The sequence below is a fragment of the Arthrobacter sp. Soil_N43 genome, assembly GCF_057655195.1.
In genome coordinates, this window is sequence record NZ_JBDGML010000095.1 from 1 (window position 1) to 88,147 (window position 88,147).

The window sequence follows — 88,147 nt, forward strand, 5'->3', positions numbered from 1 at the left end:
CCTGCCGTCGCCGCGGGCTGCACCATGGTCTTCAAGCCCGCCGAGCTGACACCGCTGACGTCCCTTGCCTTGGTGCAGATCTTCCGGGAGGCAGGCCTTCCCGACGGCGTCCTGAACGTGGTCACCACCTCCAGCGCCTCCAGCGTGGTGGGGACCTGGACCAGCAGCGGCATTGCACGGAAGATCAGCTTCACCGGCTCCACCGAAGTGGGCAAGATCCTGCTGCGCCAGGCGGCCGACAACGTCATGCGCTCCTCGATGGAACTTGGTGGGAATGCACCGTTCATCGTCCTGGCCGACGCGGACATCGAGAAGGCCGTCGACGGCGCGCTAAAGGCCAAGATGCGGAACATGGGCGAGGCCTGCACCGCGGCGAACCGTTTCTTCGTGCACCGCTCCGTGGTGGAGGAATTCAGCGAGAAGTTCGCCAAGAAGATCTCCGAACTGCGGGTAGGCAACGGCGCCGTGGAAGGCACCGAGGTCGGCCCTCTCATCGAGCAGAAGGGCCTGGACAAGGTCGAGAGCCTCGTGGCCGACGCGGTCGCCAAGGGGGCACGCGTCCTGACCGGAGGAAGCCGCCCGGAGGGTCCGGGATACTTCTACACCCCCACCGTGCTGACCGACGTGCCCCTGACCGCGGAACTGATGAGCACCGAAATCTTCGGCCCGGTAGCAGCCATCACGGCGTTCGACAGCGAGGACGAAGTGCTTCGCCTCGCCAACGACACGGAGTGGGGTCTCGTTGGCTACGTCTTTACTGAGAACATGGACAAGGCCCTTCGCTTCTCCGCAGAACTGGAAGTAGGCATGGTCGGACTGAACACCGGCTTGGTTTCCAACCCGGCGGCACCCTTTGGCGGCGTCAAGCAGTCCGGGCTGGGACGCGAAGGCGGCAAGATTGGCATCGAGGAATTTCTTGAGACCAAGTACACCGCAATAGCGGTCTAGAGAGCGCAGTAAGCCGAAGAATGAATTGAAGGGGGAAGCTAATGGCGGCACCAGAAGGACTGTTTGTTCTTGAAGGAAGGCCCACGGCGCAGCTGATCGCTGATCAGCTGCGGGAACAGATTGTCCAGGGGACTTTCCGCCCGGGACAGCAGATCAATGAATCTGCAGTGGCCGCGCAGTTGCGCACGTCCAGAGGCCCACTCAGGGAAGCACTGCAGCGCCTGTGCCAAGAGGGTCTCCTGATCAGCCACCGCAACCGTGGGGTCTTCGTCCTGGAGCTTTCGACCGCTGACATCAAGGAGATCTACGCCGTCCGCGAGGCGGTGGAACTGGCCGCGTCCAACACCTTGATGGATGCCGGACGGGACCAGATCAACGACACCTGCCGGGTGCTGAAGGAAATCATCAGGGACATGGCGAAGCACGTCGCCGTATCCGACTGGCAGGCGATTGCGCGGCTGGACATGCAATTCCACACCACCTTCGTTGCAGGCACGGGCAACACCCGGCTGATCCGGATTTACGAGACGCTGGCAGCGGAATCGAGAATGTGCATTCTCAGCCTGGAAGTTGCCTACCCCCGCCTGGACGTGCTGGTGCAGGAACACCAGAACCTATTGGACCTGCTCGAAGCAGGCGACCGAAAAGGGTTGCAGCAGGCCGTCAAACGCCACCTGCAAAAGGCTGTTGAAGATCTCACCGTCACAAGGCAAGACAACGAAATCACCGCCTAGGGCATCCTCGAGTAGGACCTACAGGGAAGAGGTGGCCAGGTCCCATGGACCTGGCCACCTCTTCCCTTTTGCCCGTCCCGGATGCCCGCGACGCGTATAGGCAGGAAGAAATATGACCGCAAGAAAATTCTGTAAATTGTCGATGATCTGCGATCCGGGTGGTTCCATAATTAGGTAAGAACGTTAGAGGGTCTGATCAGGAGTCGGCTCCGGCTCCCCCCTCGCCCAAGGAAGCAGCGATGAAGACCAGAAGCAAAGCCCAGAGTGCAGTTGCAGGATTGGCGGTTCTGTTGGCACTGGGCGCGTGCGGCCCCGGCGGCGGCAGTGATCCGGCACGGGAGGGCCCGAACACGTCAAATACGGCTGACATCTCCGAGGGAGTCCAGCCCGACGAGGCCGTGGTCAAGCTCTTGCCGCAGGCCTACAGGGACAAGGGCGAACTCACGGTGGCCATGGACCTTCACTACCCGCCGACCACGTTCCTCGCCGATGACAACGTCACGCCGATCGGCCTCAACCCGGATATGGCGCGGCTGATTGCCAAGAAGCTGGGACTGAGGCTGAAGTTCGAGAACACTTCGTTCGACACCATCATTCCTGGCCTTGACGGGGGCCGTTATGACTTCACGGCCACCACGATGTCCCCCACTGCCGAACGGCTGAAGGTGTTGGACATGATCGACTACTTCAATGGAGGGCTTTCTGTTGCCGTGGCGAACGGCAACCCCCTGAACATCAGCAATGACGATATGTGCGGCAGGAACATCGCTGTCACCAAGGGCTCCAACGCCCAACTGAAGCATCTGCCGAACATCTCCGAATGGACCTGTACATCCAGGGGCAAGCCGGCCATCAACGGCGTTACACTTCCCAACGTCCAGGAAGCGCTCACGCAATTGGCCTCCAAGAGGGTTGACGGCGTCTGCTACGACACTGTTTCGCTCGTCTGGGCCGACAAGCAGCAGCCGAACACTTTCACGATTCTGACTCCGCAGGTGGACACGCGCTCGGATCACGTGGTTGCCATCGCCCTGAAGAAGGGCTCACCGCTGACCCCCGCCCTGCAGAAGGCCACCCAGTCCGTTCTGGACAGCCCCGAATACAAGAAGTCGCTCGCAAATTGGGGCCTCGAGGCAGGCGCCATCACCGAAGCAAAGCTCAACTAGGGGACACTGTGCTGAAATTCAATGGCCTCGGGAGTGCAACCAAAATGACTCCGGTGGACCCGGCGCTCAAGCCGAGGCTGCGGCGTCGAAGTGCCTTTGAATACGCCGCCTGGATCGTATGTTCCCTGCTGGCCTTGGGCATTCTCTTTTCCGTATCCACCAATCCAAACTTCAAGTGGCATGTGGTCGCCCGGTACTTCACCCACGAAACCATCCTCCGCGGCCTGATGCTCACCGTCTTCCTCACGGTTGCCAGCATGGTCTTCGGAACGCTGCTGGGTCTCGTGCTTGCGATCATGAGGTCCTCCAGCATCAAACCCATCGCGGCCACGGCGGGCGTCTACATCACCCTGTTCCGCGGGACGCCGGTCCTGGTGCAGCTCATCTTCTGGTTCAACATCGCCGCGCTGTACCCGAACCTGACGATCGGAATTCCCTTTACCGACATCAGCACCGCGGTCGACATCAACGCCCTGATGGCGCCCATCACGGCAGCCCTGATCGGCCTGACACTCAACGAGGCCGCCTACATGGCGGAGATCATCCGCGGCGGATTCACTTCCGTCGGCAAGGGTCAGATCGAAGCCGCCGACTCACTGGGAATGAGCAGCGCCACCAAGATGCGCAAGGTCATCATTCCCCAGGCCATGCCCTCGATCATCCCGGCCACCGGCAATCAGGTCATCGGCATGTTCAAGGAAACCTCCCTCGTCAGCGTGCTCGGCGTCGCCGAACTGCTTCAAAGCGCCCAGCTTATCTACGCCCGCACCTACGAGACCATCCCGCTGCTGATCGTCGCCAGCCTCTGGTACCTGGTGATGACACTCCTCCTGAGCTATCCGCAATCCCAGCTCGAGAAAAGGTACTCCCGTGCATCCTCCAGGCTTCCCCGGAAGGCGAAAAAGGTTGTGCTGACACAGCCGGAAGGTATTGCCCGATGAGAAGTCCACGAGTCCTTTACTGTCTAGAAAATACGTAGTTTGACCAAGAGTGAGATGAGGAAAATCAATGGCGGCACCGGATGGACTGTTTGTCCTGGAGGGAAGGCCCACGGCGCAGCTGATCGCCGATCAGCTGCGGGAACTAATCGTCCAAGGGACGTTCCGCCCGGGACAGCAGATCAATGAATCTGCCCTGGCCAGTCAGCTGAATACGTCCAGGGGTCCGCTCCGGGAAGCACTGCAGCGATTAAGCCAGGAGGGGATCCTGGTCAGTCACCGCAATCGCGGGGTGTTCGTCCTGGAACTGTCGACCGATGACATCAAGGAGATCTACGCCGTCCGCGAGGCGGTGGAATCAGCCGCCGCAAACATCCTGATGGATGCCGGGCAGGAGAAGATCAATGACACCTGCGACGTGCTGAAGGGAATCATCAAGGACATGGCGAAGCAGGTTGCCGTGTCCGACTGGCAGGCAATTGCACGGCTGGACATGCAGTTCCACACTTCGTTCGTGGCCGGCACGGGAAATTCCCGGCTCTTCCGGATTTACGAGACGCTGGCAGCCGAATCGAGAATGTGCATACTCAACCTGCAGGTTTCCTACCCTCGCCCGGACGCGCTGGTCCAGGAACACCAAGTCCTCCTGGACCTGCTGGAGGCAGGCGACCGAAAGGGTCTCCTGCGCGCCATCAAACAGCATCTGGGACAGGCTGTTGAGGATCTCACCGCTACCCCGACATGACATGACGTGACACGGGGATGCTGCCGTAACGATACGGTCCGACACGAGCAAGAGCCCACAGCTGCTGCACGGGGCTCTTGCTCGTAAGGAGCCGCGAAAGTTGCCGGCCGTCATTGGAAGGGGACGTTTTTCACCCTAGCCATTGTCAACAATCGACGATAGACTTTGAGCTGAATTTTTATGTTCGTGCACGAGCCAGGACGGAGCCGGAGTGAGGCTCCCCCACGAGGCACGCGTGCGCCTCGACGTGGACCCGAAAGGCGGATAGCGCAATGGTTAGTCTGATCCTGCTCATCGCAGCAGGGCTCCTGACCAGCTCAAGCGCGGTGTCGCGTTTGAGCTGGTCCGCTGCAGACGCAAGGAGTCCGAGAAGGTTCGGAATCAGCTCCCTGGTGCAGATCTGCGCTGGCATCGTTGCCTTGGGTTCGATCCTTCTTGCTGTTCATGTTCAACAAGGCGGTTTCCAGTGACTGAACTGATCTTCCACGATCCGCTTGCTAATTCAGTGCCCGAACAGCACGCAGACGGCTCCCGCGTCGCTGTCATTTCTGTTCACGCTTCACCCCAATCGGAACGCGTCGAAAGGAAACGCCTAAACAAGAAGAGGCCCGCTACACGAGCCGATGCGATCGAAGCCGTTTCACGGGAACTCGAACTCCTCGCTCTGCGGAGGGGAAGGCAGTGAGTCAGACGGAAAGAGAACACATCGTGGCTCCAACGCCCACCAGCCCCGCAAGCCCCCTGTGGGCGGCCCGTGCCAAGGGCCTCGTTGGTTCCATCATCGATTCAAGCACATCACTGCTGCAGCGGCAGACCCACGATATTGTCAGCTTCGCCATGGGGAGCCCGGCTGCTGAGGCGGTTCCCTCTGATGCCTTCCGCGAGATCTATCATTCCGTTCTCGCCGATGCCGGGGCCGCAGCTTTTGCGTATGGAGCCACGGAGGGCGAAACCGCGCTCCGCGACGAACTCCTTGCATACCTGGAAGCGACTCCCGAGCGCACGACGGCCGAACGGCTGCTCATCACGACGGGAGGAATGCAGGGGCTGGACCTCGCGGGCAAGCTGTTTATTGACCCGGGAGACCTGGTGATTGTCGAGGCACCGACCTACACCAACGGAAGCGCCACGCTCCTGGCATACGGTGCGGACCTCCGGGAGGCACCCATCGACGACGACGGCCTGATGGTTGAAGCACTGCCGGAGCTGGTCCACCAAGCGGGCCGTTTGCCCAAGGCCATTTACGTCATTCCGAATTTCCAGAACCCCACCGGGACGGCAATGTCCCTGGAGCGCCGCCACCTCCTACTCGCGCTGGCCAGGGAATGGGGAAGCATCATCATCGATGACGACCCCTATGGCATGCTGCGTTTCGACGGCGAGCACATCCCGGGATTCCGCGAGCTCGGCGGCGGGGACCCGCTCGTCTTCTCCGTCCGCACTTTTTCCAAGATCCTCGCCCCGGGGCTGCGTGTCGGCTGGGTGGACGCTGACCCCGCCATCGCGGCGAAACTCATCGATGCAAAACAGACGATGGACACCTGCACCAACGTTCCCAATCAGCTCCTGGCAGCCGAGTTCCTTCGCCGCGGTGACCTTGAGCCACATCTGCGGCGGCTCCGCAGCGAATATCAGACGCGGATGCGGGCGATGCACACGTCGCTGGAGCGCCACTTCAGCGGACAGGCGGCATGGACGAATCCCCAGGGCGGATTCTTCCTGTGGCTCACATTCGGTGAACATGTCGACACTTCGACGCTCTTTGATTTGGGCGTCCATAACGGTGTGGCGTTTATCCCCGGACGGGCGTTTTCCGTGACCGGGCAGTTCGGCAACGCTCTGCGACTGTGCTTTGCTTCGCAGACGCCTGAGCGGACGGAGCTCGGCATTTCCCGGCTGGCGGATACGCTCAGGGCCTCCTGAGTATTTGACGGCGGAGCTCTGGTCCGCGGGGGCCAGCAAGAGTAGCGTCGGTGAAAGACATGGCGACGGCGGCGGCCTGGCCACAAGGTCCGGGCGCGCACCGGCGTTGGTTTTGTGAAGGGGCCGGGATGGCTGGATGGAACGCTGACACTGCTGCCGGACCTGTGGGGGCAGGGACCATCACCCTGGTGGAAGGCACATCCTTCTGCATCTCCCTGCCGAACGGGGACATCCATCCGGAGTATCCGCACGGAGTTTTCTTCCAGGACACCCGCATCCTGTCCCGCTGGAGCCTGACAGTTAACGGCCAGGCTCTGGAGCCACTGGCCGCGGAGACGAAGGAACCGTACCGCGCACTGTTTGCCGGCCGCGTCACCCGCTCGGACGGGTATGCGGACAGTCCGCTGATCGTGGAGCGGCTGCGCGAGGTAGGCGCCGGCATCCAGGAGCAGATCACCCTTCGCAACTACTCCCCGGATGCGGCCGAATGCATCCTTTCCGTGAGGGCCGACGCGGACTTCGCGGACCTTTTCGAGGTTAAAGAGGCACGGATCGAGGGGCGGTGGAAAGAAACCCGGCAGGCGGACGGTGATACTTTGACCATCCGGGCCGCGTGGCAGGATGTCCGGAAGGGCATTCTTATCCAGGCCCCGGGAGCCGACGTCACCGAGGAAGCCGTGACATACCGGGTGTCCCTCGGGCCGCACAGCCAGTGGAGCACGGTGCTCACCGCGGTGCCCAGCGCCGAGGCAACAAGTCCTCCGCCGCCGTCGTTCATCCATGCCGGCGGTGAGGAATTGTCCCCACGGGACCGGCGCCGGCAGGAGTGGGTGGCCAAGATTCCGGTCGTGCAGATGGGCAACCACTCCATCGAGCGGACCCTGCGGCGCAGCTATGACGATCTGGGCGCGCTCCGCATTGAGGACCCGAACCACCCGGAACGTGTGGTGGTGGCCGCCGGGGCGCCGTGGTTCATGACCCTTTTCGGCCGCGACTCGCTGTGGGCGTCAGAGATGGCGATGCCGGTGGATCCCTCACTGGCCCTTGGTACGCTGCAAACCCTGGCGGACCGCCAGGGCAAAGTCGTGGATCCGATGAGCGAGGAGGAACCGGGCAAAATCCTGCATGAGGTCAGGCTGGATGTCTCCAGCGGGCTTTCCTTGGGCGGAAAATCCATCTATTACGGCAGCATCGATGCCACCCCGCTCTTCGTGACGGTACTTGGATCGGTGAGCCGCTGGGGCTTCGCCAAGGAAACCATCGCCGCGCTGCTGCCCCACGCGGACCGGGCGCTGGACTGGATTCGGGACTACGGCGACAGGGACGGCGACGGGTTCGTCGAGTATGAGCGCCTCAACCCCCGGGGGCTGATCAATCAGGGCTGGAAGGACTCCTGGGATGGCATCAACTTCGCCAACGGCCGGCTGGCCGAGCCCCCTATCGCACTGTGCGAAGTGCAGGCCTACGTCTACGACTCTTACATGGCGCGCGCCTGGATAGCGTACGACGCCGGCGACACACCTTTAGGTGATGAACTGGCCGACCGCGCGGCGCAACTGAAGAAGCGGTTCAACGAGCAGTTCTGGATCCCAGACCGCGGCTACTTTGCCATCGCCCTGGACGGCAAGAAGAGGCAGGTCGACGCGTGCGCCTCCAACATGGGCCACTGCCTGTGGGTCGGCCTCGTGGATGAGGACAAGGCTCCGCAGGTGGCCGAGCACCTCATGTCGCCGGAGATGTTCAGCGGTTGGGGCGTCCGGACCCTCGCCAGCGACATGGGCGCTTACAACCCGGCGAGCTACCACAACGGCTCGGTGTGGCCCCACGACAACGCCGTCATCGCGGCAGGCCTGATGCGCTACGGATTCATGGCGGAAGCGCAGCGCATCTCCACGGCCCTCCTGGAGGCCGCCGAATATTCCGACGGCCGGCTGCCGGAGCTGTTCTGCGGCTTCAGCCGGGACCAGTTCGCCGAGCCCGTCCCCTATCCAACGGCGTGTTCGCCCCAGGCCTGGGCGGCCACCACGCCGATCCAGCTCGTGACCACACTGATGCGGTATGACGCCCATGTTTCCCGCGGCGGCTTCTGGATGGACCCCGTCCTCCCGGAGTCCTACGGCGACCTGCACATCACCAATGCACCGATGGCTGGCGGCCGGATCACCATCGACATCGCCAAATCCGTACCCACAGTCCAGGGGCTGCCCGAAGGAATGATTTTCCATCAGGGCCACCGGCCATGGCTGGCCGAACTCGTGAAAGAGGCCGGGCTGCACCGAAACGGATAGCAAGTACGACGGCGGGAGGCTGGCAGATCTGCCAGCCTCCCGCCGTCGTCGTCAATTCAGTTGCAGAAGCGCTAACCGGCCAGTCCGGCGAGGCCGAAGATGGTGGCGGCGATGGCGAAGCCCATGGTGCCGATCAGGGTTTCCATGACGGTCCAGGTCTTCAGCGTGGTCTTGACGTCCATGCCGAAGAAGCGGCCCACCAGCCAGAAGCCGGAGTCGTTGACGTGGGAGACCACCACGGAGCCGGCGGCCACCGCGATGACCAGGGCGGCGATCTGCATGCCGTTCAGTCCCGCCTCCGCCACGGCCGGGGCGATGAGGCCCGCAGTGGTGGTCAGGGCGACGGTGGCGGAACCCTGGGCAATGCGCAGGATCGAGGAAATCAGGAAGCCTGCCAGGATGAGCGGGATGCCAAGGTTGCCGAGGACGTCGGCCAGTGCGTCGCCGATGCCTGACGCGCGCAGCACTCCGCCGAACATGCCGCCGGCACCGGTGATGAGGATGACGGAGCAGACCGGGCCCAGCGCGGATTCGAGCAGCTTCTCCAGTGCGCCGTTGGTGGTTCCGCGGCGGGCGCCGAGAACGAACATGGCCACGAGGACGGAGATCAGCAGCGCCACCGGGGTCTCACCCAGTGTGCGCAGAACCTGGAACCACTGTTCGTCCTTGACCGATTCCGGCAGCACCCCGGAGGCGGCGAAGGTGTTCAGGCCGGTGTTGATGAAGATCAGCACGAGCGGCAGGAGCAGCAGCCCGATGATGGTGCGGAAGCGGGGCGGGTGTGATTCAGCCTCGGCGCTGGCGTGCCCAAGCAGTTCCGGAACGGGGAGTTGCATGCGCTTGCCGGTCCACAGGCCGTACAGGTAGGCGGTGACGTACCAGGTGGGGATCGCGGTGAGGAGGCCGGCGATGGTGACCAGGCCGATGTTCGCTTCGAAGAATGCAGATGCCGAGACGGGTCCCGGGTGCGGCGGCAGGAAGATGTGCATCACGGAGAATGCTCCGGCTGCCGGAAGGCCGTAGCGCAGCACTCCCCCGCCGAGGCGGTGGGCCACAGCGAAGACCACGGGGAGCATGACCACGAGACCGGCGTCGAAGAAGATCGGGAAGCCGAAGATCAGCGAAGCGAGGCCCAGGGCAAACGGGGCGCGCTTTTCTCCGAAGATGCCGATCAGGTAGTCGGCCAGGACCTTCGCGCCGCCGCTGGTTTCGACGATGCGGCCGAGCATCGCGCCCAGGCCCACGAGCAGCGCCACGGTTCCGAGGGTTGTCCCGAAGCCGTTGATCAGCACCGGCACCACCTGGTTGGCGGGTATTCCCGTGGCGAAAGCCGTGGCGAGGCTGATCAGGATCAGTGCGAGCAGCGCGTGCATGCGCAGCCTGATGATCAGGAACAGCAGGACCCCGATCGCGGCCGCCGCGATGAGCAGCAGGGGGCCTGCGCCCATCGTTTGAGTCCATCCTTCGATGACCATGGTTCTCCTTTGAAACAAATGTTGGGGTTGAGAGATGAAAAGGCGTTAGTTCAGTGGGCGCAGCGCGTCCGGTCCGACGGCAGCTTGAGCGCCGCCAGGATGGCCCCGATGAGCTGCTCCGGGGAGCGGGAGATGTCCAGGCGAAGGCTTCCCTCGGCCAGTTCCTCCGGGCTCAGCGGCTCCAAGGTGGCGAGCTGGCTGGGCAGCAGTGTGGGCGGCATGAAGTGGCCTTCCCGCCCCTGCATCCGCTCGCTGATGAGAGCGGCCTCGCCGTGGAGGTGGATGAAGAGGACGCGGCCTTCCGCCTCGGACAGGAGCCGGCGGTAGCTGCGCTTGAGGGCGGAGCAGGTGAGCACGGTGCTGCGCCCGGCCCGGGCCTGCCCGGTCATCCAGTCCTGGATCTGCTGCAGCCAGGGCCAGCGGTCCTCGTCCTGCAGCGGAACGCCTTGACTCATCTTGTCGATGTTGGACTGCGGGTGGAACTCGTCCGCCTCGGCGCATGCCCAGCCAAGCTGCTTGGACAGAGCGGCCGCGATGGTGGACTTGCCGGAACCGGCAACGCCCATGACCACCAGATGCGTGGCTGGATACTGCATGTTTACCTCCGAAGAAGACGTCTTTGGCTTGTGGAAGAAGCTCATTCTGCAGCCCGAAGCGAACTGCGCTGGAGATAAGGTATCACCAATCGACGTCAAAGATACTATCTTTGAGTGTCACAGGTCATACCTTTCGCTTCATCTTCCGGTACGCTGGAGGAGCGCCTGGGCGCGGATGGAAGGCAGGATTATGTCGACGGCGACAGTAGACCACGCGGAGAACGCGAACGACGGCGGGTCCCCCGCCATGCATGAACGCGTGCTGGACGCTGTGGGGGTGGCCATCGCCGCCGGAGAGCTCCCGCCCGGAAGCCGCCTCACTCTCGAAGGGCTGCAGCAGGAGTACGGGGTGTCCCGCACCGTGGCACGGGACACGATGAAGGTCCTGGAATCGATGAACCTGGTGTATTCGCGGCGCCGGGTGGGCATCGTGGTGCAGCGCCAGGAGCTGTGGAACGTCTTTGATCCGAAGCTGGTGCGGTGGCGCCTCGCGTCCGAGCGCCGGGCCCAGCAGTACAGCAGCCTCACCGAACTCCGCATCGCCGTCGAACCGATTGCCGCGGCCGGGGCTGCGCGCAGGGCCAGCGCCGCGGAGCGCAGCCAACTGGTTGCCTTGGCCGCGGACCTGAGGCGTCTCGGCGAAGCCGGTGAACTTCAGGCCTTCCTGGCTGCGGACATCGCCTTCCACCGGCTCCTGCTGACGAGTTGTGGCAATGAGATGTTCACGGCCCTCGAAGGGATGGTGGCGGAGGTGCTCACCAGCCGGACCCAGCAGGGGCTCATGCCGTTCAAGCCCCGCCCGGAAGCACTCGACGCCCACGAGGAGGTGGCCGCCGCGGTGGCCGGCGGCAATGCCACCGCAGCCGAGAGCGCCATGCACCACATCCTGGACGAGGTGCGCAACGCGATGGGGCTGCACTAGTCCCGGGGGTTGAGCCTGTCGAAACCGAGCCAGTCGAAACCGAGCCAGTCGAAACCGAGCCTGTCGAAACCGAGCCCGCCGAAGCCGGCGGCGGCCCCGAGCGGGCCGTGGCCGGATGGCTTCCCGGTTGCTCGAATTCAGCGAGAATCAGCCATGGAACGGGCTGGCAACCTTTTAATTTATGTCTGGTGTGGCTTTTGGGCGCGGCGCATAATTTTAAGCGCCGCTCCAATCTGCCGAATATCAGGCTCGCGAGCGGGTTATTCATTCACCGGCCGGGCCCCGGGGGCCCGCCGGCATCGCGGCGAAGGTGGGCCGGTCTGCGGCCCACCCCTTCGCGCCCTTACCGGAAGATAACGGTCTCAGAGGGTTGGAAAGACAATGTTGCACCGCACCAAAAAGGGACTCATGTCCATGGTGGCCGCCGCAGTCCTGACGGCGGGACTCATGCCCGTCACCGCCGCAGCCCATGGCGGCGGGGACGATGACGACAACGACCGGAAGCTGACTTCCCAGCAGCGCAAGCTGGTCAACACACTGAGGGACGTCACTGAGGAGTACCGCTCACTGGCTGAGGCAAAGGAGGACGGCTACAAGAAGGTCACCGCATGCGTCGAGAAAAAGGGCGTGGGCGCGATGGGCTTTCATTACGCCAAGAATTCCCTGATTGACGGCAAGACCGATGCCCGCAAACCAGAAGTGCTGGTGTACATGCCCGACAAGCACGGACGGTACAAGCTGGTTGCCGTCGAGTTCCTTTCAACGGCCAAGACCAGGCCGGAAATTGCCGGCGTAAAGTTTGAGAACGGCCCGTTCCCCGGCACGTTTGCCCTGCACGCCTGGGTTTGGAAAGAGAATCCCGACGGAATGTTTGCGGCCTACAATCCCGATCTCCGCTGCCCGAAGTAGCGCGCGACTCCTAGGCAGGTGAGATCCCGCCAAACCAGCACACCCGAGTTAACAAGAGCAGGGCCCGTCGGCGACGGGCCCTGCTTGGTTTCGAAGGAACGTTTCCGGTTCTCCTCGAGTGAACGGGCGCCGGCGGGGGGCCTCAGCGCCCACGTTCTCCCGCAGGTTTTTTCCAAGCTGGTTCCCCGATTGTCATAGGGCAATCAATTCTGCTGGGAATGCTGGGTCTCGGTATTGACCATCCGCGGCGGAGGAAGACATGGCAACACGCAGGGACGCCCTAAAGTTCGGCATGTTTGGCGGGGCTGTTGCCCTGGCCGGAACAAACGTGGGCGCTGCCCTCGCGGGCGTGCCGGCCAGCGGCTCGGATGAATCGACGACCACCACGGCCAGCCTGCTCGCACCGGCAAACATGCCGGTCCCCTATGCAGCCACGTTTCGGCGGCCGCCGGAGTTGATCCCGTACTCAACCGGAAGGGACCCTGACGGCCGGCCGTTTGCGAAGTATTCGCTGTCCCAGAAGCTGGGACAGGCGCAGATCGCCCGTGGCCTGTCCACCACGATCGCCGGCTACAACGGCACGTTCCCCGGCCCGACGATCCGGGTCCCCCAGGGCACGCGGACCGAGGTGCGGATCAGCAACCGGCTGCCGGCCAAGGGCCTGCTGTACACGGACCCGTTCAATACCGTCACGCACCTGCACGGCTCGGCCTCGCTGCCGCAGTACGACGGCTACGCCAACGACCGCACAGCCCCGGGCAAGGTAAAGAACTACCACTACCCGAACTGGCAGGCGGCCCGGACCCTTTGGTACCACGACCACAACCACATGCTCACTGCGCAGGGCGTGTATTCTGGGCTCGCCGCCTTCTACCCGCTGTCAGATCAGCACGAACAGGCGCAGCTGCCCCAGGGCGAGTTTGACGTGCCGGTCCTCGTCTCGGACGTGATGCTGAACGCCAACGGCTCCCTCGCCTACAACGACAACGGCCACGACGGACTGTGGGGCGACATCATCACTGTGAACGGGGTGCCGTGGCCCACCATGAAGGTCAAACCGCGGATCTACCGGTTCCGGTTCCTGGTAGGCTCCATCACCCGTTCCTACCGGTTCGCCCTGTCCACCGGGGACCCTTTCTACGTCGTGGGGACGGACGCCGGCATGACTGCGAGGGTCCAGGCCGTGTCGTCCTGGCGGCAGGGCACAGCGGAGCGATATGAGGTGCTGATCGATTTCCGCAAGTACAAGCCCGGACAGGCCGTCGAGCTAAGAAACCTGAGCAACAAAAACAACGTGAACTTCGCCAACACCGGCAAGGTCATGAAATTCCTGGTGGTAGCCGATTCGCCGTCCCCGGCCGGTTCCCGGAGCCTCAGCTCCATTCCCTCGATCTTGGATGTCGGCGAGCCGCCGTCCAAGGCCACCGGGGGCTTGGACACCATGAAACTGACCCCCGACATGGCCGTTGCCAAGCGGATCCTGCGGGTCCGGCGGGAGCACGGCGAATGGACGATCAACGGCGAGACCTGGGCAGACGTGGAGAAGTCCAACTTCACCCGTTTGTTCGCCAACCCGCAGCGGAACCAGGTGGAGCAGTGGACCATCGTCAACGACTCCGGCGGCTGGTTCCACCCGGTACACATCCACCTCGTCGACGGCAAGATCATCGCCCGGAACACCAATGGTGGAAAGCCCTTCGCCTGGGAGAACGGGCCGAAGGACGTGTTCTATGCCGGCGAAAATGAGTCGATCACGGTCCTGATGCAGTTCGACACCGGCGGGCAGCAGGGCGGCCGCTACATGGTTCACTGCCACAACCTCGTGCACGAGGACCACGACATGATGGTCCAGTTCTCCGTGGGCGACCTCCGCATCAACGACCCTATACGCTCCGATCCACCCGTCTTGGAAACAAAGCCAGAGGGGTTCTACGCCTCAACGTACAAGGCCGCCTATCCGGCGGGCACGTGACATGAACCGGGTCGCTCTGATCGTCCCGGCACTGCTGCTGTCCTTCTCGCTCGGCGGCTGCACCGGCGGCGCCGCGGTCACGCCGTCGTCAGACCCGACTGCGGCGTCCGCTGCAGCTTCCGGGGGAACCCCGGCGAACGGCACGGCTCCCGGCACTTCGGATGCGGCCCTGGCGCAGGCGAAAGAAGGCCAGGATCTGGGAAACGGCCGGCCTGTTGTCAGCTACGACGGTCTCATGGTCCGGCGTCGAGTGGTGATCGCGGTCCGCTCCAGCTCGGCCGCTGACCTTTCGGGGATCCGCAAGGCACTTGACGACGCCGCCGGTACCCGAGGAACCGTCCTGGCCGGCATCTCACCGAGTGTCCTCGAACCAGCTCTGCTGCAGCAGCTTATGCCGGAACTGGTCGTCGCTTTGCCCCCGACGGGCACGCGTGACGACGGCCTGGCTGTGGTTAAGCAGGCCGACGATGAGGGAGCGGAGAAACTGGGGGCCGAGCACTTCCACGTGCTTCAAACGTTGGTGCATGACCTGCGCTTCAGCATCCGAACCACGAATCCAGCCGCACTGTCGGCTGCGGTGGACCGGGAAGGAATCCTCTCGGACGCACTCGGAATCTATGACACCACCGCCCGGGGCGGCGTGCTCAACATCGACTACACCGGGCCGCTCCTGGGCGATGAAATCGTGGAAAGCGTCCGGGCCGGCATCGCCCGCCAAGCCCACACGGCACCGTCCGCCGTCGAAGTAACACCGCGCGCCGAAACCGGAACCGGCGTCGATATGGCCACCGAACCGCCGTGGGACCCCGTGGTGCCGGAGGAAATGCCTGACCACGCGCACGGCTGAGCCGATGGCTTTGGCGGGTTAACAAAAGCAGGGCCCGTCAAAGACGGACCCTGCTAGAAACCTTACGGTTCCGGACTCAGAAGAGTTAGCTGAAAGCTAAGTCTTAGAGAGCCTGGATGTTTACGGCCTGGGGACCCTTGGGGCCCTGCTCGGTTTCGAAGGAGACCTTCTGGTTCTCTTCGAGGGAGCGGAAGCCGGAGGAAGCGATCGCGGAGTAGTGTGCGAAGACGTCCTGTGAAGAGTCATCGGGGGAAATGAAGCCGAAGCCCTTTTCAGCGTTAAACCATTTGACGGTACCAGTAGCCATTATTTTTGTCCTTCGTGAAGGTGGAGGAAAAGTCCCGACTTTCGGGTCCTCCGGTGTGGGGTGTTCAAAACCGCTACTTCAGAAGAACGCGGACTTTCGACCGCGCGTACTGCCTGAACTACCAAATACAAACACAACAACGATCACTACTCTACACGGGTTTCAGGCTCGGGTTTACCAAACGGACAAATCGGCGAAGTTCGGCGAGGTTTGGAAGGCCGTGACCTTAGCCGGGCCGGGACACGGCCGCACCCGTTGAATACGAAGCTGGCGTTCCACTATTCACTCAGTGTATAGATGGAGGCGTGAACACCTCCCGCACCCTGCTGGGCCTTTTGAGTCGCGAGCCGAGCTACGGCTACGACCTCAAACATTCTTACGACCGCTACTTCGGGGCCGGGAAGGCCTTAGCGTTCGGCCAGGTGTATTCCACGCTGGCCCGGATGGTTAGAGACGAGCTGATCCGGGCCTTGGGTGAGGAGACCGGGGGCGGTCCGGACCGGAAGAAATACGAGATCACCGCGGCGGGCCAGAACACGGTCCGCGAGTGGCTGTTCACTCCCGTCGTTCCCTCGGAGTCCCTGCAAAGCGAGCTCTTTGCCAAGACCGTAATCGCCTTGCTGCTCGACGACGACGCCGACCGCCTGCTCGATGTGCAGCGCGGTGAACACATGGCCCGCATGCGTGAATTGACCCGCCTGAAGAAGGACGCAGACCTGTTGCAGGTCCTGATGTGCGACCACGGCCTGTTTCACATTGAAGCCGACCTGCGCTGGATCGACCTCACCAGTGCCCGCCTGACCCAACTCAAGAAGGAGCTCCAGAAGGCATGAGCGCCAAGGACACCACCACACCCATCCTCAGTGCCCGCGGCCTGCGCCACTCCTTCGGGCACACCGCGGCATTGCGGGGCATCGACCTCGACGTCCATGCAGGGGAAGTGCTCGCCGTCATGGGCCCGTCCGGATCCGGCAAGTCCACGCTGCTGCACTGCCTCGCCGGTGTGCTTGTGCCCGACGGCGGTTCGGTCACCTACCGTCCCGCCGGCCGGTCGCCGATGGAGACCAGCGCCCTCGGCGAACCGCAACGGGCCCGGCTGCGCCTGACCGATTTCGGTTTTGTCTTTCAGTTCGGCCAGCTGCTGCCGGAGCTCACGGCGGCAGATAACGTCAGCCTTCCACTGCTCCTGGCCGGAACCAGGCGAGCGGAGGCGCTGCGCCGGTCCAGTGATCTGCTGGCCCGCCTCGGTCTGGACGGGATGGGTGACAAGCTGCCCGGTGAACTGTCCGGAGGCCAGGCCCAACGCGTCGCCGTTGCCCGTGCGATGGTGACTTCCCCTGCCGTGTTGTTTGCCGATGAGCCCACGGGCTCACTTGATTCCCTCGCCTCAGAGAGCGTACTGACTCTCATGCTCGACCTTGTCCGCGAAGCAGGGACCACTGTGGTGATGATCACCCATGATGCCCGCACGGCTGCGTATGCGGATCGGGAAGTTATCGTGCGCGACGGCGGAATCGGCGCCGGTTACCGGGTGTCCGCGTGAATTCCGGGCTGCTGAAACTGGCAGTGGTCGGCAGCCGGTCATCCTACGGTCGGCTCGCGGGAATCGCTGGAGGGGTCGCTGTTGGAGTGTGCCTGTTGTTGCTGCTGTGGGGCGGTGCCAACGGTCTGAGCGCCCGCGATGACCGCGGTGCCTGGCTGCGCGAAACGGGACACCCCTCCATGGCCGCTCCCCTGACGACGGACGGTCCGACCACTTCAGGACCGGCAACACCCGTGCCGCTGATCGCCGACACAGCGCTTATGGTAGCCAACCCGGTGGAAGTCTTCCGCGATCAACTCATCAACCGCCGCGATTTCGCGAGCCTGGGCTCCACCAGCGTCACGATCCCCGGGATCGGCAGCCCTCCGGCGCCGGGCCAGTACTTTGCCTCCCCGGCGCTGCAGCGTCTGATCGAGTCAACGCCACGGGACGAGCTTGGCGATCGTTTCGGTCGGTTTGCCGGCACGATTGACGATGCTGCCTTGCCCGGGCCGGACTCCCTGATCGTCGTCACGGGGGCAACGGAAGCCGAGCTCCGCCAAAGCGGGAGAGCTTTCCTGGTGTCAGAATTCACCACCAACCCTTATGGTGGCAGCGCGGGCGCCTACAGCACGGTGTTGTCCATCGGGGCCATTGCGGTGTTCTTCCCCGTTCTGCTGCTGATCAGCATTGTCACCGGCCTGGGCGCTGCCCAGCGCCGGGAACGCTTCGCCACCATGCGTCTCATTGGCGCATCCCCACAGGTTGTCTCCCGGATCGCCGCCGTCGAAACCGCTGTCCCCAGTCTGATCGGTGCAGCGCTGGGCGTCGTGCTGGCCGTCGCGCTGAGGCCGGCTGCCGCGCAGATACCGGTCAACGGCTCAAGGATGTTCGTCGCCGACCTAAACACTGGCTGGGCGGCGGCCGCGGCCGTCGTCGCCGTGGTGGTCGCAGCCTCGGCACTTGTGGCCGCTCATCGCACGGCCCGTGCAGGCATTGGCCCACTGGGCGTGACGAGGGCTGTGCACGAAAAAACGCCCACCAGATGGCGGGCCGTGCCCTTGCTGGCCGGCCTGGCCGCCATGATCACGGCTGTACTTCTGATCCGGGTTCTGGAGGTACGGCTGCCCTGGCTGGAATCACCGCTCCTGATCGGCGGCTTCGTGTTGGTTCTCGTCGGCATCGTGGTCATCGGCCCGTGGCTTACCCGGCTGGTGAGCGGGGTGGGGCTGCGCCGGGCCCGGAGCGCGGCGGGAGTCATTGCCGCCAGCCGGATCCAAAGAACCCCGGTGGCGACGTTCCGCTCCGTATCAGGCCTCGTGATCGCCGTGTTCGTCGTCTCCGTGTTCGCCGGAGGATCCAGCATCATCGAATCCGCAGAGGCGCCTCCCGCCCGGCCTGGCCTGATTCAGCCCACCAGCCTTTATGCGACCGTCGGCAGCGGGCATACCCCGGGCCAGGTCGCGGAGGCCGCCCGCGAGGCCAAGGAACTGCCCGGAATCCGCAGCGCCACAGTCGGCTACGGCCCGGCAGTCCTTTCCGCACCGGATTCCGGGCCGGAAATCTACCTTCACGCCGCGGACGCTCCCGGCCTCGGATTCGAAGACATTCCAGCCGCACAGATTGTCGCCGTCGATACGTCGTTCCTCTGGACAGCGCAACCTCTTGCCCTGAACCCGGCGCCCGCCGCCAACCTGGGCCGAATGGTACCGATTGTGATTGTGCTCGGCACCGACGGGACCCCCGAAGCCATGGACCGCGCGCGGACAGCGTTGGACACTTCAGGCATCACGGCCATCCCGGCCACCTCCCCGCTGGACCTCAAACTGCAGTCCAGCACCCGCCTGATTCAGGGTCTGGCCGTGCTCGCCTACCTCGGGATGTTCGTCGCGATCGCAATCGCCGGCCTGTCCCTGGCCGTCGCCACCGCCTCCGCCGTCCTGGACCGCAAGCGAGTCCTCGGACTTATGCGACTGATGGGAATGCCGGTGTCCGTCCTGCGCCGGATCATCACCCGTGAAGCGGCAGTCCCGCTCCTGACCGTGCTGCTGCTCTCGGTCGGCCTCGGATTCCTCGCGGCCTGGCTAATGGTGACGTTCATCGACGACACCTACCGGGTGACCTGGCCAGCGCCCGGTTATTTCATGGCCCTGGGCCTCAGCCTGCTGCTGGCCCTCGGAGCGGTCACCGCGACATTCAGCCTTATCCGGGGCAATACGGCTATGACGGCTACCCGCTTCGAATGAAAGCCGTAGTCTGCAAGAACGCCGGCGCATTTCGAGCCGCAGTTTCGCGGGCGTCTTCGGAATCTTCGCTGCCCCTGGCCGAATACGAACGCGAATTGATCTGTGAACGCACCACCGAATTTTCTAAGCAGGATCACCGGCCCCTAGCCTCGCCCGCGCCCCCGGAACGCATTATGCTTCACACCAACCAGCCCATCGGACCCCCCCCAGAACCGGAAGAAGAAGCCATGCAGATGCCCAAGCCGTCAGAGGCGGACAAGGAACATTTCCGTGCCGTCATGCCCACGGACCCCGACATCGTGGTCAAGCCGATGTTCGGCAACCTTGGCGCCTTCGTCAACGGGAACATGTTCGCAGGCCTCTTCGGCCCCACCATCGGCGTCCGGCTGTCGGACGCCGACCGGGCGGAACTCGAGGCGTCCGAACGGACCGTCCCCTTCGGACCGGAGGAGCGGCCCATGGGCGGATACACGGGATTGCCGGAGATCTGGAACTCCGAAGGCTCCGGCGATGAAGCGCGGGAGAAGGCCTGGGTGACCAAGGCCTACAACTACGTCGCCGGGCTGCCGCCGAAGGAGCCGAAGGCCTCCAAGCCCCTGACCAAGAAGTAGCCGCCGGCCCTCCGCGATGCCGCGGCGGCGAACGCAACGTCTCCACCGCCGGCGCCCGGACGCGCTGTTGGACGGCTAGGGCTGGACCACATTCACGAGTTCTGACCGGCTGCCTGTCTGCAGGTCCTCGGTGAGGACCAGCGCGCCGACCTCGGGGCAGTGATATTTATGCTCCCGGGAGTTCTTTTCAAGCGGCGTCCAGTCGTAGACCTTGACGCAGTCGGTGTAGGTGCCGCTTTTCGTGGTGACGGTCTGGCCGGTGGCGACGGTGTCCCGCATGTCCTCCGCATGGCCCACGTAAAATTCCTGCCGATAGGAATCGCCAACGCGCTGCTCGGCCTTCATCCAGATGCCAGCTTTTGCGCCATCTTTCCCGTGGAGGAAGCTGCCTGAGTGGTGCAGCAGCATTCCATTCCAGTAGTTATTCACGTCCTCGCCGAAGTACCACACGTCACCGTTCTTATGTTGCGCCAGGTAATCCCGGGTCTCCTCGACCAGTTGCCCATTCTTGTATTCCTTGTCCAGATAGACGACTGTCTCAACACCGTCTACGACCAAGGTCTCGGGCAGGATTTCTATTTCGATCCGCTCGGTGACTTTTCCTTGCTCCGTGGTCTCGTACGTCAGCTTCTTGCCGACAGGGAGGGCGAAGTATTTGTTGGTTATGTTGGTGGAGAAATCGGCAGGGTTGATCTGCGGGTTGTACTCCGCGGCCCTGCTCCTTTTGGTGGTGTCGAAGAAAAAGAGAGCCGCCCCGCCAACAACCAGCACCAGGACGAGGACGCCAAAGAATATTTTGGTTCGTTGATTCATGACCTTTCCCACTCCTTCTGAGTAGAAATTCCTATGAGGGTCAGCTGCATGGTCTTACTTCGCCCGGGTGAACGTCCCAAGCCCGGTTCTGTCGTAGAAGTCCAGGGTGACGCGTGGCGAGGAGCCGCCGTCTGGGCCAGCAAACAGTGCACCGGCCAGGCCGTTGGCGTTCTCTCCGATGGATTCAAAGCTGAACGTGTCGCCGTCAAAGTGGGTGAGCGGGAAAGTCGTTGGACGGCCAGGCGGCCCCATTCTCATGGCCAGTTTCCCGCCCTGCTCGAGGACCACAAGCGGGCCATAGTAGGAGTTCTCATAGGTGCCCGTGTAGGCACTGTTTTTCGCCGCAGGAGAAGGGGTGGCCGGAACCTTGGTGTAGTCGACCTCAGGTTTCTCGGACTCATCAACCTGTTTGAATACGGCGGCGGTGAATGGCAGCCAGTCGACCGTGGGCGATCCGTGCTGGGCGGTATCCAGAAAGCCGGCGGTGATTGCCTCGGGAATCCCCTGCGGGCGCCCGTTGGTCAGCGCCACAATGGCCAGTTGTTCACCCGGAAGCATGGAGGCGGCGGTGGCGGCGCCAAGATTGAATGCCCCGGAGTGTCCCAACTGGACACGGGCCTGGTCATCGTAGGAAACGTTCCAGCCCAGCCCATAGAACCGGGAGCGGGCAGCGGGGGCCGACGCCGGCCCGGAGACTGCGTGGGGAACGTGGGTCGTCTGGAGGGCGGCCGAATCGATAACGGGTTTGCCCCCGTAACTGCCGTTGCCCAGCTGCAGCCGGAGCCATTGGGCCAGGTCCCGAACCGACGAACTCGCACCTCCGGCCGGGGCCTCGGAATCGGCGTCGCGACGGTATTTCGCGGCCCATTCCTTGTTCCCGAGCGGCACATGAATGGTTGCCCTGTCGGACGCCTTCTCATAGTCCGCGTGGCGGTAACTGCTGGCGGACATGCCCAGCGGCCGGAACAGGACTTCATCGGCCAGGTCCTCCCAGGACATTTTCATCGCCTCGGCTGCTGCCTGTCCGCCTTCCGTGTAGCCGAAATTGCTGTAGTTGTAGCTGGATCTGAACGTATCGAGGGGCTCTTGGTTGAGGTGGCTGAGGATGTAGGCACGGTCGAAGCCGAGGTCCTCCAGCAGATCGCCGGACGCTGTCTTCAGCCCACTGCGGTGTGACATCAGATCGGCAAAGGTCGCATTCCGGGTGACGAAGTCATCCTTGAGCGCGAAGCGCTTGTTGTGTTCGATGACGGGGTCGGTCCATGCGATGACCTTCCGCCCCACCACCCCTGCCACCACTGTGGATGCCAGGGGCTTGGACACGGAAGCCACCTGGAAGACCGTGTCAGGACCAATTTCCTCAGGCTTTCCAACCTCCCGCACGCCGAAGCCCTTGGAATACACCACTTCGTCCCGATACACCACGGCCACGGCCATGCCGGGCAGCCCGGTGCGCTCCATGGCAGCCCGGATCTGTCCGTCGAGCTTGGCCAGGGCATCGGTGACTTTCTGCCGGTCCAGCAGCGGTTCGATCTGGCCCGGCGGCGCCGGAAGCAGCGATGCCGACGGCGACGGCACAGACTGTGCCGATCTGCCGGTGCAGGCGGACAGCAGGGGTAACCCGGCAACACCCACCGCCCCAATCCCGGCCGCCTTCAGCAGCTCACGTCTGTTTGTGGAAACGGAACCGATGCTGTCCATGTGCGTCCCCTTGATCGGTCAGGCCGTGGGTGACCGGTCGGCGCCAGCCTTCCAGCCTGTCTCTATAGTGGACCTCCGCGCAGCGCCAGTGAAGGTACGATCTGTCTCAGCGAGCGGGGACACCGCCCGCTTCACTGTGCCGGAGTCTTTGGGGGAGACCAATGCTTGAATTGAAGCGCATCTACTGGACGCGCCAATTACTCCGTTTGGCCTACGCGGCGGCAACAGTCTGGCTGTCCGCCTCTGTCGTTCTGGCCCTACTGCCGAACAGAGCCAGCATAGACATCGGTCAGCGGGCCACCTCGGCGAGCGCCATGCTCCGCCAAATGTTCGACGGCGTGCTGGCGGCCGTCGCGTTACCCGGCGCTTGCATCGCAGCCCTGGTAATCGTGGCCGTCGTCATCCGCGCCCGGGACGTGAAGCGCCGGGATCCTGTCCGCCGCTTCACGCGGCAGCAGCGCCGCGAAGGCATGGCACGGGCCGGCGGCGAGTGCGAGATGGAGGCGGGATTCCGCCGTCGTTGTTCCCGTCCCGCTGAGCACGGCGACCATTTCTATCCGTGGTCCAAGGGCGGGTCCACCAGCCTGCTGAATTTCGTCGCGGCGTGCAGCCGGTGCAACCGGGCGAAAGGCGCGCGGATCCCCTCCCCCGGCCAGCAGGAAAGGCTGGAACGGCGACGGCGGGCGTACGTCACGCCCGATGCTCCAGTCAGCGTCGGCGAACGGCAGCCGTTACCCTAGCGCTTTCACTGCTCCGTCGTCGGCGGGAAGCCGACCGTGGGTGTGGCCCTGAAGGCGTTGACAGCCCTATCTGCGATGACTTGGGCGTCGCTTCCGGAATCAAGGATCGTATTCCGAGCTGATTCGGGATCGACCAGGACGGCCGTCACGGCGAGGCCGTCCGAAGTTTCGGTCGTCAACAGGGCGTCCACCTGGGCCTCGAAGCAGGAGTCACTTGACGTGGCGTGAACGTCCATCGCTACCACGTGGTTGTTGGAGACGAAGTTGCCCACCCCCGCCATCAGCCGGATGATGACAGCCGTCGCACCTGCCGGCCGGATGCTCTGGGAGTCGATGATCTCGGAGAAGTGGTTGCCGATGACAGAGTTGTTGCTGCCGCTGACACAAAGAAGTCCGTTTAAGTCGTCCAGTCCGTTGTCGACTCCCAGGAAGGGCGTCCAGGGCTCATGGTCACGCAGGAAGTGATTCGTGGCCACGAGGTTTTCCGAGCTATCCGCTGCGAGAATCAGCATCCCAGGGTAGAACGAATGCAAACGGTTGTTGGTGACGCTTGAACGCGTGACGCCTTTGAGATGGACGCTGCTCGCACCCCGGGGGAACACGTTGTTCGCGGTGATCAGGAGGCCGCCGTGGTTCTCGGCGTAGATCGAGTAACCCTTCGGGCCTGCTCCCACCAGGTTGTCGGTGATCTTTGATGCCTGTCCCCACCCGCGCAGCTCGATACAGCTTCCGCATTCAGCGATGAAGTTGTCGTGAATGGAAAGCGCGTCCGCGTTGTAGATCGTGAGGGCGTTCTCAAGGTAGACGAACCCCATGCCGGTTACGCGGAAGGAGTCATTGGCGTTCGCGACATAGATACCGGTCTTGCCGTTGACGTAGGTGTTCTCCGGAGGCATCCCCGAGCCATCCGAGGTGAAGTGCAACCCGTCGATGCAGAAGTTGGAGAACTCGACCGAGCTGATCCGCGGGCTCCCGCTTCGCTCAACGTAGAAGGCGGCCCCCTTGGATTCCTCCCCGTCTCCGCCGAGGGGAAGGTCGACGATGATGCGACTCCCCCCGGGCCACAGCTCATGCAAGTCCGGCCATTCGTCTTCGGGAACGTTGAACCGGATGCTCGACGACGTAAAGCCGTGCCCCGCGCCATGGATTTTGAGGAAGCTGACGTCGATCACCACCTGCGTACGAAGGTGGTAGTCCCCGGGCGGAATGTAGATCACCGCGCCCGGCTTTCCGCCGTTGTTCGCATCGGTTTCGGTCTGCCGGTCCTTGATGTCGGCGATGATGCTGTTGATTACTTCACCGACGTCCTTGGACGGATTGCCGACGGGCCACGTGGTCACGTCGTAGTAGTTGTTGCTTGACATAGGTTCTTCCCCTTGTGTTCTGGTTCCGCAGCCCTTGACGGCTAGGTGAGTGTTGAGACCGCCAGCTTCAGTATTGTTGCCGAGCCTCCCCCAGCCGATAGCCAGTTCTCCGGGTTTTCGGTTTCGGGGAAGATGAGATCAGTCAGGACGACCTTGCCGCCCTGTGCGAATACTTCGACCGAGCAGTGGTCCACGACGATGAGTAATTTGAGCACACCGTTTTCCAAGTCGACCGGTGCAGACTCGACCGAAGCGAATTTCCCGTGGAAGCCAGTGTTTCCTGATTGTGTGCGGTCAAGGATGAGTCGGGCGCTGGTTGCGTTGTAGCTAAGGATGGTGCCCTGGCTCCCGTCGCTGCTTCCGTAGAGCCGGAAATCAACACGTTCGGCGCTTCCGGGCCGTATCTCCGCCTCGATGATCTGGGCGCTGCCGGGTACCGCATCCGGCAACCGGAAGGCTGAATTTCGCAGCTCAAAGGCGTCTGCATTCATTTGGTCCTCGGCAGAAGGCAGCTCGTCTCCTGCGCAAAGGTCGGCCAGGACCGGCTGCTGGATCAGACGGGCCGAGCCGTTGACTGCTGTGAGGCGCACTTCGCGGGCGAGGGTCATCGAGGACCGCCACGGGGCTGTGGGCAGCTCGTTGGCGTAGTCCCAGTTGTTCATCCAGCCGATGATGATGCGCCGGTCATCCGGGACGTTGCTAAAGGACACGGAGGCGTAGCAGTCGCGTCCCCAGTCCAGCCACAGGCATTCCTGCAGGGCCGCAGAGCGCGCCTTGGGGTCGGGGAGGGAGCCCAGTCCTGCCGGCACCGCGAGTGAACCGGCGTCCGGGAGGAACCGGGCGCCGTCGAAGTGCCCGATGAAGTACTGGCCGCCGGAACCTCCCGCCACTGCGCCGGGGTTTACGTTGACGATCAGTACCCATTTGATGTTGTCCGGGTCCCCGTCCACCGGCAGGGGAAAGAGGTCGGGGCACTCCCATTCGCCGGCGTCGGCGTTGGCCGGCCCGAAGTCGCTCAGAAAGTCCCAGGACTTGAGGTCTTCCGAGCGATAGAAGACCACCTTTTGGTGCTGCGCTTCGACGGCGACCATGACCCAGCAGGCACCGTAGGCCCCTTGATAGCGGAAGACTTTGGGATCGCGGAAGTTCGCGGAGTTTCTGGTGAGGACAGGGTTTCCTTCGTATTTTCGCCACGTCATTCCGGCGTCTGTGCTGTAGGCCAGAGACTGGGCCTGCTTACCGCTGTGTTCGGACGCGGCTTTGTAGGCACTGGTGTAAATGGCCACGAGGGCAGGTGCGTCCGCCGTGCCGAAACCGGACGTGTTGCCGTGGTCGACCACGACACTCCCCGAGAAGATGTCCTCTGTCTCGTCGCAGGCAATGGCAACAGGGTGCTCCGTCCAGTGCAGCAAGTCACGGGAGGTGGCGTGGCCCCAGGACATGTTGCCCCAGACGTTGCCGTACGGGTTGTTCTGGAAGAACAGGTGGTAAAGGCCGTCGTAGAAAACCAGGCCATTGGGATCGTTCAGCCAGGTATCCCTTGCCGTGAAGTGGATGGCAGGCCGGAACCTGGAGGTTCCGGCCTGGGCTGTTTCCGGGCGTGCGGCATCAAGGCGACTGGACATGTCTGGCGGTCCTCTTGGGAAGTGGAAGGGGCTGGCTGACTATTGCCGGGGAGCCGCGACGGAATCGCGGCGCACCAGCGGGCAGCTCAGAATGGTCGGGTGCAGTGCCATGAGGGCAAGGTCGGTCTTCCCCTCGACGGCGTCAATCAGGTGCTCGGTGGCCCAGGCACCCATCTCGTAGTGGGGCAGGGCCACGGTGGTGAGGCCCGGATAAAGGTTGGCGGCGATCAGTTCCTGGTCATCGAAGCCGACGACTGAAAGGTCAGCGGGGATGCTGAGTCCCAACTCCGCAGCGGCGCGGTAGGCTCCCATCGCCATCCGGTCGTTGTAGCAGAACAGGCCGGTGGGCCGGTCCTCGCGTGCCAGGATCCGCCGGGCCGCTTCGTAGCCGCCCTGCACCTCGGAGATCTCGGACTCGACAGGTGCCGCCTCGCCGTCGAGCCCTGCTTCGGTCAATGTGGCCCGGAAGGCCTGCAGCCGCTGACGGGTTGCAGGGACATCATCGGTGTTGTTGATGAAGCCCACCCGGGTGTGGCCCGCTTCGAGGAGCGCGCCCACGGCGGCGCGTGCACCGCCTTCTTCGTCCGGGATCACGGCGGTGATGTTTCCGCCGGTGGCCACCGAGTCGACCAGGACGGAGGGCACGCTGCCGAGGTTGGCCGGCAGCTCCACGTTGCGGTGGTACATGGTGGCGTAAAGGATTCCGTCCACCCGGCGTTCCAGGAGGGTCTCAACGTCGGCCTCCCGGGACTCCGGGCTCGCCGAGCCCGAGGTGTTGATGATCATGAGGTTGTAGCCCCGGGCGCGCGCGGCCTCATCCGCACCGAGAATGATCCGCCCCGCGTGGGGTGTCGTCGCTATTTCCTCGCTGACCAGCCCCAGCATGCCGGTCCTCTGGGTGCGAAGGGCCTGGGCAAGGCGGTTGGGGCCATAGCCCAGTTGCTCCGAAATGGCCTTTACCTTGTCCCTTGTTTCGGGGCTGATGCGGGCGTAGGAAACATCGTTGAGGACGTGGGAGACAGTTGTCACGGAGACGCCGGCGGCGACGGCCACGTCCTTGATACCGATGTTCTTGTTGCTCATCTGTCTCCCACGTCCTTATGGTCGGTGATGCTCTGGGGCATCACCAGTAGGCTACTCGTTGTTGGTGGTCTAGCCCTTGATGGCGCCGAGCGTCATGCCTGCGACGATCTTGCGCTGCAAGAGAAGGGTGAGAAGGATGACCGGGATGGAGTAGACGGCGGCCAGCGCCGTCATGGATCCCCAGTCCAGGCCGAACTGGGTCTGGAAGTTCGCGATCACCACGGGCGTCGTCTGGGAGCGGATCGCTGTCATCAGGAGTGCGAAGAGGAACTCGTTCCAGGAGGCCAGGAAGGCGAAGATCGCGGTGACGGCGATGCCGCCGGAGACCACCGGGATCACCACCCGCCACAGGGCTCCGAGTCTGCTGCAGCCATCCACAGTCGCAGCTTCCTCCAGGTCTTTCGGCACCGCCTCGAAGAAGCTGGACATCAGCCAGATCGAGAGCGGCAGCGAGATGGTGGTGTGGGCGATGGACAGGGCGATGGGAGTATCTGAAAGGCCAACCGCTGCCATCATCGAAGCCAGCGGAATACCGATCGCCACCGGCGGCACCATGCGGGTAACCAGGGCGGCCATGATGAAGATCCTGCCGCTGAGGGTTTGGTAACGGGTGATGCCGTAGGCCGCCGGTACCGCCAGCACGAGCGACAGCACGGTGCTGATGATGGCCGTCTGGATGCTGTTGATGAAGGAGGCGAGGACTCCGCTGCGGCCCAGTGCATTGGTGTAGTTCTCCAGCGTCCATTCCCGCGGGAGGATGGTCGGCGGCACCGCGATGGTGTCGATCGGGGTTTTGAAGGATGTGAAGAGCAGGTACAGGAACGGGAATCCGTACAGCACCATGGCTGCCGCGAGGAGGACCCACAGCAGGGTTCTGGTGCTCCGCCGGCCCGCTTCCAGGCCTTCACGGTTGACGCCCCGGCGCTGGCGGCCGCTGCTCCCCGTGGTGGTTGGCACGGAAGGTGCGGCAACGACCGTTGCTGCCTTCCCGCCGTCGTGCGTTGTTCGTTCAGCGACGCGCATCAGTTGTCCTTTCCTGGCCGCCAGATGGTGGACACCGCGACGAACGCGACGGCGAGCATGGCCAGCAGGTAGACGGTTCCCATGGCGCTGGCCAGTCCGGGGTCACCGAAGCGGATCATGGTCCGGTAGATCAGCAGGCTCATGGTTTCCGAGGCGGATTGTGGGCCGCCGTTGGTTTGGATGAGGATGGTGTCGAACGCACGGGCCGCATCGATGCCGCGGACCACCAGTGCCACGGCGATGACCGGCCGCAGGAGGGGCAGGATGATGCGGAACAGCATCGCCGGTGCGCGGGCGCCGTCCAGGCGTGCTGCTTCGATCAGGTCCCCGGGGATGTTCTGCAGCCCGGCGAAGAGCACCAGGCACATGAACGATGTGGTCAGCCAGATGTCGGGAATGGCCACGGAAAAGAGCACAATATCCGGATCGGAGAGCCACCCGATCTGGTTGGGGTTGGACAGGATGCCGGCCTGGTGCAGGAGGGTCCCGATGAGGCCGAAGTTGTCGATCATCAGGAACTTCCAGAGGAGGCCTGCCACGATCGGCGCGATCATGAGTGGGTACATGAACACTGTCCGCCAGATTTGGGAGCTTCTCCCAAGGGTGGTGAACAGCAGTGCCATGCCAAGGCCGAGGGCGAATTCGAGGGTGACCACGACCAGCGTGTAGGCCAAGGTCCGCCATCCGGCACCCATGAAGGCTTCGGAGGCGAAGGCCCGGAAGTAGTTATCCAGACCCACGAAGTCGCGGGGGCCGCCGGCGATCGGCGAGATCTTGAAGAAGCTGTCCGCCACGAGGCGGAACAGCGGGAAGGCGACAAAAACTGCCAGGAACAGCGCCGCCGGGGTCATGAGGTACAGGGCGAAGCGGCGATCGGAGATACGCACGGTTTTCTCTTCCGCTGGTTGGGGACCGTGGCCGGCACCGGTGAGTCAAGTGCCGGCCACGGGGGTCTTACTTGAGGAGGTCCTCGATCTGCTTTTTAGCGTCGGCGAGGAGCGTGGCGGAGTCCCCGCCGGCCACAGCCTTCTGCAGCATGGGAACCAGTACCGTGTCCACGATCTGCTGCCACTTCTCGGTAGCCGGCCGGGTGGCCGTGGCTTTCCCGTTGAGGGTTTCGATCAGCGGCCCGAAGCTTTCGTAGCCTTCCTTGTCCTGGTACTTCTCAAAAGCTGAGATGCGCGAGGCCAGACCGAGGCTGGATTCAATGCCCATGCTGTTGTTGTCATAGGCACACTTGATGAACTTCTTGGCTGCATCAGCGTTCTTGGTTGCCTTCGGGACCGAGAGGTACCAGGGTCCCGGGACGCCTCCGATGCCGGCGGATCCGGCGATCATGGGAGCTGCTCCCACTTTGCCGGCGACCGGTGAGTCCGCGGGGATCTGCCGGTAAGCGTGTGCCCAGAAGCGGGTCATTGCGGTCTTGCCCTGGTTGAACAGGTTTTGGGCGGCAGCCCAGTCGACCTGCGCGGCACCGGACGGAGCGGACTTGGTGAGGCTGACGTAGAAGTCCAGGGCCTCCTTGTGCGCGGCGTTGTCGATGACTACCTTGTTGTTTTCGTCCAGGACCATGGGCGAGCCGGCCTGCAGGACGTGGGCCAGCCATTCGGTTTCCACACCGCCCTTGACGTCGGTGCCGTACATGCCGTCCCTGGTGAAGAATTCTGAGATGTCCTGGTACTGCTTCCAGGTGGTGGGTGCGGCGAGTTCGTACCCGTACTTGGCCTTGAAGTCGGCCTTGTTCTTGGCGTCCTCGAACAGGTCCTTGCGGTAGAGGATGATTTCTGCGTTTGTCCAGGCGGGCAGGCCGATGAAGTGCCCGTCCACGTTCGCTTCCTTCAGGAGGGCGGGGAAGATGTCCTTCTTGGCCTCGTCGGTGAAGATTTCATCGATGGGCTGGACGGCATCCTTGAAGCTGGGCAGCCAGACGGAGTCCAGGGCTGCTACGTCAAAGGAAACATTGCCGGAGGAGAACTCGCTGGAGAGCCGGTTGAACATGCCGTCGTAGGGCAGTTCGACAAAGTTCACGTCGATTCCGGCGTCCTTTTTGCACTGTTCGGCGACGCCCGTCAGCTCGGCGTGGCCGCCGGCCTCGACCAGGACGTTGACGGTGCTGGTGCCGGCGCTACCCGAGTTAGTCGGGCCCCCTGCGCCGCACCCGGTGGCCGCAAGAGCGACGGCGGTGCAGATGCCGCCGATGGTGGCGAACCTGTTGATGGTCTTTCGAGTGGACATCGCTGTCGACTCACTTTCTCTCGAACGGAAATGGCGAGACTGAATCTGGGGTGAAAAACCGTTTTGCTAAAACGACTTGGCACTCACCTTAGGACCACTTCTTGAGAAGTGTCAAGCATCACTTTTTGGGCCGACATTCCACCTGTTGACGGCCGAGGGCAGAAAGCCCTAACGTAGGCCTAGACAGGCGACAAACCGTTTTGGCAAATTTGGCAGACCGCCCAGCTCTCCGCTGGCTTCACACCGCTAAAGTTGTTCCTACCGGGTCGGGCCTTAACAAAGTCGAGCCCGTAAAGATGCCGTATTCGCTTCTCCTTCAGCGACGCATTCTCCTTCAGCGACGCAGACACGACCGTAGGCCCCAGCGCTGCTCCCGCGGCGTGCATCCCCCACATGGGCCGCCGCGGCTCCAAGGTCCCCGCAGGGTTTCTCAAGGTTCCCCGGTCAGTCTGGCTGGGCCTGAGGCTGGAACTCAGGGCCCTCGTCTTTCGTCCGCCAATGAATGGCGATTGAGAAAACTTGATAAGAGTCCTTCTCTTACATTGGAAGAACTGGGCCTATCGGCGGCCCTTCACCTCAACGCGCCAGCACCGTGCACGAACGGCAGGAGCATCATGACAGACAAGCTCAACGTCCCGGTCCGTCAAGACCTCAAGCGGGCCCGCCCCAAGGTGGCGTTGCTGGGCCGCTCAAGGACGAAACTTCGGGGTATGGGAGCGTCTGCCATGAGCGTCGGAAGATTCCTGACGGTGGCTTTGGCCAGCGCGGCCCTGGTTCTGGGCGGATCGTTGGTCATCGGTCCCGGGACAGAAGGTTCCAGCCCGCTGTCTGCCGCTGCGGCCGCACCTATCCCTGCAGTGCCGGGCCAGCTGCGCGTCACGGCGGCGGGTGACTACTCGGCCACTGCCGAGGCAGATGGGGTCCTGACCAGGATTGGTGCCATCAAGCCTGACCTGCATCTGGCTCTCGGTGATCTCTCCTACGGTGCCACAGGGGCGGAGCAGGCATGGTGCGATTTCGTGACCTCGCGTACAGGCCCGGGATTTCCATTCCAGTTGGTCTCCGGAAACCATGAAAGCAACGGGCTGAATGGCAACATCAACGACTTCGCTGCCTGCCTGCCCAACCAGTTGCCCGGGGTAATCGGGACGTACGGCAGGCAGTATTACGTTGACGTGCCGCAAGAAAACCCGCTGGTTCGCTTCGTTTTCATCTCGCCCGGGATGCCGTTCTCTGACGGTGTTTGGGACTACTCCGCGGGAAGTGCCCGATACAACTGGACGGCAACCGCAATCGACGGCGCCCGTGCGGCGTCTATCCCGTGGGTTGTGGTGGGCATGCACGCGCCCTGCATCTCCGTGGGCATCTACGACTGCGTCGCCGGACCCGCCCTTTCAAATCTGCTCCTCAGCAAGAAAGTGGACCTGGTCCTGAACGGCCACGAGCACCACTATCAGCGGAGCAAGCAGCTCGCCACGGCCGCCGGATGCACGGGATTGCAGCCAAACGCCTATAACCCGTCTTGCGTAAGGGATCCGGACAATGCCCTCGACAAAGGAGCGGGCTCAATCTTCGCCACTGTGGGCACCGGCGGAAGGCCGCTGCGCAACGTCAACGCCGCCGATGCGGAAGCGCCCTACTTCGCGGCATACTCCGGATTGAATTCCAACCCGAGCCACGGCCTACTGGACCTTCAGTTCACTTCGACGTCAATGAATGCCGCGTTCGTGGCTACCAACGGAACATACACGGATGCATTCAGTATCGCGCCGGCGGGGAGCAACCCGCCTACGACCTCCTTCACCGCGAGCCCCGCGTCCGGCACGGTTCCACTGACTGTGAACTTCACCGATACCTCTACCGGTTCACCGACTTCGTGGGCTTGGGATTTCGGTGATGGTGGTACGGCGACGACACAAAACCCGTCACATACCTACTCCACGGCCGGGACATACACGGCGAGGCTGACCGCCACCAACGCCGCCGGCTCAACATCGAGCACCAGAACCATCACGGTCAACCCGCCAGGCGGACCGGCGGCCCCGGTCGCTTCCTTCACCGCTGCACCCACGTCCGGCACTGTTCCCCTGACGGTGAACTTCACAGACACCTCCACGGGTTCGCCGACCTCATGGGCGTGGGATTTCGGCAACGGAGCTACGTCAACCACGCAAAACCCTTCACACACGTACACGGCGGCCGGGACCTACACCGTAAGACTGACCGCCACTAACAGCGGAGGTTCAACATCCGCCACCGCCACACTCACCGTCAACCCGGCCCCGCCGGCGTCGGGGATAACTGCCCGGAGTTCGTCGACCGCGAATTCATCCACGGCCGTCGCTACGGTGGCATTGGCCGCACCGGCGGGCCGGGCTGCCGGCGATGTCCTGGTCGCGTCCTTCACCGCGGACCAGAATCCCACGGTGGCAGTCCCCGCCGGCTGGACAGCGATCGTCAATGGTTTGAGCATCGCCAGCTCGTCCACGGCGGGCGCACGGGTTTTCGCCTACTACCGCGTCGTCGGTTCCTCTGACCCGGCCACCTACACCTGGGCGCTGAGCAGGGCCGTCAAGTGGGGCGGCGGCATCACCGCCTACACCGGGGTCAACACCACCACGCCCTTGGACAGTGCAGTGGCCACCGCCGTCAACACGAGTTACACGGCCACGAGCATCGCCGTCGGCAGTGTCACCACGGCGAGCAACGGGGCCATGCTGATCGGCGGGCTTGGGTTCGACAGCTCCAACCCGGCAGCGACCCCACCGACCGGATGGACGGAGCGGTGGGAAGCCACCGGCGGCCAGATCGCCGAACAGGCCGACAGGACCCAGGCAACCGCCGGCGCCACCGGCACCGCCACCTGGACTTTCAGCTCCGCCAAGGCTGTCGGAGCATGGCGGACCGCGCTGAAGCCTGCCAGCTAACCTCCGGGGTTCGTCGATGGGACGTACCTGGGATATCGGGGATACGCGAGCAAATCACTGCGAACGGCCGGCGCGGCCATCTGGCCAGGAGCCCATACTCGGGCTGCCGGCTGCGGCACGCATGTGGGGATCAGGGTCGCGGGCCACGGATACTGCCGAGGAGGATAGGTTTCCCGGATCTGGACGATGTGAAACGGTACTGGGTTTAGCAGCGAATGCAGTGCCCGTGATCCGGTGGCCAATCCTTGGGTGCCGGCGGTCAGCTGGCTGGCTTCAGGGCGGTGCGCCAGGCTGCGACGGCTTTGGCGATGCTGAAGGTCCACGTGGCGGTGCCCGTCGCTCCGGCGGTGGCCTGGGTCCGGTCGGCTTGTTCGGCGACCTGGCCGCCGCTGCTTTCGAAGCGTTCGCTCCAGCCGGTGGGTGGGGTGGCTGCGGGGCTGGAGCTGTCGAACCCAAGGCCGCCGATCAGCAGGGCACCGTTGCTCGCCGTCGTCACGCCGGGGACGGCGATGCTGGTGGCGGTGTAGGTCGTGTTGACGGCGGTGGCGACGGCGCTGTCCAGCGGCGTCGTGGTGTTGACGCCACTGTAGGCGGTGATGCCGCCGCCCCACTTCACGGCGGTGCTGAGCGTCCAGGTGTAGGTCGCCGGATCAGACGAGCCGACCACCCGATAGTAGGCGAACACGCGTGCACCGCTGCTGATCGACAGCCCGCTGGTGATCGCGGTCCAGCCCGCCGGAACCGCCACCGTGGGATTCTTATCCGCCGTAAAGGATGCCACCAGCACATCGCCCGCGATCCGGCCCTCCGGTGCCGGCAAGGAGACAGTGGTGGTCACAGTTTCCGTGGACGCGGTCCTGAAGCTGCGCACCGCAATCCCGGGCGACGTGCCGCCACCCGCGTCCACCGTGATCGTCCGCGTACTCGACGTCGAGCCGGCGGCATTGGTCGCCGTCAGCCGGGCCGTGTAGCTCCCGGCCGCAGTGTAGGTATGCGAGGGGTTCTGCGTAGTCGCTGTGCCGCCGTCGCCGAACTCCCACGCCCACGACGTCGGGCCACCGGTGGAGGTATCCGTGAAGCTCACCGCCAACGGCACCGTTCCGGACACCGGCGCCGCCGTGAACGACGCCACCGGGGCCGTGGGGTCTGGCGGAGGTACCACGGTCCCCGCGGGCTTGAGGGCGGTCCGCCAGGCGGCGACGGCTTTGGCGGAGCTGAAGGTCCAGGTGGCGGTGCCACTGGCGCCGGCGGTGGCTTGCGTCTTGTCTGCCTGTTCGGCGATCTGGCCGGCGGTGGTTTCCCAGCGTTCGGTCCAGCCCGTCGGCGGGGTGGTCCCGGGTGTGGAGCTGTCGAAGCCGAGGCCGCCGATGACCATCGCGCCGTTGCTCGCGGTGGTCACGCTGGGGACGGCGATGCTCGTGGCTCTGTAGCTTGTGCTGACAGCGGTGGCGACAGCGCTGTCAAGAGGGGTTGTGTTGTCGACGCCACGGTATGCAGTGACCCCGGCGCCCCATTTCACAGCGGTGCTCAGCGTCCAGGTGTAGGTTGCCGGGTCAGACGAGCCGACAACGCGGTAATAGGCAAAGACCCGTGCTCCGGTGCTGATGGAGAGCCCGTTGGTGATCGCAGTCCAGCCCGCCGGGACAGCCGCCGCGGGGTTCTTGTCGGCGGTAAAGGAAGCCACCAGGACATCACCGGCCACGGCACCGGCGGGCTTGGTCAATGCCACGGTGGTGCTGGCTGTTGCTGCGCTAGACGTAGTTGAGCTGACCGCAGTCACCGTCCCCGATGACGGAGGGGAGGGCGGTGGCTGGGACCCGATATTGATCGTTGAGGCGACGCTGGGCACCCCGTTGGCATCCATTGCAAAGAGCAGGTAATTGCCCGGCACCAGCACGCCGGTATCCGCCGGCAAGGTCAGCGACGCGGTGTTGCCCGAAACCGCCGTTGCGGTCAGCGGGATCCGCCGCTGGTCGGTGTTCACGGTGTGGGTCACTGTGCTCATCCGCACCAGGGAGAACTTGGTGGTCGGCGCCCCGGTGGTCACCGCAATCGTGCTGCCGGGGGCAGCGGAGGCCGGTGCGGTCACAATCTCCGGCCGGACACGCGCGCTGCCGTCTGCGTTCAGCAGGTACGGCGGCGTGAAGATCTCTCCGTCCAGGTGGTTGGTCGTACAGCTTCCCTCGCACAGGCCGCCACCGCCGACGAATACCCGGGCATCCGGGAGCAGCACGGCGACGCTGTGGTAGGTCCGGGGAATGGCCATGGGTGCCATCGTGGTCCACAGTCCGGTGGCCGGGTTCCAGATTTCCGGAGCCATCCTGGCATCCGTGTCGGTGAACTGAACGGGGATGGCCTGACCGCCGACCACGAACACCTGACCATCGGGCAGCGCGACACCGTTAGCGAAGGACCGGCTGATGGCCATGTCTGCGGTCCGGGCGGCGGTGACTCCGTTATTGATGTCGATGGTGTAAGCCCGTGCCGTGGCAGGCGTGTTCTTATAGGCGGTCGCCCCGCCCACAGTGAGGATCTTGCCGATGTCGTACATGACGGCGTCACCGTTCATGGCATCCGGGCTGTCGGACCGAAGCCCGGCCGAGGCGATGCTGCCGGTGCCGGTGGTGCTGATCCAGTTCATCTGCCGGCTCGGCCCGGCGTGAAACACCCGGCCTCCAGGGGCGGCAAACAGCCAGGAATGATTGTCTGAGTGGCGTTGTTCGGGATCGTCGGTCAGGATGTTGTCCACCAGCACATTTGGCAGTGTTCGCCAGCCAACAGCCTCGGACCACACCTCGCCGTGCTTGTTGCCGACGCCGCCCGACCATGACCCGCCGATGCTGAACACCTCACCGGTGGACGTGGTCACGTTGGACTGGTAGCCGCGGGCGATCTTCATCGCCGGCCCCGCGGTCCAGGTGTTTGTCGCAGGGGTGTACAGGGTGGTTTTGGTGCTGTTGCTGCCGCCGCTGATCATGATTCGCCCGTCCGGCAGCACCGAGGTCCCGGGGCAGAACATGTCGTGACCGGTATTGGCCACCTGGGTCTGGCTCACCGCACCGGTGGTGAGGTCCAACGTGGACGTTTGAGTGAAGCCGTTGCTGCCGCCGAAGGTAGTAGGGGAGTACGCGGACCACGTCAGCAGCTTGTTGCCAGGAAGCAGCGCCGCTGCGGCCGGAACCAGCGGGAAGTTGATCGTCGGACCCCAGGATCCCGCCGCCCCATCCGTCGCCAGCGTGCTCATCATGCTAGTGCCGCTTTGACCGACCAGGTAGATCTCTGCGGCGCTGCTCCAAGAACCGCGGTTGCCAGCCTCGGTGACGGCTCTCATCCGCACATAGCGCGCCGTTACAGCCGCGAACGTCACGCTTTTCTCGGTGCTGTTGTCCGCCCAGGTCCCGTGGGCCACCGGAGAGCCCCATATGGTGCCGTTCGTGCTCACCGTGATCTCGAAGCTGCCAATCCGCCCGTTCTCGACGTCAGTGCGGGGGAGATAACGGAGCTCCGAGATGTTTTGCGTCACCTTGGTGTCGATGGTGAGGGTATGCGGCACCGGGGCAGCAGACACCGAGCCCTTGCTCTGCCAAAACGTGGCGGGATCCCCGTCAAGGACGTTGACGGCCCGGCCGTTCTCGCCCGAAACCTCTTCGTCGCTGGCCGAAACCATCCACCCGTCCCGCAGCAGCGGAGCGGGAGCCTGCTCCATCGCGGCGGCCGGCAGCACCGGGATGTGTACATGTGATCCGTTCGCGCCCGAGGAGTCGTGCGGAGCCACCACCTGCGCATCCGTCCGGCTCCATGCCACGGATCCTCCGAGCAGCAGGGACGCCGCCACCACTGCGGTGACCGGCGCCGTCAGGGCCGACCTGCCGCTCATCCTGGAGAGGGCGGACCGAACACGGCTCACAACAGACATAGTCTCTACCCCTCAGACGGCAGGCCAATACTGGAACGCACAAGCCGTGTCTGCTGAGCCCAGACGTGGTGGATCGGAGCTTACGGACCCAACGGGACATCGGGCCAGAGTACTCACTACCTGTCTTCGCTCCGCCAGCCACTCGCAGATCAGCAGTTCCTGCCTGCCCTCGTCCAGCAGCTACTTGGCCTGGACGTGCGCAGTTCGTTGAGCCGCCAGGCAAAGCGCTATGACACCCGAAGCCACGGGCTCGACGGCGGCCAAGGGACCGTCCGAGCTGGGGCGCCAGCTGCCCGAGAACTTCCGCTGTGGCTGTCGCTCCGGGCGTAAACTCCTCCCATGGGACCGATTCGGGCCATCCTGCTTCCGGGAGCCGTGCTCCCCGCCCTACCTGCCTATGGCGCGCTGATGGAGGCCTTGGGACCGGACGTCCAGGCCGTCGCCAAAGACTTGGAACTCTACGCAGGCGATGTGCCTCCGCGCGACTGGAGCCTGGACACCGAGGTTGACGGCGTCCTGCGCGCAACCGACGCTCTCGGCTGGAAGACCTTTCACCTCGTCGGGTATTCCGGGGGCGGAGCGGCGGCGCTGGCTTTCGCGGCCGAACATCCGAAGAGCCTACTGAGCTTGGCCCTGCTCGAGCCTGCCTGGGCAGGAAATTGGGACTGGAGCCCTGCGCACGCGGAGGTCTGGAAGAAGTACGGCCAACTGGAATTGCTGCCTCCGGCGCAGTTCATGCCCGCGTTCATGAGGTTGGGGGTGAGGCCCGACGTCGTCCTTCCGCCACCGCCTCCGGGTCCCCCGCCGCCGTGGATGGCCAAACGGCCGGCCGGCATTAAGGCGTTCCTGCAGACGTTCACGAGTTATGAGTTGGACCGGGCACGGCTGGCCCGCTTCGACAAGCCGGTGTTCTTCGCCCTCGGCGGCCAGAGCAACCCGGACGACTACGGTGAGGTTGCCCAGCGGCTCTCGACTGTCTTCCCTGACTTCCGCGTCGAGGTTTTCGACGAACGACATCACTTCGATCCCCCGCACCGGATCGAGCCCGAACGCCTCGCTGGATTGTTGCGTGAGCATTGGGACCGGGCCGAAGGCCTGCGAAAGGCAGAACTCCGCTGATATACGAGTGTGTCCTGACCGTCTGCGCGTCCTGCGCTCCAACAATGCTCCACAGAAAATGTCCGCGGCTCCCACTAGAGTGAACTGACGGTATGTGAGCTGCAGAACACAGAGGACCGGATGGACTACTACGCAATCAACGCCCTGCGTGAGAACCATGCAGGCTGGTCCCTGCTCCGCGCCCAGAACGCCCCGCTCGCTATCTCCTTTTTCATGGCGGCGTTCACCGTCCCCAACCAGCGCAACCTCGGCCGCCAGCAGCTCATCGACAGCCTCGACGACGTTCTGTTCGGATTGCGGGATGCCTATGGTGAGGACAAGTTCCCGCGCCAGGCGTCCGAGTACCTGGACGACTGGGCAGCCCCCGAAAGGGCTTGGCTGCGCAAGTACTACGTTCAGGGACAGGACGAGCCCCGCTACGACCTCACCCCCGCCACGGAGGACGTGGTCCGCTGGGTGGAGAGCCTGCGCGGTCGGGACTTCGTGGCCACCCAGTCCCGGCTCACCAGCATCTTCGCTGTGCTCAAACAGCTGGTGCAGCAGTCCGAAAGGGATCCGGAGGTTCGGCTCAACGAACTCCAGCGGCAGCGCGACGGCATCGATGCCGAGATGGAGCGCATCCGCAGCGGCAATATCCGAGTCATGACTGCCCCGGAAGCGATGGATCACTTCCAGCAGCTGACCACGCTGGCGAAGGATCTCCTCTCCGATTTCAGGGAGGTCGAACAGAACTTCCGCAAGCTGGACCGCCAGGTCCGCGAGCAGATTGCCACGTGGGACGGCACGCAGGGCGAGCTGCTGGAGTCGATCTTTGCCAATCAGCAGGACATCAGCAGTTCGCTGCAGGGCAGGACGTTCCAGGGTTTCTGGGACTACCTCATGTCCCCGCAGCTACGCACAGAACTGCGGGAACTCCTGGAGCGCGCCACACACATCGAAGCCCTTGCCGAAGTGGACAACCTCCATGCCGTGACCAACCTGCACCAGGACTGGCTGCCCGCCGTCGAGCAGACCCAGGGAACCGTCCGCCAGCTATCCCAGCAGATGCGGCGCCTGCTGGATGACAAGGTGTTCCTGGAAAACAGGCGCATCATGCAGCTGATCCGGAGCGTCGAGTCCGGCGCACTCGCCACACGCGAGCAGCCGCCGTCGGGAGACTTCATCGCCATCGCCGCGCCGTCGGTTGACATCACCCTGCCGTTCGAACGCCCGCTGTACGAGCCGAGCCGGAGGGTCATGGTGGATGACGAAATCCTGACTGCAGACGACGCGGACGTGGACGCCGGTGCCTTGTTCAGCCAGTTCCACGTGGATAAGGATCGCCTCAAAGCCAATATCGACGCGGTCCTCGCCGACGCGGAGCAGGCCACCCTCGCGGAGGTCACTGCCGCCTACCCCCTATCCCAGGGACTTGCCGAGATCCTCACCTACTACCAGCTGGCCACGGAGTCGGACTGGGCGAGCATCTACGCGGAAGCCACGCAGCAGGTCTCCTGGCACCTGCCGGACGGCAGTATCCGCGAAGCAACTATCGAGCAGATCATCTTCGGAAGGCCGGCATGAACCCGGTCGAAGCATCGGACGCGACCATGGAAACCCGGACGCCCGAGGAGCTTCCCGGCGTCGTCACCCGGCTTTTTAAAGGCGTGCTCTACGCCGAAGGCGATGAGAAGCTCTGGCAGTCGCTGCTGGGTCTGTCCTCCCAGGTCCGCGACTATGTTTCCGTGCTGGGGCTGGACCTGATCCTGGACGATTCCGAAGGCTACGCGTTCCTGAAGTCGCGCGAGGACCAGGACGGCACGCTTCCCCGGCTGATCCCGCGCCGGCAACTGACCTTTAACGTCAGCCTGCTGCTCGCCCTCCTGCGCGGCCGCATGCTCGAATTCGACACCAACAGCAGCGAGCTCCGGCTCATCATGACCGAGCAGGACATTGCCGACATGGTCGCGGTGTTCCTGCCCGAATCCAGCAACGAGGCCAGGATCATGGACCGGCTCGCCACCGATATCAAGAAGGTGGTGGAACTCGGATTTCTGCGGAAGCTCCGCGGACAGCCCGGCACGTACGAGGTGGCTCGCATCCTCAAGGCGTTCGTGGACGCCCAGTGGCTCGAGGAGTTCGACGCCCGCCTGGCGGACTACCACGCGTCGCTCGCAGGGACAGCGGCAACGGAGTTGGACGGCAAATGAGTGCGGAACTGCAGGACACCCTCTTCAGCCTGGAAGAAAAGTCGGACGATGGCGGTACTCCCCCGGGCTTCCGGCTGCACCGTCTGGAGCTGCTGAACTGGGGCACGTTCCACCAGGGAGTGCGGACCTTCCGCCTGGACGGCGCCAACAGCCTGCTCACCGGCGACATCGGCTCCGGGAAGTCGACCGTCGTCGATGCCATCACCACCCTGCTGCTGCCCGCCAACCGGATCGAATACAACAAGGCCGCGGGCGCGCAGAAGAAGGAACGCTCCCTGATGTCCTATGTGCGGGGCTTCCACAAGAGCACGCGCAGCACCGGCGGCGAGTACTCCAAACCCGTGGCACTGCGCAGCCCGGGCGCCCTGACGGTGGTGCTCGCCGTCTTCCACAACGCCGTGCTGGACAAATCGGTCACCCTGGCCATCACCCTGTGGGCCACACAGGAGGCGGGCACTCCCAGCCGCTTCTACTCCCTGGCCGAGGCGGACCAGACGATCGCCGGCGACTTCTCGAACTTCGGCCAGGAGCCGGCAAAGCTAAAAAAGAAGCTCCGCGCGGCCGGCGCTGCTGTGCACGACACCTTTGAGCCCTACGCGGCGGCCTTTAAACGCCAGTTCGGCATAAGCGGCAGTCAGGCCATGGACCTGTTCCACCGCACCGTGTCGATGAAGCAGGTGGAGAACATCACCTCCTTCGTGCGCACCAACATGCTGGAGGAGGATGACGTTGCGGCCCGCATCAGCAACCTCATCCACCACTTCGATGACCTGAAGAAGGCCCACGACGCGGTGCTGCGGGCCAAGGACCAGATCGCGCTTCTGACGCCGATCCGGAACGGCGCCGCCCAGCACGCGCAGCTGAGCCTCGAGGATGAGCTGGCCCGCGGGCAGCGGGACCAGCTGCATCCCTGGTTCACCAACCGGAAGCTTCAGCTGAGTCTGGAGCACCAGTCGGAGCTGGAAAGAACCGGGGAACGGTACCGGGAAGACAGCGCGAAACTCCGCACCGGGATTACCGCGCTGCGGCACGAACTGTCCGCCGTTCAGGAGGATATCCGGACCAATGGCGGCGGCCGGCTGGCTGCGATCGATGCGGAGGTCGCGCGGCTCGCTGACCAGTCCCGGACCCAGCGGCAGCGCTTCGAAACGTACTCTGCCGCCGCGGCGGACCTGGGACTCCGGTCTCCGGAGGACCGCGTGCTCTTCGACGGCAACAGGGCCCGTCTCGGAGAGGTCGAAGCGGACCTCGGCACCCAGTCAGATGAACTGCAGGAGAGCCGCACCGGGCTGACCATCGCCCGCACCGAGCAGACGGCGCGGCTGGCCGAGATCGGCGCCGAGCTGCGCAGCTTGCAGTCCCGCCCCAACCTGCTGCCGCTCCCCCAGCTGGAGCTCCGCCGTCGGCTGTGTGACGGCACCGGGATCGCGGACACCGCGCTGCCGTATGCCGGCGAGCTTTTGCGGGTCCGTGACGGCGAGGGCGCGTGGGAGGGTGCGGCGGAACGGACGCTGCACGGGTTCGCACTGTCGTTGCTGGTGCCGGCCGAGCACTATGCGGCGGTAAGCAGCTGGGTGGACACCAACAACCTTCGCGGCCGCCTGGTGTACCTCAAGATCGGGGAATCCCCCGCGCCCAAGACAGCTGCGGCGGGCACCCTCGCTTCCAAGATCACCATCAAGCCGGGCACGCCGTTCCGCAACTTCCTGCTGGATGAACTTGCCACCCGGTTCGATCATGTCTGCTGCGATACCCTCGAGGACTTCCGCCGCTATCCCAAGGCGCTGACCGTGAATGGGCAGCTCAAGGGAGGCCGTGGCAGGCACGAAAAGGACGACCGTCGGGAACTGACGGACCGGCGCAACTACGTGCTCGGCTGGGACAACCACGACAAGATCAGCCGCTTCCTCGCCGAGCAGGACGAGCTCAAGGGCCAGCTCCAGGTCACCGAAAGCCAGCTGAAGAAGGTCACCGCGTCGCTGGGTGATCTGGGCAGACAGAACCAGCAGCTCGGCACCGTGCGCTCCGTGGCGGACTTCGGCGAGATCAGCTGGCAGCTCACGGCCCGGCGGGTCGAGGAGCTCAGGGCGGAGAAGCTGGAGCTGGAAACCGCCAGCGATGTGCTGAGGCAGCTGACGGCGAACGAGTCCGCCGTGGCTGCGGAGCTGGAGCGGCTGGAGGATAAGGCCGGCAAGCTGCGTGAACGCCTGGGCGCCAACGAGAAGGATTCCAGGGACATCGCGGAAGCGATCGAGGAATGCCGCGGCATTCTCGCCGAGACTCCGCTGACGGACGACGGCGGAGTGCTGGCCGCCGTCGAACGCCTCACCGCTGGAGCGCTCAGCGACAAGACGCTGACGTACAAGAACACCGGCGCGGTGGAAAGCTCCGTCCGCTCGGGACTGACGGACGCCATCGATGCGCTGTCCAAGCGCATCGCCCGGGCGGCGGAAAGCACCGTGCGGCTGATGGCTGACTTCCGCAACAAGTACCCCAACGAGACCACCGACATCGACGCCGCCCTCGAGGCCGCCGCGGACTACAACCGGCTGCTGGAGCAGCTGGTCGGCAACGACCTTCCCCGGTTCGAGGCCCACTTCAAGGAGTCGCTGAACCAGAACACCATCCACGAGGTGGTGGCGTTCAACGCGTTCCTGGACAGCCGGCGGCAGGACATTGTGAACCGGATCGGCGAGATCAACCAGTCGCTGTCGGGGATCGAGTACAACCCGGGGCGGCACATCCAGCTGGAACACCAGAACACCACGGATCAGGACGTGCGCGAGTTCGGCGTTGATCTGCGGGCCTGTTCGGAGGGGACCATCGGCGACGAGGACCAGTACTCGGAGCAGAAGTACCTGCAGGTGGAGCGGCTGATTGAGCGTTTCCGGGGCCGGGAGGGCCTGACCACGCTGGATGAGCGGTGGACGGCCAAGGTCACGGACGTGAGGAACTGGTTCACGTTCTCGGCGTCGGAAAAGTGGACCGAGACGGGCGAGGAGTTCGAGCACTTCACCGACTCGGGCGGCAAGTCCGGCGGCCAGAAGGAGAAGCTGGCGTACACGATCCTGGCGGCGGCGCTGGCGTTCCAATTCGGGCTGGCTTCCGGTCCGGGGAACGGTGCTGGGAGTGCGGGCAAGAAGGCCCACAGCGACCGGAGCTTCCGGTTCGTGGTGATTGACGAAGCGTTCGGGCGTGGGTCCGACGAGTCCGCGCGGTACGGCCTGGAGCTGTTCCAGCGCATGAGGCTCCAGCTGTTGATCGTCACGCCGCTGCAGAAGATCCACGTGATCGAGCCCTTCATCTCGCACGTGGGATTCGTGGCGAACACGACCGGCGACGACTCGCAGCTGCGCAACATGACCATCCAGGAATACCGCGACGAACGGGACCGGCATGCCGGGTGAACCCTTGTCCTGGACCACGATCGCGGGGCTGCGGGCGCTGTCGCTGAAGGCGTGGAACAGCGGTGCGCTGCTGCGGGAGCTGCTGGAAGAAACGGACGTCTATCCCCGCCGTCGGACGCTGAAACGCCCGACGGCTACGGAGCTGCTCAGTGACTACGCTGCGGCCCGCAGCTGGGCCGCTGAACTGTCCGCCGGGGCGGGTCCCTACCGTCTCGAGACGGTCGAGGTCGGCCGGACCACCATCGGCTCCAACCGGCTGCCGGCAGCGGCAGTTTTCGAGACGGCCGAGGATGAGGTCGCCTTCGCCGGCAAGGCCAAGGAAGCCGCGCGGTTCCGCCGACTTGTGGCCGGTTTGGCGGAGCTGGACGCAACGGCCTGCGAGGCGTTGCGAAGCTGGGCGCTGAAGCGGCCGCTGCAGCTCCTGGAACTGGACGAAGCCGCGCTGAAGGGCGCGCGCGTGGCGCTGTGGCTGCGGGACAACCCGTCGCCGGGAATCTACCTGAGGCAGCTCAGCCTGCCAGGTGTGCATACGAAGTTCATCGAAGCGCACCGGAAGGTCATCGACGAGATGGTCGCATTGCTGCGGGTCGGGCTCGCAGATGCTCAGACGGGTCGGGCGGACGATGAGCCTGTGATCGGGGCGGTGGAGGATGCGGCCCTGGCTGGTCCGGCTGGCCGCACCCCGGCTGCGCGCTTCGCCGCGCGACACGGCTTCCTGCATCCGCCGGAGCTGGTCCGGTTCCGGCTCCTGGATTCCACGCTTGGTGCTCTGGGTGACGCCCACGACTTCACGGTGACAGCGGAGGCATTCAGTAAACTGCAGCTGCCCGTGCACACCGTGATCACAACCGAGAACCAGGTCAACTTCCTCGCATTACCTGATCGGCCGGGCACAGTGGCCCTCTACGGCGCCGGGTACGGTTTCTCGTCCCTGCGGGATGCGGCGTGGCTGCGGGACCGCAAAGTCCTGTACTGGGGCGATATAGACACCCATGGTTTCCGGATCCTGGACCAGCTGCGCGCCGTGCACCCGCATGTGGAAAGCGTGCTGATGGATGAGGAAACACTGCTCGCACACCGCGATGCCTGGGGGCGGGAGCCATCGCCGTCGAGGGTGGCGCTGTCCAGGCTGACGGCCGAGGAAGCTGTGCTGTATGAGTCGCTGGGCGATGACAGCTACGGGACCGCTGTCCGCCTCGAACAGGAGCTGATCCGCTGGGACTGGGCGCTCAAGCACCTCGGTGGTTGAGCCTGTGGAACCAGCCGGCCTTCCACAGCAGCCTTAACCGTCGGATTGACGGCCGTCATACCCCAGCGCACGGCTGGCTCCCAGGCCGGCCCGGGCCACCACCGGCCCTAGCCGTTCCACGTCGGCGGGCGCGATCCGCTGGGTCGGAAATCCGAGGCCTATGGCACAGGCGAGGCGGCCGGCGTGGTCGAACACGGGTGCGCTGATTGAACCGACGTCTTCATGCCGTTCCCCGAAAGCCGCATAAAATCCCTGCTCCTTAGCCACCTTCGCTTGCTCCCGGAGCATCTCGACGGAGTTCGGGGTGTCGGGCGTAAAGCGGTCCAGGCCGTGCTCCTCCAGGGCGCCCCAGGCCTCCGGATCAAAGGCCAGGAATATTTTGCCCGGGGCTCCGGCGTGCAGCGGCATGACCATCCCCACCATGAAGGGCCGCATTACCACGTGGCGCGTCTCCGCCACGGCGACGATGGTCCGGAACGCCCCGTCCCGGACATACAGGCATGCCGTTTCGCCGGTCTCATCGCGCAGCTGCTGCAAAACGGGCTTCACCAGCCGGACCACGTCCAGCCCGAACGTCCCGGGGGTGGCCCAGCGGACCAGCCCGATGCCGATCCGGTACCGGTCCCCGTCGCGGTCCAAGAAGCCCTCCCGCAGCATGTTCTGCACCAGGCGCTGGCACGTGCTGGACGGCAGGCCGGTCTTCCGGATGATCTGCTGCAGCGTTGGCTCCGGAGCCTCGACAGAGAAACAATCCAGGATCTCCGCCACCTTGTGCAGGACCAGCAGGGGTGGGCCCCCAACTCCCGGTTCCGTTGCCACCGTTGACGTCCCTTCGCTTCACTGCTTCTCCTCGAGCAGCCTCCAGCTTAGTCAGCTGGAAGCCGGGCCACAGGAACGTGACCTATTTGACATTCTATTCGAGCGACCCACATCATGGGAACACAACCCACCAAGTGGGTTTCCCTGATCAAGCCCCAGCACAAAGACGTGGAGAAATCATGAGCACCCTCGAAACCACCTGCGAAACCGCGCCGGAACCCAAGCGCCCGGGCTCGTCCAGGGTGGGACTCATCGTCCCAAGCTCCAACACCACCATGGAGACGGAGCTGCCAGAGCTGTTCCGCCGGCAGGCCGAGGCAACCGGCCACAACTACACCTTCCACTCTGCCCGCGCCGGTATGAAGAAAGTCACCCGGGAAGAGCTCCTGGCCATGGTGGGCAAGGCAGCCGACTGCGCGGAGGCGGTTTCCGACGCCGATGTGGACGTCATTGCCTACGCCTGCCTTGTCGCCGTCATGGCCCAGGGCCCCGGAGCTCACGAGGGTTCGGAGACAGTGATTGCAGACGCCGCAGCCGGAAACGGGCACCCTGCCCCGGTGACCAGCAGCGCCGGCGCCCTGGTCCGCACCCTGCAGGAAATCGGCGCACTCAAAGTGGCCATGATCACCCCATACATGAAGCCGCTCACCAAGATGGTGGTGGACTACATCGAGGGATCCGGCATCACGGTGCTGGACGCCATCAGCCTCGAGGTAGCGGACAACCTCGAGGTCGGCTGCCTTGACCCGCAGAACCTCCCCGCGCTTGCCCGCAGCCTGCAGCGCGAAGGCGCGGACGCCGTCGTGCTTTCCGCCTGTGTCCAGATGCCGTCACTGGCTGCCGTCCAGGCGGTGGAGGACGAGCTCGGCCTGCCCGTCATCACGGCGGCCACGGCCACCACCTACGAGATCCTCAAGGCGCTCGGACACCAGCCCGCCATCGCCGGAGCGGGCAGCCTGCTCTCCGGCGCCGGCGTCCTCACCTCCGCCAACTCCTAGGCGGCTGGCACCATGTCCCTATCACTCATTGCATTCCTGGTCTTAGTGGCCGCCTTCGCGATCGGATCCTTCACCAAGATCAACGCCGGCCTGCTGGCCACCGTCGCCGCATTCGGCGTGGGAACGCTCTTGGCGGGCATGTCCATCAAGGACGTCATCGGCCAGTTCCCCGCCGGACTGTTCTTCATCCTGGTCGGCGCCACTTTGCTCTTCGCCATTGTGCGCATCAACGGCACGATTGACCTGCTGGCCTACTGGGCTGAACGGCTCGCGGGCGACCGGAAAATTCTGGTCCCGATCCTGATGTTCCTGCTGACTGCCGCTTTGGCTTCGGCCGGAGCTTTCACCCCTGCAGCCATCGCGATCGTGGCCCCCGTGGGTCTGGCCCTGGGCATGCGGTTCGGCATTAGCACGCTGGCCATGGGCCTCGTAATCGTCCAAGGCGCCAACGCTGGCGCATTCTCACCGGTCAACCCTTTCGGCGTGCTGGCCAACAAGATGCTGGATGGCGCGGGAGCCGCGGACGGCTCCTTCAAGCTCTACGCTTACTGCTTCGTCTTCAATGCCATCCTGGCCGTACTCGCCTACGTTTTGGTACAGGCCATCATGAAGCGGCGCGCGGCCAAGGGGGCCGCGGGTCACCAAGCCGCTGAGGCCGGCGGTGCGAAGCACGACGGCGGCGCTGACGCTCCCGCTGGACGCGGCGCGTCAGATCCGTCCGGCTCGGGAACGGCTGTGCTCACCGCCCCGGCCCACGCTCTTACGGCTACGGGAAACGCCGTCAAGACCGGCCCCGAGAAGGTAGCCGCAACCCCCATGCGGATCCTCACCCTGGTGGGCATCGCCTCCCTGCTGGTACTCACCACCGTCCTGGGCATGGATGTCGGAGTCGCTTCGCTGGTCATTGCCACCGTGCTGATCGTCCTTGACTCGGGCGTGCAGAAGCCGGCAGTGGAAAGTATGCCGTGGTCCGCGATCATCCTGGTGACCGGCATCGTCACCTACGTGGGCATGCTGGAAGAGATGGGTGCGCTGAAGGAGCTGCAGGAAGGCATCGCAGGGTTGGGCAACAGCTCCCTTGCCGCCCTCATCACGAGTTATGTGGTGGCCATCGTCTCGGCCTTCGCTTCCACCACCGGCACCCTCGGCGTCATCAGCCCGGTAGTCGAACCGATCGCCATGGATCCGCTGCTCACCCCCATCGGCGTAGTCACGGCCATCGCCATCAGCTCTTCGGTAGTTGACGTGAGCCCGATGTCCACCAGCGGTGCCCTGCTGATGGCGAGCGCGCAGCCCAAGGACGAGCGCATGTTCTTCCGCGCGCTGCTTCTGTGGGCCATCGCGATGATCGGCGTGGTGCCGCTCCTCGTGTGGTTCCTGTTTGTCCAACTCGGTCTCGGCTGACCGGCGCATGTCTGGAGGGAAAGGGGTGGCCTGTCATCACCCCTTTCCCTCTCTTGAGGCGAGGGGCTTTCTTAGCGGCCGGCTTGAGCCGGCCCTAAGCCTGTGGACGAAAATTACCCGGCCAGTCCTTGAGCCGGATCCGCTTGAGGTCGTGGACGGCGCCCAGTGTGCCCCACTCGTCCAAGCCCAGCCGGGACAGCGGCTCCAGGAGGTCAATTCGCGGGTGGCTGCCGCCCAGCACGGCGTCACTGACCGCAGCGTGCGTCACCTGGCCGAAAACCAAGGTGGAGTCTCCCATCTCCAGGACGGAGTGGAGTCGGCATTCGAGCACCGCTGGCGATTGCTTGACCCGAGGCGCACCCACAGTGAGACTCGGCTCGCGGGTCAGGCCGGCGGCATCAAACTCACTGACATCCGGCGGGAAATTGGTGCCGGTGGCGTTTACCTCCTCCAGCAGCGCGGTGGGGGCAAGGTTCACCACAAACTCTCCTGACTCCATGATGTTCAGCAACGAATCCTTCTCCCCCACCGAGGTGAACTGCACGATGGGCGGATTTGTGGACGCCACAGTGAAGAACGAGTGCGGTGCAAGGTTGTCAACGCCCGCCGGCGAGACACTGGAAACCCACGCGATGGGCCGGGGCACCACCACCGCAGTGAGTAACCGATAAAAATCACGGGCGGACGTGACGGCCGGGCTGAAATCAGTTCGCATGCTGCCAGACTAACGGTTAGCGAAGCCAGCAAAGGAGACAGAACATGGGGTTCCAGCCCTACCACTCACCATCAACCGGGTGCGAGGTGGGCGCCGTCCTCTTCGACACCTTCGGCACGGTGGTGGACTGGCGCACGGGCATTGCCCGGCAGGCGGCCACCTTCGCGGCGGCACACGGGCAGGACCTTGACGCCGAGACGTTCGCCGATGACTGGCGCGCCCTCTACCAGCCGGCGATGGAGGCCATCCGCTCCGGATCCCGTGAATTCGCCACCTTGGATACGCTCCACCGCGAGAACCTGGACCACGTGCTCCGCCGCCACGGCTTCACTCCGGACCGGCTGGACTTACGGGCACTGGAGGAGTTGAACAAGTCGTGGCATCGCCTGCCGCCATGGCCGGACAGCGTCGAGGGCCTGGCCGCCATCCGCCGCCGCTATATCGTAGGCCCCCTCTCCAACGGCAACACCTCCCTGCTGCTAAACATGGCCCGGAATGTGGGCCTGCCGTGGGATGTGATCATCGGCTCGGACCTGACCCGCACCTATAAGCCGCTGCCCCGGGCTTACCTTCGAACAGCTGAAGTCTTGGATCTCCGGCCCGGTGAAGTGATGCTTGCCGCCGCCCACAACGACGACCTGCATGCTGCCCGGGAGGCGGGATTGGCGACGGCGTTCGTCGCACGCCCCACCGAATATGGCCCTGGCCAGGCAGCAGACCTGGCACCGGAGAGCGATTGGGACCTTTCCGTATCAAGCATCAGCGAACTTGCCCGCGGGCTCGGGGCGCGAGCCTCCTGCGCCTCGTGACATCCGAGGGGGACACCGCGGAAAATGCTGTCCGACCTACGCCGCCGCCATGCCGGGAAAGCTGCGCAGCGCCGACGCCATCCATCTGGCCACCGCTATCCGCTTGCAGACGGACGTGCTGATTGCCTACGACCTGGAACTCGTAGCGGCAGCCAGAAAAGCAAGGCTGAATGCCCTGTCGCCAGACAAAGCACCGTAACGCCAAGCAAAGGGCAGTAGGGCGGGCGGCTGCCGGTCTTTCGGTCGTCGGCTGTGGAAGGCATGCGCCCTACCTTCCGGGAGTGTTCGCAGCTATGAGAATCCGGCACATTCCCGCCTGAGCGTCCTATTGCCGCTCAGGCATTCAGACTCCCGTCGCCCTGGCCTGGACCAGGTTGGCGAAAGGCAATCTTCCATAAGTTCTGACGAACTCCGCCTGATATCTGGCTTCGGCAGGATTGACCTCGGCTGGTGCGAACTCCTTCCACGCGATGACTAATGCCTGGGAGTCGGCGAGCTGCCAGAGGAGCCGCCCGCCCCAATGGCCAACGGGCTTCCCGCGGCCAAAATCTGAGAACTCCTGAATGCGCTTCCGCAGCCCGCGGTTGCCGGTGCTTCCAGGGCCTGCTTTTCCTATGTAGAGGACATCCGCGTCCTCAATCCACTCGGCTTCCAGCACGCTTTGAAGCAGGGATGGATCCCGCCTCTTGAAGCGGCCTCCAACGCTCTTTGCGAGAAACATCCGCTCGAAGCCTTCGGGTTTGAGCACTGCATAGATGCCGGGTCCCTGCGGAACGCGGTTGATGTCCAGTTGCTCGAACGATCGGAATCCGGTGAACCCGTCTTCTTTCAGCGTCCGTTTGTTCATCTGCAATCGGCATTCCTTTTCGAGGCGTTGTGACAGTTGCCGCAGAGCCTCTGGCCTTTGCCCGCTTTGGACGAAGCCGACCGGAAGCCCGATCGAGTGCAGAACATTCTGCTGCTTATAGTCTGCGGCAGCCAAAGCCTTCTTGTGTTGCTCTTAGCGTCAACGAAATAAGGAAGGGAGCGGTTTGCCCGCTCCCTTCCTTATTTCTCCTGGACTTTTACGGATTCTGGAAGATCCATAGACCGCTGTCACGGTCGCTGCCGAGGATGTAGGTCCTGCCGTCCTCTCCAACGAAGGTTTCGACTCCCCAGAAATCATTTCCGGCAGGGTCGAGGTAGCTACCGACTTCAGCAAGCTCGCATCCTGTGGAGTCTGCCGGCGGATTATCCGAGTCGTACGGTACGCCGCCGCACTGGATCTGTACCGCCCGCAGCCCGCCTGAGTAATACGACAGGTAGGTGAGGGATTCGTCCTGGGGGTCAACGGCTACCTCGTGGACGCTGAGGTCTCCGAAACCAAACGCATGTGCGGGATCATGCGCCTCGGGGATGGCGTAGGTGTCCAGTTCCTGCCGGGTCTGGGCGTCGAAGAGATGGACGTAACCCCACCCGTCGAAGATCGATCCGACCTTGATCCTTTCTCCCACGGTGCCGATCGCGATGTCTTCCGGGTAGGTCCATGGAGGAGTCAGCGGTGCCCGGTTGAACAATGCGTGGAAGGCTTCGTGCGTGGTGCAGATGGCGACGATCTCGTCCACGAAGGCACCCGAGCCGCAGAACGGTGCTCCGCCGGCAGCCTCACCGCTGTGGTGGTTCACGAAGACAACTGCGTCCCAGCCTGCCACTGCGGCTTCATGGGCTTTTTCACCCGGGAAGCATGGCTCTTCGGATGCGCTCGGGTCACCGACGGGGCCGCGCTGGAGAACCAGGATGCTTTCATCACCGGCTTGCAGCGACTCCGCGTACCCCGGAACACTCTCGGGATTGGGCAGCGGGGCAGAGCCCGGGCAGCCGTAGCCGCCGTGGACAACGGGCCCACTGAGGGTCAGGTCGGGCAGGACGGCCGGTGCCTGACCTCCCGAGACGATCCCCGAACGGTAGACGCCCGAGTTAGGCCCGCTCGTGATCGTGAACTCGTCGGTGCGGTAGGGCGCAAAATCCTCATCCGTTCCGATGAAGAACCGGCTGTCGACGTTAAATTCGGCCTGGTGGGCGTTGCCTTCCGGGGTCAGTGAGACGCCGAGGGACTCGAACAGTTCAGGGTCCTTCTGAGCGAATTCGGTGTCGCCGATGAACGTTGCCTTTGGAGGCTCGGTGACGTCCATCAGGACATAGCCTCCGTCCCAGTAGGAGAGCAGCATAATGTAGCGGCCGTTGACTTGCTTGACGACCATGTCATGCAGGAAAGATTCCGTCAGGTTCAGGTCCGGCTGGTTGACGCCGAAGGCATTGAGGTCGTATTCGGCTATCAGGCGGGGCCGCTTCGGGTTGGTGATGTCCAGGATGTCCACATCGGGGAACTGCTCATTGTCGGTGACTACAACGTAGGCGTTGTTCCCGGCGTCCCAGGCGAAGGCGCTGTGGATCTGGTTGGCGTCCCGGCTTCCTGGCTCCATGTCACCGAAATGTTCAGACAGCTTTTTCGGGTTGGCGGGGTCGGTGACATCCCACAGGGACACACCGCCTTTACTGTTCTTGCCGCATTCCTCGTTGTTCATCACGAGGACATCGCCGCTGAACTGTGCGGTGGTTATTTCCACGACCTGCATTCCTTCACCGGGGCGGGTGTCCTGGTGGGAGGGGATGAAGCCAATCTGCTTTGCGGATTGGGGGTCTGTTTCGATGTTGGAGATGTCGATGACGTACGCTCCGGCGTCGGGGCTGGTCTGACCGCCGGTCTCGGGACCGGCGCAATCGGGCTCGCCCCAGTTGGCGAGAAACGCCGTGTTCCCGTCGGGTGAGACGGTGACATCGGCGATCAGGTCCGGCGTGTCGGTTACGTCCACGTTGTCAAGGAGTGTGAGGTTTCCGGCGGCGCCGGTCCCGAGGAGATGTCCCTCATCGGAACCATGCTGGCCGTCCGGATCGGCGGTGGCGCCGGTAAGTCCAAAAGTGAAGAGTGAAAAGGTGCTGAGTGCTGCAATAAAACCCAACCTACTGCGCTGTCGCATGATGTGCCCCCCCGAGCTGAGAATTTAGTTGGATGGTCCCCCCATATGGCGCACACCCTAGACCTGACGCTTTCCCCTAGTCCACTCCGATCATGGGTTTTTCCAGCCCGCACCCAGCTTCCCTCGCCTGCCGCGGCGCCGCCGCGCCCTGGAAATAAAGGACGACGGCGGCACCACCCTGCTCTCGGCCCTCACCAAACACCTACGCGTCTAGGCGGCGCAGGGTTTCCTTGGCTCCATACTGATGCAGGCTGGCCAGGGCGTCGGTGTAGGCAGCGACAAACCGTTCGTTGTCGATGAGGTCCCCGAAAACTTCCCGGTTTGCGATGAAGGACAGCGGATCTTGCCGCTGCCGTGCGGCGGCGGCCATGAGTGTGTCTTTGAGCCGGTCCACCACGTCAATCGGGTTGCCCTGTTCGTCCGTTCCTTCGGCGTACCGGGCCCAGCTGGCCACGATGGCCGCTGACCGCTGGATCTCTCCCCCGTTTTCGAGGTTGACGCGGACCACGGGCAGGAGCCATTTCGGGATCCGGTCCGAGCTCTCGGCACAGAGACGGGCCAGGGTGTCGCGGACGTACTCGTTGGAGAAGCGCTCGATGAGGGTGCGCTTGTAGACGTCGAGATCGATGCCGGGCACCGGGTGCAGCGTCGGGGTCGCTTCCTTGTCCATGTAGTCGAGCAGGAACCGCGAGAGCCGCGGGTCCTGCGCCGCCTCGTGCGCATACCGGTAGCCGGTCAGGTGGCCGAAATAACACATGCCCTGGTGACTGGCGTTCAGCAGCCGCAGCTTCATCAGCTCGTAGGGTTCCACGTCCTCCACGAGCTGCACACCGGCCTTTTCAAAGGGCGGGCGTCCAAGGCTGAAATGGTCCTCCAGCACCCACTGCTCAAAGGGTTCGCAGACCACCGGCCAGCCGTCCTCCACCCCGAATTCCTCGGCGATGGCCCTGCGGTCTTCGCCCGTGGTGACGGGGGTGATCCGGTCCACCATGCTGTTGGGGAAGGGCACGTTTTCAGTGACCCAGGCGCCCAGAGCCGGCTCTTTGAGCGCGGCAAAGGTGGTGAACATCTTCCGCGCGACGTCGCCGTTGCCCTGGATATTGTCGCAGGACATCACCGTGAAAGGCTCCAGACCGCGTTCCCGACGGCGGCGCAGGGCTTCAGTAATGAGTCCGAAGGTGGTGCGCGGCGCGGCGCCCGGCTGGAGATCGTGGACCACATCGGGGTTCTCGGCGTCGAAGTCGCCGGTGACGTGGTGGAAGTTGTAACCGCCTTCGGTGACGGTCAGCGAAACGACCCGGACTGCGTCGGACGCCATTCTTTCGATGACGGCCTCGGGGTCGTCGGGGGCGAAGAGATACTCGATGATCGAGCCGATAACCCGGCCTTCCCGGGAACCGTCAGGGTTCTTCACGACGAGCGTGTACAGGCAATCCTGTTTATCCATTACCTGCTTCATGCGTGCATCGCCGGGCAGCACACCCACGCCGCAGATGGCCCAGTCATGTGCCAGGCCTGCATTCATCAGCTGGTCCAGGTACATGGCCTGATGGGCGCGGTGGAAGCCGCCGACGCCGAAATGGACGATTCCTGCCGTCAGTGCTGATCGGTCATAGGACGGTTTGCCCATGGTCACCGGGAGTCCGGTGAGTGTTGCGTTTGTGAGCGGTTGCACGTGATTCTTCCTTTCGGGACGGGCCGTCAGCGGCCCGGGTAGACGATGGCTTTGAGCTGGCCGGGCTGTTTGCCGGCCTTGAGGGCTTCTTCGGATTCGGCGAGGGGGAATTTGCCGGTGACCAGGATGTCCAGGTCCACTTTTCCGTCGGCGATGAGCTGGATGGCCAGCGGCCAGGTGTTCGTGTAGCGGAAAACTCCGGAGAGCCAGATCTCGCGGTTCTGGATGTACGAGACGGGGAGTTCGACGTCGTCCGCCCCGAGCCCGACGAGGATGACCCGTCCGGCGGGGCCGACGGCCTTGATGCCGGCGCGGACGGCCTGCGGGGCGCCGGAGGCGTCGATGAACGCGTCAACGTCGAGGCCTTCGGCGCTGTCGGTCCTGGCGTTCAGGGCGTGCGTGGCGCCGTGCTCGAGCGCGAAGGCGAGGCGGTCCTCGGCGATGTCGCTGATGTGGATTTCGGTGGCCCCGTAGGCCCGGGCGGCCTGGGCGGCGATGATGCCGATCGGGCCGGCCCCGGCGATGAGCACGCGGCTGCCGGGTTTGATGTCGGCGCGTTCGCAGGCCCACAGCCCGACAGAGAGCGGCTCGATCAGGGCGGCCGCCTCGTCGCTGACGCTGTCCGGGATGTCGTAGGCGAAGTCGGACTGGATGGTGACGTACTCGGCGAACGCGCCGTCGATCGGCGGGGTGGCGTAGAACTCGATGTCCGGGCACAGGTTGTACCGTCCGGCTTTGCACTGCCTGCACGTGCGGCAGGGGCGCTGGGGTTCGACGGCGACCCGCCGGCCGACGCGGGCAGGATCGACGGCGCTGCCGACGGCGGCGATCCGGCCGGAGAGTTCGTGGCCCAGGATCAGCGGGTGGTCCACCACGTAGTCGCCGATCCGGCCGTGCTCGTAGTAGTGGACGTCGCTGCCGCAGACACCGACGGCGGCGACCTGCGCCAGGACCTGATCGGCCTCCAGCTGCGGCACGGCCAGGGTTTCCATCACCATCTCGCCCTGGCGCTTCAGGACAGCGGCGCGCATCGTGGTCGGCAGCTCAGGCTGTCCGAGGGCCGGGGACTGTGCGGTAGATGTTGTCATCGAAAATAATCCTCTGGGAATCGAAGGGAGCTGGTTACTTCACGGCGCCGAGGGAGAGGCCCTGGACGAGTTTGTCCTGGGCGGCGAAGCCGGCGAACAACACGGGGAGGGAAATGACGACGGCGGCCGCGCAGACTTTCGCGAGAAAGAGTCCCTGGCCTGAGACGAAGCCGGTCAGGAAGACAGGTGCCGTGCCGGCAACCACGCCGGTGAGGACGCGGGCCAGGAGCAGTTCGTTCCAGCTGAAGATGAAGCAGATCAGGGCCGTGGCGGCGATGCCGGGCATCGCCACCGGGGCAACGACCTTGCGGAGGGTCAGGAGCAGGTTTGCGCCGTCGATCTGGGCGGCTTCCAGCATTTCGACCGGTACTTCCGCGAGGAATGACCGCATCATCCAGACCGCGATGGGCAAGTTCATGGACGTGTACATCAGGATCAGGAACCAGATGTTGTCCAGGGCTCCGACGGTTCGGGCGAAGAGGTAGAGCGGCAGGATCGCGGCCACCACGGGCATCATCTTCGTGGAGAGGAAGAAGAACATCACGTCGGTCCACTTCTTTACCGGCCGGATGGACAGGGCATACGCCGCGGGGATGGCCAGGGCCAGGACAAGGACCGTGGAGAGGATCGAGGCGGTGGCGGAGTTGATAAGCGACGGCCACGGGCTGACCCCGGACGTTTCCCCGAAGAACTCCCGGTACGCGTCCAGGGTGAGGTTCGCGGCGATGGAGGGCGGGTTGGTGGCGGCGTCGGTTTCGGAGTGGAAGGAGGTCAGGATCATCCACACGACGGGGGCGGCGAAGAGCAGGGCCAGCAGCCAGGCCGCGAGACCGGCAGCGGTGTTGTTGCGGGTGGGGTCCATGCGGGTCTTGCCCCCGAACTTTCCGAGCCTGACCCGCCGGGTGCCGGTGTTCAGTGCGGTGGGGCCGGGGGGTGTGCTCTGGGGCGCGGCAGGGGTGAGCGTGCTCATCGTGCTGCCTCCTTCTTGAAGAGTGAAAAGACGGTGCGGAGGGCGAAGGTCGCCACGATGATGGTGCCGATGACCACCACGACGCCGGCGGCGGACGCCAGGCCGTATTCGTTGGCGAAGTAGAACGTCTGGTAGATGGCGTAGGGCAGGTTGGCCGTCCCCAGTCCGCCAGCGGTGAGGGTGAAGACTGCGTCGAAGTTCTGCACGATGTAGATCGCCCCGAGCAGGCCGCCGAGCTCCAGGTACTGGCGCAGGTGCGGCAGCGTGAGGTGCCGGAAGATCGCCCAGGGCGTGGCGCCGTCCATCTGGGCCGCTTCCACGGTGTCCATGGGACGTGACTGCAGGCCCGCCAGCAGGATGAGCATCATGAAGGGCGTCCATTGCCAGACCAGGGAGACGATGACGGCCATCATCGGCGCCTGGGACAGCAGGTCCAGCTGGGGCGCCGTGGCGCTGCCGAAGAGTGACCAGATCCAGGTCAGGATGCCGTTGATCAGCCCATAGGTGGGGTTGAGGAGGGCGTGCTTCCAGATGAGGGCCGCGGCCACGGGCACCACCAGGAACGGTGCGATCAGCAGGGTGCGTGCCAGTCCGCGGCCGATGAACTTCTTGTCCAGCAGCAGCGCCAGGCCCAGGCCGAGGAGCAGGCTGGCCAGGACCACCGAGACGGTGAGGAGGATAGTGGTGAAGATCGCCTGGCGCAGGTTCGGGTCCGTGAGGACCGTGACGTAGTTCTCCACGCCGGCGAATGCGGTCTTGTCAGGGCTCAGGCTGTTCCAGTTCAGGAACGAGATGATCAGGGTCACCACGAACGGAAGCTGGGTGACGACGATGAGGAAGATCAGGGCAGGAAGCAGCGGTGCACGCCGCGTCCAGGCCAGGGCGCGTTCCCGCGACCGGGTGTTTCGTGAGGGTGTGGCTGCATTGTGTCCCGGGCGGGAGATGCGCGCCGTTGCGGTAGTCATGGGATTCTCCTGCGGTTCGGTTACGGCTGCTTGTACTTCTTGGCGACTTTTTCTGCGGCTTCCTGGCCCTTGGCCAGCGCGTCTGCCACTGTGCCCTGGCCTGCGATGGCCGAGCTGACCCCCTGGGAGACGCTCGTGCCCAGGGCGGCGAACTCGGGAATGCCGACGAACTGGATGCCGACGGCCGGGCGTTCCTGGGCGCCCGGGTTTTTCGGGTCGGCGTTCTCAATGGCGAAGCGTTCGGCCTTGAAGAACGGTGCCGCCTTCTGGAATTCGGCATTCTCGTAGGTGGAGATGCGCTTGCCGGAGGGAACCTTTGCCCAGCCGAGCTTGGCGGCGACCAGTTCTTCGTATTCCTTCGAGCTGGCCCAGGCAACGAATTTCCCGGCTGCGTCCTGCTTCTTGGAGGCCGCCTGCATGGCCCAGGACCAGGTCCAGAGCCAGCCGGAGGATTTGGTTTCCTTCACCGGGGCCTGGGCGTAGCCGATCTTCCCCTTCACCGGTGACGTCTCGGCCTCCAGGGCTCCGGCGGCCGAGGTGGCGTCGTACCACATGGCCACTTTGCTCTGGCTCATGTTGTTCAGGCACTCGGTGAACCCGGCCTGCGCGGCTCCTGCTTCGCCGTGCTCGCGGACCAGCTTGGTGTAGAACTCGGTCGCTGCTGTGAATTCCGGGGAGTTGACCTGCGCGTTCCAGTCCTTGTCGAACCAGGTTCCGCCGAAGGTGTTCACCACGGTGGTCAGCGGCGCGAACACCTGGCCCCAGCCGGGCTGGCCGCGCAGGCAGATGCCCTTCATCCCCGGGGCTGCGCCGTCGGCCTTCGCGGCTATCTCCGCGACCTCATCCCAAGTGGGCTTTTCCGGCATGGTCAGACCCTTCGCGTCCAGGATGTCCTTCCGGTACATCAGGAAGGAGGATTCGCCGTAGAACGGTTCGCCGTAGAGCTTGCCGTCCGCACCGGTGAGGGACGCCGTGTAGGCGGGAAGGATGTCGTCCTGGTCAAACGAAGGATCCTTGGCCACGTTGTCCAGCGGGGCGAGCCAGCCGTTCGCGGCGAAGAACGGGATCTCGTAATTGGACAGCGAGGCGACGTCGTACTGGCCGGCCTGGCTGGAGAACTCCTGGCTGATCTTGGCCCGCACATCGTTCTCCGGCAGGATCGTGTAGTTGACCTTGATCCCGGTTTCCTTGGTGAAGTTATCCGCGGTGAGCCGCTGCAGGTCCTCCATCTGCGGGTTGTTCACCATCAGCACGTTGATGCTGTTCGGGTCGCCGGCAGAGTTTCCGCCGCCGGCGCCTGCGCAGGCTGTGCCGGAAAGGGCGATGCACAGGGCACCTGCGGCCATCGAGGCGGCGCGCATGGTCGGTCGCATAAGAACTCCTATGTGCTCAAAAATCGGGTACCAGCCCATGCCGCAGCTTTGCGGGCCGTGGACCGGAGGGTGTCTCGCGTCGGGCAGTGCAGCTTTGGTTCTTCTGGTTCCATCTGCTCGTATGAGCAATTCACATTGCTCATCTGTTATGTGACTCTAGTCATATATACTCGTTTGAGCAAGAGGCAAGACTCAAATGATCGGACGCGAGAGGGGTGAGCACATGCCCGAGCTTTCCCGTGACGAGCTTCTGGCGCGCATCAGCAGCGAGTACTACCTGGACAACCGCTCGAAGGTTGAAATTGGCGCCAGCTACGGGGTCTCCCGGTTCCAGGTGGCCCGGCTGCTCACGGAGGCCCGCGAGAAGGGCATCGTGGAAATCAAGGTGCATTTCCCGTCCCGCGTCTCCGGCGCCGACATCCGCCGCATCGAGTCCTCACTCGGGATAGGCGAGGTGGTTGTCGCGGACACGTCGGGGGATGCGGCCCAGGACCGCGGCGTCCTGGCGAGGGCGGCTGCCGCCGAACTTTCCCGCCAGGCCCCGGTGGACGGGACCCTGGGCATCTCGTGGTCCCGCACCCTGGACATGGCCTCGCGGCTGGTCCGGGAGCTTCCCCGCTGCGACGTCGTCCAGCTCGCCGGCGCTCTCCCCACAGACGGGGACAGCAATCCCTTGGAGCTGATCCAGCGGCTGGGACATCTGAGCGGGGGCCTCACGTGGCCACTGTGGGCGCCGCTGGTGGTGGAAGATACGACGACGGCGGCCGGCTTGCGCCGCCAGCCGGAAATCGCCGGGGCCCTGGCAAGGGCCGATTCACTCGACTTGGCCGTCGTCGCAATCGGTGCCTGGAAGCCCGGCACCTCCACCGTCTGGGATCGGGCGGACGCCGATGTGCGCCAGGCAGCCGTGGAGGCCGGCGCCGTAGCCGAATGCTCGGGCCGGCTGCTCGACGCAGAAGGTGTTCCGGTTGAATCGGGGCTGGACGAGCAGATCATCGCCGTCACCATCAAGCAGCTGCAGCGGACGCCGAAGGTGATCGCCGTGGCCCAGGGGGAAGCACGGGCAGAAGCCGTGCTGGCTGTGGCCAAGGCGGGTTTTGTCACCACGTTGATCGTTGATGCACTGCTGGCCCAGGCCTTAACTGATCTAATCGATGAGGAGAACAGTCAATGAGTGTTGTCGTAGGGGTAGATTCCTCCACGCAGTCCTGCAAGGTCCTCGCTGTGGACGCCCACAGCGGAGATGTCATCTCTTCGGGGGCGGCGGCCCATCCGGACCTCACCTCGGTGGACCCACGGGTCTGGACCTCGGCGCTGCGCAAAGCATGGCACGGCGCGGGAGTGGAACGCCTGGCCGGCTCGGTTACCGCTGCTGGCATCGCCGCCCAACAGCACGGGATGGTGGCGCTCGACAGCTCCAACAGCCCTGTGCACGACGCCCTGCTGTGGAACGACACCCGCAGTGCAGCAGAGGCAGCCAGACTCCGGGACACCCTGGGGCCCGAGGCGTGGGTCGACGCCGTCAACCTTGTCCCGGTGGCCTCGTTCACCATCTCCAAGCTGGCGTGGCTCGCGCGGAACGAACCGGACGCCGCGAGCCGCGTCGACCAGGTGGTCCTCCCCCATGACTGGCTGAACGGCGCCCTGGGCGGTGACTTCACCACGGACCGGAGCGATGCCTCAGGCACCGGCTATTTTTCCCCGGTCACGAACAGCTACCGCGCCGACCTGCTGGAACGCTTCTTCGGAAGGGTTCCGCGCCTTCCGCGAGTCGTGGCATCCAATGAGCAGGCGGGAACCGTGCAGAATGGCTGGGGCATCGACGGCGCAGTTCTTGCCGCCGGTGCGGGGGACAATGCGGCGGCAGCGCTGGGGCTCGGTCTGCGCCCGGGCGAGGTGGTCGTCTCCATCGGCACCTCTGGAACCGTCTTCACCAGCACAGCATCAGCGATGCCCGACCATACAGGTGCGATCGCGGGATTCGCAGACGCCGCGGGCGCCCATTTGCCACTGCTGGCCATGCTCAATTCCGCCCGTGTTATGGCCGCCACGGCGTCCATGCTCGACGTCGACCTCGCCAAACTGGATTCCCTGGCACTGTCCGCGGACAGCGACGCCGGCGGGCTCACGCTGCTGCCGTACCTGGACGGCGAGCGCAGCCCCAACCTTCCCCACGCGAGCGGAACCCTGGCCGGCCTCAACAGAAGCAACATGACTCCGGAGAACCTCGCCCGCGCCTCGGTGCTGGGTGTGCTGAACTCACTGGCCGACGCCATCGACGTCCTGAGGCAGTCCGGCGGCACACCGGACAAGGTTCTCCTGATTGGCGGAGGCTCGAAATCGCAGGCCCTGCGCCAGGCCGCGGCTAGCATCTTCAACCTGCCCGTCGAGGTGCCGGCGAGCAGGGAATACGTCGCACTCGGCGCAGCCAGACAGGCTGCATGGGCAGCCTCTGGCGATCTTCCGGACTGGAAGCGAAGCATCGAAGCTGCCTATGAACCCCAAGGAGATTGGGGGTTCGGAGTCCGCGAACGCTATGTCGAGGCCCGCATGAGCTTCTACGGCGTGTGAGCCCAGACCCCCGCGTCAGGGCACCAGTCAAGAAGGACTGCGAGTGTGAGCAGGCGCCAGATTCAGTCGCCGTTGTAGCGGGCCAGTGCTTCCATGTAGACAGCGGCGGTTTCGTGGTCGCCCCATTCGGTGTACTTGGCGATGATGTTCGCCAGGTCGCGTTTTATGACCCAATGAGCGTCATACCGCTCCCGAGGACGGGGAACGTAATCGTTCATGATTTTCCACCCCCTTGCGCCTCTTCACGCTCCAGCAGATAGCGCAGGAATGCCGCCTGGTTGTCGATTTCCCGCTGTTTGCGCGGGGAAACCCAGTCCAGCAATTCTTGGTTGTCAGCCATGATGTTCACTCCTTCCAGGTATGAATCGATGTTCACCCCGTTCAGGCAAGATCGGCCAAAGTTTCCGGCAAGATCAGCGAAGGTCTTGCCGGCGGCAGCTTTGGCCCGGCCGACCACGACATTGAGCCTGCACTTCCCTCAGTGGACGCGGCGCCTGTGCATCGATCCGAAAAGCCCGCCACGAGACACGCCAAGGCGCGGAAACGCGGAGAGGTGTCGACCGCCTGAGACACTGAGGGCTGGCCCGAACCAATCAAAGGAGCAGCCTTGGAGGCAGCAGCAGTAACCACGTGGATGTTCGTCGAGGAATGCCCGATCCCCAATGACGTTACGGAGCTTATGCTCCCGGGCGAGCAGCCCGTGGCCGCGTACAAGACCTTCCGGGACAGTGCCATTTTCACGACCAAGCGGATGATCGTCCGGGATGCCCAGGGCCTGACGGGTAAGAAGGTGGAGGTGTACTCGCTGCCCTACTCCGCCATCAACATGTGGTCCTCGGAGAACGCCGGAAAATTCGATCTCGACGCTGAGCTGGAGATGTGGACCCGCGCAGGCCACATCAAGATCAAGGTGGGGAAGAAGGTCGATGTGCGGCGCCTGGACATGCTGATCGCGCATTCGGTCCTCGGCGCGCAACACTAGTCTCGCTTCCTCTCTCGGTCAACGCTTCATTCATCGATTAGAACCATGTCAATCACGCAGGCCTCTGGCTGTGAGATTGCATGGCTGGGAAGTGGAAACACACAGGGGAAAGACATGGGTTTCAGGGTTCGCAAGTCGTTCAAGATTGCACCGGGGATACGGATGACGATAACGCCAAAGAGTGTTGGCCTCAGCGCTGGCGTCCGGGGAGCAAGAATCTCCGCAAATTCCTCCGGTCGTGTGACACGCACACTAGGTATTCCCGGCTCAGGACTCTCACACGTGAAGACGCTTTCTACTGGTTCCACCAGGCGGGGCCCATCCGCGGCCGCTGCCCGCCCTGGAGCGACCGGGAGACACGAATCCCAAGCTCCCAAGCCAGCAACTCCAGGACTCTTCGCGCCCAAATGGGAGAAGGAACTTCACCGGGCATTGCTTGCACGCCCCAATGCCAACGAGTTGCCACGGATAGGAACAGAATTCAAGCAAGCGCGTCCAGTCGCAGCCCTATTTGAGGCGACGCTCGTGGCAATGCCCAAGGGCGACCGGCAACGCGCTGTCGACCTGTTGACCTGGCTTTTCGATAGCGGCTATGAACCGGCATCGGATGAATTCATTCGGAAGTATCTGTCGGCTGCCACCTTCAATCTCCCGATTGCCGAGGGAATTGACGTGGCGCTTCCCTTGGACCGTGACTTCATCGGACTCCTGCTGGCTGAAATCCATCAGGACCTGGGAAATCTCGCCTCAGCCGTCGACGTCATTGAGCAACTCGAGCCGAGCACAGTTTCCGCAGTCTCTTTGGCTGAGCTTTACACGGCACAAAGCCGATGGGATGAGGTAGTCGATCTCACTGAGGGCCTCCAGAACGATGACGAGGCGGCCACATACCTCCTCATCCAGCGCGGCATCGCTTTCAGGGTGCAGGGCTTCCCGGATGCTTCCCGCGAGGCGTTCAAGGAAGCGCTGCGGGTGCGCTCCCGGCCTGCGGAACTCCGGCAGCGTGCACTGATCGAGCGGGCCCTAACCTACCTGAGTGAGGGGAAGCGGGCGATGGCACGCAAGGACTTCGAAAAGGTTCTGGCCCAGAACAGTAACTATCCGGGGCTCCGCGAGCACCTCGCCAACTTAGGAGCCTGAACCCGGCAAGGCAGCCGGGGTGCACTGGCTTACCATTCAGGCACGGCTCAACTGCTCCGGCGCAAATATCCTGAATCGCGTTACACATTTTCACAGAGCTGAAGCTACGCGGCATTGTCAATGACAAGTTTTGTCATGGGGAACATCTGTTTCTTACTGAATCTGGAATGCTACGCTCGGCAGGCAATTCGCACCAACTTCAGCTTTATGGGGAACAAATGAATATTTCTTTTCGTCGCAATGACGCGCGAAATAAAGAGCACAGGATGAGTCCCCTGACGGGCGCCGTCCTGAGCCGTCTGCGAACCGCCAATCGGCCAATGATGAGCGTGTTGATAACGTGCGCCGCCATTCTCTCCGTCGCCTCGTGTGCAGGGCCACCAGTCGCTTCGTTGTCGCAAAGCACGAGTTCAGCATCGGCGTCCCCGACGGCCACTCCTACTGCTCCTGCGACGACCTCCTGCGATACGGAGAACACGACTGAAGAGTACCCGCCGACCGTTTTCGTCTGCACGGAAACCGATGCTGGGGAACTGGTTTGGATGGAAGAGTCGGCCTCGAAGAAGCTCACCGATGCGCGGGCGGCGGCCGCGGCACTTGCCGCAAAAGCTGCTGCAGACAAGGCAGCCCAGGAAAAGGCTGCTGCAGAGAAGGCAGCACAGGAAAAAGCTGCTGCAGACAAGGCAGCGCAGGAAGCGGCCGCAAAAGCTGCTGCAGATAAGGCCGCCGCGGACAAGGCGGCGCAGGAAGAAGCGGCACGAGCTGAACAGGAAAAGGCAGCCGCTGCCGAAGCTGCCCGCCAAGCAGCAGTTCCAGTGCCGGCGCCGGCGCCCGCTGCTCCCTCGGGGTGCGATCCCAATTATGCCGGAGCATGCGTTCCGATCGCCTCAGACGTGGATTGCTCCGGAGGAAGCGGGAATGGTCCCGCCTACGTTGGGGGACCTGTATCCGTGGTCGGATCTGACATCTATGGCCTAGACCGCAATGGTGATGGCGTCGGATGCGAATAGGTCAAACCCCCTATACAGCGCATCCACGGTCTGCCTCTTGACCTAGTGGACGGCGCGCCGGCTACAACCCCTGATCTGGGCTCCATGGAGCGTTGATGTTGTCCAGCGCAACTCCTCTGCCTACCTGCCAGCACGACCTGAGATCCTGCTGGCAGGTAGGGCAACTCCTTTCAGCGTCTGGCAGCGCTGTTTTACAGGAACTTCAGGCCATGCTGGCGCATGAGTCCAGGACCATCAGCACTGCGGTGAACCTCGAACGGCGTAGCCCCCGGCGGTCATGAGGTGTTGTTGTCACGACCATGACCGCCTGGGGATCCAGCGGCGTCCGGCAGCGTGAGGCGGTGACCCAGGCCGAAGGGGCGTCGATAGTTAGCTGTCGTGCGCTCGCACCTTGTCCAACAAACGCGTAGCACTTGTTAAGCTGGATCAACCACAGATCTAAGCGAGGCATAACGTGCACGAGGACGCCGCAAGGTTCCTGTCCCAGCCGGTGGAGGCCCAGGCCGGGTCGCCGCTCCGGGTTGCCGTCTACTCCCGGATCGCCGAGGCCATCCGCAACAACCTGCTCACCCCCGGCTCCATGCTCCCCACCGAGACCGACCTCGGCACCGACATGAAGGTCAGCCGCACCGTGGTCCGCGAAGCCCTGATGCTCCTTGAGGAGGACGGCCTCATCCGGGCCCGCCGCGGCGTCGGCCGGTTCGTCGCCGACACCCTCCCCCGCATCGGCATCGAACGGATCCGCCCCTTCGAGGAAGTCCTCGGCGGCCCCGGACAGCACCTTGAAATCAAACGCATCCAGCGCGAACGGCAGCCCGCCTCCGAGTTCGTCGCCCCCGGCGTCGGCGTCGAGCCCGGCGCCGACTGCTGGCTCTGGGAATCGGTCCTGATCCGCGACGGCGAAGCCGTCGCCCACCTGCAGGAAAACATCTCCGCCGGGCCGCTCCGTGTCGGCAAGGCCGCCCCCGCACGATTGGAAATCGACGACGACGGCGGCACCACGCTGCTCGCCGCCCTTAACTCCCGCTTCGGCCGGGTTCTGGGGCCGGGCGAATGCCAGATCGGCCTGAGCCAGGTGGGCCCCAGCCGGGCCAAGCTGCTCGACCTGCGCGCCCCGGATCCGGTCCTCGTGCTGACGCAGTACGTCAGGCACGCGACCCGGCCCTTCTACCTGGCCAAGTGCCTGGTCGCGGCACGCGCCGGGCACCTGTCCGTGATGCAGTCGCTCCAGTCCTGAGGCGACTAAGTCCGGCTGAGCTTGCGCGGCCCTTCCCCGCACAACCGGTCCGATCCCCGGCCGTCATCCACTGCTAAAGGCACTTGGGCTGGTAGGCCGGGTCAGCCGGACCGGACACCTTGCCCAGCGCGTGGGCCACGAACTGGTGCACCACAGGGTCGTTTGGCGCCTGGTCATGTTCGAAGAGGTCGGCGGGGCACTTGTCCTGGATGGTGATGTTGGTGACCTGCCGCGCCGGACCGTTGAGGAACTGGCTGTTGTAGGGAATGACCACTTCGTCGTGGACCGTGGAGATGACGGTGTAGGAGGGGCCTGCAACAGTGTCCCCGATGGAGTTGAGCTTCTGCATGAAAGCCGACCCTGCCTGCTGGTCGGCGCAGGCGGCACAGCCCAGGCCGGTGTAGTCCGGATCCGGGACAACGCCCGGCGGCGGGACGATCACACCTTCGGTGCCGTGGTTGGAGGGTGCGACGCCAATGAGCTGATGGACGTATTTGGCGCCGCCGAGAAAGCCCATGTAGTAGCGGGGCATCATGCCGCCTTGGCTATGCCCTACCAGATTCACTTTCTTGGCGCCGGTGGCGGCACGCACTGCATCCACGAACGGAGCGAGTTCCTGCGCTGATTCGGCCACTGGCGCGGTCGCATACACGCCGTTCGTCTCGCCGTAGTTGAGGGCGAAAACGCAGTACCCGGCGCTCTTGAGGTAGGGCGACAGGGTGGACCAGTTCTTCTCCATGCTCTCGAAAGTTCCAGGGACCAGAATGACCGGATAGGGGTGCTCGGCAGTCGGTTTGCAGGACCAGTCGTTGGCTCCCGGCGGAGAAATCTCAACGACTCCGGCTTGGGCCGGAGCCGCGGCCAAGGAAAAGGTAAGGGCGGCAATGGCGGTAACGGACAAGGCTCTGGTGAGCAGCGACATGAAAACCTCTTTGTTCGTGTGTCTACGGGGCCGGGGCAGAAAGTAGAAACTTGGTTCTGCGTGCCAAATGCCCGGGTACTCAAATGTAGGCAGCACGGAGTCCGGTGGAGCCATGGTTTTGCACGGATGTGCGCGAAATTCGGCTGCCTGGCGAAGTCTGTCTGCCCTGCAGTGGCACTCCGGCCCCGACCCAAAGCTACTGGTCAGTAACCCTTTTTCTAGGACGGCGGTCAGGACAAACGGCCAAACGCACCTGCACAAAGGTGCAACGGCGGTGTGGCAGTGAAGCAGGTCAGGGAACGCGGTCTTGGGCCGGACTAATATGCGGGGCACGCTAAAGGGAAGTTACTATCTTTCCGGGTCAAGCATGAACGACAGCCACCATGCGTCTCCCCTAATCTGAGACAGCCTCACCTGAGCATCAAAGTCCTTGAGCTTCCCGCGCGCCTCACAAGTGATCCAACTGCTGTTCGTGTACCGGAGCTCGCAGTTTTCCTCGTTGATGACCAGCCTTCCCTGCCACCCGCTGTCACGGATCATCCGTTCCACGTCTGCCCGGGTCATCTCCTGGCCTTCAGGACCCGACCACTGCCGGTGCAGGGACGGGCAGGGCGCAGTCACAGCCAGGCAGGGAAGGAATGCCGTGGCTTGAACGATCCGCCCTGTCCTTCCCTGCACATTTCCGAGCTTGAAGCCCTCAGGAACAGCAAGGTCGTCTGCTGCACGTAGCATCTCGTTGGTTCTAGCCGCCTCCAGAAAGCCGCTGGCAACCACGAAGGCGGTAATCAGCAGCACCGTTCCACCGCTCAGGATCAAGGCGGTCAGGCGCTTTTTCAGGCTATTGAGGACAAGAGCAATAATGCCGACAACAACGGTGACCATGACAGACACAAGGATCACCGGGAAGTTCACTGTGAAGGCAGGGTATTCCATGGGATCCGTCCGGTGCTTGGGCGGCCCTCCCCCGCATAACCGGCCCGGGCCCCGGCCGGTCATGCGGGCGCGGGCCGGTCATGCGCTAGGGCTGGGGGCAATCACCATCGACGGCCTCGCAGGCGTTCACGCGGCCGTGCTCCCAGAGGGTGCCCGTTCCATCAATATTGTCAGCGGTGGATTGGACTTTTTCGCGGACTGTTGAGTTTGCGGTGCCGGCAGGCGTGTTCCAGACCAGGGCGGCAACGCCGGCGACAATAGGCGAGGCCATTGAGGTGCCGCTGCCAATGTCATAACCCGTGGACCGGCCGTTCTGCGTCCCCAGGACGAAGGGGTGGTTCGGGAAGGTCGAGTAGACATTAACACCCGGCGCCGCGAGATCCACCCATTTACCATAGGTCGAGAACGACGCTTTGACATCCCTGTTGTCCGTTGCAGCCACGGCAATAACGTTGGGATACGCGCCCGGGTAGATCTTGGCCTGCGTACCGGCATTGCCGGCCGCGGCTACTATCACCACGCCTCGGTTCCATGCGTTGTTGACGGCAGTTTCCAGCGTGCGTGACGAGACACGCTGTCCGAGGCTCATGTTGATCACTTTGGCACCGTTGGCGGCGGCCCAGCTGATGCCGTTTGCAATGGCCGAGCTGGAGCCGGACCCGCTGTCATTGAGCACCTTGACATCCAGGATGGTGCAGTCCGGGCAGACACCGGCAACACCTATCGTGTTGTTGGCTTTGGCGGCAACGATGCCGGCGACGTGGGTGCCGTGGCCGTACTTGTCCTCGGGGTCTGCTTTGGGATCTTCTTTGGTGTCCGCACTCACGAAGTTGGCGAATCCAACAACCTGCGGTGCGATGTCGTCGTGGACATTAGCCACCCCTGAATCGAGAATGGCGACTGGTGTGCCTTTCACGGTCGTGGCGGTCCACGCTTCGACGGCATCGACATCGGCGTCCGCTGTGCCGTCGGCCGCCACCGGCGTGCCGTTGGTGCTGGTGAGAGACTGACCAGTGTTCTGCAGGGCGTACTGTTGCGGGAAGTACTGGTCATTGGTGGCGGCAGTAACCTGCTCGTCCGGCTCGGCGTACTCAACTACCGGGTTCCGGCTCAAGGCGTCGATGAGCTGCAGTTCTTTGCCGGCGGGCACCTTGATGAGTTGAGCGCCAGTGCTGCCGATACCGGGGCCCTCCCTGAGGCCGTGCTGGCGCAGGGCGCCAGCCGCCGCACCCTTGTCGCGGAATTTGACCATGATCTGTCCCGCAACATGTGATGACTGGGTCGCCGCGTTGCCCGGCGCCACGGCGTTGCTCGGGGCTGCCAACGTGATTGCGCCGCAGCCTATGACTACGGCGGCGAGGCTAGCTATAACGATTCTTTTCATGAGGAGTATCTTGCTTCAATCTGCACTGGCTAGATAGAGCTGACGCCAAATTACATGGCCGGTGACGTGGCCGCGGAGGCGAGCGCCGCCGTCGTACTTTCACCGAGCGAGAGCGAAAGCAGCACCTCCACCAGGTGTGCGGCGAAGTCGCCGTCGAGCTCCAGCACCACGCGGCACCGCGCATCGGACTGCTCCGGGTAATCCCTGTAGAAGCCGCGCATGTCGCAGATGGTCTGCCCGCGGCCAGGGCCGTCGCCGGTGTCGACGGCGGCACGCACCACCGGGGCCACCGCGGCACGGACCCCGCCCACGGCGAGCGCCGCCGCCAACGGGTCGTGCATGGCGGAGCAGGGCCGGCCGAACAGGCCCTCGTAGAACCGGAAGTAGTAGCCGAGCATCTCCCCCAGCGCCCGCGGCACAGGACCGGGCGACGCAAGCAGCTCCTGCCGGTGCGTTTCCTCCAGGACGTTGGCCATGGTCACGTCCAGCGGCACCAGCGTCACGTCCCAGTCGGCGGCCAGCACCAGGGCGGCCGCCTCGGGGTCGTTGAAAATGTTCGCCTCCGCCACCGCCGTGATGTTGCCGGGGGCCAGGGCAGCACCGCCCATGACGGTGATCTCGTCCACCAGTGAAGGCAGCGCAGGATCCAGCCGGAGGGCCTCGGCAATGTTGGTCAGCGGGCCGATGGCGAGCACCCGCAGCGTGCCGGGGTGTTCGTGCGCGAGCCGGACCAGCATCTCGGCAGCGGTTTCGGGCGCCAGCGAAACGGCGGCCGGTTCCAGCGAGACTTCCCCGATCCCGTTCTCGCCGTGTACCCACGGTGCCCCGCCACCGAAGGAACCGGCGAGCGGGTGGTGGGCGCCGAGCGCTACGGGGATGTGCGCGTGCCCGGCGAGCTGGAGCAGGTCCAGGGTGTTGCGGGCGCCGACGGCGGCACTGACGTTGCCGCTGACGGTGCCGATCCCCCGCACGTCCGCCTGCGGGGAGGTGAGCAGGTAGGCCAGGGCGAGGGCGTCGTCGATGCCGGTGTCACAGTCGAGGTAGAACGGGTGGCTGGCGGGCGTGGTCATGATGGTGGTTCTCGTTTCGTTGGTGCTGAGTTTGGTGAGAGGTTAGAGGGATTCGCCCTTGGGGGCGGCGACGAAGAGGCTGACGATGAACGCGGCCGCCGTGATGGCCACCGAAATCCAGAGCGCGGTGGCGTAGCCGGCGGAGGTGGCCTGGGCGGCGAACGGTGCGACAAGAACGACGCCGAGGCTCGCGCCGATGCCGAAGGAGGCGCCGTTGATGCCGGGCAGGGCCGCGGGTGCTTCCTTGGGTGAGAGCAGGACGGAGAGTCCGTTGATGGCGGTGAGGAAGAAGCCGTTGTAGAAGATGCCGAGGGCGGCGACGGCGATCAGCACGGCGATCTGGCTGTCGGAGAAGGTGGCCGCGGCGATGGCGCAGGCGAGGCTGAGGCCGGTGCCGGCGCGGAGGGTCTTGATCCAGCCGCGGCGGTCGGCGAGCCAGCCGGCGAGCGGTGCGGCGAAGACGCCGATGAGCGCGGCCGGGGTGAGGAACAGGAGCGCGGACAGTGAGGCACTCAGGCCGAAGCCCTGGTGGGCGTCCTGGCTGAGCAGCACCACGGTGAAGTTGATGACGGCGAAGATGCCGGCGAGGGTCAGGACGGTGGTGGCGATGACGGGCCAGACCTGGCGGGAGCGCAGGTGGTGCACGGCGATCAGCGGGTGGTTGCGCTTCTTTTCGATCATCCAGAAGGCGGCGAAGGACGCCACGGTTCCGGCGAGCAGGGCCAGCGTGCTGGGAGCGGTCCAGCCGGCGGCCGAGCCGCCGGAGACGAAGTAGGTGATGAAGACCAGGAACACGGACAGGGATCCGGCGCCCCACCAGTCCATGGCGCCGCGCACTCCCTGGGGGCGTCCGGCCGGGACGGTTTTGATGATGCAGGCGGCGGCGATGGCGGTCAGGACCAGGACGACGGCGAAGATGGACCGGAAGCCGAGTGTTTCGGCCATGAGGCCGCCAACGTAGCCGTCCACGCCGCCCACTCCCCCGTTGATGGCGGCGATGATGCCCACGGAGGTGCCGAAGACGCGGGCGTTCAGGTTTTCGCTGAGGACGATGTAGGCCAGGGCGAAGACCGCACTGGAGACGCCCTGCAGGAACCGGCCGGCGATGAGGAGCGGCAGCGTGGGGGCGGCGATGCAGAGCAGGGTGCCCGCGCCCATGATCGCCAGGACCAGGAGCAGGGCGGCGCGGCGGCCGATGAAGTCGCTCCAGCGCCCGATGACCGGGCCGGCGATGGCGCCGGCGAGGAAGAACATGGACTGCACGGGGGCGGCTGCCTCGGCGCCCAGGCCGAAGGAGGCCGCGATCTGCGGCAGCGCCGGGGTGACCATGCTGGCGTTGAGCTGGAAGGACAGCACGCCGAGCAGCAGGCTGGAGATCAGCAGGGCGGCGCGGCGGCCGCTGAGCTTTGTTTGATCTTCGACGACGGCTGGCGGCGAGGTGGTGACCGGGGTTGGGCTGTTCACATCAAACTCCTTTGTTCTGCAGGCGGGGTCCTGCCTTTGGGATGTGAGTTGTTATACAACCATGTATGACGCACAAGTACAACCATGGCGTACACTATTTGCTAATTCAGCCGCCCCTGGCTCGACCTGATAGGACTTTCCTTATGAGCACTCGACTTCCTGCCGTCACCGTCGTCGGCAGCATCAACCTGGACATCATTGCCACCACGGACCGGCTCCCCACCGCCGGGGAGACCGTCGGCGGTGGCATCCTGCAGCAGCAGCCGGGCGGCAAGGGAGCCAACCAGGCCGTGGCCGCCGCGCGTCTGGGCGGGAGCGCCCAGATGATCGGCGCAGTGGGCGACGACGCCCAGGGCCGGCTGATGCTGGAAGCACTTTCCGGTGCCGGTGTGGACACCGCCGATGTGGCGGTGCTCGACGGCGACGCGACGGGTACCGCGCTGATCGTGGTGGACCGCGAGGGTGAGAACCAGATCGTGGTGTGCCCGGGGGCGAACTCTGCTTTTTCTTTGGAGGGCGTGGCGTTCTCGGCCGAGGAGACGGTGCTGTGCCAGCTCGAGGTCGGCCTGCCGGTGGTGCTGGAGGCCGCCCGGCGCTCCTCCGGCTTCTTCGTCCTGAACGCGGCGCCGGCCATGGACCTGCCAGCGGAGCTGCTGGAGCGGTGCGACCTGGTGATCGTCAACGAGACCGAGTACGAGCTGATTCCGGCCCTCGCGTCGGCAAAGCTGGTGGCCGTGACGTACGGCAAGGACGGCTCGGCGATGTTTGAACACGGCCGGAAAGTGGCTGAGGCTCCCGCATCGGCCGTGGCAGTGGCAAACACCATCGGTGCGGGAGACGCATTCTGTTCGGCCCTGGTACTGGCGCTCCGGGCTGGGCTTCCCTACGAGCACGCGTTGGCGGTAGCTAATGCGGTCGGTGCGGACGCGGTGGGTGATCCCTCGTCGCAGCCGGCACTGGCGCACCTTGAGCACTACGTTGAGCGGTCGCGAAGCCAGCCAGCACACTCTCCTGATGCCGCGGAGTCGCCGAGTGCTGCTCGTACCGGGAGAGGCTTTCAGGGCAGCCTGAAGCCCCGGACACACTAAACTCTGGAAAAAGTACGACCAGGTAGACCCTATCCCTTGGCAGTTCATGCCGGCCTTCATGACACTGTGAACGCCAACGCCACCTTTCACACCACGGCCTTCAGGCCCGCGTCTGCCTTGGATGGGCCGGCCGGCACCAAGGCGTTCATGCCGACGTTCACGAGTTACAAGCTGAACTGCAGACGGCTGACCGTTTCAACAGTCGGTCCTTTTCGCGGTCTTGCGGACGACAAATCCGAAGGACTGCGGGGAGCCTCGGCCACCTGCCGCAAGGCGTTTCGATGGGGACGGGCCGCTTGGGCTGGCAGGTCGCCGAGGAATTGCTCGCCGCCGACCGAGGCGGTCTACCAGCAGGTCTCCATGTGTCCGGCAGGTCCGCTCCAGCACGGCGAGGCCGGCCTTTCCGAGCGAAGGGCCACACACGCACCTGGAGCAGCCGACGACAGCGACCTCAATCGTTCGGAACGATTTACAATCGCTTCAGGAGTCCAATCTTCATAATCCGTGTAAATCTTCTTTGTCGTTGAGAAAACGGTCTCAACTCTTAAGTGGTCGCGTACCGCCGACCAGTCTCGATCACTTTTGGAAGAGTTCGCAGGCTGCGATAGTGGAACCAAATTCGCCCAAGTATTGACTAACTCTTTATGTTCCTGCGGACTGAACTTGAGCGCCCACTGTCCAGAATAGTTCTGCGGTAATATGTGGTCGACGGTGATTTCTGGAAGATCCCTCATGATGTCCGATCGCGTGAAAGCCCGCTCATATTCCGCCAATACGTGACCGATTCAGAGCCGCCGAGTTCCTCAACGCGCACGGTATCAGGAAGATCGAATGCATCATCACCGACAACGCCTTCCCTTACGTTGCGCGGCGGATTTCACGGCCGCCGCAGCCTAGCTCGGCGCGAAACAGCGGTTCACGGTTCCCAAACAACCGTGGGATGAACGTCAGGATCGAGCGTCTCGCCCAAACCGTGGCATCGGAACGTGCCTGCGCCAGGCCAACACCAGCTGCGGCACCTGATCCATGGGTGAACTACTACATCGCCGACCGTATCGATGCCGGCATCAAGAGCCACCCCCGTCGCTCGAGTGACACCGCCCCTAGTGGCGAGATGCACCTAGAGCATTATCGAGAGATGAGTGTCCAGAGCCTCAGCACGCGTGATTGTGCTGCCAAAACCGGCATGTGTTGAGGCAAGACGTGCCGGGGTGTAACCCGGCGCCGAGTAGAAGTGACGCACAATGAAATCCGCGAACACCGATGGCCGGACGGGTCCAGACAGTGCAATTCGGCAATGCGCATACTGCCCCAGTGTCAGATGCGAAGCGGGGTGCCCACCCTCCTGGGCTACTCCGGGCCGCGCGTCGTAGTCGAATCTCAACGGCACGGGCACAACTTGGCGACCTACGACGTCCAGGTACGGCACCTCTCGAATGTACATCTCGGGGTCATTTTGGAATGGTTCCAACTGCGGCGAGGGAAGGTAAGCCAAGCGATGAGTCTCGAGGGTCCGACCCGAAAATTCATAACACATTTGAAGGAGAGCACCATCAGGAAGCAAAGCATTGTAAACACCGCGTATGAATTGGTCTTCGTATAACGCGGTATAAGATTCTGCATGCAGGACGCTCCCATCGACGCGTACCTGAGTCTGAATTGTGGAGCGATTGTTCCTCACGGTAAGGACAGGGTCACGGGAATCGTCCGCTAGGCCCAGGCCTACCAGATTGTGAACCGTGATCCTTGTTTCGTTGAATATTTCGCGGGCATTTGGGCCCCTAGTCATCTTGCTCTGTCAGCATTGACCGAAGTTGCGCCGTAATTTCCGGATCCAGGTCTTCTAGGAACAATCTCTTGTTTTGGAGATCTTCAAGTAGCAACCTTGCGGAGGAGTTTCGGGTATTGATCGCTTTCTGGGTGTCCGCATTCACCTCCCGATGAAGAATTCTCATTTTTGCGCGCTGCGCTTCATCGGGATAAACGAAATTCAGCGCAAAGTCGGCGTCACGAACCCGTTCGAATTCCTTTTTCAATTGCTCCATTTCTGGGCCGACGCCGACCACACGGACCCAAGCTTTGCTGCGAGTAATGGCGGTGAAGAGCCTATTTCGAACTAGCGCCAAATTTGCCGTTAGAGCCTGCCCTTCCTGTGCGTTAACGACGTACACCATTCCAGCTTCATTACCCTTCGCTCGATAGATTCCCGTGAAGGTGACCGAGTCTTGGTCCCGTTGGAAGAATACGTCAGCGGTGGTGTCCACACCGGCGAGGTGCGTTTGGACGTTTGCCTCGAGGAGCGTCTTTCTGAGCGGGCCGAGATTCGTTCTAGCCGTGAGTGGATTCGGGTTGACCACCATAATGTCATCATGGCGCAAGTCGTCTTCCTCAAGGTTGGCCTTGATTTGGTCGGCGACCCAGATATTTTGCTCCTCGATCGACGCAAAGGTGTGAAATTGGATTAAGTCAGACCTCGACGAGTGATTCTCTAAGAAATATGGGCTTGTCCGATTTGTGCGAGTCAGCTCCACCCGTTCTCCGGCCTGAAGGGAACCATTCGTCGATTCATAGCCAATATCCTGCCAGAGGGAGGACTTATCAAACATCTGCACTATGCCCGTGTCTGCTCCCTCCGGTGATTCCCGGTAGATACCGAAACCCAAGGCATGAGCAGCGACGAGAAGGGGTCCGGAGTTTCGGTAGCATTTCTCGAGAACTATGTCCCGCTGACCGGTCGTCTCGGCTCCGCCATTGCGTTCAAAGTCAACTCTAGGGCGGCCATTCTTACCCTTTCCAAAAATCTCTTCGGCCGAGGCCATGCCCTTGCCGGACAGATTTTGCAGCTCATCGTAGGCATAGACGAGACGCTTCTGCTCGTCAAGCATCTCGTAGCACAACCTAAGAAAGCTGGGTGGGAAATCCTGCGCCTCGTCCACTAATATGGCATCGAAAAATGGAACCGGGCTAAGCGCTTCTTTTAATGCCGCTGAGCATACGCCCTCAAACGCACCCTGACTTCCATACATCTGGGACGCATTTCTATAGTCCCAAAAATCAATCTTGTTGCTTCGACAGAATTCAGCATATATCCCCGTGCCTTCTCGTCCGCGTCCTCCCCATGCATTCATCACGCGGAGACGATTCCAGTCGGGCTCCTCACCCCCTTGTTCAATGAAGAACCGTCGTATCAACCGCACGAACTGATCCTGCAGCGATCGAGCGTTAAACGTGACCGCGATGTTCCAGTCCGGATGATAGGCATGTAGGTAGGCAGCTTTGAGCGCCAACACGATCGTCTTGCCGGAGCCGGCCAGGCCCCGAATTCTCTGGACGCCATCTATGGTCGCCACCACAGCTTCACTTTGTTGCTTGTCGAGGGTGGCAATGGACTTCTCAAGGTTGGAGAGCCTAGCCCCACGGGAATCCTTCTGCTTGAGCACCCTGGGTGTCCGCCCACTTCTAAGGCCAGACAGGTTTTGCACCGCAGAGGTGAGGCTTTCGAGAGTCTCAGCATCAACAGGAGGAAGCCGGAGCGAGTTCAGTGCCGTCTCAAGCGTTGCGGGACTGCAAAGTGGATAGTCCTCATCTCCCATGCTCGCGTTCTGTGTCGAATGTGTCGGCGAAAAGCTCAACGCCTCAGGTTGAACACGCAGCTTTCCCTTTTTTACTAGGGCTCGCTGGAGCATGAGTCGTGAACTTAGGAGACGCACGAGATCTTCCTGGCGGTCCGCGTGGCCCGCTGTGTCAGGCCCCTCAATCAAGTCAATGGCAATAATGCCGTGGTTTGGGGAAATGAAAACGGCATCCACAGGGTACGCCCCGTCATTACCTCCAAGCAACGGATAGCCTATCCACAGCTGTCCGGTGAGGTCCGCCTGACCATCGAAACTCGCAATGAGTGCTTCGGTTGCCACGGGCTTCGCGTTCGTTCCTCGGATTATGTCTACACTCACGCAGGAATACTAACAGCAGGCCTCAGATGCGAACGGTGCACCGCCGGCTGGCTCTGGGGGCTGCAACCGCGTAGGACAGATTCCACGGCTTCGCATGGCAGGATTGAGTCGTGAGTAGAGGGTGGCACGAGGCCCCGGATCCGGAGTGGGTACTGATGTATCGCAGCGGCTTGTCGCGTAGTCAGATAGCGGAGCTGTCCCGGGCTTCTTCGTCGACTGTGGGCTATCACCTTTCTTTAGCACGCCGCCTATGTCCCGACCTTCAAGCCGAACACGAGGCAGCCCTCGGGAGAAGGAGCCCTCGAGTGACACGGCAGGGAGTGGAGAGTATGAATACGCTCATTTCAATGGTGCGGTCGCAAGGAAGATTTCCGTCATCCAAGGCTAGCGATGAGTCCGAGAGGGCCCTCGCCGCATGGCTTCGGCGTAGGCGACGCGACGCGGAAGCCGGGACTCTGGCCAGCGCCTATCAAGAGGGTCTGGCCGTGATACCTGGATGGGAAGGCACCTCTCGGAAACTCGCCTATCAAGCCGGATGGCGGGACCAATTGGATGCACTGGCGGCGTACCTAGGTGCAGGGCACGACTGGCCACGACACCGGACTACGGTCGCCGGCGAAGAGCGCCAGTTGGGGAGTTGGCTACACAGGCAGCGATCGAAGCTTCGTCGTGGCGAACTCGGGGCATGGAAGGAACAGGAACTGAATGCAACCGTCCCAGGGTGGAAGGCCGGCCGAAAGCGCGGAAGGAAGCCACAAACTTAGGTGCTGGCGGAAGTTGGAATGTGCCTTAGATTTCTGTAGCTGGGGCGACCTGGGCTCCTCCGGATGGACATATCGGCTCTAGCTGCTCCTGGTAAGTACCCGATCAGGCCCTTGCGAGCGTCCTTGCGACAGGTGGACAGGCCAATGTTCAAATCGCGGTGGACGGTCTGGGCTCCGCTGTCCCCGCCACCACTGACCTACCCCTTCCGGGCCCCAGTCGCTAAGTAACCGCCTGTCGCTAACCTGGCGTCGACCTCCCGACGGTATGGCGTTGGCGGAAATCATTGTCCGGGCCGGCAACGCGCTGCGGCTGTACTCCGGATGCCGGCAGACGGCCGATGACGAGATACGTCCTAGTGCCCCTGTTTCCGTGTCACGTTCTGTGTGACCTGATGGCAGTTTGCCCTAATGAGACCTGCCAGCTTCTGGTAACGATGCCAGTCCGTCATAGGTAGCTGCGCGGTCGCGGCCTTTGTGATGATGATAGCGATCTCGACTCCTGGTGCATTTACACGGGTCACCGACGCATGCCAATACAGATCCTTGAACGAGGATGCAGGACCCCAAAGAGCCGTGATTCGTCTCCCATCCTCATGGACAGCGTCGCATCGCATCGGCTTCTGCTGGATCGAACCTGGGACGACTGCCCAGCCTCCGCCCAGTGCATGATCTACCAGGTCGGCGGCGCCCGTTAGCTGCCGTGTTGTGTATCTCGCGTAAGAGCCGACGCCCTCGATTGCCCTTCGATACTCCTTGGCAGGTCCGTCCTTTATCCAAACTCGAATCCCGGACTCATCCTTGTAGGGAAGAAGCTTTCCTCCAATTGCTGGGTCTTCTACAAAGGCTGCATACTGTTCCGAGCGCTCATCGTCCTGCAACTGCTCCCAGTGCAAAAAGTCCAGGCGTTCGTATATTTTTTCTATGACCTCATGACGGAGGTTCTGAGGGATCTGAGCCATCAGTCCACTCCAAACGACGGCGGAAATTCCAGGCGAGCCTCGTCCTGGGCGCCGGCAAGGTCGCCGATATCCGCGACCCACTGCTCCATTAGTCCTTCAACCCGGTGGTCCGTGAATATGAATTCATTTCGCGGCACAGACACGCTCTCCAAGTCCGACGTGGAGACTTGGCTGCGCATGTCCATGATCTCCGCGATCCGGCGAATGTCGCTGACAAAATCAAGAACTTCGACATGGCTTTTTCCACGTCGCAGGCGGAGGCCCCGGCCGAGTTGCTGAACGAAGATTCTGCGGCTGTGGGTGACTCGGGCAAAGCAGATGATGTTTACATCCGGCACATCCACGCCTTCATTGAGCAGATCAACGCTTGTGATGATGGGGATCTCGCCGGAACGGAACCTCAGGAGTCTTCCCTGGGCGTCGCGCTTCGCCAGGCCAGCATGTACGGCAGCGGCGCCGGACCATTCCGGATTCTGCCCAAGCAGGGCCGCCATGCGCTCTGCGTGCTCGATGGTCTGGCAAAAGACGATGGCACGGGGATCGGCGGTGTCTCCCCACACGCTTTGCAAATGGTCGCGCACCGATTCGTCACGTTCCGGGACAAACAGCCTACGATTCAGGTCTTTGATCGTGTAGTTGTGCTCCGACACGGACTCCACGAAATCCCAATCAATGTTGTCCGAGAACAGCCGGTACTTCACCTGTGCCAGGTACCCCAGCTTCATGCCCTCCGAGATGCTGACTTTCACGACTGGTGGACCAAAGAATTCTTCGATGTTGAACTCGTCGCCCCGCCAAGGCGTGGCGGTCACCCCGAGGCGTAAGGCGTCGGGGCATCGTTCAAAGATGCCATCGTAGTAGCCGCCCGGTCCGGCGTGGTGCGCCTCGTCGACCACGATCATGTCGGGACGATAGCCTTCGTTCACATAACTAGCTGCTGTCGGTAAGACCGCATATGTAACGCCCGGCAATGCATCAGGTTTTGAGTCACCATTCAGCTGCCTGGTGGGCACCGATTTGGGGATGTCTCGCCACATAGAAAGTTCCAGCTGATCGACAAGTCCGCTGGTGTGGGCAACAACCAGGATCTGGGATTCAGGATTTTTGGAGAGTTGCTGGTGAACTAGGTCGCCGGCGACCACTGTCTTGCCCAGCCCAGTTGCCAGAAATACGAGAGCCTTTCCGGACTCGGAAAGGGACTTCCAAGCCTTCTCGACGGCATCCCGCTGGTATGGATGAAGATCAAATCGACGCATCATGCTATGGGCACGGTCGTACAAGACGGATATCTGAATGCCGTCCCACGTAGAAATGTTGACCCCCAAGGAACGGAGCTGCTCGACCCGCTCCATGAGCGCCTTCTGGTACGTACCATTGGTAACGATTACACCGCGGTCAATCTTGTAGTGCTGCATGGCGTTCCATAATTCGTCCACAGCGTCCGCAGCTACGGGCTTGGTATGCTTCCACTTGGACTGAAATACCCACGCATCTCCCTTACGTGTGGCTATGATATCGCCGCCGTGGTCGTTGCTCCCGTCGATGATGGTCACGTCGTCAAACCCAATCAGCCCCAACAGCCGGCTGATCTGGCGCGTCAAGCCAACGGGCCCTTCCTCCCGGAGGAAAGCGGGTGAACAAAAGTTCACTGGGTAACCTCCGCGATGCCATCTGACAAGATCTCGATGCTCTGCGCGAGCCGCGCAAGCTCTCGACCTGGCATCGACGAAGGCAGATCGATCGCCCGGTCCAGGTCAAGAAGCAGGGCCCGGAGCCGTCCAATGATCAAGGACCTGGCTCTCTCGTCGGTTATCGCCGAGAAATTGGACTTGAACATCACTCCATCCAGGAGGGACTCCGGATGTGAATCCAACAGTGACATTACGGCCTCTGGAACGACGTATGCCCCGAATATGCCGGAGTCCACTAGGTCGTTCATATCGATGTTCGGGTCAGACTGCGTGGCAGCGTACTGGACTGCCTGACGAGCTTGGGGACTCAGGGCCCGCCAGAACTTATCCGGTTCTGCGACCGTAACTCTGACAGCAGCTGTCCGGATATCTTCAAGAAGGTCTCCAGCTCGGGCTCTCACAGCTGCCGGAGTAAGTGCGAGATCCGGGAACTGACGGATCAGCCTCATCAACACTTCTTGAGATGTATCCGACCCGCGGCTAGGATCCGGCAGGTACTGGCTCAGCGCGATCAGAGCAATCTGCGCGTGAGACCACCCGTATAGGTCGACCAGCACGTGGTCCTTCTTGACGAAGACGGAGATCCTGCCGGCCTTCATGTTCAAGTCGAAGCCGAGGTTCAAGCTATTCATGGACACTTCTGTACCCGATGTCGTGTAGGCAGTCAGATGGGTCTCGCCCGTACTCAAGGCCACCTTCTTGTCCATTCCCGGTACCGGCGTGCTGTGTGACAAGTAACGGGCGATCTTGTCGTTAAGGGTCTCTGTCTTAGCCACAGGCAGGACGGGCCGTTCCTCATCGGAAGTATCCTGACCCGCTGAACCCCCTGCCGCGCCGCCCTCGTCTCCGAGCGAGGCAGACGTCGCCACTAGGTCACCGAGTCCTTGCTCGGCCAGCCACTGGTCAGTCTCCGACTCTGCAGCCACGGGCTTATTACGCCCTGACGCGATTTGGTCGTGCTGCTCGGCAGCCGCGTACCACTTTTCGTCTGTTTGATATTCTGGGAGTCCTCTGTGGAACTGCTCAGCCCACTCGCGAGCAGTCTCAGCGACAGCCTTCTCGCCATTGCCTGGAACGAGGTATCGCAGGCCCGGATCGTATCGGCGATAGGCGTGGAACAGCTGGCCAAGCGGGGACATGTTCTTTTCATAATTGAGCTCCCGAGAGCGCTTTTCCGTCAGTGGACCCTCGCCTCTCACAATCTCGCGCATGTACTGCCACGAGCGCTGCGACCGGTCGAAATCCGTTTTGCGGATGTTAACTGGAACATGATCGATATGGATCTCTCCTACGATGCGACCGCGGCCCAACTCCACCGGGTACTCTGGCTCCCTGTCGCCGATCTCATTGATAAAGTCAAATAGCTCCTGGTCGTTATGTACGATGCAGCGGCCCTGACGGAAGAAGCTGATGCCGAAGTCCGATCGGTGGTCGTATCGCTGGATGCCAAGCCATCCCCAAACATGGCGCTCTCGAAGCATCAGATTCTCAGAGTCGCACTGGCTGCAGACCTCGGTGGCTTCACTTTCCCAGTTCCCGCACTCCATACAGGCATTTGCGTCCATAAGTCGCTTCTCGATCTTGCGGACAGCCTTGATCTCCTGGCCCCTATAATTGACGGACCTCGAGGGATCCCAAATGCATGGGATCAGAGGGCGGACTGCCTTCTCATTTACGTGAAGTGTCAGGCCGAGGCCGCCCATAATCTCGCGACCCGAGAATGTACCGTTCTCCGGACTGCGGAGCATGTAGGTGTAGATCTTCCCGAGCGCCTTTATGACGTTCGAAATCGCAGTGTGCTTTCGCAGGGTGTCGACAGTGTCCTGGCTAAGCTGGGTAACGGCAATGGATGTCCCGTGCTCATTGAGTGCCTTGGGTTCCCGGCGGAGTGGGATCGAAAACGTCGACTTCCTTGTCATGTCGCGGAGGTTGATCGTGGCTACGTTCCAGTGATCGTCGCCCACCCTGCCGGTTACCACGGTCGCCTCTTTACCCAGTCGCGCAGTGGCAATGTTAAACCCCATGCCGAACAGGCCCAGTGAGCCATACATCGCGTTACCTGAGGAGCCGGCTTTCATCGACTGCCGGAGCTGATCGACCGACATGCCACGGCCATTGTCGGAGACAGTGACGACGGAGGTCCGCGAAGCCTCAGCGTGCCTGGGAAGGTAAATGTCGACCCTTCGCTCAATGGCTGGATCCGTTTCCGCAGCTCGGGCCAACTCGTCGAGGCTATTGTCCACGAGCTCGGCAAGGCACTGATGGACCATGAGGTCCACTTCGGCGATAACCGACAGAATGCGGGGCGAGGGCGTGATGTCCAGCGTGTCGGTCGTTGCGTTTACGGTCATAGGTCCGGAACCCTCCCAAGGCGGTGGACTGCGGGTGACCCTTCCCAGGGTGGAAGTGAGGGATCAATTTGGTATCAGCGCTGAACTGAATCAACTCCCCATTTCCCGGCCGCAGTTCTCTTACGATTCCTACTCATAATAGGTGCGTAATTTGCGCGCACGAACGCTCCTGGGAACGTGTCACGTCTGAGGCCACAATAAACGCTGTCTTGGTCCGCAGCTCGGCATAACTGCGTTTCAACGGCCCTCTCGCTACGACCCCACGGCGAAGCCCGTCACGGCACTTCGCTACTTCGGGCTACACGACTAACCGGGACCCCGTCAGCGCTGGGGTCTGGGACGACGCGCCGGCAAAGACCGGATCGTCTTGTCCGGTCTGAGGTGCCGGTGCGCCCCATCATTGGCCGCAGGCATCCTGGTAAGCCGGGGATCGCTTTGAAAGCTGCGTCGGGAAGAAATGCGGTCCCACGCAGTCTGACTTACTTAATCACTCGTCCACGCACCCTGAGGAGGGTGTGCACCCTGTACTCACCTGACTACTATCGAGCCCTTCACGTTAAGCACTCACGCGTTCGCCGCATCAGGCTGCGAGCCTCCTGTAGACAGGGCGGCATCCCACCAGTGCTTGCTCCGAACTTTTGGATCATTAGCGTCAAGGTCTGGGCCCTGCCACATTGATCTCCACTTGGTCTGCGGCGATCACCATGTCCTCGTGCTCCCAGAACCTGAACACCAACCACCCTTGCTCAACGAGACGCTCCTCAGTGTCGCGGTCGCGGGTCTGGTTCGCCGCAACCTTGTTTTGCCACCATTGGCGATTCTTGCCTGCGGGCCGGAAGTGCTGAGGACATCCGTGCCAGTAGCAGCCATCGACGAACACTGCAACCTTGGCGCGGGAGAACAGAACGTCGGCCCTCCGACGTGGCATGCCGGGCAGCGGGGCATCTACTCGGTAGCGGAGGCCGCGCCGATGTAGCTCGCGTCGAAGCAACAATTCAGGAGCGGTGTCGCGGCGGGGATAAGTGGACATTCGCCGGGAGACTTCCAAAGAACTCGCACTTGGACGAAATGCGTCCTGTACCGGGGGTAATGCATCTACAAGCACGGCTGTCCCCGGCCCCTTTCTGCTGATGCGCTTCATTGGCGAGATGCCCTCCAATAATGATCGTTCATCTTGTGTCTAACACAAGATGAACGTCTTGGAGGAGCCCAGCGCAGCTAAGGCCAAAGAACCCTGTGATTCACGGTTTTCCCAATGTTCCACCGGGATGGGCCATAGCAGTGCGTAGCCACGGCATCCGGCGGCGCTATCTGAGGAAGAGGCGCCTCTGGACTAATAAGGTAAGCACGAAGGGAATGCCCCGGCGAAGTGTCAGCCACCCGCACAGCTCTTCGACGTCTGGGTCACGCACTGACTAGCTGCGCCGTGTGGGCGTCCACGGAGGCCAGTGCATCAGCGACACCACGTGCCATCGTCTCGGCCAGCTTGACGGGGACGGCATTACCGATCTGTCGCATCGCCTCCCCCCAAGAACCATTCAGCTGATAGTCGTCGGGAAATGTCTGAAGCCGTGCACTCTCGCGGATAGAGAAGTAACGAATAGAGCCGTCGTTGCGACGCAACATGTTCTCTCCACCCGGAACGCCATGGCCGCCAGCTTTTAGTGTCTTGGCGGGCAGGTCAATCTGGCTGCCAGTGTGTCCGGGATAGGATCTCGCGCCGCCCTGAAAGACGTGGTTGTGCCATCCAGCCACACCGTCAGGCTGAGGCTGGGGTATGCCTTGCAGGGCGTCCCGTACAGTCCGCCAACGTTCGCCATAGAGAAAGCCATCTTTGACGATCTTCTCAATTCGCCCACGCTTGCGCTCCGGAAAAGGAGGCCGGTCCTGCTTTGCGACCATGTGCTCGTTCCAGTAATCGCCTATGATCCACTGGGACTCGAGCAAGGCGTCTTCTGAGTGCGATGGCTCCGGCAACGACCAAGTGACGTTGAGGTCCTTCCGGAAACCGACGAAGAAGACCCGCTGCCGCTGCTGGGGCACGCCGTAGTCAGCCGCATTAACGAGGTGTGTCTGGACATCGTACTCGAGCCCGCCACATCCACCGGCCTGCTCCACCCTGCGCAGTCGTGCAAGATGTTCAGGCCAGCTCTCGCCTTCGCGCGGCGAGACATCCGGATAACGCAAACGAAGAACTATGAGGTCGAAGTACTCGGAGAACGACGCTCGGGTCAGTCCCTTCACGTTCTCGAGAAGCACGGCCCTGGGCTCCAGCTGTCGCACAACGTCCACCGCTGCGGGGAACATGTCGCGGGAGTCATCCGAAGCCCGCGCCTTACCTCCCATACTGAAAGGCTGGCACGGAGGCCCGCCGCTGACCAAGTCGATGCCGGGGTCGACGGATGACCAGTCAAAGTTCCGGACGTCGCCTTCGATGATGTTCCAGCCAGCGGTCTCGGAGGCGCGGCTCAACTTGTTAGTTCTGGCTGTCTCGCATGCCCACTTGTTCCATTCCAGGAATAGCTCAGCAGAAAACCCTGCAGCATGAGTCCCCAGCGCCAGTCCGCCGGCCCCGCCGAAGAGCTCCACTGACCGGAAGTCGGGGCGCGTTGTCACAGGGTTCCTCCAAGGTGTGCTCAAACAACTGGTCAACCGGCGGTAATTCCGCCTCTTGCCGTGTGTCACTTGTGGTGATCGTTTCGGTCGTTCCTGGTATTTGTGTTGCGGCTAGATCCTCATAGGCCACGAGCACAGGGCCTGACAGGCTTCGGAACATTTAGACATCATATCCGCGTGTGACCTCGCCCGCTGTGACCGGCACGACCTGGCAGAGGCAAGGCCTTCGACCGCAGCCGTCTGACGGCGGTCAAGTTCCTTTTCATCTGGAGCTCTTGATGGGCAGCGGCGGTTTCTATTGAACATCGTCCAGGAGGTGCGCAAGAGCCACATCGATCAGGTGGTGATCTGGACATGTCGTGATGCCACGTGAAACTCCTCGCCGATTGGGCGTTTTGTCGAAGGCATTTTCCTTCACGGACGCGATCCAACACAGCGCCGAGCGAGGCAGTCATGTCGCTGTTCGACGTCGTTATGTGCCCTGCGTCATCAACTGCGACGAATCCTCGTTCGTCAAGGGAGTTGCAGCCCAAAACGCAAGCCAGCATGCCAACCTGCTCAAAGTTGCGGCGCTCCTCCTCATTGCATTTCTCGACGTGGCTTTATGTGACCGGTTACGAGAAGACTCGCCGGAACTGTGCGGTGGCACGTCGAGCACTTCGGTCCAAATTTTGCGAGCAAGGACTCGCGAAGCCAGGGGGTTTGCTCGGCACGACGGATGGCGCTGGAGGACATATCAGTCTCTCCGAAACCCGATCCAATTAAAGGGCTCTCGTAAGGCTTCCTCCGGCGGAAGCAGGAGGTTAGGAGCGTTTGGAAGCTTCGGGCCGATCTACTAGCGTTTTGCCAGAAGACGGGCTCACCCAGGGCCAAGTTCCCCTACAAGGGCTATGGCTATGAAGGACCACCACGTGGAGGGGCGGCCCGACGGCCTATTCGATTTAAGCGACCGCTATGTGCTCTCGCGGCGTGGCAGAGGAGCAACAATGAACAATGACAATGCGAGGGACCGCGTAACAGGCATGTCCGAGCTTGCCTGGCGCGCGCCGTCACCGCGCCAACGTGCAGAAGCCACAAATGAACAAGACCGAGCAGCCGGAGGCAAGGCTTCACGCTTGGTGACACTTCACGACGGATCGAGCCGCTATGCTTCGATTGAGCTGAAACACAGCCACCACAAGGTATACGCGTATTTACGTTTCTCAATCCGGGGAAGAACGGTGAACCGATACGTATGTCAGGTTCATCAGGCCTCAAGGTTCGACAACCTCAGGCAGGCCTGGGAAGTGGTGCATGCCCGCAACCTCTTAGTCTCGGAGGAGCAGCCCGTTCGCAGCCCCGGCAGTCAGCTCGGCAAGCTATGACATCGGCGGCACTGCCAAGTAGACCGGCAGCGGCAGTTCATGCCCGCCATCAATTGCGTTGGGTTTCCCCCTAGGCCCTTACCCCGGGAGACGTCATCCGATGTGCAGGTGCGGGCAGGCCAAGGTTCCTGATACTCGCGCTTTCTTGTGTCGTGCATCCTGACCATGATGAAGCGGATTGAGCTCGGCCGGCAGAAGCTGGATGAGCGAATGCAGGCCCCCTATCCCGGCCTGCGCACTACCGACTGGCTGCAAGGGTCCACGGTTGTTGTCCCCCGAATTGCGAGCGGCCCTTATTCGATATGAGGTAACCGTTACGCGATTATTAAGATTGCTGAAACAACAATCGCCACCGGCAGAGAAAGCGCTTCTGCAGGTGGCGAGCGTGTGCTCTTACTTTATGCGGCGTCATCCTTATTGGAGTCTTTGTCAGCGTCACCGTTATTGACGACACTTATCTCGTTGTTGCCAGTCCTGCTGCTGCGCCGCACCTTCATGTCGGCCCGCGTAAAAGTCTCGCCGCATGACAGGCAAACGTGATCGCCCGTGTCCATTCCAAGCGCGTATTCTTTCTCCACAACCGGGTGGTCGCAGGGTGGTTGGCCGGCTGAATCCCAGCGTTCGCGGATCCGGTTCGCTTCTGCCATTTGCACCATGTAAAGCCTCTTTCTGTAGATTACTAATGAACTTCTATTCTACCATTTAGGACAGCAAAAATCAAATTTCTCATCCGCAGTGAGAACATTCATAGACTATGAAAAAAATGCGCGACCTGCCTTGAGTTGCGCCCTATTTATTAGAACTGCGCCGACATAACTCCGGGTTTACCCTTGCCGCTGCGACGCCTGTTTATTTGCGTGTAAGGGAAACGTATCAACAACCGAATGGCCCATGGATTTCCACGCAAGTCTGGCTATCCGCCCGCACGGCTAACCTCTTCAGCAGGGGCGGGCATGAGTGGGAGCTGGACTGGTTCCGGTCCGTGGTCCCCCAGGTTCTGCTTCGATTGCAGGGGTACCTGGCTGTCGATGCTTCGGCATCAGGTCAGCGAAACAGCTACTGGCCGAGCACCTACAACCGCCGCTGCCGGAACATCGGGAACAGCTCCCGCACCCGCGCCACCGTCTCCAGCGAGACATCCACCGCCCTGACACAGGCCTCCAGCCCAAGGTCGGCCTCATCCACCCCCATCGGCTCCACCAGCACGCTGCGGCACACGGAGCCCGGCGGCGCCAGGCACACCCCCGGCACGTACACGCTGTCCACCAAGGCACG

General features: G+C 63.2%; 72 protein-coding genes and 2 pseudogenes. 36 read left to right on the top strand and 38 right to left on the bottom strand.

All coding sequences use genetic code 11. The annotated features are described in order from the left end of the window. From AC3A3W_RS11840 to AC3A3W_RS11870, 7 genes are all read left to right on the top strand, one after another. The coding region (locus AC3A3W_RS11840) for an aldehyde dehydrogenase family protein (RefSeq protein WP_487442994.1) at nucleotides 1–948 on the top strand (948 nt) is incomplete at its 5' end. Nucleotides 949–989: 41 nt separating this feature from the next. Beyond that, complete coding sequence (locus tag AC3A3W_RS11845) at nucleotides 990–1,682, top strand: GntR family transcriptional regulator (RefSeq protein ID WP_487442996.1); 693 nt, start codon at nucleotides 990–992, stop codon at nucleotides 1,680–1,682. A 239-nt stretch (nucleotides 1,683–1,921) separates the two neighbouring features. Then, complete coding sequence (locus tag AC3A3W_RS11850; RefSeq protein WP_487442998.1) at nucleotides 1,922–2,848, top strand: ABC transporter substrate-binding protein; 927 nt, start codon at nucleotides 1,922–1,924, stop codon at nucleotides 2,846–2,848. A gap of 44 nt (nucleotides 2,849–2,892) precedes the next feature. Beyond that, a complete protein-coding gene (locus tag AC3A3W_RS11855; RefSeq protein WP_487443000.1) occupies nucleotides 2,893–3,789 on the top strand; it encodes an amino acid ABC transporter permease in 897 nt (298 codons plus the stop codon). A gap of 67 nt (nucleotides 3,790–3,856) precedes the next feature. Further along, nucleotides 3,857–4,531, top strand: a complete 675-nt coding sequence (locus AC3A3W_RS11860) for a GntR family transcriptional regulator (protein ID WP_487443001.1) — start codon at nucleotides 3,857–3,859, stop codon at nucleotides 4,529–4,531. 681 nt (nucleotides 4,532–5,212) lie between these two features. Then, nucleotides 5,213–6,454, top strand: coding sequence for an aminotransferase-like domain-containing protein (locus AC3A3W_RS11865; RefSeq protein ID WP_487443003.1), 1,242 nt, complete (start codon nucleotides 5,213–5,215; stop codon nucleotides 6,452–6,454). 128 nt (nucleotides 6,455–6,582) lie between these two features. After that, a complete protein-coding gene (locus tag AC3A3W_RS11870; RefSeq protein ID WP_487443005.1) occupies nucleotides 6,583–8,742 on the top strand; it encodes an amylo-alpha-1,6-glucosidase in 2,160 nt (719 codons plus the stop codon). A gap of 71 nt (nucleotides 8,743–8,813) precedes the next feature. Here AC3A3W_RS11870 and AC3A3W_RS11875 read toward each other — a convergent pair whose 3' ends face one another. Beyond that, a complete protein-coding gene (locus AC3A3W_RS11875; protein WP_487443007.1) occupies nucleotides 8,814–10,217 on the bottom strand; it encodes a GntP family permease in 1,404 nt (467 codons plus the stop codon). 50 nt (nucleotides 10,218–10,267) lie between these two features. Then, a complete protein-coding gene (locus AC3A3W_RS11880) occupies nucleotides 10,268–10,813 on the bottom strand; it encodes a gluconokinase (protein ID WP_487443009.1) in 546 nt (181 codons plus the stop codon). Between the two features lie 190 nt (nucleotides 10,814–11,003). On the opposite strand from AC3A3W_RS11880, the gene AC3A3W_RS11885 reads away from it, so the two are divergent. From AC3A3W_RS11885 to AC3A3W_RS11900, 4 genes are all read left to right on the top strand, one after another. Next, nucleotides 11,004–11,735, top strand: a complete 732-nt coding sequence (locus AC3A3W_RS11885) for a FadR/GntR family transcriptional regulator (RefSeq protein WP_487443010.1) — start codon at nucleotides 11,004–11,006, stop codon at nucleotides 11,733–11,735. A 381-nt stretch (nucleotides 11,736–12,116) separates the two neighbouring features. Next, entirely contained in the window at nucleotides 12,117–12,644 is a 528-nt protein-coding gene (locus AC3A3W_RS11890; protein WP_487443012.1) for a hypothetical protein, read from the top strand. 259 nt (nucleotides 12,645–12,903) lie between these two features. Next, entirely contained in the window at nucleotides 12,904–14,616 is a 1,713-nt protein-coding gene (locus AC3A3W_RS11895) for a multicopper oxidase family protein (RefSeq protein ID WP_487443013.1), read from the top strand. 1 nt (nucleotide 14,617) lies between these two features. Further along, on the top strand, nucleotides 14,618–15,463 hold the full coding sequence (locus AC3A3W_RS11900) for a hypothetical protein (protein ID WP_487443015.1): 846 nt from the start codon (nucleotides 14,618–14,620) through the stop codon (nucleotides 15,461–15,463). Between the two features lie 103 nt (nucleotides 15,464–15,566). On the opposite strand, the gene AC3A3W_RS11905 is transcribed toward AC3A3W_RS11900, so the two are convergent. Beyond that, a complete protein-coding gene (locus tag AC3A3W_RS11905; RefSeq protein WP_024365339.1) occupies nucleotides 15,567–15,770 on the bottom strand; it encodes a cold-shock protein in 204 nt (67 codons plus the stop codon). Between the two features lie 305 nt (nucleotides 15,771–16,075). On the opposite strand from AC3A3W_RS11905, the gene AC3A3W_RS11910 reads away from it, so the two are divergent. From AC3A3W_RS11910 to AC3A3W_RS11925, 4 genes are all read left to right on the top strand, one after another. Then, nucleotides 16,076–16,603 carry a PadR family transcriptional regulator gene (locus tag AC3A3W_RS11910; protein WP_487443017.1) on the top strand — a complete coding sequence of 176 codons (528 nt, stop codon included), beginning with the start codon at nucleotides 16,076–16,078 and terminating at the stop codon, nucleotides 16,601–16,603. Beyond that, complete coding sequence (locus tag AC3A3W_RS11915; protein WP_487443019.1) at nucleotides 16,600–17,313, top strand: ABC transporter ATP-binding protein; 714 nt, start codon at nucleotides 16,600–16,602, stop codon at nucleotides 17,311–17,313. The genes AC3A3W_RS11910 and AC3A3W_RS11915 overlap by 4 nt, the downstream gene beginning before the upstream one ends. Then, on the top strand, nucleotides 17,310–19,538 hold the full coding sequence (locus AC3A3W_RS11920; RefSeq protein WP_487443021.1) for an ABC transporter permease: 2,229 nt from the start codon (nucleotides 17,310–17,312) through the stop codon (nucleotides 19,536–19,538). The genes AC3A3W_RS11915 and AC3A3W_RS11920 overlap by 4 nt, the downstream gene beginning before the upstream one ends. A 227-nt stretch (nucleotides 19,539–19,765) precedes the next feature. Further along, nucleotides 19,766–20,149, top strand: a complete 384-nt coding sequence (locus AC3A3W_RS11925) for a TfoX/Sxy family protein (RefSeq protein ID WP_487443023.1) — start codon at nucleotides 19,766–19,768, stop codon at nucleotides 20,147–20,149. A 75-nt stretch (nucleotides 20,150–20,224) separates the two neighbouring features. On the opposite strand, the gene AC3A3W_RS11930 is transcribed toward AC3A3W_RS11925, so the two are convergent. After that, nucleotides 20,225–20,962: a hypothetical protein gene (locus AC3A3W_RS11930; protein WP_487443025.1), complete on the bottom strand. Its 738-nt coding sequence runs from the start codon at nucleotides 20,960–20,962 to the stop codon at nucleotides 20,225–20,227. A 54-nt stretch (nucleotides 20,963–21,016) separates the two neighbouring features. Next, nucleotides 21,017–22,663 carry a serine hydrolase gene (locus AC3A3W_RS11935; protein ID WP_487443026.1) on the bottom strand — a complete coding sequence of 549 codons (1,647 nt, stop codon included), beginning with the start codon at nucleotides 22,661–22,663 and terminating at the stop codon, nucleotides 21,017–21,019. A 161-nt stretch (nucleotides 22,664–22,824) separates the two neighbouring features. Between AC3A3W_RS11935 and AC3A3W_RS11940 the strand changes: the two genes are divergently transcribed. Next, entirely contained in the window at nucleotides 22,825–23,403 is a 579-nt protein-coding gene (locus AC3A3W_RS11940) for an HNH endonuclease (RefSeq protein WP_487443028.1), read from the top strand. A gap of 5 nt (nucleotides 23,404–23,408) precedes the next feature. On the opposite strand, the gene AC3A3W_RS11945 is transcribed toward AC3A3W_RS11940, so the two are convergent. From AC3A3W_RS11945 to AC3A3W_RS11970, 6 genes are all read right to left on the bottom strand, one after another. Further along, on the bottom strand, nucleotides 23,409–24,767 hold the full coding sequence (locus tag AC3A3W_RS11945; RefSeq protein WP_487443030.1) for a right-handed parallel beta-helix repeat-containing protein: 1,359 nt from the start codon (nucleotides 24,765–24,767) through the stop codon (nucleotides 23,409–23,411). 41 nt (nucleotides 24,768–24,808) lie between these two features. Beyond that, entirely contained in the window at nucleotides 24,809–26,392 is a 1,584-nt protein-coding gene (locus tag AC3A3W_RS11950; RefSeq protein WP_487443032.1) for a glycoside hydrolase family 32 protein, read from the bottom strand. A gap of 39 nt (nucleotides 26,393–26,431) precedes the next feature. Continuing rightward, nucleotides 26,432–27,475 carry a LacI family DNA-binding transcriptional regulator gene (locus tag AC3A3W_RS11955; RefSeq protein WP_487443033.1) on the bottom strand — a complete coding sequence of 348 codons (1,044 nt, stop codon included), beginning with the start codon at nucleotides 27,473–27,475 and terminating at the stop codon, nucleotides 26,432–26,434. 69 nt (nucleotides 27,476–27,544) lie between these two features. Further along, entirely contained in the window at nucleotides 27,545–28,498 is a 954-nt protein-coding gene (locus AC3A3W_RS11960) for a carbohydrate ABC transporter permease (protein WP_487443035.1), read from the bottom strand. Further along, nucleotides 28,498–29,385: a carbohydrate ABC transporter permease gene (locus AC3A3W_RS11965; RefSeq protein ID WP_205653500.1), complete on the bottom strand. Its 888-nt coding sequence runs from the start codon at nucleotides 29,383–29,385 to the stop codon at nucleotides 28,498–28,500. The genes AC3A3W_RS11960 and AC3A3W_RS11965 overlap by 1 nt, the downstream gene beginning before the upstream one ends. Before the next feature lie 67 nt (nucleotides 29,386–29,452). Next, a complete protein-coding gene (locus AC3A3W_RS11970; protein WP_487443037.1) occupies nucleotides 29,453–30,733 on the bottom strand; it encodes an ABC transporter substrate-binding protein in 1,281 nt (426 codons plus the stop codon). 614 nt (nucleotides 30,734–31,347) lie between these two features. On the opposite strand from AC3A3W_RS11970, the gene AC3A3W_RS11975 reads away from it, so the two are divergent. After that, entirely contained in the window at nucleotides 31,348–33,660 is a 2,313-nt protein-coding gene (locus AC3A3W_RS11975) for a PKD domain-containing protein (protein WP_487443039.1), read from the top strand. Between the two features lie 259 nt (nucleotides 33,661–33,919). On the opposite strand, the gene AC3A3W_RS11980 is transcribed toward AC3A3W_RS11975, so the two are convergent. Next, complete coding sequence (locus AC3A3W_RS11980; RefSeq protein ID WP_487443041.1) at nucleotides 33,920–37,576, bottom strand: galactose oxidase-like domain-containing protein; 3,657 nt, start codon at nucleotides 37,574–37,576, stop codon at nucleotides 33,920–33,922. Between the two features lie 339 nt (nucleotides 37,577–37,915). Here AC3A3W_RS11980 and AC3A3W_RS11985 point away from each other — a divergent pair, with 339 nt between their 5' ends. From AC3A3W_RS11985 to AC3A3W_RS12005, 5 genes are all read left to right on the top strand, one after another. Further along, nucleotides 37,916–38,695 (top strand): alpha/beta fold hydrolase, encoded by a 780-nt coding sequence (locus AC3A3W_RS11985; RefSeq protein ID WP_487443043.1) that lies wholly within the window; start codon nucleotides 37,916–37,918, stop codon nucleotides 38,693–38,695. 120 nt (nucleotides 38,696–38,815) lie between these two features. Beyond that, nucleotides 38,816–40,258 (top strand): DUF3375 domain-containing protein, encoded by a 1,443-nt coding sequence (locus AC3A3W_RS11990; RefSeq protein ID WP_487443045.1) that lies wholly within the window; start codon nucleotides 38,816–38,818, stop codon nucleotides 40,256–40,258. Beyond that, nucleotides 40,255–40,884, top strand: a complete 630-nt coding sequence (locus AC3A3W_RS11995; RefSeq protein WP_487443047.1) for a DUF4194 domain-containing protein — start codon at nucleotides 40,255–40,257, stop codon at nucleotides 40,882–40,884. The genes AC3A3W_RS11990 and AC3A3W_RS11995 overlap by 4 nt, the downstream gene beginning before the upstream one ends. Further along, on the top strand, nucleotides 40,881–44,291 hold the full coding sequence (locus AC3A3W_RS12000) for an ATP-binding protein (RefSeq protein WP_487443048.1): 3,411 nt from the start codon (nucleotides 40,881–40,883) through the stop codon (nucleotides 44,289–44,291). Before AC3A3W_RS11995 ends, AC3A3W_RS12000 begins: the two co-directional genes overlap by 4 nt. Then, a complete protein-coding gene (locus AC3A3W_RS12005) occupies nucleotides 44,281–45,540 on the top strand; it encodes a Wadjet anti-phage system protein JetD domain-containing protein (protein ID WP_487443050.1) in 1,260 nt (419 codons plus the stop codon). The genes AC3A3W_RS12000 and AC3A3W_RS12005 overlap by 11 nt, the downstream gene beginning before the upstream one ends. A gap of 33 nt (nucleotides 45,541–45,573) precedes the next feature. On the opposite strand, the gene AC3A3W_RS12010 is transcribed toward AC3A3W_RS12005, so the two are convergent. After that, nucleotides 45,574–46,359: an IclR family transcriptional regulator gene (locus AC3A3W_RS12010; RefSeq protein WP_487443052.1), complete on the bottom strand. Its 786-nt coding sequence runs from the start codon at nucleotides 46,357–46,359 to the stop codon at nucleotides 45,574–45,576. 179 nt (nucleotides 46,360–46,538) lie between these two features. Here AC3A3W_RS12010 and AC3A3W_RS12015 point away from each other — a divergent pair, with 179 nt between their 5' ends. Both AC3A3W_RS12015 and AC3A3W_RS12020 read left to right on the top strand, forming a co-directional pair. Then, the gene (locus tag AC3A3W_RS12015) at nucleotides 46,539–47,357 is read left to right on the top strand and encodes a maleate cis-trans isomerase family protein (protein WP_309990644.1); all 819 of its coding nucleotides are present in this window, start codon (nucleotides 46,539–46,541) and stop codon (nucleotides 47,355–47,357) included. A 12-nt stretch (nucleotides 47,358–47,369) separates the two neighbouring features. Continuing rightward, nucleotides 47,370–48,761, top strand: a complete 1,392-nt coding sequence (locus AC3A3W_RS12020) for an SLC13 family permease (RefSeq protein WP_487443054.1) — start codon at nucleotides 47,370–47,372, stop codon at nucleotides 48,759–48,761. A gap of 94 nt (nucleotides 48,762–48,855) precedes the next feature. Here AC3A3W_RS12020 and AC3A3W_RS12025 read toward each other — a convergent pair whose 3' ends face one another. Beyond that, on the bottom strand, nucleotides 48,856–49,476 hold the full coding sequence (locus AC3A3W_RS12025) for a flavin reductase family protein (RefSeq protein ID WP_309990650.1): 621 nt from the start codon (nucleotides 49,474–49,476) through the stop codon (nucleotides 48,856–48,858). 44 nt (nucleotides 49,477–49,520) lie between these two features. Here AC3A3W_RS12025 and AC3A3W_RS12030 point away from each other — a divergent pair, with 44 nt between their 5' ends. Both AC3A3W_RS12030 and AC3A3W_RS12035 read left to right on the top strand, forming a co-directional pair. Beyond that, nucleotides 49,521–50,285 (top strand): haloacid dehalogenase type II, encoded by a 765-nt coding sequence (locus AC3A3W_RS12030; protein WP_487443056.1) that lies wholly within the window; start codon nucleotides 49,521–49,523, stop codon nucleotides 50,283–50,285. Nucleotides 50,286–50,334: 49 nt separating this feature from the next. Next, complete coding sequence (locus AC3A3W_RS12035; RefSeq protein ID WP_487443058.1) at nucleotides 50,335–50,484, top strand: hypothetical protein; 150 nt, start codon at nucleotides 50,335–50,337, stop codon at nucleotides 50,482–50,484. A 144-nt stretch (nucleotides 50,485–50,628) separates the two neighbouring features. Here AC3A3W_RS12035 and AC3A3W_RS12040 read toward each other — a convergent pair whose 3' ends face one another. The 7 genes from AC3A3W_RS12040 to AC3A3W_RS12070 all read right to left on the bottom strand — a co-directional run bounded on the left by AC3A3W_RS12040 (nucleotide 50,629) and on the right by AC3A3W_RS12070 (nucleotide 59,373). Next, entirely contained in the window at nucleotides 50,629–51,267 is a 639-nt protein-coding gene (locus tag AC3A3W_RS12040; protein WP_487443060.1) for a hypothetical protein, read from the bottom strand. A gap of 82 nt (nucleotides 51,268–51,349) precedes the next feature. Continuing rightward, nucleotides 51,350–53,302 (bottom strand): LVIVD repeat-containing protein, encoded by a 1,953-nt coding sequence (locus AC3A3W_RS12045; RefSeq protein WP_487443061.1) that lies wholly within the window; start codon nucleotides 53,300–53,302, stop codon nucleotides 51,350–51,352. 202 nt (nucleotides 53,303–53,504) lie between these two features. Beyond that, on the bottom strand, nucleotides 53,505–54,977 hold the full coding sequence (locus tag AC3A3W_RS12050) for a mannitol dehydrogenase family protein (protein ID WP_487443063.1): 1,473 nt from the start codon (nucleotides 54,975–54,977) through the stop codon (nucleotides 53,505–53,507). A 26-nt stretch (nucleotides 54,978–55,003) separates the two neighbouring features. Next, a complete protein-coding gene (locus AC3A3W_RS12055; RefSeq protein ID WP_487443065.1) occupies nucleotides 55,004–56,065 on the bottom strand; it encodes an NAD(P)-dependent alcohol dehydrogenase in 1,062 nt (353 codons plus the stop codon). Nucleotides 56,066–56,099: 34 nt separating this feature from the next. Next, on the bottom strand, nucleotides 56,100–57,035 hold the full coding sequence (locus AC3A3W_RS12060; RefSeq protein WP_487443066.1) for a carbohydrate ABC transporter permease: 936 nt from the start codon (nucleotides 57,033–57,035) through the stop codon (nucleotides 56,100–56,102). Next, nucleotides 57,032–58,000, bottom strand: coding sequence for a carbohydrate ABC transporter permease (locus AC3A3W_RS12065; RefSeq protein ID WP_487443067.1), 969 nt, complete (start codon nucleotides 57,998–58,000; stop codon nucleotides 57,032–57,034). Before AC3A3W_RS12065 ends, AC3A3W_RS12060 begins: the two co-directional genes overlap by 4 nt. A 20-nt stretch (nucleotides 58,001–58,020) precedes the next feature. Then, on the bottom strand, nucleotides 58,021–59,373 hold the full coding sequence (locus AC3A3W_RS12070; protein WP_487443069.1) for an ABC transporter substrate-binding protein: 1,353 nt from the start codon (nucleotides 59,371–59,373) through the stop codon (nucleotides 58,021–58,023). 223 nt (nucleotides 59,374–59,596) lie between these two features. Between AC3A3W_RS12070 and AC3A3W_RS12075 the strand changes: the two genes are divergently transcribed. Beyond that, on the top strand, nucleotides 59,597–60,547 hold the full coding sequence (locus AC3A3W_RS12075) for a sugar-binding transcriptional regulator (protein ID WP_487443071.1): 951 nt from the start codon (nucleotides 59,597–59,599) through the stop codon (nucleotides 60,545–60,547). Further along, nucleotides 60,544–61,944: a xylulokinase gene (gene xylB / locus AC3A3W_RS12080; RefSeq protein ID WP_487443073.1), complete on the top strand. Its 1,401-nt coding sequence runs from the start codon at nucleotides 60,544–60,546 to the stop codon at nucleotides 61,942–61,944. The genes AC3A3W_RS12075 and xylB overlap by 4 nt, the downstream gene beginning before the upstream one ends. A gap of 62 nt (nucleotides 61,945–62,006) precedes the next feature. Here xylB and AC3A3W_RS12085 read toward each other — a convergent pair whose 3' ends face one another. Beyond that, on the bottom strand, nucleotides 62,007–62,162 hold the full coding sequence (locus AC3A3W_RS12085) for a hypothetical protein (protein ID WP_487443075.1): 156 nt from the start codon (nucleotides 62,160–62,162) through the stop codon (nucleotides 62,007–62,009). Further along, a complete protein-coding gene (locus tag AC3A3W_RS12090) occupies nucleotides 62,159–62,401 on the bottom strand; it encodes a hypothetical protein (RefSeq protein WP_487443076.1) in 243 nt (80 codons plus the stop codon). The genes AC3A3W_RS12085 and AC3A3W_RS12090 overlap by 4 nt, the downstream gene beginning before the upstream one ends. Before the next feature lie 150 nt (nucleotides 62,402–62,551). Between AC3A3W_RS12090 and AC3A3W_RS12095 the strand changes: the two genes are divergently transcribed. From AC3A3W_RS12095 to AC3A3W_RS12115, 5 genes and pseudogenes are all read left to right on the top strand, one after another. Beyond that, on the top strand, nucleotides 62,552–62,926 hold the full coding sequence (locus AC3A3W_RS12095) for a PH domain-containing protein (RefSeq protein ID WP_487443078.1): 375 nt from the start codon (nucleotides 62,552–62,554) through the stop codon (nucleotides 62,924–62,926). A gap of 114 nt (nucleotides 62,927–63,040) precedes the next feature. After that, nucleotides 63,041–63,193, top strand: a pseudogene (locus AC3A3W_RS12100) (DUF4236 domain-containing protein); the annotation flags it as partial. 258 nt (nucleotides 63,194–63,451) lie between these two features. Then, nucleotides 63,452–64,066, top strand: a complete 615-nt coding sequence (locus AC3A3W_RS12105; RefSeq protein WP_487443113.1) for a tetratricopeptide repeat protein — start codon at nucleotides 63,452–63,454, stop codon at nucleotides 64,064–64,066. Between the two features lie 218 nt (nucleotides 64,067–64,284). Further along, complete coding sequence (locus AC3A3W_RS12110; RefSeq protein WP_487443079.1) at nucleotides 64,285–65,076, top strand: hypothetical protein; 792 nt, start codon at nucleotides 64,285–64,287, stop codon at nucleotides 65,074–65,076. A 454-nt stretch (nucleotides 65,077–65,530) separates the two neighbouring features. Then, nucleotides 65,531–66,313 (top strand): GntR family transcriptional regulator, encoded by a 783-nt coding sequence (locus AC3A3W_RS12115; protein WP_487443081.1) that lies wholly within the window; start codon nucleotides 65,531–65,533, stop codon nucleotides 66,311–66,313. Nucleotides 66,314–66,386: 73 nt separating this feature from the next. On the opposite strand, the gene AC3A3W_RS12120 is transcribed toward AC3A3W_RS12115, so the two are convergent. From AC3A3W_RS12120 to AC3A3W_RS12140, 5 genes are all read right to left on the bottom strand, one after another. Next, a complete protein-coding gene (locus AC3A3W_RS12120) occupies nucleotides 66,387–67,235 on the bottom strand; it encodes an esterase/lipase family protein (protein WP_487443083.1) in 849 nt (282 codons plus the stop codon). Nucleotides 67,236–67,583: 348 nt separating this feature from the next. Beyond that, the gene (locus AC3A3W_RS12125) at nucleotides 67,584–68,168 is read right to left on the bottom strand and encodes a hypothetical protein (protein ID WP_487443084.1); all 585 of its coding nucleotides are present in this window, start codon (nucleotides 68,166–68,168) and stop codon (nucleotides 67,584–67,586) included. Nucleotides 68,169–68,253: 85 nt separating this feature from the next. After that, the gene (locus tag AC3A3W_RS12130) at nucleotides 68,254–69,552 is read right to left on the bottom strand and encodes a S8 family serine peptidase (protein WP_487443086.1); all 1,299 of its coding nucleotides are present in this window, start codon (nucleotides 69,550–69,552) and stop codon (nucleotides 68,254–68,256) included. A 50-nt stretch (nucleotides 69,553–69,602) separates the two neighbouring features. Beyond that, nucleotides 69,603–70,622: a nucleoside hydrolase gene (locus tag AC3A3W_RS12135; protein ID WP_487443088.1), complete on the bottom strand. Its 1,020-nt coding sequence runs from the start codon at nucleotides 70,620–70,622 to the stop codon at nucleotides 69,603–69,605. A gap of 42 nt (nucleotides 70,623–70,664) precedes the next feature. Next, complete coding sequence (locus tag AC3A3W_RS12140) at nucleotides 70,665–72,086, bottom strand: MFS transporter (protein WP_487443090.1); 1,422 nt, start codon at nucleotides 72,084–72,086, stop codon at nucleotides 70,665–70,667. A gap of 143 nt (nucleotides 72,087–72,229) precedes the next feature. Here AC3A3W_RS12140 and AC3A3W_RS12145 point away from each other — a divergent pair, with 143 nt between their 5' ends. Next, on the top strand, nucleotides 72,230–73,174 hold the full coding sequence (locus AC3A3W_RS12145; protein ID WP_487443092.1) for a ribokinase: 945 nt from the start codon (nucleotides 72,230–72,232) through the stop codon (nucleotides 73,172–73,174). Between the two features lie 344 nt (nucleotides 73,175–73,518). Here the strand turns inward: AC3A3W_RS12145 and AC3A3W_RS12150 are convergent, their stop codons facing one another. The 3 genes from AC3A3W_RS12150 to AC3A3W_RS12160 all read right to left on the bottom strand — a co-directional run bounded on the left by AC3A3W_RS12150 (nucleotide 73,519) and on the right by AC3A3W_RS12160 (nucleotide 77,088). Then, the gene (locus tag AC3A3W_RS12150) at nucleotides 73,519–73,947 is read right to left on the bottom strand and encodes an HNH endonuclease family protein (protein ID WP_487443094.1); all 429 of its coding nucleotides are present in this window, start codon (nucleotides 73,945–73,947) and stop codon (nucleotides 73,519–73,521) included. A gap of 347 nt (nucleotides 73,948–74,294) precedes the next feature. Further along, a complete protein-coding gene (locus tag AC3A3W_RS12155; protein ID WP_487443096.1) occupies nucleotides 74,295–74,963 on the bottom strand; it encodes a DUF2290 domain-containing protein in 669 nt (222 codons plus the stop codon). Beyond that, on the bottom strand, nucleotides 74,956–77,088 hold the full coding sequence (locus AC3A3W_RS12160) for a DEAD/DEAH box helicase (protein ID WP_487443097.1): 2,133 nt from the start codon (nucleotides 77,086–77,088) through the stop codon (nucleotides 74,956–74,958). The genes AC3A3W_RS12155 and AC3A3W_RS12160 overlap by 8 nt, the downstream gene beginning before the upstream one ends. A gap of 386 nt (nucleotides 77,089–77,474) precedes the next feature. On the opposite strand from AC3A3W_RS12160, the gene AC3A3W_RS12165 reads away from it, so the two are divergent. Continuing rightward, nucleotides 77,475–77,891 (top strand): helicase associated domain-containing protein, encoded by a 417-nt coding sequence (locus AC3A3W_RS12165; protein ID WP_487443112.1) that lies wholly within the window; start codon nucleotides 77,475–77,477, stop codon nucleotides 77,889–77,891. A gap of 353 nt (nucleotides 77,892–78,244) precedes the next feature. On the opposite strand, the gene AC3A3W_RS12170 is transcribed toward AC3A3W_RS12165, so the two are convergent. The 5 genes from AC3A3W_RS12170 to AC3A3W_RS12190 form a co-directional block, all read right to left on the bottom strand. Continuing rightward, the gene (locus AC3A3W_RS12170) at nucleotides 78,245–78,850 is read right to left on the bottom strand and encodes a hypothetical protein (protein WP_487443099.1); all 606 of its coding nucleotides are present in this window, start codon (nucleotides 78,848–78,850) and stop codon (nucleotides 78,245–78,247) included. Next, the gene (locus tag AC3A3W_RS12175) at nucleotides 78,850–80,451 is read right to left on the bottom strand and encodes a DEAD/DEAH box helicase family protein (protein ID WP_487443101.1); all 1,602 of its coding nucleotides are present in this window, start codon (nucleotides 80,449–80,451) and stop codon (nucleotides 78,850–78,852) included. Before AC3A3W_RS12175 ends, AC3A3W_RS12170 begins: the two co-directional genes overlap by 1 nt. A 44-nt stretch (nucleotides 80,452–80,495) precedes the next feature. After that, the gene (locus AC3A3W_RS12180; protein ID WP_487443103.1) at nucleotides 80,496–82,892 is read right to left on the bottom strand and encodes an ATP-binding protein; all 2,397 of its coding nucleotides are present in this window, start codon (nucleotides 82,890–82,892) and stop codon (nucleotides 80,496–80,498) included. A 652-nt stretch (nucleotides 82,893–83,544) separates the two neighbouring features. Then, a complete protein-coding gene (gene vsr, locus AC3A3W_RS12185; RefSeq protein ID WP_487443105.1) occupies nucleotides 83,545–84,033 on the bottom strand; it encodes a DNA mismatch endonuclease Vsr in 489 nt (162 codons plus the stop codon). A gap of 263 nt (nucleotides 84,034–84,296) precedes the next feature. Beyond that, on the bottom strand, nucleotides 84,297–85,508 hold the full coding sequence (locus AC3A3W_RS12190; protein ID WP_487443106.1) for a DNA cytosine methyltransferase: 1,212 nt from the start codon (nucleotides 85,506–85,508) through the stop codon (nucleotides 84,297–84,299). Between the two features lie 986 nt (nucleotides 85,509–86,494). Here AC3A3W_RS12190 and AC3A3W_RS12195 point away from each other — a divergent pair. Further along, complete coding sequence (locus AC3A3W_RS12195; RefSeq protein WP_487443108.1) at nucleotides 86,495–86,872, top strand: hypothetical protein; 378 nt, start codon at nucleotides 86,495–86,497, stop codon at nucleotides 86,870–86,872. 398 nt (nucleotides 86,873–87,270) lie between these two features. Here AC3A3W_RS12195 and AC3A3W_RS12200 read toward each other — a convergent pair whose 3' ends face one another. Together AC3A3W_RS12200 and AC3A3W_RS12205 are read right to left on the bottom strand one after the other, a co-directional pair. Then, the gene (locus tag AC3A3W_RS12200; protein WP_487443110.1) at nucleotides 87,271–87,519 is read right to left on the bottom strand and encodes a hypothetical protein; all 249 of its coding nucleotides are present in this window, start codon (nucleotides 87,517–87,519) and stop codon (nucleotides 87,271–87,273) included. 424 nt (nucleotides 87,520–87,943) lie between these two features. Beyond that, nucleotides 87,944–88,147, bottom strand: a pseudogene (locus AC3A3W_RS12205) (amidohydrolase); the annotation flags it as partial.

What these genes read in the sequence shown, in the direction of transcription:
- AC3A3W_RS11845 (WP_487442996.1), top strand. Translation starts at nt 990, where the DNA reads ATGGCGGCACCAGAAGGACTGTTTGTTCTTGAAGGAAGGCCCACGGCG.
- AC3A3W_RS11850 (WP_487442998.1), top strand. Translation starts at nt 1,922, where the DNA reads ATGAAGACCAGAAGCAAAGCCCAGAGTGCAGTTGCAGGATTGGCGGTT.
- AC3A3W_RS11855 (WP_487443000.1), top strand. Translation starts at nt 2,893, where the DNA reads ATGACTCCGGTGGACCCGGCGCTCAAGCCGAGGCTGCGGCGTCGAAGT.
- AC3A3W_RS11860 (WP_487443001.1), top strand. Translation starts at nt 3,857, where the DNA reads ATGGCGGCACCGGATGGACTGTTTGTCCTGGAGGGAAGGCCCACGGCG.
- AC3A3W_RS11870 (WP_487443005.1), top strand. Translation starts at nt 6,583, where the DNA reads ATGGCTGGATGGAACGCTGACACTGCTGCCGGACCTGTGGGGGCAGGG.
- AC3A3W_RS11875 (WP_487443007.1), bottom strand. Translation starts at nt 10,217, where the DNA reads ATGGTCATCGAAGGATGGACTCAAACGATGGGCGCAGGCCCCCTGCTG.
- AC3A3W_RS11880 (WP_487443009.1), bottom strand. Translation starts at nt 10,813, where the DNA reads ATGCAGTATCCAGCCACGCATCTGGTGGTCATGGGCGTTGCCGGTTCC.
- AC3A3W_RS11885 (WP_487443010.1), top strand. Translation starts at nt 11,004, where the DNA reads ATGTCGACGGCGACAGTAGACCACGCGGAGAACGCGAACGACGGCGGG.
- AC3A3W_RS11890 (WP_487443012.1), top strand. Translation starts at nt 12,117, where the DNA reads ATGTTGCACCGCACCAAAAAGGGACTCATGTCCATGGTGGCCGCCGCA.
- AC3A3W_RS11895 (WP_487443013.1), top strand. Translation starts at nt 12,904, where the DNA reads ATGGCAACACGCAGGGACGCCCTAAAGTTCGGCATGTTTGGCGGGGCT.
- AC3A3W_RS11900 (WP_487443015.1), top strand. Translation starts at nt 14,618, where the DNA reads ATGAACCGGGTCGCTCTGATCGTCCCGGCACTGCTGCTGTCCTTCTCG.
- AC3A3W_RS11905 (WP_024365339.1), bottom strand. Translation starts at nt 15,770, where the DNA reads ATGGCTACTGGTACCGTCAAATGGTTTAACGCTGAAAAGGGCTTCGGC.
- AC3A3W_RS11915 (WP_487443019.1), top strand. Translation starts at nt 16,600, where the DNA reads ATGAGCGCCAAGGACACCACCACACCCATCCTCAGTGCCCGCGGCCTG.
- AC3A3W_RS11925 (WP_487443023.1), top strand. Translation starts at nt 19,766, where the DNA reads ATGCAGATGCCCAAGCCGTCAGAGGCGGACAAGGAACATTTCCGTGCC.
- AC3A3W_RS11930 (WP_487443025.1), bottom strand. Translation starts at nt 20,962, where the DNA reads ATGAATCAACGAACCAAAATATTCTTTGGCGTCCTCGTCCTGGTGCTG.
- AC3A3W_RS11935 (WP_487443026.1), bottom strand. Translation starts at nt 22,663, where the DNA reads ATGGACAGCATCGGTTCCGTTTCCACAAACAGACGTGAGCTGCTGAAG.
- AC3A3W_RS11940 (WP_487443028.1), top strand. Translation starts at nt 22,825, where the DNA reads ATGCTTGAATTGAAGCGCATCTACTGGACGCGCCAATTACTCCGTTTG.
- AC3A3W_RS11945 (WP_487443030.1), bottom strand. Translation starts at nt 24,767, where the DNA reads ATGTCAAGCAACAACTACTACGACGTGACCACGTGGCCCGTCGGCAAT.
- AC3A3W_RS11950 (WP_487443032.1), bottom strand. Translation starts at nt 26,392, where the DNA reads ATGTCCAGTCGCCTTGATGCCGCACGCCCGGAAACAGCCCAGGCCGGA.
- AC3A3W_RS11955 (WP_487443033.1), bottom strand. Translation starts at nt 27,475, where the DNA reads ATGAGCAACAAGAACATCGGTATCAAGGACGTGGCCGTCGCCGCCGGC.
- AC3A3W_RS11960 (WP_487443035.1), bottom strand. Translation starts at nt 28,498, where the DNA reads ATGCGCGTCGCTGAACGAACAACGCACGACGGCGGGAAGGCAGCAACG.
- AC3A3W_RS11970 (WP_487443037.1), bottom strand. Translation starts at nt 30,733, where the DNA reads ATGTCCACTCGAAAGACCATCAACAGGTTCGCCACCATCGGCGGCATC.
- AC3A3W_RS11975 (WP_487443039.1), top strand. Translation starts at nt 31,348, where the DNA reads ATGACAGACAAGCTCAACGTCCCGGTCCGTCAAGACCTCAAGCGGGCC.
- AC3A3W_RS11980 (WP_487443041.1), bottom strand. Translation starts at nt 37,576, where the DNA reads ATGTCTGTTGTGAGCCGTGTTCGGTCCGCCCTCTCCAGGATGAGCGGC.
- AC3A3W_RS11985 (WP_487443043.1), top strand. Translation starts at nt 37,916, where the DNA reads ATGGGACCGATTCGGGCCATCCTGCTTCCGGGAGCCGTGCTCCCCGCC.
- AC3A3W_RS11990 (WP_487443045.1), top strand. Translation starts at nt 38,816, where the DNA reads ATGGACTACTACGCAATCAACGCCCTGCGTGAGAACCATGCAGGCTGG.
- AC3A3W_RS11995 (WP_487443047.1), top strand. Translation starts at nt 40,255, where the DNA reads ATGAACCCGGTCGAAGCATCGGACGCGACCATGGAAACCCGGACGCCC.
- AC3A3W_RS12000 (WP_487443048.1), top strand. Translation starts at nt 40,881, where the DNA reads ATGAGTGCGGAACTGCAGGACACCCTCTTCAGCCTGGAAGAAAAGTCG.
- AC3A3W_RS12005 (WP_487443050.1), top strand. Translation starts at nt 44,281, where the DNA reads ATGCCGGGTGAACCCTTGTCCTGGACCACGATCGCGGGGCTGCGGGCG.
- AC3A3W_RS12015 (WP_309990644.1), top strand. Translation starts at nt 46,539, where the DNA reads ATGAGCACCCTCGAAACCACCTGCGAAACCGCGCCGGAACCCAAGCGC.
- AC3A3W_RS12020 (WP_487443054.1), top strand. Translation starts at nt 47,370, where the DNA reads ATGTCCCTATCACTCATTGCATTCCTGGTCTTAGTGGCCGCCTTCGCG.
- AC3A3W_RS12025 (WP_309990650.1), bottom strand. Translation starts at nt 49,476, where the DNA reads ATGCGAACTGATTTCAGCCCGGCCGTCACGTCCGCCCGTGATTTTTAT.
- AC3A3W_RS12030 (WP_487443056.1), top strand. Translation starts at nt 49,521, where the DNA reads ATGGGGTTCCAGCCCTACCACTCACCATCAACCGGGTGCGAGGTGGGC.
- AC3A3W_RS12035 (WP_487443058.1), top strand. Translation starts at nt 50,335, where the DNA reads ATGCCGGGAAAGCTGCGCAGCGCCGACGCCATCCATCTGGCCACCGCT.
- AC3A3W_RS12045 (WP_487443061.1), bottom strand. Translation starts at nt 53,302, where the DNA reads ATGCGACAGCGCAGTAGGTTGGGTTTTATTGCAGCACTCAGCACCTTT.
- AC3A3W_RS12055 (WP_487443065.1), bottom strand. Translation starts at nt 56,065, where the DNA reads ATGACAACATCTACCGCACAGTCCCCGGCCCTCGGACAGCCTGAGCTG.
- AC3A3W_RS12060 (WP_487443066.1), bottom strand. Translation starts at nt 57,035, where the DNA reads ATGAGCACGCTCACCCCTGCCGCGCCCCAGAGCACACCCCCCGGCCCC.
- AC3A3W_RS12065 (WP_487443067.1), bottom strand. Translation starts at nt 58,000, where the DNA reads ATGACTACCGCAACGGCGCGCATCTCCCGCCCGGGACACAATGCAGCC.
- AC3A3W_RS12070 (WP_487443069.1), bottom strand. Translation starts at nt 59,373, where the DNA reads ATGCGACCGACCATGCGCGCCGCCTCGATGGCCGCAGGTGCCCTGTGC.
- AC3A3W_RS12075 (WP_487443071.1), top strand. Translation starts at nt 59,597, where the DNA reads ATGCCCGAGCTTTCCCGTGACGAGCTTCTGGCGCGCATCAGCAGCGAG.
- xylB (WP_487443073.1), top strand. Translation starts at nt 60,544, where the DNA reads ATGAGTGTTGTCGTAGGGGTAGATTCCTCCACGCAGTCCTGCAAGGTC.
- AC3A3W_RS12085 (WP_487443075.1), bottom strand. Translation starts at nt 62,162, where the DNA reads ATGAACGATTACGTTCCCCGTCCTCGGGAGCGGTATGACGCTCATTGG.
- AC3A3W_RS12110 (WP_487443079.1), top strand. Translation starts at nt 64,285, where the DNA reads ATGAATATTTCTTTTCGTCGCAATGACGCGCGAAATAAAGAGCACAGG.
- AC3A3W_RS12120 (WP_487443083.1), bottom strand. Translation starts at nt 67,235, where the DNA reads ATGTCGCTGCTCACCAGAGCCTTGTCCGTTACCGCCATTGCCGCCCTT.
- AC3A3W_RS12125 (WP_487443084.1), bottom strand. Translation starts at nt 68,168, where the DNA reads ATGGAATACCCTGCCTTCACAGTGAACTTCCCGGTGATCCTTGTGTCT.
- AC3A3W_RS12130 (WP_487443086.1), bottom strand. Translation starts at nt 69,552, where the DNA reads ATGAAAAGAATCGTTATAGCTAGCCTCGCCGCCGTAGTCATAGGCTGC.
- AC3A3W_RS12135 (WP_487443088.1), bottom strand. Translation starts at nt 70,622, where the DNA reads ATGACCACGCCCGCCAGCCACCCGTTCTACCTCGACTGTGACACCGGC.
- AC3A3W_RS12145 (WP_487443092.1), top strand. Translation starts at nt 72,230, where the DNA reads ATGAGCACTCGACTTCCTGCCGTCACCGTCGTCGGCAGCATCAACCTG.
- AC3A3W_RS12155 (WP_487443096.1), bottom strand. Translation starts at nt 74,963, where the DNA reads ATGACTAGGGGCCCAAATGCCCGCGAAATATTCAACGAAACAAGGATC.
- AC3A3W_RS12165 (WP_487443112.1), top strand. Translation starts at nt 77,475, where the DNA reads ATGGTGCGGTCGCAAGGAAGATTTCCGTCATCCAAGGCTAGCGATGAG.
- AC3A3W_RS12170 (WP_487443099.1), bottom strand. Translation starts at nt 78,850, where the DNA reads ATGGCTCAGATCCCTCAGAACCTCCGTCATGAGGTCATAGAAAAAATA.
- AC3A3W_RS12180 (WP_487443103.1), bottom strand. Translation starts at nt 82,892, where the DNA reads ATGACCGTAAACGCAACGACCGACACGCTGGACATCACGCCCTCGCCC.
- vsr (WP_487443105.1), bottom strand. Translation starts at nt 84,033, where the DNA reads ATGAAGCGCATCAGCAGAAAGGGGCCGGGGACAGCCGTGCTTGTAGAT.
- AC3A3W_RS12195 (WP_487443108.1), top strand. Translation starts at nt 86,495, where the DNA reads ATGAACAATGACAATGCGAGGGACCGCGTAACAGGCATGTCCGAGCTT.
- AC3A3W_RS12200 (WP_487443110.1), bottom strand. Translation starts at nt 87,519, where the DNA reads ATGGCAGAAGCGAACCGGATCCGCGAACGCTGGGATTCAGCCGGCCAA.